The organism is Pseudomonas reinekei (assembly GCF_001945365.1).
Taxonomy (GTDB): domain Bacteria; phylum Pseudomonadota; class Gammaproteobacteria; order Pseudomonadales; family Pseudomonadaceae; genus Aquipseudomonas; species Aquipseudomonas reinekei.
Map to the genome: position 1 here is coordinate 1 of NZ_MSTQ01000021.1, position 92,781 is coordinate 92,781.

89 protein-coding genes and 1 pseudogene are annotated in these 92,781 nt (G+C 59.9%); 23 read left to right on the plus strand and 67 right to left on the minus strand.

Annotated features, from left to right (window positions below; all coding sequences use genetic code 11):
* Positions 1-147 precede the first annotated feature (147 nt).
* From BVK86_RS24665 to BVK86_RS24675, 3 genes are read right to left on the minus strand one after another with little or no spacing between them, the layout of a single operon-like run.
* A complete protein-coding gene (locus BVK86_RS24665; RefSeq protein WP_075948871.1) occupies positions 148-3,024 on the minus strand; it encodes a type VI secretion system Vgr family protein in 2,877 nt (958 codons plus the stop codon).
* Positions 3,025-3,059: 35 nt separating this feature from the next.
* On the minus strand, positions 3,060-4,094 hold the full coding sequence (locus tag BVK86_RS24670; protein WP_231977854.1) for a hypothetical protein: 1,035 nt from the start codon (positions 4,092-4,094) through the stop codon (positions 3,060-3,062).
* A 54-nt stretch (positions 4,095-4,148) separates the two neighbouring features.
* Positions 4,149-4,403 carry a PAAR domain-containing protein gene (locus BVK86_RS24675; RefSeq protein ID WP_075948943.1) on the minus strand — a complete coding sequence of 85 codons (255 nt, stop codon included), beginning with the start codon at positions 4,401-4,403 and terminating at the stop codon, positions 4,149-4,151.
* Between the two features lie 319 nt (positions 4,404-4,722).
* Between BVK86_RS24675 and BVK86_RS24680 the strand changes: the two are divergent.
* Positions 4,723-4,845: pseudogene (locus tag BVK86_RS24680) on the plus strand (EscU/YscU/HrcU family type III secretion system export apparatus switch protein); the annotation flags it as partial.
* Positions 4,846-4,978: 133 nt separating this feature from the next.
* Here BVK86_RS24680 and BVK86_RS24685 read toward each other — a convergent pair.
* From BVK86_RS24685 to flhA, 14 genes are all read right to left on the minus strand, one after another.
* A complete protein-coding gene (locus BVK86_RS24685) occupies positions 4,979-5,371 on the minus strand; it encodes a DUF2802 domain-containing protein (protein WP_075948873.1) in 393 nt (130 codons plus the stop codon).
* Positions 5,372-5,857 carry a chemotaxis protein CheW gene (locus BVK86_RS24690; RefSeq protein WP_007980742.1) on the minus strand — a complete coding sequence of 162 codons (486 nt, stop codon included), beginning with the start codon at positions 5,855-5,857 and terminating at the stop codon, positions 5,372-5,374.
* Positions 5,858-5,898: 41 nt separating this feature from the next.
* Positions 5,899-6,867, minus strand: a complete 969-nt coding sequence (locus BVK86_RS24695; RefSeq protein WP_075948874.1) for a CheW domain-containing protein — start codon at positions 6,865-6,867, stop codon at positions 5,899-5,901.
* A gap of 1 nt (position 6,868) precedes the next feature.
* Positions 6,869-7,657 (minus strand): ParA family protein, encoded by a 789-nt coding sequence (locus BVK86_RS24700; RefSeq protein WP_056853002.1) that lies wholly within the window; start codon positions 7,655-7,657, stop codon positions 6,869-6,871.
* A 40-nt stretch (positions 7,658-7,697) separates the two neighbouring features.
* Entirely contained in the window at positions 7,698-8,588 is an 891-nt protein-coding gene (motD, locus tag BVK86_RS24705) for a flagellar motor protein MotD (RefSeq protein ID WP_075948875.1), read from the minus strand.
* A gap of 12 nt (positions 8,589-8,600) precedes the next feature.
* Positions 8,601-9,341 carry a flagellar motor protein gene (locus tag BVK86_RS24710; RefSeq protein WP_075948876.1) on the minus strand — a complete coding sequence of 247 codons (741 nt, stop codon included), beginning with the start codon at positions 9,339-9,341 and terminating at the stop codon, positions 8,601-8,603.
* Complete coding sequence (locus BVK86_RS24715; protein ID WP_075948877.1) at positions 9,341-10,471, minus strand: protein-glutamate methylesterase/protein-glutamine glutaminase; 1,131 nt, start codon at positions 10,469-10,471, stop codon at positions 9,341-9,343. Before BVK86_RS24715 ends, BVK86_RS24710 begins: the two co-directional genes overlap by 1 nt.
* A gap of 49 nt (positions 10,472-10,520) precedes the next feature.
* Positions 10,521-12,788 carry a chemotaxis protein CheA gene (locus BVK86_RS24720; RefSeq protein ID WP_075948878.1) on the minus strand — a complete coding sequence of 756 codons (2,268 nt, stop codon included), beginning with the start codon at positions 12,786-12,788 and terminating at the stop codon, positions 10,521-10,523.
* Positions 12,789-12,842: 54 nt separating this feature from the next.
* The gene (locus BVK86_RS24725) at positions 12,843-13,631 is read right to left on the minus strand and encodes a protein phosphatase CheZ (RefSeq protein ID WP_075948879.1); all 789 of its coding nucleotides are present in this window, start codon (positions 13,629-13,631) and stop codon (positions 12,843-12,845) included.
* A gap of 19 nt (positions 13,632-13,650) precedes the next feature.
* Complete coding sequence (locus BVK86_RS24730) at positions 13,651-14,022, minus strand: chemotaxis response regulator CheY (protein WP_003183998.1); 372 nt, start codon at positions 14,020-14,022, stop codon at positions 13,651-13,653.
* Positions 14,023-14,188: 166 nt separating this feature from the next.
* The gene (gene fliA, locus BVK86_RS24735; protein ID WP_007894214.1) at positions 14,189-14,929 is read right to left on the minus strand and encodes an RNA polymerase sigma factor FliA; all 741 of its coding nucleotides are present in this window, start codon (positions 14,927-14,929) and stop codon (positions 14,189-14,191) included.
* The gene (gene fleN / locus BVK86_RS24740; RefSeq protein ID WP_008001746.1) at positions 14,926-15,756 is read right to left on the minus strand and encodes a flagellar synthesis regulator FleN; all 831 of its coding nucleotides are present in this window, start codon (positions 15,754-15,756) and stop codon (positions 14,926-14,928) included. Before fleN ends, fliA begins: the two co-directional genes overlap by 4 nt.
* Before the next feature lie 116 nt (positions 15,757-15,872).
* Complete coding sequence (gene flhF, locus BVK86_RS24745; RefSeq protein WP_075948880.1) at positions 15,873-17,198, minus strand: flagellar biosynthesis GTPase FlhF; 1,326 nt, start codon at positions 17,196-17,198, stop codon at positions 15,873-15,875.
* Positions 17,199-17,209: 11 nt separating this feature from the next.
* Positions 17,210-19,339 (minus strand): flagellar biosynthesis protein FlhA, encoded by a 2,130-nt coding sequence (gene flhA, locus BVK86_RS24750; RefSeq protein ID WP_075948881.1) that lies wholly within the window; start codon positions 19,337-19,339, stop codon positions 17,210-17,212.
* Between the two features lie 240 nt (positions 19,340-19,579).
* Here flhA and BVK86_RS24755 point away from each other — a divergent pair, with 240 nt between their 5' ends.
* Complete coding sequence (locus BVK86_RS24755; RefSeq protein WP_075948882.1) at positions 19,580-20,611, plus strand: RHS repeat-associated core domain-containing protein; 1,032 nt, start codon at positions 19,580-19,582, stop codon at positions 20,609-20,611.
* Positions 20,612-20,776: 165 nt separating this feature from the next.
* Here the strand turns inward: BVK86_RS24755 and flhB are convergent, their stop codons facing one another.
* The 35 genes from flhB to BVK86_RS24930 form a co-directional block, all read right to left on the minus strand.
* A complete protein-coding gene (gene flhB / locus BVK86_RS24760; protein WP_075948883.1) occupies positions 20,777-21,916 on the minus strand; it encodes a flagellar biosynthesis protein FlhB in 1,140 nt (379 codons plus the stop codon).
* Positions 21,917-21,919: 3 nt separating this feature from the next.
* Positions 21,920-22,705 (minus strand): flagellar biosynthetic protein FliR, encoded by a 786-nt coding sequence (gene fliR, locus BVK86_RS24765; RefSeq protein ID WP_075948884.1) that lies wholly within the window; start codon positions 22,703-22,705, stop codon positions 21,920-21,922.
* 3 nt (positions 22,706-22,708) lie between these two features.
* Positions 22,709-22,978, minus strand: coding sequence for a flagellar biosynthesis protein FliQ (gene fliQ, locus BVK86_RS24770; protein WP_008058625.1), 270 nt, complete (start codon positions 22,976-22,978; stop codon positions 22,709-22,711).
* On the minus strand, positions 22,975-23,733 hold the full coding sequence (gene fliP / locus BVK86_RS24775) for a flagellar type III secretion system pore protein FliP (protein ID WP_075948885.1): 759 nt from the start codon (positions 23,731-23,733) through the stop codon (positions 22,975-22,977). Before fliP ends, fliQ begins: the two co-directional genes overlap by 4 nt.
* The gene (gene fliO / locus BVK86_RS24780; RefSeq protein WP_075948886.1) at positions 23,733-24,179 is read right to left on the minus strand and encodes a flagellar biosynthetic protein FliO; all 447 of its coding nucleotides are present in this window, start codon (positions 24,177-24,179) and stop codon (positions 23,733-23,735) included. The genes fliP and fliO overlap by 1 nt, the downstream gene beginning before the upstream one ends.
* Entirely contained in the window at positions 24,180-24,638 is a 459-nt protein-coding gene (fliN, locus tag BVK86_RS24785) for a flagellar motor switch protein FliN (protein WP_075948944.1), read from the minus strand.
* Between the two features lie 68 nt (positions 24,639-24,706).
* On the minus strand, positions 24,707-25,675 hold the full coding sequence (gene fliM, locus BVK86_RS24790) for a flagellar motor switch protein FliM (RefSeq protein WP_075948887.1): 969 nt from the start codon (positions 25,673-25,675) through the stop codon (positions 24,707-24,709).
* A 9-nt stretch (positions 25,676-25,684) separates the two neighbouring features.
* Complete coding sequence (fliL, locus tag BVK86_RS24795) at positions 25,685-26,185, minus strand: flagellar basal body-associated protein FliL (protein WP_075948888.1); 501 nt, start codon at positions 26,183-26,185, stop codon at positions 25,685-25,687.
* Positions 26,186-26,417: 232 nt separating this feature from the next.
* A complete protein-coding gene (locus BVK86_RS24800) occupies positions 26,418-27,773 on the minus strand; it encodes a flagellar hook-length control protein FliK (RefSeq protein ID WP_075948889.1) in 1,356 nt (451 codons plus the stop codon).
* A 99-nt stretch (positions 27,774-27,872) separates the two neighbouring features.
* Positions 27,873-28,223 (minus strand): Hpt domain-containing protein, encoded by a 351-nt coding sequence (locus BVK86_RS24805; RefSeq protein WP_075948890.1) that lies wholly within the window; start codon positions 28,221-28,223, stop codon positions 27,873-27,875.
* Between the two features lie 30 nt (positions 28,224-28,253).
* On the minus strand, positions 28,254-29,969 hold the full coding sequence (locus BVK86_RS24810; protein WP_075948891.1) for an ATP-binding SpoIIE family protein phosphatase: 1,716 nt from the start codon (positions 29,967-29,969) through the stop codon (positions 28,254-28,256).
* On the minus strand, positions 29,966-30,265 hold the full coding sequence (locus BVK86_RS24815; protein ID WP_075948892.1) for an STAS domain-containing protein: 300 nt from the start codon (positions 30,263-30,265) through the stop codon (positions 29,966-29,968). Before BVK86_RS24815 ends, BVK86_RS24810 begins: the two co-directional genes overlap by 4 nt.
* Before the next feature lie 106 nt (positions 30,266-30,371).
* Positions 30,372-30,821, minus strand: a complete 450-nt coding sequence (gene fliJ / locus BVK86_RS24820; protein ID WP_056853019.1) for a flagellar export protein FliJ — start codon at positions 30,819-30,821, stop codon at positions 30,372-30,374.
* A 6-nt stretch (positions 30,822-30,827) separates the two neighbouring features.
* Positions 30,828-32,186 carry a flagellar protein export ATPase FliI gene (gene fliI / locus BVK86_RS24825; RefSeq protein WP_075948893.1) on the minus strand — a complete coding sequence of 453 codons (1,359 nt, stop codon included), beginning with the start codon at positions 32,184-32,186 and terminating at the stop codon, positions 30,828-30,830.
* Positions 32,176-32,973 (minus strand): flagellar assembly protein FliH, encoded by a 798-nt coding sequence (gene fliH, locus BVK86_RS24830; protein WP_075948894.1) that lies wholly within the window; start codon positions 32,971-32,973, stop codon positions 32,176-32,178. Before fliH ends, fliI begins: the two co-directional genes overlap by 11 nt.
* A gap of 4 nt (positions 32,974-32,977) precedes the next feature.
* On the minus strand, positions 32,978-33,997 hold the full coding sequence (gene fliG, locus BVK86_RS24835) for a flagellar motor switch protein FliG (protein ID WP_007983391.1): 1,020 nt from the start codon (positions 33,995-33,997) through the stop codon (positions 32,978-32,980).
* On the minus strand, positions 33,990-35,777 hold the full coding sequence (gene fliF / locus BVK86_RS24840) for a flagellar basal-body MS-ring/collar protein FliF (RefSeq protein ID WP_075948895.1): 1,788 nt from the start codon (positions 35,775-35,777) through the stop codon (positions 33,990-33,992). The genes fliG and fliF overlap by 8 nt, the downstream gene beginning before the upstream one ends.
* Positions 35,778-35,792: 15 nt before the next feature.
* The gene (fliE, locus tag BVK86_RS24845; RefSeq protein WP_075948896.1) at positions 35,793-36,122 is read right to left on the minus strand and encodes a flagellar hook-basal body complex protein FliE; all 330 of its coding nucleotides are present in this window, start codon (positions 36,120-36,122) and stop codon (positions 35,793-35,795) included.
* A 141-nt stretch (positions 36,123-36,263) separates the two neighbouring features.
* Positions 36,264-37,655, minus strand: a complete 1,392-nt coding sequence (locus tag BVK86_RS24850) for a sigma-54-dependent transcriptional regulator (RefSeq protein WP_075948897.1) — start codon at positions 37,653-37,655, stop codon at positions 36,264-36,266.
* A 5-nt stretch (positions 37,656-37,660) separates the two neighbouring features.
* On the minus strand, positions 37,661-38,866 hold the full coding sequence (locus tag BVK86_RS24855) for a sensor histidine kinase (RefSeq protein WP_162279068.1): 1,206 nt from the start codon (positions 38,864-38,866) through the stop codon (positions 37,661-37,663).
* Between the two features lie 128 nt (positions 38,867-38,994).
* Positions 38,995-40,470, minus strand: coding sequence for a sigma-54 dependent transcriptional regulator (locus tag BVK86_RS24860; RefSeq protein ID WP_075948899.1), 1,476 nt, complete (start codon positions 40,468-40,470; stop codon positions 38,995-38,997).
* Between the two features lie 172 nt (positions 40,471-40,642).
* Positions 40,643-40,939, minus strand: coding sequence for a flagellar protein FliT (gene fliT / locus BVK86_RS24865; RefSeq protein WP_075948900.1), 297 nt, complete (start codon positions 40,937-40,939; stop codon positions 40,643-40,645).
* Positions 40,940-40,956: 17 nt separating this feature from the next.
* The gene (fliS, locus tag BVK86_RS24870) at positions 40,957-41,352 is read right to left on the minus strand and encodes a flagellar export chaperone FliS (RefSeq protein WP_075948901.1); all 396 of its coding nucleotides are present in this window, start codon (positions 41,350-41,352) and stop codon (positions 40,957-40,959) included.
* Positions 41,353-41,502: 150 nt separating this feature from the next.
* Positions 41,503-42,891, minus strand: a complete 1,389-nt coding sequence (gene fliD, locus BVK86_RS24875) for a flagellar filament capping protein FliD (RefSeq protein ID WP_075948902.1) — start codon at positions 42,889-42,891, stop codon at positions 41,503-41,505.
* Positions 42,892-42,972: 81 nt separating this feature from the next.
* Entirely contained in the window at positions 42,973-43,320 is a 348-nt protein-coding gene (locus BVK86_RS24880) for a flagellar protein FlaG (RefSeq protein WP_075948903.1), read from the minus strand.
* A 74-nt stretch (positions 43,321-43,394) separates the two neighbouring features.
* Positions 43,395-44,804 (minus strand): flagellin N-terminal helical domain-containing protein, encoded by a 1,410-nt coding sequence (locus tag BVK86_RS24885; protein ID WP_075948904.1) that lies wholly within the window; start codon positions 44,802-44,804, stop codon positions 43,395-43,397.
* A 249-nt stretch (positions 44,805-45,053) separates the two neighbouring features.
* Positions 45,054-45,983 (minus strand): ketoacyl-ACP synthase III, encoded by a 930-nt coding sequence (locus tag BVK86_RS24890; RefSeq protein WP_075948905.1) that lies wholly within the window; start codon positions 45,981-45,983, stop codon positions 45,054-45,056.
* 300 nt (positions 45,984-46,283) lie between these two features.
* On the minus strand, positions 46,284-47,867 hold the full coding sequence (locus BVK86_RS24895; protein WP_075948906.1) for a flagellar hook-associated protein 3: 1,584 nt from the start codon (positions 47,865-47,867) through the stop codon (positions 46,284-46,286).
* A gap of 13 nt (positions 47,868-47,880) precedes the next feature.
* Positions 47,881-49,893 (minus strand): flagellar hook-associated protein FlgK, encoded by a 2,013-nt coding sequence (gene flgK, locus BVK86_RS24900; protein ID WP_075948907.1) that lies wholly within the window; start codon positions 49,891-49,893, stop codon positions 47,881-47,883.
* Positions 49,894-49,917: 24 nt separating this feature from the next.
* Entirely contained in the window at positions 49,918-51,192 is a 1,275-nt protein-coding gene (gene flgJ, locus BVK86_RS24905) for a flagellar assembly peptidoglycan hydrolase FlgJ (protein ID WP_075948908.1), read from the minus strand.
* 13 nt (positions 51,193-51,205) lie between these two features.
* Entirely contained in the window at positions 51,206-52,315 is a 1,110-nt protein-coding gene (locus tag BVK86_RS24910; RefSeq protein WP_075948909.1) for a flagellar basal body P-ring protein FlgI, read from the minus strand.
* Between the two features lie 18 nt (positions 52,316-52,333).
* On the minus strand, positions 52,334-53,029 hold the full coding sequence (gene flgH / locus BVK86_RS24915) for a flagellar basal body L-ring protein FlgH (protein WP_075948910.1): 696 nt from the start codon (positions 53,027-53,029) through the stop codon (positions 52,334-52,336).
* Between the two features lie 53 nt (positions 53,030-53,082).
* Positions 53,083-53,868 (minus strand): flagellar basal-body rod protein FlgG, encoded by a 786-nt coding sequence (flgG, locus tag BVK86_RS24920; RefSeq protein WP_008055493.1) that lies wholly within the window; start codon positions 53,866-53,868, stop codon positions 53,083-53,085.
* A 45-nt stretch (positions 53,869-53,913) separates the two neighbouring features.
* Positions 53,914-54,654, minus strand: coding sequence for a flagellar basal body rod protein FlgF (locus BVK86_RS24925; protein WP_075948911.1), 741 nt, complete (start codon positions 54,652-54,654; stop codon positions 53,914-53,916).
* 211 nt (positions 54,655-54,865) lie between these two features.
* Positions 54,866-56,425 (minus strand): sigma-54-dependent transcriptional regulator, encoded by a 1,560-nt coding sequence (locus BVK86_RS24930; protein WP_075948912.1) that lies wholly within the window; start codon positions 56,423-56,425, stop codon positions 54,866-54,868.
* Positions 56,426-56,793: 368 nt separating this feature from the next.
* On the opposite strand from BVK86_RS24930, the gene phhA reads away from it, so the two are divergent.
* The 6 genes from phhA to BVK86_RS24955 all read left to right on the plus strand — a co-directional run bounded on the left by phhA (position 56,794) and on the right by BVK86_RS24955 (position 61,199).
* The gene (gene phhA, locus BVK86_RS24935) at positions 56,794-57,585 is read left to right on the plus strand and encodes a phenylalanine 4-monooxygenase (protein WP_075948913.1); all 792 of its coding nucleotides are present in this window, start codon (positions 56,794-56,796) and stop codon (positions 57,583-57,585) included.
* A 104-nt stretch (positions 57,586-57,689) separates the two neighbouring features.
* Positions 57,690-58,046 carry a 4a-hydroxytetrahydrobiopterin dehydratase gene (locus tag BVK86_RS24940; RefSeq protein ID WP_075948914.1) on the plus strand — a complete coding sequence of 119 codons (357 nt, stop codon included), beginning with the start codon at positions 57,690-57,692 and terminating at the stop codon, positions 58,044-58,046.
* Positions 58,046-59,239, plus strand: coding sequence for an amino acid aminotransferase (locus BVK86_RS24945; protein WP_075948915.1), 1,194 nt, complete (start codon positions 58,046-58,048; stop codon positions 59,237-59,239). The genes BVK86_RS24940 and BVK86_RS24945 overlap by 1 nt, the downstream gene beginning before the upstream one ends.
* Before the next feature lie 272 nt (positions 59,240-59,511).
* Positions 59,512-59,643: a hypothetical protein gene (locus BVK86_RS30350; protein WP_269458084.1), complete on the plus strand. Its 132-nt coding sequence runs from the start codon at positions 59,512-59,514 to the stop codon at positions 59,641-59,643.
* Between the two features lie 71 nt (positions 59,644-59,714).
* Positions 59,715-59,900 (plus strand): hypothetical protein, encoded by a 186-nt coding sequence (locus tag BVK86_RS24950; protein ID WP_075948916.1) that lies wholly within the window; start codon positions 59,715-59,717, stop codon positions 59,898-59,900.
* A gap of 99 nt (positions 59,901-59,999) precedes the next feature.
* Positions 60,000-61,199 (plus strand): MFS transporter, encoded by a 1,200-nt coding sequence (locus BVK86_RS24955; protein ID WP_075948917.1) that lies wholly within the window; start codon positions 60,000-60,002, stop codon positions 61,197-61,199.
* On the opposite strand, the gene arfB is transcribed toward BVK86_RS24955, so the two are convergent.
* The 7 genes from arfB to BVK86_RS24990 all read right to left on the minus strand — a co-directional run bounded on the left by arfB (position 61,196) and on the right by BVK86_RS24990 (position 68,902).
* Positions 61,196-61,609 (minus strand): alternative ribosome rescue aminoacyl-tRNA hydrolase ArfB, encoded by a 414-nt coding sequence (gene arfB, locus BVK86_RS24960; protein WP_075948918.1) that lies wholly within the window; start codon positions 61,607-61,609, stop codon positions 61,196-61,198. The genes BVK86_RS24955 and arfB overlap by 4 nt on opposite strands.
* A gap of 204 nt (positions 61,610-61,813) precedes the next feature.
* Complete coding sequence (locus tag BVK86_RS24965) at positions 61,814-63,226, minus strand: amino acid permease (protein WP_075948919.1); 1,413 nt, start codon at positions 63,224-63,226, stop codon at positions 61,814-61,816.
* A gap of 838 nt (positions 63,227-64,064) precedes the next feature.
* Entirely contained in the window at positions 64,065-65,282 is a 1,218-nt protein-coding gene (rluB, locus tag BVK86_RS24970) for a 23S rRNA pseudouridine(2605) synthase RluB (protein ID WP_075948920.1), read from the minus strand.
* A gap of 293 nt (positions 65,283-65,575) precedes the next feature.
* Positions 65,576-66,565: an SMC-Scp complex subunit ScpB gene (gene scpB / locus BVK86_RS24975; protein ID WP_075948921.1), complete on the minus strand. Its 990-nt coding sequence runs from the start codon at positions 66,563-66,565 to the stop codon at positions 65,576-65,578.
* Positions 66,566-66,576: 11 nt separating this feature from the next.
* Complete coding sequence (locus BVK86_RS24980; RefSeq protein WP_173668881.1) at positions 66,577-67,275, minus strand: segregation and condensation protein A; 699 nt, start codon at positions 67,273-67,275, stop codon at positions 66,577-66,579.
* Positions 67,276-67,395: 120 nt separating this feature from the next.
* On the minus strand, positions 67,396-68,025 hold the full coding sequence (locus tag BVK86_RS24985; RefSeq protein ID WP_092267328.1) for an L-threonylcarbamoyladenylate synthase: 630 nt from the start codon (positions 68,023-68,025) through the stop codon (positions 67,396-67,398).
* Between the two features lie 13 nt (positions 68,026-68,038).
* Complete coding sequence (locus tag BVK86_RS24990) at positions 68,039-68,902, minus strand: PHP domain-containing protein (RefSeq protein ID WP_075948924.1); 864 nt, start codon at positions 68,900-68,902, stop codon at positions 68,039-68,041.
* Between the two features lie 87 nt (positions 68,903-68,989).
* Here BVK86_RS24990 and BVK86_RS24995 point away from each other — a divergent pair, with 87 nt between their 5' ends.
* The 6 genes from BVK86_RS24995 (at position 68,990) to BVK86_RS25020 (ending at position 73,198) form a co-directional block, all read left to right on the plus strand.
* Positions 68,990-69,586 carry a septation protein A gene (locus BVK86_RS24995; RefSeq protein ID WP_075948925.1) on the plus strand — a complete coding sequence of 199 codons (597 nt, stop codon included), beginning with the start codon at positions 68,990-68,992 and terminating at the stop codon, positions 69,584-69,586.
* A gap of 1 nt (position 69,587) precedes the next feature.
* Positions 69,588-69,887 carry a YciI family protein gene (locus BVK86_RS25000; protein WP_008021382.1) on the plus strand — a complete coding sequence of 100 codons (300 nt, stop codon included), beginning with the start codon at positions 69,588-69,590 and terminating at the stop codon, positions 69,885-69,887.
* Between the two features lie 109 nt (positions 69,888-69,996).
* Positions 69,997-70,410: an SH3 domain-containing protein gene (locus BVK86_RS25005; RefSeq protein WP_075948926.1), complete on the plus strand. Its 414-nt coding sequence runs from the start codon at positions 69,997-69,999 to the stop codon at positions 70,408-70,410.
* Between the two features lie 7 nt (positions 70,411-70,417).
* On the plus strand, positions 70,418-71,095 hold the full coding sequence (locus BVK86_RS25010; protein WP_056853056.1) for a response regulator transcription factor: 678 nt from the start codon (positions 70,418-70,420) through the stop codon (positions 71,093-71,095).
* A gap of 141 nt (positions 71,096-71,236) precedes the next feature.
* On the plus strand, positions 71,237-71,686 hold the full coding sequence (locus BVK86_RS25015) for a Spy/CpxP family protein refolding chaperone (RefSeq protein WP_075948927.1): 450 nt from the start codon (positions 71,237-71,239) through the stop codon (positions 71,684-71,686).
* Positions 71,687-71,860: 174 nt separating this feature from the next.
* Complete coding sequence (locus BVK86_RS25020; protein WP_075948928.1) at positions 71,861-73,198, plus strand: sensor histidine kinase; 1,338 nt, start codon at positions 71,861-71,863, stop codon at positions 73,196-73,198.
* Here the strand turns inward: BVK86_RS25020 and BVK86_RS25025 are convergent.
* Entirely contained in the window at positions 73,195-73,758 is a 564-nt protein-coding gene (locus tag BVK86_RS25025; protein WP_075948929.1) for an NAD(P)H nitroreductase, read from the minus strand. The two genes, BVK86_RS25020 and BVK86_RS25025, sit on opposite strands and share 4 nt — an antisense overlap.
* Positions 73,759-73,878: 120 nt before the next feature.
* On the opposite strand from BVK86_RS25025, the gene BVK86_RS25030 reads away from it, so the two are divergent.
* Positions 73,879-75,333, plus strand: a complete 1,455-nt coding sequence (locus tag BVK86_RS25030; RefSeq protein WP_075948930.1) for a TrkH family potassium uptake protein — start codon at positions 73,879-73,881, stop codon at positions 75,331-75,333.
* On the opposite strand, the gene BVK86_RS25035 is transcribed toward BVK86_RS25030, so the two are convergent.
* Positions 75,290-76,351, minus strand: a complete 1,062-nt coding sequence (locus BVK86_RS25035) for an AraC family transcriptional regulator (protein ID WP_208609347.1) — start codon at positions 76,349-76,351, stop codon at positions 75,290-75,292. The genes BVK86_RS25030 and BVK86_RS25035 overlap by 44 nt on opposite strands.
* Positions 76,352-76,510: 159 nt before the next feature.
* On the opposite strand from BVK86_RS25035, the gene BVK86_RS25040 reads away from it, so the two are divergent.
* Entirely contained in the window at positions 76,511-76,822 is a 312-nt protein-coding gene (locus BVK86_RS25040) for an Mpo1-like protein (protein ID WP_075948932.1), read from the plus strand.
* A gap of 18 nt (positions 76,823-76,840) precedes the next feature.
* Complete coding sequence (locus tag BVK86_RS25045) at positions 76,841-77,431, plus strand: HD domain-containing protein (RefSeq protein WP_075948933.1); 591 nt, start codon at positions 76,841-76,843, stop codon at positions 77,429-77,431.
* 147 nt (positions 77,432-77,578) lie between these two features.
* Here BVK86_RS25045 and BVK86_RS25050 read toward each other — a convergent pair whose 3' ends face one another.
* Complete coding sequence (locus BVK86_RS25050) at positions 77,579-78,394, minus strand: UDP-2,3-diacylglucosamine diphosphatase (RefSeq protein ID WP_046816861.1); 816 nt, start codon at positions 78,392-78,394, stop codon at positions 77,579-77,581.
* 135 nt (positions 78,395-78,529) lie between these two features.
* On the opposite strand from BVK86_RS25050, the gene BVK86_RS25055 reads away from it, so the two are divergent.
* Together BVK86_RS25055 and BVK86_RS25060 are read left to right on the plus strand one after the other, a co-directional pair.
* Positions 78,530-79,288 carry a helix-turn-helix transcriptional regulator gene (locus BVK86_RS25055; protein ID WP_075948934.1) on the plus strand — a complete coding sequence of 253 codons (759 nt, stop codon included), beginning with the start codon at positions 78,530-78,532 and terminating at the stop codon, positions 79,286-79,288.
* Positions 79,289-79,403: 115 nt separating this feature from the next.
* Positions 79,404-80,297, plus strand: a complete 894-nt coding sequence (locus tag BVK86_RS25060) for a DMT family transporter (RefSeq protein WP_075948935.1) — start codon at positions 79,404-79,406, stop codon at positions 80,295-80,297.
* Here the strand turns inward: BVK86_RS25060 and BVK86_RS25065 are convergent.
* The 4 genes from BVK86_RS25065 to recQ all read right to left on the minus strand — a co-directional run bounded on the left by BVK86_RS25065 (position 80,291) and on the right by recQ (position 85,122).
* Positions 80,291-80,578 carry an Rdx family protein gene (locus BVK86_RS25065; RefSeq protein ID WP_075948936.1) on the minus strand — a complete coding sequence of 96 codons (288 nt, stop codon included), beginning with the start codon at positions 80,576-80,578 and terminating at the stop codon, positions 80,291-80,293. The two genes, BVK86_RS25060 and BVK86_RS25065, sit on opposite strands and share 7 nt — an antisense overlap.
* Before the next feature lie 71 nt (positions 80,579-80,649).
* Complete coding sequence (locus BVK86_RS25070) at positions 80,650-82,314, minus strand: motility hub landmark protein FimV (RefSeq protein ID WP_075948937.1); 1,665 nt, start codon at positions 82,312-82,314, stop codon at positions 80,650-80,652.
* Between the two features lie 127 nt (positions 82,315-82,441).
* Positions 82,442-82,876 carry a MarR family transcriptional regulator gene (locus BVK86_RS25075; protein WP_075948938.1) on the minus strand — a complete coding sequence of 145 codons (435 nt, stop codon included), beginning with the start codon at positions 82,874-82,876 and terminating at the stop codon, positions 82,442-82,444.
* A 119-nt stretch (positions 82,877-82,995) separates the two neighbouring features.
* Positions 82,996-85,122, minus strand: a complete 2,127-nt coding sequence (gene recQ, locus BVK86_RS25080) for a DNA helicase RecQ (protein WP_075948939.1) — start codon at positions 85,120-85,122, stop codon at positions 82,996-82,998.
* 324 nt (positions 85,123-85,446) lie between these two features.
* Here recQ and BVK86_RS25085 point away from each other — a divergent pair, with 324 nt between their 5' ends.
* From BVK86_RS25085 to lapD, 4 genes are all read left to right on the plus strand, one after another.
* On the plus strand, positions 85,447-86,034 hold the full coding sequence (locus tag BVK86_RS25085) for a UPF0149 family protein (protein ID WP_056853071.1): 588 nt from the start codon (positions 85,447-85,449) through the stop codon (positions 86,032-86,034).
* Positions 86,035-86,044: 10 nt separating this feature from the next.
* Positions 86,045-86,440 (plus strand): YbaN family protein, encoded by a 396-nt coding sequence (locus BVK86_RS25090; protein ID WP_075948940.1) that lies wholly within the window; start codon positions 86,045-86,047, stop codon positions 86,438-86,440.
* A gap of 397 nt (positions 86,441-86,837) precedes the next feature.
* Positions 86,838-87,542 (plus strand): cysteine protease LapG, encoded by a 705-nt coding sequence (gene lapG / locus BVK86_RS25095; protein WP_075948941.1) that lies wholly within the window; start codon positions 86,838-86,840, stop codon positions 87,540-87,542.
* A gap of 22 nt (positions 87,543-87,564) precedes the next feature.
* Positions 87,565-89,505 carry a cyclic di-GMP receptor LapD gene (gene lapD, locus BVK86_RS25100; protein WP_075948942.1) on the plus strand — a complete coding sequence of 647 codons (1,941 nt, stop codon included), beginning with the start codon at positions 87,565-87,567 and terminating at the stop codon, positions 89,503-89,505.
* 185 nt (positions 89,506-89,690) lie between these two features.
* Here lapD and BVK86_RS25105 read toward each other — a convergent pair.
* Positions 89,691-92,781: type I secretion C-terminal target domain-containing protein (locus BVK86_RS25105; RefSeq protein ID WP_139315804.1), on the minus strand; the 3,091-nt coding region annotated here is incomplete at its 5' end.

Here is a 92,781-nt window from a genome sequence, read left to right on the forward strand (position 1 = left end):
CGAACGCACGCGCGCCGTTCACCAGCGGTTCGAACGTCGCGGGCACCGGATGGTATTCGGTGTTCTGCACGAACCACGGCAGGTTGAGCTGGCATGACATGGTTTTGCTGGTGGCGATCGGGACAGTAATCGTGGGGATAGTCATCTTCAAGCCTCCGGCTTCGGCGAGTTCAGTTGGGTATAGGCCTGGCGGAACTGACTGGCGTCGTCCGGGGGCGTGATCTCGGGATGTGTCTGGCTCGAATGGCGTTGAAAACCCTGATTCGCCCGTTCGGCGTTGTCCGGATCATTCGTGTAGTCGCCGGTCACCGGAACGTTGTACTTGACCCCGTTAGCCAGCTCGATGCGGTAACGGCCGGTGGTGACATGATGATCAACGGCGATTTGGCCGCTGGCATCCATGACGCCGTTCCCCGCCGGTGCGCCATCGGCGAACACCTTGTAAGGCATGCCTGCCCAAGGCTGATAACCTGCGACACTGCTTTGACCCGCCATCAACGCGAGCGATTGCCTGAGCGAGGCCGTGGGCCACGCCGGGCTGTCGCGATTGAGTTGCGCCGGACCGCTGAAGTTTTTTTTCACGCCCTTGACGTCCACGCTGCCGGGCGCATGGATTTCGATGTTGCCCTCCTTGATACGGATGTAGGCACCACCGCTGGTGAGAAGGATTTCATCCTGCGCGGCGATCTCGACGCTACGGGCCGTGGACGTAATGCGCACGCTGTCCTGGGCGGTGAGCTCGATGGATTCGCTCTGCGCCTGTATTTCGATTTTTCCTTTGGCCGCAAACAGTTTGGCGCCCGCGGCCTGGGCGAACAGGCTGATGCTGTGTGCCACGCTGGCCAGTAACGATTGACCACTGGCGAGGTTGATGTCTTCGCCGGTCGAGAGCGTCAACTGCTTGCCGCTGTGCAGGTGGGTATTTTGGGGTGTCGCTGTGACGATGTCGGCAGGGGCCGAGGCGATCAACAGCGGCTTGTGGTAGCCAGACGTCTGGCCCCGCCCGCCGCTACTGATTGCCGCAGCCGTGTCGCCGCCATTGCGCAGTTGCCGGTCGTTGCTCGCCAGGCCCCTGTCTGCGCTGCCGTAGCGCATTTGCGTGTCAGCGTTCAGTTGATCAAGGCTGTCGATGCCTCCCGGCATCGGCAAGGCATTGTGTTGCTGAGCCAAGCCGGAGAGTGCCTTGACCCGCTCTTGTGCGTCAGTCAGTTGCTTGCGGACTTCCTGAATATCAAGCTGGCCGCCCTGAGCGTTGTTGCGTGGCCATGTGCTGAGATACAACCCCTGTTGTGCACGCAAGGCCCCGTAGGCATCCGTGCGCAACTCAAAACCGCTGCCACGCAAGGCGCCACGCTGATTACCTTGCTGATCGATCAGGTAACCAAGGTTCAGCTGGCTGTGCCCATGACTGCTGTGAATCTGGGTCCGAACCTGTTCGGTGGAGTCGTCCATCACCCACTGGTTGTACCCACGCCCCTGGATTTCCTGGCTTCTATAGCCACTCATCAAACCACTGGAGTGCCAGGCGGGCTTATGTCCTCCGTAGACCTGGCCCATCACCAAGGGTCGGTCGATGTCATTGTCGAGAAAGGTGATCACGACCTCCTCCCCCGAGCGAGGTACGTTCACACTGCCCCAGCCCTCGCCACTGCTGGCCTGCATCATGCGCAACCAGCATGAGCCCAGCTCGCCATCCTTGACCAGCCGGTCCCAATGGAAGCGCACGCAAATCCGGTTAAGGCTATCGGTAAAGACTTCGCGACCGCTCGGGGTCACGACGACGGCCGTCTGCGAGCCCGGATTGGCAGGTTTCGCATGATCGAACGGGCTGCGATAGGCAACGTCCAGACGCTGGGCCTCAAACCGGTTCAGGTAAAAACCTTCGCTATCCAGGGAAAGCGGTGTCCGCACGTCCTCAGGTTCGAAAGGAGATTTCAGGCTACCGGGCGGCCGGGGTCGATTTTTGCCTATTGGCAGGTTGCTTTGGGCATAGAACTCGACGGCGATGATCAGGAACTGGCAGTCCTTACCGGTCTTGTATGCGTACAACGGGTGTTGGGTCAGCTCGAAGCCTCGGCCCGGTTGCATATGTCGCACGCCACCTTGTCCATGGATGCGCCTGGCCGCTGATTCGTCCTGCTCAATCTGCACCCGGCCGAGCCAGTTGCCTCGATCATGATTCTGCCAGGCGTATTGCCCCCGATATTGATATCGCTGGAGATCGGGCGGCGCCGATGCCGCAGGCAGAGCGCGTACTTGCGTGAACTGTGCTCGGGCATGAGAGAAATAGTCGTTGCTGCTGGATTGCACCACTCCATTGAGCAACCGGGCACCGGGGCTCCACTGAGTGACGCTGTCCAGCCGGTCTGCTGCGTGTTGCGTATGGAACCGCAGGGTCGCAGGGTCAAGCGTCGGCAGGTGCAAGTTATTATCGGTAAATACGATGCAGTGCCTGTCCACCTCATGTTCCACATACCAGAACAAACCTTCTTGCTCGCACCAGCGTTGCACGAAATTGGCATCGCTTTCGTTGAACTGGGTGACATAGGACAGCCGCGGATATTCCTGTGACAGCTCGAAGCGATAAGCATCACGCGCCTGGCTGTAGTGCTGGAACACCTGAGCGAAAATGTCGGGAAGGCTCACTTCCTGCCAGATCCTGCAATCCATTCGATGCTCCAGCAGACTGAACCAGGGAGCAAAGACCAGTTGCCAATCCTCGAAAGCGCCGTCGCTGCCAAGGTAACGCACGCTTTCTATCCAGCCATGCCGGGGACTCAGACTGCCGTCATCCAGCTTGATGCTCAATTGCACCGCTTGACCGATGAGTTGCTCCGGATCGAATGCCGTGGATTGGTTGATCACGTCGACCGTGTAACGAGGCACACGCCCCAATCGTTCCTGAGCATGGGCACGCAGCGCATACAGTTGTTGTCCCTGCGGCGTCGTGATGTGCAACAGTCGCCCGGCCTGGCTCAGCGACGGATCAACCGAAGCCAGTGCGATGTCAGTAATGGAATTCACTCTTGAAACTCCCTGTTTCAACTGTCCTTGAAGTTTCAGCCAATCAGCCAACCTTGCGGCTGGTTGAGCTGAGTACGGTCCAGCAACCAGACAACGCAATCAGCGTCCGCACTGGCGATAAGTCCGGCAAAGCCTATTTGCACCCATTGCTGTGTCACAGTCCCAAACCGGGTGCGAATCGGGTTGATGCAAGTCGGCTGATTGAGATCCAAACGAGGCAAGCAATCCCCGGCGTATTGACGCAACTGGCCGATGCCCTGGCGATCAAGCGCACTCTCACCGATCAGCACGTTTACCCGCGTCGGATCGATGCCCGTTCGCTCACCCAGTTTCAGCATCATTTGTTCAAATGCCTGAGTGTCGTTGCATCCCCGGGAGCTGTGCGAGCCGTGATCCAGACTGATCGGCGCGAACAGTGTTGGGCAGTCCACGGTCGTTCGTTCCAGCTGTTGCGGCTGACGACGCAACAACACCGCGCAAACCGCTTCGCCCGCCACCTCATCTGCCGCACAGGCTGTTACTCGTTCTTCACAGGCCCAGGAATCGACGCTCAGGCACAGGAGAAATTGTGCGGCGGCCCGGCTTCCAGGCAACGCTGCCAGCCACTGCGCTGGCGCTTGCATCTGTAGGTCAAAACCACGCATGGGCGACAGTTCAGGCGGCCAGAGGTACACAACTCGGTCAAACCAGTCGAGGGCACTCACTGCATCAGGAACAAACAACACGACCTGGGTGTTGGACCAGTCGATAGACGCCCGCAAGGCTGTTGACCATTGATTCAAAGCTGCGTGGAGAACCTCGCTGCAGCGATTGAAAGCCCCGAGTTCCGGTCTACCCGCAGCGGGGGTCGCAAGACGGCTGATGGGTTGACGCAGGCCGCACGCATTGATCAGGCGTGAATCGTGAGTGAAGCCACCAAACATGCCAGACAGCTCACTGGCGTCTAACGGAGAATCAAAGACGCCATAGGGCAACCAGATCCAGGTCCGGACCATGCTGGCGCAGGAGGCGTTGAAATCGGCCGTGGGAAACACAGCCTCAAACTGGCGCTGTCTGTTCTCCTGGGCCAATCGCCGCTCGGAGATGCGATCGTAAATACTTGTGCGGGTTGTCATCTCTAGCCCTTAGAGAACACCGGTGTCGTTCTGCGTAGCAACCAGCGTCGCACCACAGGCGGTTGAATCCCCTTCGCGAGCGACCGCTCTGTCGTCGACCTGCAGGGTTTCGTCGCCACTGACAATGGTGCATTCACCATGGGCACAGGAAACGCGATCGCCGAGCCTCGCCACGGCAAGATCATTGATGAAAGTCGAAGGAGAACCCTCAAGCACTTGTCCTCCTTCAGAGGTCGGGTCGTTGATCACAATGATGGGGCGCAAGAAGGACGTCCGTGTTTGAAGCTGGGCGGTCAAGAGACGCGCCAGGATTGAATGAAGTCGTGGCAGATCGAGAATTCCCGGGATCGATCCCACCCACGCCATCGCATCAGCTCAAAACAGTAAGCAATTGCGACCGCCGAACGTTACTGATGGCAGTGAAGTGTCACAAGTCGGACCATTCCTTGATTCATGTAGCCCGCGTCCTAGGACGTGTAGCCTGCGTCCTAGGACCGAGTCTGAATGAGGGTTTGGAGTGAGGCGTTACTAAAACGCCGAGAATCAGAAAACGGCAACCGAGGCGGGTTTTGTGATGAATCGCTACTTGACGATTGCCGAGATCATCGCGTTTGCGTGGAATCTCAAAGGCAAGTTTCCAGCGGGGCAGGATCCGGATGCGCCGATGGTCGAGAAGGATGTGACTGAACGCGGGGATGATTACTGAGGTTTCATAGGCCTCATCGCGAGCAGGCTCGCTCCCACCATGGATCTTCAGTGGACACGAATATGGTGTCCGTCCTCGAATCCCTGTGGGAGCGAGCCTGCTCGCGAAAGCGATTTCGGCCAGTACGCCAAAATCAGTTCTTGTGAAGCTTGCTCATCAACTCCGCCTCAGCCTGGGTCAAGCCGCAGGACTGGGTCAGTTCGTCGACGCTTGCGCCCATGCCAACCAGTCGTGCCGCCTGGGCGAACGACAGGCTGGTGGGATCGCGTTGTTCCAGCTGGACCAGTTTGTCCGGCAATGGCGCGACGATCGCGCGCAGTTCGTGCAGGTCTTCACCCATGCGCACATTGCCATTCTGATAGTCGTCAACACGCTTGTTCAGGTCCTTGATGCGCTGATCGCGCAGCGCATCAGCTTGGGCCTGTTGTGCGGCGATCTGCTTCTGAGCGCGAATGTACGCCAGGAACATTGCCAACGTGCCTGCCCAAAACAGGAACAGGACAATGACCGCAACCTCAAGAATCAATCAGATACTCTCCAGTTCCGACCATTCTTCTTCGCTCATCATCTTGTCCAGTTCGACCAGGATCAGCAGTTCGTTGTTCTTGTTGCACACGCCTTGAATGAACTTGGCGGACTCTTCGTTACCGACGTTCGGCGCGGTTTCGATTTCCGACTGACGCAGGTAAACCACTTCGGCCACGCTGTCGACCATGATCCCGACGACTTGTTTGTCGGCTTCGATGATGACGATACGGGTGTTGTCGCTGATCTCGGCATTCATCAGGCCGAAGCGCTGGCGGGTGTCGATCACGGTGACCACGTTACCGCGCAGGTTGATAATGCCCAGCACGTAGCTCGGGGCACCCGGGACCGGGGCGATTTCGGTGTAGCGCAGGACTTCCTGAACGCGCATCACGTTGATGCCGTAGGTCTCGTTATCCAGCTTGAAGGTGACCCATTGCAGGATCGGATCTTCGGAACCTTTTGCCGCCGTTGCCTTGTCATTCATACCCTGACCCCTCAAGAAACCGCCCTAGCGGTGTTGTTCTGTTATGTAGTTTTGTGGGTCGGCTTGCTGCCGCCCATGTGCTTTGCCCCACCGCTGGCAATCAACTCGGCCAGCGCGGAAACGTCGAGCAACGCACACATGTGTTCAATCACCGTGCCCGCCAGCCATGGCCGTTGACCACGGTGACTGCGCCACTTGATTTCGTTCGGATCCAGACGCAACGAGCGGCTGACCTGATGCACCGCCAGCCCCCATTCATAGCCCTGGACGGAAATGACGTATTGCAGGCCTTGCTTGAAATCGTCGCGATAACGGTCGGGCATGACCCACCGTGCGGTATCCAGCACTTTCAGGTTGCCGGCCTGGCTCGGCAGAATGCCGAGGAACCACTCCGGTTGACCGAACAACGGCGTCAACTCGTGTCCGGCCAAAGAATAAATCGAGCCCAGGCACACCAGCGGCACCGCCAGGGTCAACCCGGCGACATCGAACAACAGGCATTCGAACGGCTCGGCAGCCCAGTATGGACGACCGTCGGTTTCCACTGGTGGCGGTGTGATGGCGGGCGGCAAATGAACTTCGACCACCGGTGCAACCAGGGCTTGCTGGACTTCGACGACTGTCGGCTCCGGCGCGTGCTGCACTTGGGCAACAGGCGTGACCAGTGTTTGCAGCAATGGCGCGATGGTCGAGACCGGCGACAGGATCGGTGCGGACGCTTCCATCACGGCAACGGCCAGGGGCGCCGGCACGTCCACCGGCACAGCGGCCTTGGCGACAGGCTCGGCAGCTAGCCTGGCCTGCTCGGCATCACGGGCCTGCTCTTCAAGTACCGCGGCCTGGAACTCATCGATTACCGCTTCGGCTTCGGCTTCGGCTTCGGCCAACTCAGGCTGCGCTTCAACCGCCGATAACAGGTCGTCGGTCACCTCTTGCAGCAGGTTGTCCAGGTAAGACTGCAGCGCCAGTTGCGGGCGCGACGTGAGCTTCAATGGCCGGTCAAGACTCATCTCACGCCACCTGCGGAACGAGTTGTGCCGCCAGCAGATGCTTGAGCAGGGCGCGATAAGCGAGGACGCCACGGCTCTTGCCGTCGAATTGCGAAGGGGTCAATCCGGCCCGGCTGGCATCGCGCAGGCGGGTGTCCACCGGGATGTAGCCTTGCCAGATCTCTTCCGGAAACTTGTCTCTCAGCACACGCAGCGTGCCGAGTGAAGCTTGCGTGCGACGGTCGAACAAGGTCGGCACGATGGTGAACGGCAATGCCTGTTTGCGCGAACGGTTGATCATCGCCAACGTGTTGACCATGCGCTCCAGGCCTTTGACCGCCAGGTGTTCGGTCTGCACCGGAATCACCAGTTGCTGGCTCGCCGCCAAGGCGTTGACCATCAGCACGCCCAGCAGCGGCGGGCTGTCGATCACGGCATAATCGAAGTCTTGCCACAACTGCGCCAGGCTCTTGGCAATCACCAGGCCCAGGCCGCTCTGCCCCGGCGACTGGCGCTCAAGGGTCGCCAGCGCGGTACTGGAAGGCAACAGGGAAATGCGTGGGTCGCTGGTCGACAGCAACAGCTGGCCCGGCAAACCCTGGGGAACGTTGCCCTTGTGCAGGAACAGGTCGTAGTTGCTGTGCTCGAGGCTATCGGGGTCGTAACCGAAATAGCTGGTCATCGAGCCATGGGGGTCCAGGTCGACCACGACCACGCGCTTGCCCGCCTCGGCCAGTAAACCGGCTAAAGCGATGGAGGAAGTGGTTTTACCGACACCACCCTTTTGATTGGCGACTGCCCAGACTCTCATTCGGATTGTTCCACCCGGTCGGTGTCAACCGGGAAATAGCTCAACGTGTTAATGCGGGTGACGGAGAATTGACGGCGCTCTCTCGTACCGGCGACTTGACCGGGGTCGGTGCAGTTTGTGTGCCAGCACGCTTCAACGCGGCATCCGGTTGCGCATTAGCCGTACCAGTACCGGTCAGGCTGCGGCGTACATCGAGATTGCGCGACACCACCAGCACCACGCGACGGTTACGCGCCCGGCCTTCGGCCGTGGCGTTATTGGCCACTGGCTGGAACTCGCCGTAGCCCACCGATGCCAGGCGACCGGGGTTCACCCCTTGCATCGCCAGCATGCGCACAATGCTGGCCGAACGGGCCGATGACAGTTCCCAATTGGTCGGGTACTGCGCGGTGCGAATCGGCTGATCGTCGGTAAAACCTTCGACGTGGATCGGGTTGTCGAACGGCTTCAGGATGGCCGCAACCTTGTCGATGATATTGAAGGCGATGTCGCTGGGCATGGCATCGCCGCTGCCGAACAACAAGCTGGAATTGAGTTCGATCTCGACCCACAACTCGTTGCCGCGCACGGTCATCTGGTTGGACTGGATCAGATCGCCGAATGCCGCGCTGATGTCGTCGGCAATGCTTTTCAGGGGATCGCTGGCACCGGCAACACCGGCGTCCACCTGCTCACTGTCCTTGACCAGTGGTTTGGCCGGGGTCACGGTCTTCGGTCGCTCTTCACCAATCGGAATCGGCTTGAGCGCACGGTCGGAGTCGGTGAAGACGCCGATCAGCGCCTCGGAAATGACTTTGTATTTGCCTTCGTTGATCGAAGAGATCGAGTACATCACCACGAAAAAAGCGAACAGCAGCGTGATGAAATCCGCGTAGGACACCAGCCAGCGCTCGTGGTTAACGTGTTCTTCCTGATGTCGACGACGAGCCATGAGGTTATTCCCTTAGTCCATGAAGCCTTGCAGCTTCAACTCAATGGAGCGTGGGTTTTCACCTTCGGCGATCGACAGGATCCCTTCCAACAACATTTCGCGATAACGCGATTGGCGCAACGCAATGGATTTGAGTTTGGCGGCAATCGGCAGCAGCACCAGGTTGGCACTGGCCACACCGTAGATGGTGGCGACGAACGCCACGGCGATACCGCTGCCCAGTTGCGATGGATCAGCGAGGTTGCCCATGACATGAATCAGGCCCATGACCGCACCGATGATACCGATGGTCGGCGCGTAACCGCCCATGCTCTCAAAGACTTTGGCAGCCTCGATATCGCGGCTTTCCTGGGTGTAGAAATCCACTTCGAGAATGCTGCGGATCGCTTCCGGCTCGGCGCCGTCTACCAACAATTGCAGGCCCTTGCGCGAGTAATTGTCGGATTCGGCGTCAGCGACCCCTTCCAGGCCCAGCAAGCCTTCCTTGCGTGCCGTCAGGCTCCAGTTGACGACGCGATCGATGCCACCGGCCAGATCGACACGCGGCGGAAACAGAATCCACGCCAGAATCTGCATGGCACGCTTGAAGGCGCTCATCGGTGATTGCAGCAGGGCCGCGCCGATGGTCCCGCCGAGTACGATCAAGGCCGCCGGGCCGTTGGCCAGTGCACCGAGATGACCGCCTTCGAGGTAGTTGCCGCCGATGATCGCGACGAACGCCATGATGATGCCGATAAGGCTCAGAACATCCATCAGATACACGCCTCGACGATGTGCCGGCCGATATCGTCCAGGCTGTACACCGCGTCGGCGAGTTCAGCTTTGACGATGGCCATCGGCATGCCGTAGATCACACAACTGGCTTCATCCTGTGCCCAGATCGAACTGCCGCCCTGCTTGAGCAGGCGCGCGCCTTCGCGACCGTCGGCGCCCATGCCGGTCAACACGACCGCCAGAACTTTGTCACCGTAGGACTTGGCCGCCGAACCGAAGGTGATATCGACACACGGTTTGTAATTCAAACGTTCGTCGCCCGGCAGGATTTTCACCGCGCCACGGCCGTCGATCATCATTTGCTTGCCGCCCGGTGCAAGCAGGGCCAAACCTGGGCGCAGGATGTCGCCATCCTCGGCTTCCTTGACGCTGATGCGGCACAGCTTGTCCAGACGCTCGGCGAACGCCTTGGTGAAGGCGGCGGGCATGTGCTGGATCAGTACGATCGGTGCCGGAAAGTTGGCCGGCAACTGGGTCAGGACCCGCTGCAAGGCAACCGGACCGCCCGTGGACGTGCCGATGGCCACCAGTTTGTAGGCTTTGCGTTTCGGCGCGGGCGACGATGCCGTCGGCACAGGGGGACGCGGCGCAATAGGTGTCGGCGCCGGGCGTACAGGCGCACTGCTGCCGTAACTGCCGACGCTCGAAGGCGCAGGTGTCGGAGCGGGAGCGGCCACAGGGGCCGGTGCGCTATATGTGCTGACGCGACGATTGCTGCGCGAGATGCTCAGGATCTTTTCGCACAGCAGTTGCTTGACCTTCTCGGGATTGCGCGAGATGTCTTCGAAATTCTTCGGCAGGAAGTCCACCGCGCCGGCGTCCAGCGCATCGAGGGTCACCCGGGCGCCTTCGTGGGTCAGCGAGGAAAACATCAAGACCGGGGTCGGGCAGCGCTGCATGATGTGCCGCACCGCCGTGATGCCGTCCATCATGGGCATCTCGTAGTCCATGGTGATCACGTCCGGCTTGAGGGCCAGTGCCTGATCGATCGCCTCTTTTCCGTTGGTCGCCGTGCCGACGACCTGGATATTCGAATCCGCTGAAAGAATTTCCGAGACGCGGCGGCGGAAAAACCCCGAATCATCCACCACCAGGACTTTGACTGCCATAAACACTCCGTTAGACGGAGCGAGGCTCAGTCGCCCCGCTCCACCAGAATCAAATACGCCGTGCGGCGTAACGCTTGAGCATGCTCGGAACATCGAGAATCAGCGCAATGCGACCGTCACCGGTGATGGTGGCGCCCGACATGCCCGGGGTTCCCTGGAGCATTTTGCCCAATGGCTTGATGACGACTTCTTCCTGGCCCACCAGTTGATCGACGACGAAGCCGATCCGCTGGGTGCCCACCGAAAGGATCACCACATGGCCTTCGCGCTGCTCTTCGTGAGCGGCCGAGCTGACCAGCCAGCGCTTGAGGTAGAACAATGGCAGTGCCTTGTCCCGCACGATCACCACTTCCTGACCGTCCACGACGTTGGTGGTCGACAGGTCGAGGTGGAAGATTTCGTTGACGTTCACCAGCGGGAACGCGAACGCCTGGTTGCCGAGCATGACCATCAGCGTCGGCATGATTGCCAGGGTCAACGGCACCTTGATGACGATCTTCGATCCCTGGCCCTTGGCCGAGAAAATGTTGATCGAACCGTTGAGCTGGGAAATCTTGGTTTTCACCACGTCCATGCCCACGCCACGACCCGACACGTCGGAGATCTCGGTCTTGGTCGAGAAGCCCGGTGCAAAGATCAGGTTGTAGCACTCGGTGTCGCTCAGGCGATCGGCTGCATCCTTGTCCATCACACCGCGTTTCACCGCGATGGAACGCAGGACGTTCGGGTCCATGCCTTTGCCGTCATCGGAGATCGACAGCAGGATGTGGTCGCCTTCCTGCTCTGCGGCCAGGATCACCTTGCCGCCACGGGCCTTGCCCGATGCTTCGCGTTCTTCCGGCGATTCGATACCGTGGTCGACCGCGTTGCGCACCAAGTGGACCAACGGGTCGGCAAGGGCCTCGACGAGGTTCTTGTCGAGGTCGGTTTCTTCGCCGACCAGTTCCAGGTTGATCTCTTTCTTGAGCTGGCGAGCCAGGTCGCGAACCAGACGCGGGAAGCGCCCGAAGACCTTCTTGATCGGTTGCATCCGGGTCTTCATGACCGCTGTTTGCAGGTCGGCCGTGACCACGTCAAGGTTGGACACGGCTTTGGACATGGCTTCGTCGGCGCTGTTGGCACCGAGTCGGACCAGGCGGTTACGCACCAGCACCAGTTCGCCCACCATGTTCATGATTTCGTCCAGGCGAGCGGTGTCGACCCGCACGGTGGTCTCGGCTTCGCTGGCCGGTTTTTCCGCCGGTGGCGCGGCCGGGGCACGGGCCGGAGCCGGTGCAGCAGCGGCAGGTGCCGGTGTTTCGGCTTTCGGCTCAGGGGCCTTGGCCACCGGTTTCGGTGCCGCAGCCTTGGCGACAGGCGCCGCAACCGCTGCGCTGGCAGCGGTTGCCGTTCCTGCGGTCGCGCCCACTTCAGTGAACTTGCCTTTGCCGTGCAGCTCGTCGAGCAGCGATTCGAATTCGTGATCGGTGATCAGGTCGCTGCCGGCCGCCGCAGCGGTTGGCGCGGCAGGAGTCGGCACCGAAGCGATGGCCGATTCCAGCGCATCAACGGCAAAGTTACCCTTGCCGTGCAGCTGGTCGAGCAGTGCTTCAAATTCGTCGTCGGTGATGTCCGAGCTGTCGCCCGCCGCTTTCGGAGCCTGCGGCGCGGCAGGGGCAGCCGGTGCAACGGCATCAACGGCGAACTGGCCTTTACCGTGCAACTGGTCGAGCAACGACTCGAACTCGGCGTCGGTGATTTCGTCGCTGGCCGCCGCATCGCCAGCCGGTACCGGAGTAGCCGTCGGCGCCTCGGCCTGGGCCTTGACGGCGTTCAGCGAGTCCAGCAGTTGTTCGAATTCATTGTCGGTGATATCACCCGACTCGCTTTCAGCGGCAGGTTCTTCAACCACGTGGGCGACAGGCGCAGGTGCAACCTCGTCGGCCGATTGCGGCTCGGCCAGACGGGCCAGCGCCGCGAGCAATTCTGGTGTGGCAGCCGTGATCGGGCTGCGTTCGCGGACTTCGCTGAACATGCTGTTCACTGCGTCCAGCGCTTCAAGAACCACGTCCATCAATTCCGAGTCAACGCGACGCTCACCCTTGCGCAGGATGTCGAACACGTTCTCGGCGATGTGGCAGCACTCCACCAGCTCGTTGAGCTGGAGGAAGCCGGCGCCCCCTTTTACAGTGTGGAAACCGCGAAAAATTGCATTGAGCAAATCCGCATCATCCGGCCGGCTTTCCAGCTCGACCAGTTGCTCGGACAGTTGCTCTAGAATCTCGCCGGCCTCAACCAGGAAATCCTGAAGGATCTCTTCATCGGCGCCGAAGCTCATTAATGGTGTGCTCCTACAGGTCTAAAAACCCAAAAAACCTAAAATTCTAAAACGCTAAAATCCCAGGCTGGATAACAAATCGTCCACATCGTCCTGACCGGACACAACGTCTTCTCTTTTATCGGCATGAATCTGCGGACCTTCACCCTGAGAGAGATGTTTTTGTGGATCTTTTTCTGCAAGCATCGCTTCACGGTCATGTTCGATGCCCGCAAAGCGGTCCACCTGACTGGCCATGAGTACGAGCTTGAGCAGGTTGCTTTCAACTTCGGTGACCAGTTGGGTCACACGCTTGATCACTTGACCTGTGAGGTCCTGATAATCCTGGGCCAGCAGGATGTCGTTGAGGTTGCCCGACACGGCACGGTTGTCTGTGCTGCTGCGTGCCAGGAACCCGTCGACGCGCCGGGCCAGTTCGCGGAACTCTTCAGCGCCGACTTCGCGACGCATGAACCGCCCCCAATCCGTGCTCAAGGCCTGGGCTTCGTCGGCCAGGCTGTTGACCAGCGGCGTGGCGTTTTCCACCAGGTCCATGGTGCGGTTGGCCGCGGCCTCGGTCAGCTTGACCACATAGCCCAGACGCTCGGTGGCGTCGGTGATCTGTGACACCTCCTCGGCTTGCGGCATGTGCGGGTCAATCTGAAAATTGACGATCGCGCTATGCAGCTCGCGGGTGAGCTTGCCCACTTCCTGATACAGGCCGCGGTCACGGGTCTGGTTGAGCTCATGGATCAATTGCACAGCATCGCCAAACCTGCCTTTTTCAAGGCTCGCGACCAGTTCGACGGCGTGTTTTTTCAGGGTCGATTCAAAATCGCCCTGCGAAGATTCGTTATGCCCCATAGCTCCCCCGTGGCGCAGTTCAACCGATGCGTTCGAAAATCTTCTCGATTTTTTCTTTCAACGCCTGGGCCGTGAAGGGTTTGACCACATAGCCGTTTACACCGGCCTGGGCCGCTTCGATGATTTGCTCGCGCTTGGCTTCAGCGGTCACCATCAGCACTGGCAGGTGCTTGAGCTTTTCATCGGCACGCACGTGGCGCAGCAGATCGATACCGGTCATGCCAGGCATGTTCCAGTCGGTCACCAGAAAGTCGATGCTCCCGCTGTTGAGTACCGGAATGGCGGTAGTGCCATCGTCGGCCTCGACCGTGTTGGTGAACCCAAGGTCACGCAACAGGTTTTTTATGATCCGCCGCATCGTTGAGAAGTCATCAACGATGAGGATTTTCATGTTCTTGTCCAATTCGACCTCCAAGCAGACTAAAACGCGCCCAGCACCTGGACGCGCCATTTCAATCAATCTGGCAAAGCACTCGATGACTGTCTGGAGTGCAACGAAGCGAGACCGGCGCGGTTCATCACCCCCCCAGCCACGTCGCAGTGCCCCCACACTGCCTTCAGCGCGCTCGCCACTCTCCCAAACGCCCCCGCAAACGGGCCGCGCACTGGCTATGTAACTGGCTGACCCGAGATTCGCTGACCCCCAGGACCTCACCGATTTCCTTGAGATTCAACTCTTCGTCGTAGTACAGCGCCAACACCAGTCGCTCACGCTCCGGCAAATTGGCAATCGCGTCCGCCAGCGCTGCCTGGAAGCGTTCATCTTCCAGATCGCGTGACGGCTCGAGATGAGCACTCGCACCATCCTCATGCAGCCCTTCGTGTTCGCCGTCCTGCAAGAGGTCGTCGAAACTGAATAAACGGCTGCCCAGGGTGTCGTTCAAAATCCCGTAGTAATCGTCGAGACTCAATTGGAGTTCGGCCGCAACTTCGTGATCTTTAGCGTCACGGCCGGTTTTAGCTTCAATCGAGCGGATGGCGTCGCTGACCATTCGGGTATTGCGGTGGACCGAGCGTGGCGCCCAGTCACCTTTGCGCACTTCATCGAGCATGGCGCCGCGAATGCGGATGCCCGCGTACGTCTCGAAACTGGCGCCTTTGCTGGCGTCGTATTTGGTCGAGACTTCCAACAGGCCGATCATCCCGGCCTGGATCAAGTCTTCGACCTGGACACTGGCCGGCAGACGCGCCAGCAAGTGGTAGGCAATGCGTTTGACCAGCGGCGCGTAACGCTCGATCAGCTCGTACTGCGCATCGCGCGCCGATTTCTTGTAGAGGTTGTAGCCGCTGGCTGTCATAGCACGGGTCCTGCCGTTTGTTGCACGAGGCGCTCGACGAAGAACTCCAGATGCCCGCGCGGGTTGGCGGGCAGCGGCCAGGTGTCGACCTTCTGCGCGATCGCCTTGAAGGCCAGCGAGCACTTGGAGCGTGGGAACGCTTCGTAAACGGCGCGTTGTTTTTGCACGGCCTTGCGCACGCTTTCGTCATAAGGCACGGCGCCGACGTATTGCAGGGCGACGTCGAGGAAGCGATCCGTGACTTTGGTCAACTTGGCGAACAGGTTGCGCCCTTCCTGCGGGCTCTGGGCCATGTTGGCCAGGACACGGAAGCGGTTCATGCCGTAGTCGCGATTAAGCAGTTTGATCAGGGCGTAGGCGTCGGTGATGGAGGTCGGCTCGTCGCAGACCACCAGCAACACCTCCTGGGCCGCACGGACAAAACTGACTACCGAGTCACCGATACCCGCAGCGGTGTCAATCACCAGCACGTCGAGGTTGTCGCCGATGTCGCTGAAGGCCTGGATCAGGCCGGCGTGTTGCGCCGGGCTCAAGTGAACCATGCTCTGGGTGCCGGACGCGGCCGGAACGATGCGGATACCGCCTGGGCCCTGCAACAGGACGTCGCGCAGCTCGCAGCGACCTTCAATCACGTCGGCCAGGGTACGTTTGGGTGTCAGGCCCAGCAGAACGTCGACGTTCGCCAGCCCCAGGTCGGCGTCAAGCAACATGACGCGCCGGCCCAGTTCAGCCAAAGCCAGGGACAAGTTCACTGACACGTTAGTTTTCCCGACGCCACCTTTGCCGCCGGTCACCGCGATCACCTGTACGGGATGCATGCTGCCCATGTTATTTCTTTACCTTGTCTTGCATAGACGGAGGCCACATTACTGGCTGCGCGTTCGTAAACCGAACAATGCATGGCAGACCATCGATGTAGGTACAAAAACTATTCATTGTTACCTCAGCCTACCTGCTTGGTGGGGCTGTGGTAGATATCAGCGAACATGTCAGCCATGGCTTCTTCGCTGGGTTCTTCCTGCATTTGCACGCTGACGGCGCGGCTGACCAGTTGATGACGACGCGGCAGATGCAAATCATCCGGAATCCGCGGGCCATCCGTCAGGTAGGCCACCGGCAATTCATGGCTGATGGCCAGGCTCAACACCTCGCCCAGACTTGCCGTTTCATCCAGTTTAGTCAGGATGCAGCCAGCAAGCCCGCAGCGCTTGTAACTGTGATAAGCGGCGGTTAGAACCTGTTTCTGGCTGGTGGTTGCCAGAACCAGATAATTTTTTGATTTTATGCCTCGTCCGGCCAGGCTTTCGAGCTGCATGCGCAGAGCCGGATCGCTGGCCTGAAGGCCGGCGGTATCGATCAGCACCACACGCTTGCGCAGCAGAGGTTCCAGCGCCTGCACCAGCGATTGCCCCGGGTCGACGTGGGTCACCGGGACATTGAGAATCCGACCGAGGGTCTTGAGCTGTTCCTGGGCACCGATGCGGTAGCTGTCCATGCTCACCAGCGCGATATTCTGCGCGCCGTACTTGAGCACGTAACGGGCAGCCAGCTTGGCCAGGGTGGTGGTCTTGCCCATGCCGGCAGGGCCGACCATGGCAATCACCCCGCCCTCTTCCAGCGGCTCGATTTCCGGCGTGGCAATCATCCGCGCCAGGTGCGCCAGCAACATGCGCCAGGCCTGACGGGGTTCTTGAATCTCGGAGATCAGCGCCAGCAGGTCGCGCGACAACGGCCCGGACAAACCGATACGTTGCAAACGACGCCAGAGGTTGGCCTGGCCCGGGCTGCTGCCTTGCAGCTGATTCCACGCCAGGGAGCCCAGCTGTACTTCCATCAGCTCGCGCAGGCTGTTGAGCTCGAAACGCATGGAGTCAAATACCCGGGAATCCATCGCGGCCGCCGGAGCCTGCGCTGGCGCAGGGCGGCGAGGCTCGGCGTAGGTCGGCTCGATCAGCGGCTCGGCTGCGGTGAGCGGCAAACCGGCGAACAACTGGCGATTGGTGGCGTTGTCGCTTTCGCCGTCGCTGCGCAGGCTCAACTCGGCCTGGGCGGTGACGATGCGCGACTGGGTCTTGCGCAGCTCGTCTTCGAGCTCCATGTTCGGCACGCGTGGCGCCAGCGCCGACAGCTTGTAATCCAGAGCAGCCGTCAGCTCGACGCCACCGGCAATGCGGCGGTTGCCGATGATGGCCGCATCAGCGCCCAGCTCATCACGAACCAGTTTCATGGCCTGACGCATATCGGCGGCGAAAAAACGCTTAACTTGCATAAACCACTACCTCAGCCGTTGGGCCCTACTGTCGCAACGATGGTCACTTGCTTGTTGTCAGGAATTTCCTGATAAGCCAACACGTGCAAACCCGGGACTGCCAGCCGGCCAAATCGCGAGAGCATCGCGCGTACCGGACCGGCCACCAGCAGAATCACCGGTTGACCTTGCATCTCCTGGCGCTGCGCCGCATCGATCAGCGAGCGTTGCAGCTTTTCAGCCATGCTTGGCTCCAGCAGAACGCCCTCTTCCGAGCCTTGTCCTGCCTTCTGCAGACTATTGAGCAATATTTGTTCCAACCTTGGCTCCAGCGTGATAACTGGCAGCTCGGAGTCAGTGCCTACAATGCTTTGGACGATTGCGCGGCTTACGCCGACGCGCACAGCGGCCACCAATGCGGCAGTATCTTGACTCTTGGAAGCATTGTTAGCGATGGCTTCGGCAATACTTCGAATGTCACGCACCGGCACCTGTTCGGCCAGCAGCGCTTGCAGCACCTTGAGCAGTTGCGACAGCGACAACACACCCGGCACCAGCTCTTCAGCCAGTTTCGGCGAGTTTTTCGCCAGCAATTGCATCAATTGCTGCACTTCTTCGTGCCCGATCAGCTCGCTGGAGTGCTTGTACAGAATCTGGTTCAGGTGCGTGGCCACTACTGTACTGGCATCGACCACTGTATAGCCAAGAGATTGTGCCTGGGCACGTTGACTGATTTCGATCCAGACCGCCTCCAGGCCGAAAGCCGGATCTTTGGCGGTAATGCCGTTGAGTGTGCCGTAGACCTGTCCCGGGTTGATCGCCAGTTCGCGATCCGGGTAAATCTCGGCTTCGGCCAGGATCACCCCCATCAGGGTCAGCCGATAGGCACTCGGCGCCAGGTCGAGGTTGTCTCGGATGTGCACGGTGGGCATCAGGAAGCCCAGATCCTGGGACAGCTTCTTGCGCACCCCCTTGATCCGCGCCAGCAATTGCCCCCCCTGGTTGCGGTCCACCAATGGAATCAGGCGGTAGCCGACTTCCAGGCCGATCATGTCGATCGGCGTCACGTCATCCCAGCCCAACTCCTTGGTTTCCTGGGCGCGGGCCGGCGATGGCAGCAACTCTTGTTGACGCTTGACCTCTTGCAGGGCCTGGACCTTGACGATGTTCTGCTTGCGCCAGAACAGGTAGGCACCACCCGCCGCCAGCGCGGCCATGCTCAGGAACGAGAAATGCGGCATGCCGGGCACCAGGCCCATCACTGCCATCAAACCCGCGGAGACCGCCAGCGCCTTGGGCGAGGCGAACATCTGGCGATTGATCTGCTTGCCCATGTCTTCGGAACCGGAAGCACGGGTCACCATGATCGCGGCAGCGGTGGACAACAGCAGTGATGGCAATTGCGCCACCAAACCGTCACCGATGGTCAGCAAGGCGTAGACCTTGCCGGCGTCAGCGAACGACATGTTGTGCTGGAAGATACCGACAGCCATGCCGCCGATCAGGTTGATGAACAGAATCAGCAAGCCGGCGATGGCGTCACCGCGCACGAATTTGCTGGCACCGTCCATGGAGCCGTAGAACTCGGCTTCCTGGGCCACTTCCGTACGACGGGCCTTGGCCTGGTTCTGGTCGATCAGGCCAGCGTTGAGATCAGCGTCGATGGCCATCTGTTTGCCGGGCATCGCATCGAGGGTGAAGCGCGCGCTCACCTCGGAAATCCGCCCGGCCCCCTTGGTCACCACGACGAAGTTGATGATCATCAAAATCGCGAACACCACGATACCAACCACGTAGTTACCGCCGATCACCACCTCACCGAACGCCTGGATCACCTTACCGGCAGCGGCGTGGCCATCCTGACCGTGGAGCATCACCACCCGCGTCGAAGCCACGTTCAACGCCAGTCGCAACAGCGTCGCCACCAGCAGAATGGTCGGGAACACCGCGAAATCCAGCGGCCGCAAGGCGTAGACGCAAACCAGCAGCACGACAATGGACAGGGCGATGTTGAAGGTGAAGAACACATCGAGCAGGAACGGCGGAATGGGCAACATCATCATTGCCAACATGACCAGCAGCAACAGCGGCACGCCCAGATTGCCTCGACTGAGGTCTGCCATGTTCGTGCGGGCACTGTTGATTAACTGAGAGCGATCCACCGGTATTCCCCGTTCCTTTGAAGCAAACTTTTGACGCCTGAAGCAGGCTCGGGGCGGCTACTGCAAGAAGCCTTCCAACTTTTGCAGGGGAGAAATAGATCGTTTTTTCAGGGGGATATGGGTCGGCCTTAATGGCCGTGAAAAGGAGCGACGCTCACGGACTATCAGTTCTGCTAGTACCCCACTCCGGCACCTGCGCAGATACTAAAGCTCTCGATTTTTTATCTGCGGAGTAAGCCAATGACCGCCCCATCCACAACCCTGCTTTGCCAATATCGCTACGATCCACTGGATCGACTGCTCCACCAGGCACAGCCTGATACACCGGTACATCAGCGTTTCTACTGCAAAAGACGGTTGGCTACCGAGATTCACGGGGCGATGCAGCAATCGATCATTCAGCACGACGACACCCTATTGGCTCAGCAGCAACGCGAAGGTAATGCACTCGATACCACGCTGCTGGCCACCGACCTGCAGCGTTCGGTACTGCATACCCTCAAGAAAGGCACTCAGCCGCGCCCCATCGCCTATTCCCCCTACGGCCATCGCCCGGCACCCAGTGGCTTACTCAGCCTGCTGGGCTTCAACGGCGAACGGCCGGACCCGGTGACCGGGTGTTATTTATTGGGGAATGGTTATCGCGCGTTTAATCCGGTGTTGATGCGGTTTAATAGTCCGGATAGTTGGAGTCCCTTTGGGAAAGGGGGATTCAACGCGTATACATATTGTGGCGGAGATCCCTTGAATCGGACAGATACAACAGGGCATAGCTGGTTTAATGTTTTTTTGAAAAAAGTCATACAAACAATGCCTTACACCGCTGACGACCATGACATCCACCACATCATAAATAAGTTAACCACCACCGCAACAAAAAATAACATCAACACAGTAGAAACATTGCCCCCGGAGCTTGCCCATATAGCCGAAGAAAGGTTAATCGGATTTGCAACTCTCCACGAGAGCAATAAAATCAACAAAGCGCACAGTAAAATCAATCATTTGTTGGAAGCGCCAGAGTTCGTTGGAAAATCTGAGCGCCTGGAAGAGCTGACAGCGAAGGTTGACAAAAGAATCAAGATACTTGAGTACCTCAAAAAACACACAGACATGACGAGAAACAACTTAACGGGAATCAGCATTGAAAACCGAGCTTTGGAACACTCAAACTTGAAAAAACGTCTATACGAATCGCGTCCCCCTTCATACGGCAGCCTTTTTCCAAACACTAAGCTTCCGACCTCATCCATACGAGACATTCGCAGCTGACGAATAACAAATATGAAGCTTTATTCTAAATAACTGTCGCGACTACCGCAGGCACTTCATGAAGACAGCAAAACGAAAAAATCATTGAATGAATGGCATAATGACGCGAGACTAAGCGGGCCGCTATTGACGCATCAACTGCGAATCACGACAAAGGTGAAGCACTCATACATCCCGCCGCAAATCCGGCGGAATCGGCAAATCATCTTTAAGCGGCTCCGGCCGCTTGCCTTTGCCCGCGCGGTATTGGCGAATCTGGTAGACGTACGCCAGCACCTGCGCCACCGCCAGATACAAACCGCCCGGAATTTCCTGCTCAAGTTCCGTCGAGTAGTAAATCGACCGCGCCAAGGCCGGCGATTCCAGCAACAGGATCTCGTTGGCCGCCGCAATCTCTCGAATCTTCAGCGCCAGGAAGTCGCTGCCCTTGGCGATCAGCATCGGCGCGCCGCTCTTGTCCGGGTCGTATTTGAGGGCTACGGCGTAGTGGGTCGGGTTGGTGATGACCACGTCGGCGTCGGGGATTGCCGCCATCATCCGCCGCTGGGACATTTCACGCTGAAGCTGGCGAATGCGCTGTTTCACCTCAGGCCGACCTTCCTGATCCTTGTGCTCATCGCGCACTTCCTGCTTGGTCATTTTCAGCTTCTTGATGCTTTCCCAGAGCTGGATCGGCACGTCGACCGCCGCGATGATGATCAACCCGCAGGCCATCCAAAGGGAGCTCCAACCGACCACTTGCAGGCTGTGGATGATTGCCCGATCCAGCGGCTCATGGGCGATACGCAGCAAGTCGTCGATGTCCGCCGACAACACCAGCAGGGCCACGAACAGAACAACAAAAAACTTCGCCAAAGCCTTGAGCAACTCGGCAATCGCCTTGGCCGAGAACATGCGCTTGAGCCCGGCGCCGGGGTTCATGCGGCTGAACTTGGGGGCCATGGTACCGGCGGAAAACAGCCAGCCGCCCAGGGAAATCGGACCGATCAGCGCCGCCAGTAGCAAGGTGATCATCACTGGCTGAATGGCCAGCAGGGCGATCTGTCCCGAGTGCAGCAGATAGGTGCCCATCGAACGCTGGTCCAGCACCACCTCTCGCGACAGGGAAAAGTTCAGGCGCATCAGGTCCATCATTTCCTGGGCCAGCGCCCCGCCGAACACCAGCAAAGCACCGGCACCGGCGAGCATGATCGCCAGGGTGTTGAGCTCCTTGGAACGGGCGATCTCACCCTTCTCACGGGCGTCCTTTTTCTTTTTCTCCGTGGGGTCTTCTGTTTTGTCCTGACCGCTTTCGCTCTCAGCCATGACTCAGCGCGCCTGTGCCAGTTCGCGTAAAAACTGCAAGGCCTCGGTGGCCAGCGGTTGATACTGATTGAGAATGTCCGCCAGCCCGACCCAGACGATAAACAGCCCAAGCACCAGGGTCAGCGGGAAGCCGATGGAGAAAATATTCAGTTGCGGCGCCGCCCGGGTCATCACGCCAAAGGCGATGTTCACCACCAGCAGCGCGGTGATCGCCGGCAGCACCAGCAACAACGCCGCGCCGAGTACCCAGCCCAGTTTTCCAGCCACTTCCCAGTAGTGGTTGACCATCAAGCCGCTGCCTACCGGCAGCGTGGTGAAGCTTTCGGTCAGCACTTCGAACACCACCAGATGGCCATTCATCGCCAGGAACATCAGCGTCACGAGCATGGTGAAGAACTGCCCGATCACCGCCACCGACACGCCGTTGGTAGGGTCGACCATCGAGGCGAAGCCCATGCCCATCTGGATGGCGACAATCTGCCCCGCCACCACGAACGCCTGGAAGAATAGCTGCAAGGAAAAACCGAGGATCGCGCCGACGAGGATTTGCTCGGCAATCAGCAGCAGCCCACTCAAATCCAGCGCATTCACCGGTGGCATAGGCGGCAGGTTGGGCGCGATGACCACGGTGATGGCGAGGGCGAAATACAGGCGGATGCGCTTGGGCACCAGCGATGTGCCGAAGACCGGCATGACCATCAGCAAGGCGCCGACGCGAAACAGCGGCAACATGAACGTCGCCACCCAGGTGCTGATCTGGGTGTCCGTCAGCTGCAATAACGACGACATGGCTTAGCCGATGACCTGCGGAATACTGCCGTACAACTGTAGGATGTACTCCATGAACGTCTGCACCAGCCATGGTCCGGCGACGATCAGCGTCACCAGCATCACCAGCAGGCGCGGCAGGAAGCTCAGGGTCTGCTCGTTGATTTGGGTCGCGGCCTGGAACATTGCCACGATCAGGCCCACCAGCAGGCTCGGAATCACCAGTACCGCCACCATCAACGTGGTCAGCCACAGCGCCTCGCGGAAGATATCGACCGCAACTTCAGGCGTCATGGCGATACACCGCCGAAGCTACTGGCCAGGGTGCCGATGATCAGCGCCCAGCCATCGACCAGCACGAACAGCATGATTTTGAACGGCAGGGAAATGATCAACGGCGACAGCATCATCATACCCATGGCCATCAGTACACTGGCCACGACGAGGTCGATGATCAGGAACGGGATGAAAATCATGAAGCCGATCTGGAACGCGGTTTTCAGCTCGGAGGTCACGAACGCTGGCACCAGAATGGTCAGCGGCGCCTGATCCGGCGAAGCAATATCCGTGCGCTTGGACAGGCGCATGAACAGCTCCAGATCACTGGTGCGGGTCTGCGCCAGCATGAAGTCCTTGATCGGCACCTGCGCCTTGGCCACGGCATCCTGGGCAGTCATTTTTTCCGCGAGGTACGGCTGCAAGGCGTCCTGGTTCACCCGGTCGAACACCGGCGCCATGATGAACAACGTCAGGAACAGCGCCATGCCCGTGAGGATCTGGTTCGACGGTGTCTGCTGCAAGCCCAGGGCCTGACGCAGGATCGAGAAGACGATGATGATCCGGGTGAAGCTGGTCATCAGCATGACGAACGCCGGGATGAAACTCAGCGCAGTCATGATCAGCAGAATTTGCAGGCTGACCGAGTATTCCTGCGCACCTTCGGCGTTGGTGCCCAGCGTGATCGCCGGGATCGACAGCGGATCGGCGGCGAACGCCAAAGGAGCGGCCAGCATCAAGGCCAGCGTCAAGACGATGCGCAGCGCACCCATTACTTCTTATCCTTTTGATCTTTACCGAGGATCTCCAGCAGGCGCTGGGCAAACTCCGGCGTCGTCTTATCGATCGTGCCCGGCACTTGCACCGGCTCCTTGAGCACATGCAATGCCGTGATGGTGCCGGGGCTCAGGCCGAGCAGTATCTGCTCGTTGCCGACCTGTACCAGCATCAGCCGATCACGCGGGCCGAGGGCGCGGGAACCAATCAGCTCGATCACCTGGCCCTTGCCGGCCGGGCCTGCCTGTTGAACCCGGCGCAACAGCCAGGCGAGGAAGAAGATCAACCCCAGCACCAGCAGCAGGCCGAAGACCAGTTGCGTCAATTGCCCGGCCACACCGCTGCTCGCGACAGGCGCAGCAGCCGTGGCGGCGGTCGCGACAGGCTCCGCCGCCAGCACGCTCAATGGCAATGCCAGAAGAACCCCGAGAAACCTTTTCACTCAGCGCAGCTTCTTGATGCGTTCGCTTGGGCTGATCACGTCGGTCAGGCGGATGCCGAACTTCTCGTTGACCACGACCACTTCGCCATGGGCGATGAGCGTGCCGTTGACCAGCACGTCCAGCGGCTCACCGGCCAGACGATCGAGCTCGATCACCGAACCCTGGTTGAGTTGCAGCAGGTTGCGGATGTTGATGTCGGTGCTGCCCACTTCCATGGAAATCGATACCGGGATATCGAGGATCACGTCCAGGTTCGGCCCTTCCAGGCTCACCGGATCGTTGTTCTTCGGCACGCTGCCGAACTCTTCCATGGGCAGGCGATTGTTCGAAGAGCCGGCGCTATCGGCCGCCAGCAACGCGTCGATATCAGCCTGCCCGGCATCACCGGTTTCTTCCAGGGCCGCAGCCCACTCATCAGCCAGCGCCTGGTCGTCCTGAGTATTCATATCGTCTGCCATCATTTGTCCTCGGCGGGCCACCTTTGGAGGGGAAGCCGTCAGTTAAAAGCGAATGTGTGGGGCGTCGATCAACGACGCTCGATCGGCTCGATCACTTGCAGTGCAAGGTTGCCTTTGTGCGAGCCCATCTTGACCTTGAAGGCCGGCACGCCGTTGGCGCGCATGATCATGTCTTCCGGCATTTCCACCGGGATGATGTCACCCGGCTGCATGTGCAGGATGTCGCGCAGTTTCAACTGGCGGCGAGCGACCGTGGCACCGATCGGCACGTCGACATCCAGCACGTCCTGGCGCAGGGCATTGACCCAGCGCTCGTCCTGGTCGTCCAGGTCCGACTGGAAGCCGGCGTCGAGCATTTCGCGCACTGGTTCGATCATCGAGTAAGGCATGGTCACGTGCAGGTCGCCGCCACCGCCATCGAGTTCGATGTGGAAGGTCGACACCACAATGGCTTCGCTTGGCCCGACGATGTTGGCCATGGCCGGATTCACTTCCGAATTGATGTACTCGAAGTTCACTTCCATGATCGCCTGCCAGGCTTCCTTCAAGTCGACGAACGCCTGCTCCAGCACCATGCGCACCACACGCAGTTCGGTCGGGGTAAATTCACGCCCTTCGATCTTGGCGTGACGGCCGTCGCCACCGAAGAAGTTGTCCACCAGTTTGAACACCAGTTTGGCGTCGAGGATGAACAGCGCGGTGCCGCGCAGCGGTTTGATCTTGACCAGGTTGAGGCTGGTCGGCACGTACAGCGAGTGCACGTATTCGCCGAACTTCATCACCTGCACGCCACCGACCGCCACGTCCGCCGAGCGACGCAGCATGTTGAACATGCTGATGCGCGTATAGCGGGCAAAACGTTCGTTGATCATTTCCAGGGTCGGCATGCGTCCACGGACGATGCGATCCTGACTGGTCAGGTCATAGCTTTTGACGGTGCCGGGTTCGGCAACGTTATCGGTCTGTACCAGACCATCGTCCACGCCATGCAACAGCGCGTCGATTTCATCCTGGGACAGCAGGTCCTGCACGGCCATGTCGTGTTCCTACTGCAGTACGAAATTAGTGAAAAGCAACTGTTCGATAACCACTTTGCCGAGCTCTTTTTGCGCCACTTCCTGAACGCTGGCCGTGGCTTTCTGGCGCAGCATTTCCTGGCCGACCGGCGACGCCAGCGTGGCGAAGTCCTGACCGGAGAACAGCATGACCAGGTTGTTGCGGATCACTGGCATGTGCACCTTGAGCGCTTCCAGATCGGCCTGGTTACGGCCGAGCATGGTGATACTCACCTGCATGTAGCGTTGACGGCCGTTCTGGTTGTAGTTGGCGACAAACGCCGGCGCCATCGGCTCGAAAATCGCCGGCTGTTTGCCCTGCGGGGCGGTTTCGACCACGGCGGCAGGCTTGCTCTGGGCGCTGTGCATGAAGTACCAGGTCGCCCCCACGGACAAACCGATCGCCAGCAGCAGGGCCACCACGATCAAGATAATCAGCTTGAGTTTGCCTTTGGTTGCGGGGTCTTTTACTGCTGCGTCGCTCTTCGCCATGCCAATAATCCGTCACTATTCGGGTTTTCACAGTCGCACGGCAAGGCAAGAGCAAGTGTTATGCCAGAAGTGTTGCGAGGGAGATGGGTGGAACAAGACGCCCTTTGCAAAGCATCACAAATCATTGTCGGAGCGGGCTTGCCCGCGATGAGGTATGACAGTCAACATCTTCATCGACTGCTACACCACAATCGCGGGCAAGCCCGCACACAGGATCGGTTTTGAGGCTCAATCAGGCGTAATAATCGACGGCGCTGGAGCCGATCACGCTGGTCACCGGAGCAGCGACTTCAGCGACGCTGGCAGCGATGTCGTCATCCATCGAGTCAAGACGCCCCCCAGCGGCGTTGGTACGACCACTCTGCGTTTGCTGGTTCTGCCCTTGATCCGGCGAACCACGGTTCTGGTCGGACACGTTGACGTCAACCTGGCCCATGCCCTGCTGGGCAAACATGTCACGCAGGCGATGCATCTGCCCGTCCAGCGCTTCGCGAACACTTGGGTGAGCGCTGACGAAGGTCACCTGGGTCTGCTGATCCGGAACCATGTTGACGCGAATGTCGAGACGCCCCAGTTCAGCCGGCTGCAACTGGATGTCTGCCGCCTTGAGATTGGCGCTGGACAGGTACATCACGCGGTTCACCACCTCTTCGGTCCAGCCACTCTGATGCATGGCGATCGGCTGATTGACCGGCAAGGCGTTGGCAGTCTTCGGCGTGGCGGCCTGGGTCAAAGCTGCGAGACGGTTGGCAAAATCGTCAACCCGGGTATCGCTGCTGGCGGATTTCAGGTCCTTGAGACCGTCATCGATCAAACCGCTGAACGCCTTTTCGCCGCCCTGGCTGGTGCTGTCCTTGTCGCCCTGCACCTCGATCATGCTGGCCATGCCGGCGGCAAAGTTCTGTGCGGCGGTTGGCTCACCATCGGCCTGGGCCTGGGCACTGGTCGATGCTGCTTTAGGCTGCGCCTGGCTGGAGGCGGAAACGTGGCCGCTTTGCTCCATGGCCATGCGCAAGGCCGGCAATGCATCGAGCGGATCAGCCTCGGGGTCGAATTCAGTGTCTGTGGTGACAGCCACCGGCGCGGCGGCAACCGGTGCGGCAAGCGGTGCGTCATCCGGCAACTGAGCGGCATCCACGACCGGTGCAGTGACCGGTGCAGGCGTAGCTACGACGGGTTGAGCCACCAGCAGCAACGCAGGATCAAGCGCCGGATCAACAGGCGCGGCATCGACCACCGGCGTTTGCGCGGTATCGGTCGCATCGTCGCTGGCTGCCTGTTCGTCGGCCTGCGCCGGTTTGTCGGCGGGCAAGGTTTTGCCGCTATCGGCAACCTCAGGTTGTGCGGCGGCAGACTTGTCGTCGACGACGTCCTTCTTGCCGGCGCTGTCCGCAGCCTTGTCACGTACCGTTTTGACGGAACCATCAGCCGTCCCGACAGGCTTGCTCTGGGCTTGCCTGGCGTACACCTGAGCGAAGCTGGAAGCCTTGTCCCCGGGCTCAGCGGTCAACGCCGTGGAATTGGCAGGGGCAACCTGTGCCTTGGCCGGCGCGACGGCCTGAAGAAGATTATTGGGGGTAACGGGCATAACGGTCTCCGCTGCACTGGGATCGTAGGTACAGGTGGAAGAGTTAACTGCAAGGGTCGCGCCAGTTTTGCCAGTGGACGACGAAAGGCGTGGAAAGCGTCAGCTGGCTGCCGGTGATCGCTGACGTTCAGTTTCATAGAGAGGTCGCACGATGGCGAACTCGCTATCGATCTCGGCGATCAATTGACCAACAGCGTCGCCCGGAGAAATGGCGGCATTTCGCTCAAGCTGACCACAGAGCTCGGCAAGCCTGACGGCCCCCATGTTGCTGCTGCTGCCTTTAAAACTGTGGGCAGTCCCGATCAATTGCTCAGCCGTACTCGCCTGACGCAACACTTGCAGGCGCGTTTCGCAATCCGCGAGGAAGGTATCGATCAACGTCGAAAACCCATCCTCCATGACTTCCCGCAACGCGCTGAGCACGTCCGGGTCAAGATGTTTGTCAGCCACTTGCTCACTCCTTGATCAAGAATGCGCGGATTATGCCAGAGCCTCCCAGAAAAACTCCACGCGGGCACTGCGACCGTCGTCGGACCAACTGGCGTTGCGCCCCAATTGACGGATCAAACTCACACCACGCCCCGACAGACGGACAGGATCAACCGGCCGCGCCAGCACGCGCCCAACGTCAAATCCCTTGCCGCTGTCCTCGACGCAGATCACCAGACAACCACCCTCGCCTTGCGGCGTGACCTGCAGATGCACCCGCACGAAGCCGTCCTGCAGCTCGTCCAGGCGGGTGTTGCGCTGTTGATAGTAACGGGTAAAACCGGAGAGATCGCGCTTGAGGCTGGAGTCCAGGCCGAGGACACCATGCTCCAGGGCATTGGAATACAACTCGGCCAACACACTGTAGAGCGCCCCGCTCTGCGCCCGCAGACCGTGCACCTCAAGCAGCAATTGCAACAGGTACGGCAGCGGATTGAAGCGTTTCAGCGTCTGCGCGCGAACCTCGAAACTCACCGACCAGTCCAGCGGGCACGACTGACCGCTGTCGGAATACACCGGCACCGGCGCAATCAGCTGCGACGACTCAAGCAGGCTGATTTCAACCATACTGACATCGTCGCGCGTCTCACCGCCAAAGTCCCGCAACGCCTGACCGATTTCCTCGAACAACGCATCCGGTTCACGATTGGCCGCAAAAACCCGTTGCAGGCGCTCCACACCGAACAACTGCTCGCTGGCATCGCAGGTATCGATCACCCCGTCAGACAACAGGAACACCCGATCACCCAACGCCATCGGGAACACTTGCGTGCTGTCGTCGAATGTTTGCGCGCTCAGCACACCCAGCGGCAAATGCCGCGCCGCCATCGGCGTTCGCTCGCCACTGGCGATGCTGTGCAAGTAACCGTCGGGCATCCCGCCGTTCCAGACCTCCACCGAACGGCGCTGGAAGCTCAGGCACAGCATTGTTGCGCAGCAGAACATGTCCACCGGCAAGATGCGTTTGAGCTTGGCGTTCATCTCGCGCAGGGTTTCGGCCAAGCCGTACCCCTTGGCCGTCATCCCGTAGAAAACCTCGGCCAGCGGCATGGCGCCCACCGCCGCAGGCAAACCATGGCCGGTGAAATCGCCGAGCAGTACATGCATGTCGCCCGCAGGCGTATAAGCGGCCAGCAGCAAGTCACCGTTAAACAGGGCGTAAGGCGATTGCAGATAGCGGATATTGGCAGCGTTCAGGCAACCGGAATGGGCCACCTTGTCGAATACGGCCTTGGCCACCCGTTGCTCGTTGAGCAAATAATCGTGATGCCGGGCGATCTGATCGCGCTGTTGCAACACGGTAGCCTGTAACCGCCGCAAGCGATCCATCGCCTTGATTTTGGCGGCGAGGATCACTTGGTTGTAAGGCTTAGCCAAAAAGTCGTCGCCCCCAGCCTCCAGGCAACGAGCCAGTGCCTCGCTCTCGGACAGCGAGGTAAGAAAGATGATCGGCACCAGGGTTTCCCCGGCCAGCGCCTTGATCTGCTGCGCAGCCTCGAAACCGTCCATCACCGGCATCATGGCGTCCATCAACACCAGTTGCGGGCGCTGCTGACGAAATGCCTCGACCGCTTCGGCACCGTTGGCTGCCGTCAGCACTTCGTGGCCCTGACGGCGGACGATGCTCGACAGCAGCAGGCGATCCGCCGCACTGTCCTCGGCGATGAGGATCGTCAACGATTCGAGTGCAGCGTGCACGCTGCTCAACTGATGTCGAACAGTTTGTCGAAGTTGGAGATGGCGAGGATTTTCCTCACGTCAGTGCTGCTGTTAACCACGCGTATATCGGAATTTTCACCACCGGCGTGATCACGCAACAGCAGCAACATGCCCAACGCAGAGCTGTCGAGATAAGTTGCCTCTCTGAGGTCGACCACGACCGCCGATAGCTGTTTATCTTCGTAGGATTCACGAAATTCCTGATGCTTGGCGAAATCGAATCGTCCTTTGACCGATATCGTCAGCTTTTGGCCGTCGGGAGATACTTCTGTAACAACTGACATGTCATGGCTTCCTTGTCATTGGTGAACCTGCTTGTACAAGGTTTAGCATTTGGTAGAGGTTGCGGCAAGGCAGGTTATCAGGCTGCAATCTTTTCGAAACGCTCTATCAATACTGATCCTGCCGCGGCAACCGCTGGGACAATTCGTCCAGCAACTTCTGCTCGCGTTTGTCTTCGATGGCCCGCGCTTCATCGGCATATCGCTGCACCAGTTTGCGCAAGCCTTCGACCCGGGCAAACGCTTGCTGCCAAGTGTCCCGCGCCTTGTTCAGGTTGTTCTGGTGCCAGGCCAGGCTTTGCCGCTGCTGATCGATGGCCGTGCCCAATTGCGCGAGAAACCCCTGATACCCGAGCAACCATTGGCCCGACACGCCGCTGCTGCCGCGTACGATCCACTGTTCTTGATAGTCGAGACGAAACGCCTCCAGGTCGGCGAGCTTGCTTTCAGCCAGCCGCACCTGCCCCTGAAAGTGCCCCAGACGCTGGACCGCGGTTTTCTCGGCCTTCTCAGCCATTTCCACCACGGGGGCCAGACGCCCTGCCCGAGTCTGTGCCACGACCGGTTAACCGCCCGCCGCGGGCGCGAAGATCGAGGCGAGGTACGCTTCGCTTTCGCCCAGGCTGATGCTGTCGTTGAGGCCCTGACGCAAATATTTGACCAATTGCGGTTGCAGGGAGATGGCGAGGTCGGTCTCGCGATCGCCCCCGGCGACATACGCGCCGACACTGATCAGGTCGCGACTCTGCTGATAACGCGACCACAATTGCTTGAAATACTGCGCACGGGTCATGTGCTCCGGCGACACCACGGCCGGCATGACCCGGCTGATGGACGCCTCGATATCGATGGCCGGGTAATGACCTTCTTCGGCCAGTCGCCGCGACAGCACGATGTGGCCGTCGAGCACGCCCCGCGCCGAGTCGGCAATCGGGTCCTGCTGGTCATCGCCTTCGGACAGCACGGTATAGAACGCCGTGATCGAACCACCGCCCTTCTCGGCATTACCGGCGCGCTCCACCAGCTTCGGCAACTTGGCGAACACCGACGGCGGATAACCCTTGGTCGCCGGCGGCTCGCCGATGGCCAGGGCGATTTCCCGCTGGGCCTGGGCGAAACGGGTAAGCGAATCCATCAGCAACAGGACGTTCTTGCCCTTGTCGCGAAAATATTCGGCGATGCGCGTGCAATACATCGCGGCGCGCAAACGCATCAACGGCGCGTCGTCCGCCGGGGACGCCACGACCACGGAACGCTTCAATCCTTCTTCGCCGAGGATGTGCTCGATGAACTCTTTAACTTCACGACCCCGCTCGCCGATCAGCCCGACGACGATGATGTCGGCCTCGGTGAAGCGGGTCATCATGCCTAACAGCACGGATTTACCGACACCGGTACCGGCGAACAGACCAAGCCGCTGACCACGACCGACCGTCAACATGCCGTTGATGCAACGAATGCCTACGTCGAGCGGCTCGCTGATCGGTTCGCGCTTGAGCGGGTTGATGGTCGGGCCGTCCATCGGCACCCAGTCTTCGGCCTTCATCCCGCCCTTGCCGTCCAGCGCACGACCGGCGCCATCGAGCACGCGCCCGAGCATGCTCATGCCCATCGGCAAGCGGCCGGTATCGGAAAGGGGAACGACGCGGGCGCCGGGGGCGATACCGGCGACACTGCCGACCGGCATCAGAAAGACTTTGCTGCCGGAAAAGCCCATGACTTCGGCTTCCACCTGCACCGGGTGATAGCTGTCGTCGTTGATGACCATGCAACGGCTGCCCATGGCCGCGCGCAAGCCTTCGGCCTCGAGGGTCAGGCCGACCATGCGCAGCAGCCGGCCTTCGAGAATCGGTGCGCCCGCCAGTTCCGTGGCCTCGGCGTAGCTGCCCAGGCGCTTGGCGAAACTGGTGCGTTCAAGGCGCATCGGGAATGTCCGGATCGGCGATGGCGGCCGGCTTTTTTTCGACCGGCAGTTCCAGACTCACGTCCGGCGCAGCGGGGTGCAAGGCCTGTTCGTGGAGCTGATCGAACAGTTTGTCCATAACCTGCTTGACCCGGGTTTCCACCGAGGCGTCGATACGGCTGTGTTCGGTCTCGACCCGGCAGCCGCCCGGCAACAGCGCCTCATCCTCGACGATGCGCCAGGACTCTTCGTGGCGTTCGCGCAAGGCCTTGACCTGCTCGAAATCCTGCGGATTGATGTACAGCCGCACATTGCCCACGCCCAACGGTAACAGCTTGAGCGCTTCGCGCATGACGTGTTCGATCTGCGTCGAGTCGATGGCCAGTTCGCGCTGAATCACCTGTTTGGTGATGTGCTGCACAAGGTCGACCAAGGACTTTTCAATCAGGGTGTCCTGTTCGGCGATCGGCTCGAACAGGTGCGCCATCAGCTGTTCCAGCCCGGCAATCTTCGCCGACAGCGCCACTTCGGCTTCCTGGCGAACCTTGAGGGTGGTGCTGTGGAAACCTTCTTTTTCACCCACCGCGAAGCCTTCGTTATAGGCTTCCTGACGAATGCTTTCGAGTTCTTCGAGGGTCAGTGGCTGGACTTCCTCCAGCGGCACTTCTTCCATTTCCGGCGGTTCGGGTTCCGGCTCCGGTTCCGGCTCGGGTGCGGGCGGGTCGAAGCTGGGCAGCGCCCAGGTATCGAAACCACTGACATCCCTGGCCCGGATCAGGTCAGTGGGTGAATCATCATGCTTGGCCATGGTGTTAGATCATTTCCTCGCCGCCCTTGCCACCGAGAACGATTTCTCCGGCTTCGGCCATACGGCGGGCGATGGTGAGGATTTCTTTCTGTGCGGTTTCCACGTCGCTGACGCGCACCGGGCCTTTGGCTTCGAGGTCGTCGCGCAACAGCTCGGCCGCACGCTTGGACATGTTCTTGAAGATCTTCTCCTTGACGCCTTCGTCGGAACCCTTGAGGGCCAGTACCAGCACGTCGGAGGACACTTCGCGCAGCAATGCCTGGATACCGCGGTCGTCGACATCGGCCAGGTTGTTGAACACGAACATGAGGTCTTCGATCTGACCGGACAGGTCTTCGTCGACTTCGCGGATCGAGTCCATGAGCTGGCCTTCGATCGAACTGTCGAGGAAGTTCATGATGTCCGCCGCACGCTTGATGCCACCCAGGGTGGTGCGCGATGCGTTCGAGTTGCCGGAGAACTGCTTCTCGAGAATCTGGTTGAGTTCTTTCAGGGCCGCTGGCTGCACGGTGTTCAGCGAGGACACCCGCAGAATGATGTCCAGGCGCACCTTGTGGTCGAAGTTGCCGAGCACTTCACCGGCCTGATCCGGGTCGAGGTAGGCCACGACGATTGCCTGGATCTGCGGGTGCTCGTAGCGGATCACATCGGCGACGGCGCGCGGTTCCATCCATTTCAGGCTGTCGAGGCCGCTGGTGTTGCCGCCCAGCAGGATGCGGTCAATCAGGCCATTGGCCTTGTCTTCGCCCAGTGCCTGGGTGAGCATTTTACGCACGTAGTCGTCGGAGCCGACGCCCAGGCTGGTCTGGTCGCCGACGATGTCGACGAACTCACTCATGACCTGTTCGACCTGCTCGCGGTGCACGTTCCCCATTTGCGCCATGGCCACACCCACACGCTGGACTTCTTTAGGCCCCATGTGGCGCAGCACCTGGGCGGCATCAGTGGAACCAAGGGACAGCAGCAGAATCGCGGCTTTGTCGACCTTGGACAACTTGGCGGCAACGGCTCGGTTATCACTCATCTGCGTTAATCCACTCTTTCACGACCTGGGCCACACGACCCGGGTCTTCTGCCACCAGACTCTTGATTGCGTTCAACTGTGCGTCATAGCCTTCGCTTGGGCTCGGCAACAGAATGCTTTGCGGGCCGCCGAGGCTCACGCGATCGTTGGCCAGTTCGCCGTCCAGGCCGCCCATGCCACCCAACTCGACATCACTGCCGATGCCGGCCAGTTGTTTGTCCTTGCCACCGCCGGTGATGTTGTTGAGCACCGGACGCAACACACCGAACACCAGCACCAGAATGAACAGGACACCCAGCACTTGCTTGACGATGTCCCAGAACCAAGGCTGGGAGTAGAACGGAATGTCGGCGATCACTTCGCCGCGATCAGCCGAGAACGGCATGTTGATCACGCTGACGCTGTCACCACGGCTGGCATCGAAACCGACCGCGTCCTGAACCAGACGGGTGAAGCGCGCCAATTCGTCGGCGGTCCACGGCGCGCGGGTGGTTTCACCGTTGGCCGGGTTGACCTTGACCTGGTCATCCACCACCACCGATACCGAGAGGCGATTCAGACGGCCCTGTTGCTGTTTGGTGTGGCTGATGGAACGGTCGAGTTCGAAGTTCTTGGTGGATTGTTGACGCTTGTCCGCCGGGTACGGCGCGAGCATTGGCTGACCAGTGGCCGGGTCCATGATTTGCTGGCCGTTGGCATCGATCAGCGGCTGACCTGGCTGCACCATGCCGGCAGCAGGCGCGGCGCCAGCGGTGGTTTGCGGCGCGGAGGCCGGCGCTGGCGGCTGGTTACTCAGAGCACCCGGTACACCTTGCGGGCCATTGCTGGCGGTACGTTGTTCGTTGACCGACTGCTCGCTGCGCAGCGCCGGTTGATCCGGATTGAACTGTTCAGACGTCGACTCGACAGCACTGAAGTCAACATCGGCCGAGACTTCGGCTTTATAGCGATCGTTGCCCAGCACCGGTTGCAGGATGTTGTGCACACGCTGGGTGAGCATGCTTTCCATGCGGCGGCTGTAATCGAATTGCTTGCCGGCCATGGTCAGTTCGGAGTTTTCCGCCTGATCGGAGAGCAGGTTGCCCTTTTGGTCGACGACGGTGATCTGCGACTTGCTCAGCTCAGGAACGCTGGTCGCCACCAGATTGACGATGGCCACAACCTGGCCAGGCTCCAGCGAGCGACCGGAGTACAGTTCAACCAGTACCGACGCACTTGGCTTGCGCTCGTCGCGCACGAACACCGAACTCTTCGGAATCGCCAGGTGCACGCGGGCGCCCTTGACGTTGTTCAGGCTGGAGATGGTCCGGGCCAGTTCACCTTCGAGGCCGCGACGATAACGGGTGGCCTCCATGAACTGGCTGGTGCCCAGGCCTTGCTCTTTATCGAGAATCTCGAAACCGATGTTGCCATCGCTGGGAGTGACACCAGCGCCCGCGAGCTTGAGGCGCGCGCGGGACAGGTCTTCAGCCTTGACCAGCAAGGCACCGGAATTCGGTTCAACGGTGTAAGGAATATCAGCGGCGGCCAGGGTGTCCATAACCTGTTTGGCGTCCATCCCGGCAAGGCTGCCATACAGCGGACGGTAGTCCGGCTGCTGGGACCACAACACCACGGCAAAGCCAATCGCCACGCTCGCAGCCAGGCCGACCAACAGGCCCACCTGACGCAGCATGGTCATCTCGGAGAGGTTTTCCAGGAAGGACAAGCCGAACAGCGGCGGTTTGCCGTCTATTGGAGTGGCCTTGGCCGGAACGTTATCGGCGACTGCTTCTGCCATGACTCAATCTCGTCCTTAAACCGGCATCTGCATGATGTCTTGGTAAGCCTGAACCAGCTTGTTACGCACTTGGGTCAACGCCTGGAAAGACACGCTGGCCTTCTGCGAAGAAATCATCACGTCCGTCAGGTCAACGCCGCTCTTGCCAATCTCGAAGGCACTGGCCAACTGACCGGCAGCCTGCTGGGTGTCGTTCACTTTATTGACGGCCTGACCGAGCATGTCGGAAAAGCTGCTGCCATTCAGTTCAGGGACGGCGGCAGTCGATTTCGGCGCAGACATGGCGTCCATTTGCATGGCACGCATATCCAGCATCAACCGATTGAATTCAATACCTTGGCTCATGATTTCTCTCTTTGGCGACCCGCAATTTTTTGACACTCACTCGGCGGGTAATGAGGTGTTAGCAACAAGGGTGCCAGCTCCATGGCTGCGCTCTACAAAAGCCAATCGCGGGTTCTGAGCCGCGCTCCTGCCGGGACAGGGTCAGGTGGCGAACAAATACGCCTCGACGTCCATTCCGGCATCACGCATCTGCGCCAGCTTGTAGCGCAAGGTGCGCGGACTGATGCCCAGTCGTTCGGCGGCTTCCTTGCGACGGCCGCGCTCGGTGCGCAGAGTGTCGATGATCATCTGGAACTCGCGACGTCGCAGGTCATCGCCCAATGCCCCGGCGGACTCCGCGTCGACTTCCACCGCCCGCATCGTTGTCGAGGCGGGCGCCTGGGTCGGCAGCGGCGCGCAGGCCACGGGCCCGGCCAGACAGAAATCCTGAGGCTGAATCACGCCGCCCTGTTGCAGAATCAACGCGCGTTGAATCGCGTTATCCAGCTCACGCACATTGCCCGGCCAGGGGTAACCGATCAGACACGCCTGGGCCCCGGGCGACAGTCTCGCCGCGGCATGCTTCATTTTATTGACGTGCCTGGTCAGCAGCCGCTCTGCCAGCGGCAGAATATCGGCGGTACGTTCGCGCAGCGGTCGCCAGGCGAGCGGGAAAACCGACAGTCGATAATAGAGATCTTCACGGAAACGCCCCGCCGCGACTTCCCCGGCCAAATCCCGGTTGGTGGTGGCGACCACACGAATATCCAGCGCGATGGGTTTGCGCGCACCGACGCGCTCGACCTCGCGCTCCTGCAGCACACGCAACAGCTTGGCTTGCAGACCGAGGGGCATTTCGGAGATTTCGTCGAGCAGGAGAGTCCCGCCGTCGGCCTGCTCGAATTTTCCGGCCTGCGCCGCAATGGCGCCGGTGAACGAGCCCTTCTCGTGACCAAACAGCGTGGCCTCGAGCATGTTGTCCGGAATCGCCGCGCAGTTGATTGCAATGAACGGCTGGCTGGCGCGGTGCGAGTGCTGGTGGATGTAGCGCGCCAACACTTCTTTACCCGTGCCTGACTCACCGGAGATCAACACCGTGGAATCACTGCGCGCCACTCGCGCAGCCAATTCCAGCAATTGCGCACTGGCCGGCTCGACAGCAATCGGCCCTTCGCTGTCGCTGGCGCCGAGACTGCCCAGCGCATGCCGCGCCACCAGATCGAGCAAGGCCTTGGCCTCGAACGGCTTGACCAGGTAATCAGCCGCGCCTTGGCGCATGGCGTCGACCGCACGCTCCACCGCACCGTGCGCGGTCATCAGCAACACCGGCAGTTGCGGCTGACGCGCCCGCAGCAGGCCGAGCAGTTGATGCCCGTCCATGCCCGGCATGTTGACGTCGCTGACCACCAGATTGAACGCCTCTGTTTCCACCGCCGCCAAGGCGTCCTCGGCGCAACCAACGGCTTTGTAATCGTGGCCGGCGAGCAATAGCGTATCAGCCAGTGCCTCGCGTAGCGCGCGGTCATCCTCGACCAGTAGAACCTTGATACCCATGACCTTCACTCCGCTCCCTGAGCGTTGCTTCTTTCGCTGACGAAAAGCGGCAGGATCACCTGCGCGCACGTGCCGCGACCGATCCGCGAACGCAGGTGCAATTCTCCCTGGTGAGCACGGGCAACGGCCTTGACCACGGTCAGGCCGAGCCCGGTGCCGGTAGCCTTGGTGGTGAAAAACGGCTCACCCAGACGCGCCAGCACAGCGCCGTCGATACCGCTGCCGCTGTCGCTGACACACACGCGCAACTGGTTGTCGCGGGCATACAGATGCACCTTCAAGCGCACGTCGCCAGCACTGGCCTGAATGGAGTTTTCGATCAGGTTGAGGATGGCGCCGACCAGAGTGTCGCGATTGCACAGCAGATCGCCAACATGGCTGTCGCACTGCCAGCGAATCGGCAGATCCTGCACGTGGGTCAGCGCCGCGGCCCGCAACGACTGCATCAATTGTTTGGGCGTGACGCGATCGGTCAGCGGCAACTCGCCGCGCGCGAACACCAGCATGTCGCGCACCTGATGCTCCAGCTCGTGCAAGCGCTCTTTGAGACGCCCGGCAAAACGTTGCTGGGTCTCGACAGGCAACGCTTGCTCAGTCAAATGACTGGCGTAGAGCAACGCAGCGGACAAGGGGGTACGAATCTGATGGGCCAGCGAGGCAACCATGCGCCCCAGGGACGACAGGCGTTCATGCCGAGCCAGTTGATCCTGTAGATGGCGGGTTTCAGTCAGGTCGTTGAGCAGCACCAGCTGCCCGGGCTCGGCGTCCAGCGAACGCGTGGCAATCGACAGGCGCCGGCCGTCCTTCAGGGAAACTTCGTGACCGTCATCTTCACGCGGCGCAAAGCAGCGGGCAATGACATGGCGCCACAGCTCGCCTTCGAGCGGCAGGCCGAGCAGCTCGCAGGCCGCCGGGTTGGCTTCACGCACGATGCCTTGAGCGTCGATGACGATGACGCCACCGGGCAATAGATCGAGGAGGTTCTGCAGACGGTTGGCCAAGCGTTCTTTTTCCGCCAGTTCCTGCATGCGCTGGGCACTGACGACCGCCAGCTCACCCTTGAGCTCGGTAACCCGTGCCTCAAGCATGCTGTAGGAGTCGGTCAATTGACTCGACATCTGGTTGAACAGCGCGAAAGCCTGCTCGAGGCCAATCCGGCTGGCCTGTTCTACGGACGATGATTGCCCCAGGGCGTCAGGGACATGAGACATCTGGGCGGCTTGGGGCATCGTGCTCTCTCGCTTGGCTGACCGTCAGTGAAACGGAACGTTGCGAGGGATGTAGCAATACCCGTGCCTAAAAAAAACAGCCTATAAATGAATGACTTGAAAAACAGGCGTCAATCATCCGCCTGTTCATCGCCATCGCGACGGCTCATGCCGTACTTGCGCATCTTCTCCACCAGCGTGGTGCGTCGGATCCGCAGGCGTTCGGCCGCACGCGCCACGATGCCGTTGGCGTCGTCGAGCGCCTGTTGAATCAGCCCCTGCTCCAGGCCGCCCAGGTAGTCCTTCAGGTCCAGCCCTTCTGGCGGCAACATGGCGCCAGCACTGAAGTCAGGCGTGTGGCCATTGATCGCCACGCGCTCTTCGAGATCACTGCGCAGAGTGTCGACCAATTGCTCGTCTTCGTCGTCGACGTAGCGGAATTTCTTCGGCAGTTCGACCACGCCGATCACACCGTACGGGTGCATGATCGCCATGCGTTCCACCAGGTTCGCCAGTTCACGTACGTTGCCCGGCCAGCCATGACGGCACAGGGACATGATGGCGGCGGAGTTGAAGCGGATAGAACCGCGCTTCTCGTGCTCCATGCGCGAGATCAGCTCGTTCATCAACAGCGGAATATCTTCGACGCGCTCGCGCAGCGGCGCCATCTCGATCGGGAACACATTCAGGCGATAGTACAAATCTTCGCGGAAGGTGCCGATCTCGATCATGCTTTCGAGATTTTTGTGGGTCGCGGCAATGATGCGCACGTCGACGCTCTGGGTCTTGTTGCTGCCCACGCGCTCGAAGGTACGCTCCTGCAATACGCGCAGGAGCTTGACCTGCATCGGCAGCGGCATGTCGCCGATTTCATCGAGGAACAGGGTGCCGCCGTTGGCCAGTTCAAAACGTCCGGCACGGCTGGTGATCGCGCCGGTGAAAGCGCCCTTCTCGTGGCCGAACAATTCGCTTTCCAGCAACTCGGCCGGGATCGCACCGCAGTTGACCGGTACGAACGGCGCCTCACGGCGCTTGGAATGGTAATGCAGGTTGCGCGCAACCACTTCCTTGCCGGTACCCGACTCACCGAGGATCAGCACGCTGGCATCGGTGTCGGCGACTTGCTGCATCATCTGACGGACGTGTTGAATCGCCCGGCTGGTGCCGACAAGGCTGCGGAAAAGATTGGGTTCGCGATGACGACCGCGCTCGCGGGCCTGGTCGTACATCTCGCGATAGACCTGGGCACGGTGCAGGGAATCGAGCAATTTGCTGTAGCTCGGCGGCATTTCGAGGGTCGAAAGCACCCGGCGACGCTGGTCTTCAGGCAAGTCAATGGAAGAATTATCGCCCATTAGCAAAATCGGAAGGAACTCATCCCATGTCGACAGTGTCTTTAGCAAGCCCAGAAGCGCACCAGGAGCATTGACCGTCCCGATGAGGACACAGATTACTTCTCGACTAGACGACAAAGAGCCGACTGCCTGCTGCCAGTCATGGCTACCGCAGGGTAAATTTTCTTCACCGAGAAAATTTAAAATCACCGCCAGGTCGCGGCGGCGGACGCTATCGTCATCAATCAGCAGAATTTTGGTTTCACGCCACATGCAATCGCAACTTCCCTAGTCAACTCGATGCCCAAAATGCTGGGGCAAGCTAAACGCTTGCAGGCACAAATATGCCTGAAGACGACTGAAATCTGGAACAGCCACTAGTTAAGTCAAAAAACCGTGCACAGTCAAATTTATGGCGCACTTTGTTTGGATTAACTGGGGTCAATTAACCAAACAGATGGTAAACCTTTGATGCCTTTTGTGCTTGGTTGATCTGCGACATCTCGTCGACTATCGCCTGACGCTCGCCCATCGTCGCCGTCAGCAAGTCTTTGTACACCGCCAATAACCCTTCCAGATTCGCACGCACCGCGTCTTCATCGATCGGCGCTTCGCTGAGCACCTCATCGACGCACTCCCGGCAAGCTGCATCCAGCTCACCGATGGCATCCCAGTTTCGCGCCGCCAGGGCGTCGACCAGGGCTTCACGGGTTTCTTCGATCCGCTGCAGTGCTTGACTCATGACGTCATCCTCGGCCGTCAGGCCTGTGGGGTGGCAATGGCATCCCAGCCGCTTTTCAGGGTTTCGAGCAGACCGGAGACTTCGTCGATGATTGCTACATCGTTATTGAGGTTGGCTTCGGTCAGACGCGACGTCATGTAAGCGTACAAACTGTCGAGCTGTTCGATCGCAGCAGGATCCTCGGTTTTCTCCGGGTTCAAACCGTCTCGCAGACCGATGACGATGTCGACGGCCTTACCGAGCATCAACCCCTTGAGTGCAATGTCACCACGCTCCAGGGCGCCTTTGGCTTGTGCCATGCGATCCAGCCCCCCCTCCATCAGCATCTGCACCAGGCGATGAGGACTGGCTTCGGAGATCTGAGCGTGGGAATTGACCTTCTGATATTGGCGAAGGGCTCTCATGGGGTTCATGTTTCTACCTCGGCAGACGACAGCTGAAAATGAATTGCGCTGACCATTATGTCGGCGCAACAGCCCATTACTTTAACCAGTCGGCACACAATGAAAAACCCAGGCACTGTCTTTTTCGACAAGCCTGGGTTTTTTTGTGCCGAGGCGCTGTTAACTTTGTTTCGGGTTATTCAAGGCGTTCAACGTGGTCATGATGCTGTCGCTCTGCGCCCGCAGTTTGGCGACCAGCGAGTCCATCGCGTTGTATTTAGCGCTCAGACTGAGCTGCAACGTGGCGATCCGCTCGTTCAGCGCCGATTGTTCCTTATTCAAATCCGTCAATGTATCGGCGAGGGATTTGGTGCGCTCTGCCAACATTCCGGTGCTGGCCTTGGCGTAGGTATCCGTGGCAGTGCCCAGACGCGCCAACAGACCGTCCTTGCCGCTGAAAATACTGCTGATGTCCGCGGCATTGGTTTCAACGGCTTTGGAGAAACGCTTGTCATCGATGACCAGCAGACCGGTTTCGGACGAGGTACTGATACCGAACTCGGCCAGCGACTTCATGCTACCGGTGCCGGACAGCGCGTTCATCTCGTTGCGAATCGAAGTGACCAGACTGCGCATCATTGAGTCCCCGGTCAGGGATGCGGCAACGGAAGTGCCGTCGGCATTCTTGGTGACTTTGGTCTGCGCGTTGATCTCTTTCATCAATGCGTTATAGGTGTCGACAAACCCTTTCACGCCGGACTTCAACGCCGGGGTACTGGTGCTCAATGTCAGCGTAGACGGTGTCTGTGGACCACCCCCGGTCGGCGTTGGCGAAACCGCCAGCAGCTTGAGATTCACGCCGCTGATCGCGTCGGTAATCGTGTTGCTTTTAGAGATCAGTTCAGCACCGTTATCGATCTTGTACTTGGCGTCTTTGGGCACTTCGATCACCGTTGAACCGGTGTTGATCCCCGAGTTGCCCGACATCGTCAAGTCTGAACCGACGCCCATGGTGGTGGAGGTGAGCACCAGCCGCGAGCCGGTGGAGTCGGTGAGGATGTTGGCGCTGAGCCCGGCAGTGGAGAACTGCGCGTTGATGCTTTCGCGCACTTCCTGCAGCGTCGCATTGGGCGGAATGCTGACGTCGAAGTTTTTCCCCGACTGCGAGATCGTCAGTGTGGTCGCCGTTGTGCCAGCATTGACAACGGACGTAGGACCATCCACGAAGGTGCGGGTCGACAGCTTCGATGCCGACGCCAACTGCGTGACCAATAATGAATAGGTGCCGCTGGACGCGCCTTTGCCCATGGTGACTGTGGCGACTTTTTCATCCGAAGACGTGGCCGACAAGCCACTGAAGCTGTTGTCGGTGCCCATGGTCGTCAGTGCACCACGGAAGGCGTCCAGGGCTGCCTGAATCTTGCCGATCGATGACAGCGTGGTGGTCGCTTTCGCACTCTGAGTATCGATCTGTGCCTGCTTGGGCGCGCGCTGGGCGTCCACCAAAGCTTTTACGATCGCCTGGGTATCGATATTTGAACCAATACCGCTAACCGTTGAACCCGCCATCATCAATCTCCATATGCAGTGGCCGCTGCTTTACTGACGCAATGTGCTTCATAGGGCAACAGCAACAAAATTCATGCCAGTTCAGACTTTGTCATCAAATAACAAGCTGCTTGCCTGGCTCAGGCTTTGCGCCAATTTCAGCGCGGTTTCCGAAGGGATCTGACGAATCACATCACCGCTTTCAGTAGCGATAACCTTGACTACGACCCGCCCGGTGGAATCATCAATGGAAAAATCAAGCTTGCGCTGGCTTGCCTGAACGAACTCGCGAATATCGGTGACTGCCTTTTCCAGCTCGTCACGCTTAGGCTCGGTTGCAGCTGGGGTAACAGCTTCAACCTTGGGCTGAATCGCCGCATCAACCGGTGCCGCTGGATTCTGCTGTGCAACCGCCGGGTAGGACTGGTTCAATCTGACGCTCATATCCATGTCCAATCTCCTCAATACGGAAAAGACAAAAGGGCACGTAAACGCGCCCCTCCGTCAATTACCAGACGCTGAAATTACTGAAGCAGTTTCAGTACAGCGGATGGCAGCTGGTTGGCTTGCGACAGGATGGCAGTCGAAGCCGATTGCAGAGTCTGCTGCTTGGTCAGCTCGGCAGTTTCCGAAGCGAAGTCCACGTCTTGCACGGTGCTGCGAGCAGCAGTGGAGTTTTTCTGGATGTTCTGCAGGTTGTCTACGGTGGTGGTCAGACGGTTTTGGGTAGCACCCAGACCCGAACGAACGCTGTCGATCGAACCGATAGCCTTGTCGATTACAGCCAAAGCGTTTTGTGCTTTGGTGGCATCGGTAACGTCGGTTTGAGCGATGGTGGTCTTGACGGAGCTGGTAGCAGCACCGAACACACCAGCCACGCCAGCGCCAGTCAGGGAGAAGCCTTTGGACGAGTCCAGGTTCACAGCACCGGTAGCGATGATGCCGTCAGCCAGAGCAACGCCTGCGCCGTACGCGCCGGAGCCGTCTTTGGTAGCGATGGTGATCGAACCAGGAGCGGTCGAAGCGCTGAATGCAACGTTCTCACCCGAGTCGGACTTGATCGACAGAGTGCCTTTTACCGAATCGTAGTTGACGCTGATGCCCAGTTTAGCGGAGTTGGACTTCAGCTGGTCAGCCAGGCTGGCAGTGTCGGTTACGCCGACGAAAGCAACAGCGGAAGTACCAACGGTCATGGTGAACGAAGCTGGAGTGGCTGCAGCAGCTGCACCTACGACGAATTGAGCTTCGGTGCTTGCAGTAGCGCTCAGGCCGCCGACGGCGCCATTGAGCTGCTGAGCGATGGTTTTGGCCGATGCAGCAGCACCCAGGGTGATGGCAGCAGTTTGACCGTTACCGGTTACGTTAACGACACCACCAGCAATACCGGCGCCTGGAGCGATTGCAGCGCTTTTCATCTGCTGCGAGCCGATGTTGTTGGCCGCTACGTTGTCCAGGCTCAGGTTGATGGTTTCGTTGGCGTTGGCGCCAACCTGGATAGCCTTGGTGCCGTACGAACCGTCCAGCAGCTTCTGGCCACCGAAAGTGGTGGTCTGGGAGATACGGGTCAGCTCGGAAGTCAGAGCCTGGTACTCGTCGTTGTTCGACTTACGGTCGTCTGCGCTCAGGGAGCCAGTGGCCGAGGACAGCGCCAGGGTACGCATTTTTTGCAGAATGTCGGTCGAAGCCTGCATTGCGCCTTCAGCGGTTTGCGCGATGGAGATACCATCGTTGGCGTTCTTGACAGCCTGGCCCAGGCCGTTGATCTGGCTGGTCAGGCGGTTAGCGATTTGCAGGCCAGCAGCGTCGTCTTTGGCGCTGTTGATACGCAGGCCGGAAGACAGGCGCTGCATGGAAGTAGCCAGGGCGCCGCCGGCTTTGTTCAGGTTACCCTGGGTGCTGATGGAGGCAATGTTGGTGTTTACGGTTAAAGCCATGACGAAATCCTCGTTGGATGGATACTGCGGCTTCCGGCCCTGGCAACCGCCGGGTGTGGCCTAGAGAACCTACGTAATAGTTATCGTCGTGGGATCCGTTTGCTTGAGGGGTTTTTTCGAATTTTTTAGTGGCAGCGTGCCAGCCCTTTATTTTCAAGGCTTTACAGACAAAAAGTCGGCGCCAGAAAAACGCAAAACGCCCGGCAACTTGGGTTGCCGGGCGTTTTTTTGCGCCTGTATTCGGATTGATCAGCCGCGATAAAGAATCGCCGATCCCCACGAAAGGCCCACGCCAAAGCCGCTGATCGCCACGCGCGTCCATTTGGAATCGAATACGTGGTTCTGCAACAGCAGTGGAATGCTCGATGAAACCGTGTTGCCGGTTTCGAGCATGTCTTTGACGAACTTCTCCGGCTCGCCTTCTTCGAAACGACGCGCCACGGCATCGACGATGGCCGCGCTGCCCTGGTGAATGCAGAAGGCATCGATGTCGCCGGCTTGCAGATTCGACTCGTCCAGCAGTTCATGCAAATGCGCCGGGACTTTGAGCAAGGCAAAGTTGAAGACCTGGCGGCCATTCATGAAGAACACACCGTCGGTGACTTTCAGGTGCGGCGCGCCGGAACCGTCGGTACCGAACTTCGACTTGCCCAGCTGCCAGACAGCGTTTTCGCCCATCCAGGTCGCGGTGGCGGCATCGCCGAACAGCATCGTGGTGTTGCGGTCTTCCGGGTCGACGATCTTCGAATACGGGTCAGCGGTGATCAGCAGGCCGTTTTTCAGCCCCGCCGCTTCCATGAAGCCTTTGATCGCGTAGATGCCGTACACGTAGCCGGAACAGCCGAGGGAAATATCGAAAGCGGCAACGTGGGTCGGCAGGCCCAGTTTGTCCTGAACGATCGCAGCGGTGTGCGGCAGCCCTTCTTCATCACCGTTCTGGGTGACGACGATCAGGCAGTCGATGGATTCACGCTTGAGCGCTGGACTGGCGGCGAACAGCGCGTTGGCGGCTTCGACACACAGGTCGGACGTTTCCTGATCGGCATCCATGCGCGGCAGAAAAGCCGAACCGATCTTGCCAAGGATGAAGGTTTCATCCTTGTCGAACTTTGCACCCTGGGCGTAGTTATCAACCCCGGTTGCCGGCACGTAACTCGCAATATTTTTTATGCCAATCATTATGGCTTCCCAATAATAAACAGCTGAACATCGCCGCTCGCTGAATCGAGGGCGTCTACAGTCAGGGCCTGGCATCGTCGGCGCTCAAGCAAACGCCTTGAACATTCCGCCACCTTTCACCGCCCGCAGACAGGATACAGTGAAGATGCGCGTTTTGACTGACGGGTCACTCAGAGATCGGTGCTTTATTTGATTTTATGGTCCAGATCTCGCCTCTTCAGCTCCGCCGCCGGCTGAAAAAAAAGCAAAAAAAAGCCAGCCCCCTATGACAGGGACTGGCCGCGAGCGGTCAAGACCGACTCAAAGCTTGTTGAACAGGCTCAACTGGGAAACCTTGGCGAACGCCAGTTGCGCGGCGTTCAGCATGGTTTGCTGCAAGGTCAGGCGTGTCAGCACTTCGGCAGGGTCGGCCTCTCTGATCGAAGATTGCGTAGTAGTGTTGATCAGATCCGTGCTTTGAATGGCATCCCGCTGCATATCCATCACGTTGCCGCGAGCGCCGATGGCACCCCGCGCCAGATCGACCTGGTTCTTCGCATTGCTCAAATTGGCGATAGACGAAGCGATGACGCCCTGCAGATTGCGCGCCGCCCCCGGATTACCTGCAGTAGGCACTTCAAGTGCCTGACGCAGCTGGCTAATGGTATCGAGCACGTTCTGAGTCTGGTGGGTATTGACCGAGATATCGAACTGGTCACCTGCCGCCGGAACGGGCGGCGTGCCACCGAGCGTAAAGCTGACGCCGGCCGCCGTTGCAACGCCTGCCGCTACAGTTCCGCTGGAGACCGGAGTGCTGCTACTGGTCAACGGACGAGTGTATAGCTCAAAGGTAGTGGGGCTGGTGAATTTCAGAACCGCCCCGCCTTCCGGGAAGAAACTCTTGTAATCGGCCGCATTGGTCACTGTAGCTTGGCTGATCAGCGCTGTTGAGGTGTTGCTCGCCGCTCGGGTGCCAACGAAACTGTCTGGCTTGGCTTCCAGCTTGAAACTGTGACCGGCGATGACGGCGTCCGCGTTTGCGGGCGTGTCAGTCGCTTGATAGGTGATATCCAGCGCGAAGGTCACACCACGAAAGCTGATATCGGAACCGTCCTTGTTATCCGGATCAAATTTCCCTCCCCCGCTTGCCTCAGCTGTCACGTCGTTCCCCAAGCTATCCGTGATCACAAATTGGGTACTGCTGGTGAATGACATTGTGTAAGGCTGACCGTTGCGAAAACTCGCATCAAAAGCCGGGCCGGAACTCACCAGGCCTTGGGATACGGATACACGTCCGTCGTCCACTGCCGGCGCGGTCATCGTGGTCGAACTGCGAGCAGCGTTGATCGCCTGCTGGAATACATCCCAACCGGTATCGTTCAGGCCCAGCGACATCGAATCGCCGATTTTCAACTGCAATTGCGTCTGGTCACCTTGATAACTGTAGGTACCGTCGCTGTTGCGAATAAAAGGCTGAGTGCTGTTGCTGGCGCCGGCAAAGATGTACTTGCCGTTGGCGTCCTTGCTGTTCATCAAGCTCAGCAGTTGCTCTTCAGCCTGGGCAACTTCTGCACCAATGGATTTGCGATCGTCATCGTTCAACGATGCACCCCCAGCACGTACAGCCAACTCGCTGACCTTTTGCAGCACAGTGTTGATGCTGTCCAGCACGCTTTCTTCCTGCGCCTGGGCGGTACCCAACGCTTGGATATTGCCAGTGTACTGCCCCAACATTGCTTTTTGCTGCTCAAGTTGCAACAAACGGGCGGCACCGACTGGATCGTCTGCGGCGGTCGCTACCTTGATACCACTGCTGGCCTGCTCGGCCGTCTTCACCACGTTATTCAGGTTGCGAGAATAGTTGGCGGCCGTCGTGGCGTAATACTGTGCTGTAGAAATGCGCATGTTCTACGGCTCCTTAAAGGGCATTGATCAGGGTGCTGAAAATTTCCTGCGCAGTCTTGATGATCTGCGAAGAGGCCGTGTAGTACTGCTGGTATTTGGTTAGGTTGCCCGCCTCTTCATCGAGGTCGACGCCCGACAGCGAATCACGGGCATTGCGCGCACCGGTCAGGATGGTGTCGGTCGCCGTGGCATCCAGCTGACCCTGCTTGGTCAGGGAGCCGACGGTCGATACCAGACCACCATACGCATCGGTAAAACTCACTCCCGGATTGGTCGCGGTAGTGCCGACAGTGGCCTTGGTTTGCAGAGCGAGAAGCGCCTGGGAGTTACGGTTGTCCGTGCTGTCAGCCGCCGTCATGGCAATGTTGAAACTGTCGCCCGACTTCGGGCTACCGCTGACAGTCATACCTACACTGAAGGTTTTGGCGTTGCCACCGGCGTCGGTGTAAGGCACGGAAATGCTCAGATCGTTGTCTTGCCCAGGCACGATGCTGCCGGTGCCAAGACTGTTGCCCTTGGAGTCGAACACTTCATAGGCCGTGTCGCTGGTCATCAGCATGCGAACAGGCATCGAAGCCTTGACCGCTGTCTGCACTTCCAGACGCTGGACCGGATCATAAATATCCAGAGTCGTCTTGAGATTCGGCTGGCTGACAACACCGGTACCGTCATTGCCCGAAGCCTTGGTCGACGTCAGTGGCGCGGACGTGGCCAGTGTCTTGGTGTCGGTCATGACCGTGGCCATGTCGGCGGCGGAGCTGCGGGTCGGAGTGATCTTGAACGAATCGCCGACAGCCACTGTGCCCGAATTGATGCTCAGGCTGAAACCATCGATAACCGGATCGGCGGCAGGCGGTGTCGCGAAAGCGAAGTTGCCCATGTCGGAATTATCCGACAGGCGACGCACGTTGTAGCCGGTCGCGGTGATGGTCACCTGATAATCACTGGCCGCCAGTTTGCTGGTGTCCTTGATGGTGACGTTCAGGTTACCGGATGCCGGGTTGTTGCCGGCGTTGGCGATGCTGCGCTCGCTGATGGCTTTCAAGCTGTTGATGTTGTTGAACAGATTCGCGCCGAAGTTGCCGTTCTGATCCAGGCCCTGGCCCAACTGCTTGTTGACCTGATCGGCCACGACCATGGCGATGCGACCCAGGCCATTGACGGCTGGCGTCAGCACTTCGTCGCGATAACGCAACAGACCGCCCATCTCGCCGCCGCTCATCACCGACGTGATATCCACCGACGAGCCGTTGCGATCCATGATGATCGCGGAACGAGTGGGATCGGCAGGATCCGGCGCCACGCGCAATTTGTTGACGGTATCACCGACCACCAGTGGCTGACCGCTGCCCAGATAGATATCGAGGCGGCCTTCGGTTTCAGTGACCTGAGTGCCAACCAGCTCGTTGAGCTGGCGAATGGTTTCGTTACGCTGGTCCAGCAGTTCGTTGGGGGTGCCACCCGAACCGCTGACTTCGGCGATTTTTTTGTTGTAGGCCGCAACGGTCGACGCCAGTTTGTTGACCTGATCGGCCATCGAGCCCAACTGATCGTTGATGTACGTGCCTTGCTGCTTCAACTGCTGGGAGATCGCGTTGAAGCGGCTGCTCAGGCCCTGAGCGTTGGTCAACAATGCCTGACGTGCGGCGTTGTCGTTGGAGTTGCCGGCTAGGGTCTGCAAGGACGCAAAAAACGATTGCAGGGTCTTGGTCACACCGGTGCCGCTGTCGGACAGCAACTTGTCGACCTGAGTCGCTTGCCCCAGATAGGCCTGGGCATCGCTGTTGAGCGAGGTAGTGGTCTGCAACTGCGCATCGAGGTAGCTGTTGTACACCCGACGCACATCGGCCAGCGTCGTACCGGTACCAATGAACACATTGCCGTACTGAATAGAATTCTTGCTGTTCTGTACAGTTTGCTGGCGCGAGTACCCGACGGTATCGACGTTGGAAATGTTATTACCGGTAGTCACCAACGAGGCGTGGCTAGCGGACAAACCCGACATTCCGATGTTGAGTAAACTCATGGTTCAGACCTTGATCCTTAATGCCTATAAAGGCGTGGTGGAAACGCCCGCCGCAGCGTAGTTCTGGTAACTCGTCATCTGCTTGGCTATCTGCGAAATCTTGCTCGCGTAGTCCGGGTCGGTTGCGTAACCGGCCTTTTGCAACTCGCGTACAAACTGTTCTGGGTTATCGGCCGACTTCACGACATCTTGATAGCGATTATTCGTCTGCAACAACGTTACGAGGTCATGGAAACTGTCCTTGTAAGAGTCATAGGAACGAAACTCGGCCGTCTCCTTGACCATCTCGCCATTTCTGAATTCGCTGGTGATCGCCCGCGCCGAATCGCCCTTCCAACTGCTGCTGGCCTTGATGCCGAACAGGTTGTGACTGCTGCTGCCGTCCTGGGCGCGCATGACCGATTTTCCCCAGCCGGTTTCCAGGGCAGCCTGGGCCACCAGGTAACGCGGATCGACACCAATGCGCTCGGCCGCCTCCTTGGCCATCGGTAGCATGGTGTTGACGAATTCGTCGGCGGAGCTGAACGCTTTCTTCGCTGGCGCCAGCGGAATCTGGGCGATGGCGCGACCGTGAATCTGCAAACCGCCGTTCGACGCAGCTTGTGCATTGGCCAGCCAGTCGCCGTTGTACAAAGGCCCGGTACCGGTGATCGTGGTGCGCTGCGGCAATGCCGTCTTGTTGGCAGCCGCAGTCGTCGCCGAAGGCACCAGACCGGCGAGCAAGCGATCAGCCAGTTTCGGTGGCAATGCCAGGCGCCGCTGATTGATCAATGCCATGTCATTGCTGTGCGCACCCTCGCCTGTCGGTGCGCTGACCGAGCGTGAAGCCCACAAAGGACGCTGACCGTTGACTCGCGACAGCGGCCCGTTGACTGCCACCGTGCCCGCCGCGATCGGCGTGTGTGCAGCGGCTTTCGCAGCCTCCTGCTTGGCAGCTGACAACGTCGCCGCTTCACCCGGCGCCAGCGGTTTGTTCTTCGACATCTGCCGCATCAGCACGTCGGCCAGCCCGATGCCACCGCCCTCGCGGGACATGGAGACGGCCAGTTGCTGGTCGTACATTTCCTGATATTGCTTGGCCTCGGCGGTGTTGAGCGGGTTGTCCTTGCCCAGGGCTTCGGTGGCCGAGCGCATGGACTTGAGCATTTCGCCGAGGAACAGCGACTCGAATTCCTGCGCGACTTTGCGCATGTTGGCGTCACTGTTCTTGTCGCCGACCTTGAGCTGGTTCAGTCGGTTCAGGTCGGAAAACGCACCCGAATCACTGCTGCTGACCCGCCCACTCTTGAACATGTCCATAGGATCGCCGTCCTTAAATCACGATCAGGTCGGCTTGCAACGCGCCGGCCTGCTTCAGAGCTTCGAGGATGGCCATCAGGTCACCCGGCGCCGCGCCGACCTGGTTCACCGCACGGACGATTTCGTCGAGGGTGGTGCCCGGGCCGAACTTGAACATCGGCTTGGCTTCCTGCTCGGCGTTGACCCGCGAGCGCGGCACGACGGCAGTCTGGCCATTGGACAGAGGGCCGGGCTGGCTGACGATCGGGTCTTCGGTGATGGTCACGGTCAGGCTGCCGTGGGTGACGGCGGCCGGAGAAACCTTGACGTTCTGACCGATCACGATGGTGCCGGTACGGGAGTTGATGATGACTTTCGCCACCGCCTGGCCCGGATCGATTTCGAGGTTTTCGAGGATCGACAGATAGTCGACACGCTGGCTCGGATCGAGCGGCGCGGTCACGCGGATCGACCCGCCGTCGATGGCTTGCGCCACGCCAGGGCCGAGCATGTCGTTGATCTTGTCGACGATGCGCTTGGCCGTGGTGAAGTCGGATCGATTGAGGTTCAGGGTCAGGCTGTTGCCTTGGTTGAAACCGCTCGGCACGGCTCGTTCAACCGACGCACCGCCAGGGATACGACCGGCCGACGGAACGTTGACCGTGATTTTCGACCCGTCGCGACCTTCGGCGTCGAAACCGCCCACCACCAGGTTGCCCTGGGCCACCGCATAGACGTTGCCATCGATACCCTTGAGCGGCGTCAGCAGCAAGGTGCCGCCACGCAGGCTCTTGGAGTTGCCGATGGACGCTACGGTAATGTCGATCTGCTGTCCCGGTTTGGCGAACGCTGGCAGGTCGGCACTGATCGATACCGCCGCGACGTTCTTCAACTGCACGTTGCCCGAACCCGGCGGCACCTTGATGCCGAACTGCGAGAGCATGTTGTTGAAGGTCTGCAGGGTGAAGGGGGTTTGCGTCGTCTGGTCACCGGTGCCGTTAAGCCCGACCACCAGGCCGTAGCCGATCAATTGGTTGGAACGCACGCCGGAAATGCTGGCGATGTCCTTAAGCCGCTCGGCTTGAGCGCCGAAGGATGCGGACAGCATCAGGGCAGCCACCATCAGGTGTCTAAAGTTCAACATGCTCAACTGGAAAGCCACCTAGAAAGGGAACAGCGGGCTGAGGAAGAAACGGTCGAACCAGCCTGGCTGACTCGCATCGGCAAACGAACCGGTGCCCGAATAGGTGATGCGCGCATCGGCGACACGGGTCGACGACACGGTGTTGTCGGTGGAGATATCGTCAGCCCGCACGAGCCCGGCAATTCGCACCAGCTCATCACCGGTGTTCAGCGTCATCCACTTTTCGCCACGTACGGCGATGATGCCGTTGGGCAACACGTCAGCCACGGTCACGGTGATCGAACCGGTCAGGGTGTTGCCCTGCGCGGCCTTGCTGTCACCCTTGGTCGAGCGGTCGCCTTCGTAGCCGGCGTCGAGGCTCAGGTCGCCACTGCCGAACGGGTTGTTGGTGCTGGGAGTGGAGCCGAACAGCGAACTCAGGCCGATGCTGGCCTTGCTGTTCTTGCCAATTTGCGAGTTGGCGTTTTTGCTGGCCTGGGTCCTCTCGTTCAGGGTGATGGTGATGATGTCACCCACGCGGAACGCCTTGCGGTCGCTATAGAGGTTCTGCTCGAAACCGGCCTGATAGATCGAACCGTTGTTCGCCGCAGCCGGCAACGGCGTGCGCGGCAACACCGGGGCGTAGTAAGGATCATTGGGCTTGGGTGTCGGACCGACACAGCCAGCGAGCACAGTGATCCCACTCAATGCCAGAACAGAAACGAAGCGATTCATGACCCTTACCTCACGGTGTTGCAGGCGGTCGCATGACCGCCCCGAAGACTTGATTACAGATTCTGCGTTACGAACGAGAGCATCTGGTCGGCGGTGGAGATCACCTTGGAGTTCATCTCGTAGGCGCGCTGAGTGGTGATCATGTTGACCATCTCTTCAACGGTGCTGACGTTGGACGTTTCCAGGGTGTTCTGCAGCGTGGTACCGAAACCGGCCAGGCCCGGGGTACCGACTTGCGGTGCACCACTGGCGGCGGTTTCCAGGAACAGGTTGTTACCCACCGCTTGCAGGCCGGCCGGGTTGATGAAGTCGGCGGTTTGCAGGTTACCGATCACCTGGGAAGCCGGGTTGCCGGCGACGGTGATGGACACGGTGCCGTCCTTGCCCACGGTGAAGGTCTGGGCGTCGTTCGGAATGACAATCGCCGGCTCCAGGGCAAAGCCGCTGGCGTTGACGATCTGGCCGTTGGAGTCCAGGTGGAAGGTACCGTCACGGGTATAGGACGTGGTGCCATCCGGTTGCAGGATCTGGAAGAAACCGCGACCGTCGATGGCCATGTCCAGTGGCTGCTCGGTGGTTTGCAGGCTGCCGGCGTTGAAGTTCTTCTGCGTGCCGACAATGCGCACACCGGTACCCAGTTGCAGGCCCGAAGGCAGCTCGCTGTCCTGGGTCGACTGGGCGCCTGGCTGACGCTTGATCTGATAGAGCAAGTCCTGGAACTCGGCGCGGTCACGTTTGAAACCCGTGGTCGACACGTTGGCCAGGTTGTTGGAAATGGTGGTCAGGTTGGTGTCCTGGGCGGACAGACCGGTTTTGGCAACCCATAGAGCCGGAAGCATTCGATTCTCCTCGTGCGCCTGTTTTACGGCGCGACGTTCTGGTAATTAGCTGATCTGCAAGACCCGAGCCATGGCCTGGTCGTCTTCTTTGGCGGTGTTCATCATCTTGATGTGCAGTTCGAATTGCTTGGCCAAGGCCAGTACCGAGGTCATTTCGTCCACGGCGTTGACGTTGCTCGACTCAAGAAAACCGGACACCAGCTTGACGTTGGCATCGGCTTGCGCCGGCTTGCCGTCCTTCGTGTGGATCGAACCGTCCAGGCCCTTGGTCATGTTCTTGAAGTCCGGGTTGACCAGCTTGATGCGGTCGACTTCCGCCATCACTCGCGGGCCTTCACCCATCGCACGGATGCTGATGGTGCCGTCCTCGCCGACTTCGATCTGCTGCTCGGGCGGCACGGCAATCGGGCCGCCGTTGCCGATCACCGGCATGCCGTTGCCGGCACGTAGCACGCCCAACGCGTCAACCACCAGGCTGCCGGTGCGCACGTAGCTTTCGCCGCCATCGGGGTTCTGTACCGCCAGCCAGCCGTTGCCTTGCACGGCGACATCGAGGTCGCGGCCGGTTTGCACCAGCGAGCCGGGAGAGAAGTCGGTGGCCGGGCGTTCGGACATGGCAAACGCACGCGCCGGAAAGCTGTCGCCGAACACCGGCATCGAACGCGCCTGCTCCAGGTCTTTCTGGAAGCCGTTGGTGGAGATGTTCGCGAGGTTGTTGGCATGAGCCTTCTGCGCCAGTGCATTCTGGCTGGCGCCGGTCATTGCCACATAAAGGTACTTGTCCACAATCTTTCCTCTGCCTGCCGGACGTTTGCCGCCCACTGCTGTACTGACGAGGCATAAGCAATTTGCAGACCAACTTGTTTTGCACGGCGCGCGGCCCGGCAAACAAAGGACTTGAGGGGATTGAGCGGAAATGAAGGGTTTGTATCAGAGACGAAAAACCGGCGGTGTTATGCCGGTAAGTGGCAAGGCTTGACCTGTTGAAGCCACAGGGTCAGGTGTTGTCCTTGCCCACCTCATAATCGCGCAGCTTATTGGCAATGGTGGTATGAGAAACCCCCAGCCGCTTGCCCAGTTGCCGACTGCTCGGGTGCTCGGAATACAGACGCTCCAGCACCGCTTTTTCGAAGCGCCCGACAATCTCGTCGAGCCCGCCCTCCAACGAGAAATCGCCAAGCGGCTGACGCACGCCATAGTCCGGCAGACGAATGTGTTCGGCCTTGACCGTCCCGCCCTCGCACAGGGAAACCGCCTGAAACAGCACGTTCTCCAACTGCCGGACGTTGCCCGGCCAATGGTAATGACTGAGGCGATCCATGGCCGCTGGCGCCAGTTTCGGCAGCGGGCAACCGATCTGCCGACTGGCCTGATCGAGGAAGTGCTCGACCAACGGGGTCAAACCGTCGAGGCATTCGCGCAGCGGTGGAATGTGCAGCGACAACACGTTCAAGCGGTGATAAAGGTCCTGGCGAAACTCGCCACGCGCGCACAACTCGGACAAGTCGACCTGGGTCGCGCAGATCACCCGAACATCCAGATACACCTCTTCATCACTGCCGACACGACGGAAGCACCCGTCCTGCAGGAAACGAAGCAATTTGACCTGCAAGCGCGGGCTCATTTCCCCGACGCCATCGAGAAACAACGTACCGCCCGCCGTCAGCTCCAACAGCCCGAGCTTGCCCTCGGCGCGCGCGCCCTCGAAGGCACCGGGGCCGTAACCGAACAACTCCGTCTCGGCCATGGACTCCGGCAAGCCGGCGCAATTGAGCGCCATCAACGGCGACTGCCCGCGCGGACTCGCCAAGTGGCAGGCACGCGCCAACAGTTCTTTGCCAGTGCCGGTTTCACCTTCTATTAATAGCGGCGCATCCAGTGGCGCCATCCGCCGTGCTTCGCGCACCACCGCGGCCATCACTTTCGAGCTTTGGAAGATGCTGTCGAAACCTCGTAACTCTTGCTTGCGTACGTTATAGATGCGCTCACCCACCCGGTCGGCGCGGTGCAGCGTCAGCACGGCACCGGCCATGGCTTCGCTGTCGTCATGCTCCGATTGCAGCGGCGCGATGTCGGCCAGGAACACGTCGCCCTTGACCTTGACCCGCAACCCGTTGATTCGCGATTTGTTGGCGCGCACCAGTTCCGGCAAGTCGAAATCCTCGGCGTAGCGCGACAACGGTATCCCCGGCACTTCATCGACCCGCACACCCAGCAACTGCGCCGCCGCCCGGTTGGCCGCCACGATGGAGCCGCCCATGTCGATCGACAGCACCGGAAACTCCAGGGCGCCGAGCAACGCATTGAGCTCCATGTGCCGACGCTCACTGGGCATCAGCCCTACACGCTTGACGCCAAACACCCCACCAATGGCTTCGAATTTCGGCCGCAACGCCTGGAACTGAATATTGATCAGGTTCGGGCAGTGCAGGTAGATGGCGTTGCCATGCTCACCGCCCACTTCACCGCGAGCGACGTTGATGCCGTACTCAACCAAGAGGTTGAGAATGTCGCGAAGGATGCCGATGCGGTTTTGGCAGTGGACTTTGATACGCATAGGAAAGACCTGATAAACGAAGATTGACCTGTGGGAGCCAGCCTGCTGGCGATGGCCTCGCATCAGGCAATATTGATATTGAATGACACGCCGCTATCGCCAGCAGGCTGGCTCCCACAGGTTTAGCCCGACTTTTCTGTCGAGACACGCAGATAGTCGTCAAGATTATGTGACAGGCACGGCGATTTTCAAACCCGAAAATCTCAGCATCTACGCGATGACTGCCAATTCGTAACGAATACTTTACGAATATCAGCGAATTTTCCTGCGCACACCTCCAACTACCTGCTGCATGAACGCAATCCTTGGGGTATTCCTAGGTCTATAGCAGCACATAACAAGAACGAATCCCCTAGCAGGAGAGCAGCATGAAGCAGACGCAATACGTGGCTCGCGAGCCCGATGCGCAAGGTTTTATCGACTACCCCGCCGAGGAACATGCGGTGTGGAACACGCTGATCACTCGCCAACTGAAAGTGATCGAAGGGCGTGCGTGCCAGGAGTACCTGGACGGTATCGAAAAACTCGGCCTGCCCCACGACCGCATTCCGCAACTGGGCGAGATCAACAAGGTCCTCGGTGAAACCACCGGTTGGCAGGTCGCCCGCGTGCCGGCGCTGATCCCCTTCCAGACCTTTTTTGAATTGCTCGCCAGCAAGCAGTTTCCGGTGGCCACCTTCATCCGTACCCGTGAAGAGCTGGATTACCTGCAAGAGCCAGACATTTTCCACGAGATCTTCGGCCACTGTCCGCTGCTGACCAACCCTTGGTTCGCTGAATTCACCCACACCTACGGCAAACTTGGCCTGCAGGCGTCGAAGGAAGAACGCGTGTACCTGGCGCGTCTGTACTGGATGACCATCGAGTTCGGCCTGGTCGACACCCCGCAAGGCCAGCGCATCTACGGCGGCGGCATTCTGTCCTCGCCGAAAGAAACCGTTTACTGCCTGTCGGACGAGCCTGAGCATCAGCCGTTCGATCCGCTGGAATGCATGCGCACGCCATACCGCATCGACATCCTTCAACCTCTGTATTTCGCGCTGCCGAATCTCAAGCGTCTGTTCGATCTCGCCCACGAAGACATCATGGGCATGGTCAAGCAAGCGATGCAGATGGGTCTGCACGCACCGAAATTTCCGCCCAAACCAAAAGCTGCGTGAACCGCGACTTTTAAGATCAAGTGAGCCTGTCGTAAACCCACGCTTTGCATTAGCGTGGTGTTACTGACGGCCGATTTCCCAACATTCGATTTCAGGAATACATCATGACCGCACTTACCCAAGCCCATTGCGAAGCCTGCCGCGCCGATGCTCCACAAGTCAGCGACGCAGAACTGCCGATCCTGATCAAGCAGATCCCGGATTGGAACATCGAAGTCCGCGACGGCATCATGCAGCTGGAAAAGATTTTCCTGTTCAAGAACTTCAAGCACGCCCTGGCGTTCACCAACGCTGTCGGTGAAATCTCCGAGGCCGAAGGTCACCACCCTGGCCTGCTGACCGAGTGGGGCAAAGTCACCGTGACTTGGTGGAGCCACTCGATCAAAGGCCTGCACCGCAACGACTTCATCATGGCCGCCCGCACTGACATCGTTGCCAAGGACGCCGAGGGCCGCAAGTAATGCACTTCGATGCCATCGGCCGCGTACCCGGCGACCCGATCCTGGGCCTGATGGAGGCCTATGCGCAGGACCCGAACCCGCGCAAGTTCGACCTTGGCGTGGGTGTCTATAAAGACGCCCAAGGCCTGACGCCCATTCCGCAGTCGGTGAAACTGGCCGAGGCGCGTCTGGTGGAGCGTCAGAACACCAAGACCTATATCGGTGGTCACGGCGAACCTGCATTTGGCAAAGCGATCAACGCATTGGTGCTTGGCGCCGACTCGGCACTGATCGCGCAACAGCGCGCCGGCGCCACCCAGACCCCGGGCGGCACTGGCGCGCTGCGTCTGAGCGCCGACTTCATTGCCCAGTGCCTGCCCGGCCGTGGCGTGTGGTTGAGCAATCCAACCTGGCCAATCCACGAAACGATTTTCGCGGCGGCCAAGGTCAAGGTCAGCCACTACCCCTACGTGGGCAGTGACAACCGGCTCGACATTGACGGCATGCTCGCCGCGCTCAACGAGGCGCCCAAGGGCGATGTCGTGTTACTGCACGCCTGCTGCCACAACCCGACCGGCTTCGACCTGTCCCACGACGATTGGCGCCGTGTGCTGGAGGTTGTGCGCAAACGCGAACTGCTGCCGCTGATCGACTTCGCCTACCAGGGCTTCGGCGATGGCCTGGAGCAGGATGCCTGGTCGACCCGATTGTTCGCCGCCGAGTTGCCGGAAGTGCTGATCACCAGTTCCTGCTCGAAGAACTTCGGCCTGTACCGCGACCGCACCGGTGCGCTGATTGTCTGCGCGAAAACCGCCGACAAGCTCACCGATATCCGCAGCCAGTTGGCCAACATCGCCCGCAACTTGTGGTCGACGCCTCCGGACCATGGTGCCGCGGTCGTGGCAACCATCCTCGGCGACCCGGAACTGAAACGCCTGTGGGCCGACGAAGTGGAAGCGATGCGTCTGCGGATCGCCCAACTGCGCAGCGGCTTGATGGAAGCGCTCGAACCCCACGGTTTGCGCGAGCGCTTTGCCCACATTGGCGTGCAGCGCGGGATGTTCTCCTATACCGGCCTGTCGCCGGAGCAAGTGAAAAACCTGCGCGATCATCACAGCGTGTACATGGTCAGCTCGGGCCGGGCCAACGTGGCGGGGATTGATGCGACGCGTCTGGATTTGCTGGCCGAGGCAATCGCCAGCGTCTGCAAGTAACCTTCAGGCACGGCAAGCCCCTGTGGGAGCGAGCCTGCTCGCGAATGCGATCTATCAGTCAACTTCACCATTGAATGACACTCCGCTTTCGCGAGCAGGCACGCTCCCACATTTGTTTTCGGTCGCTCCCCCAGTCATGTCTAGACAACCCCGTCTGTCGAAACAAATGGATTTAAAAGTCTGTTTGTCATTTTTACTGCTGTATCCTGCCCAAGCTTTTTAAAAGCGCGGATCTACCAGATCTATCAACAGACTTAGCGAGGAGCGCAACCATGCACGAGATTCCTAATCTCCCCTTCCCAAGCCTGCACGTACCTGAGCAGACGACCACGCAACAAGCCGGTGCACAACAGCCCGAGCCCAAAGAAGCACCTGACAGCTGCCAGGCTGACAGCGAAGACTGAACCACCCGCCGTACAGACCGTGTGGAAAGCGCTAACATGCGCTTTCCACACTGCCTGATGAGCCCTTGACCATGACCGATGAATTTAGCGAAGCCCAGGCCAGCGTCCTGATCGGCACCGCCGAGAAAATGATCGAGATCTGGAATCGCCTCCCTCCCGCGAAACAAGCCGCTTTGCTAGCCCGCTTCGGCACGGAAGAAAATGCCTTGGCCGCGCTGGTCACCACGCAACTGGTAGCCCCTGCCAAGCCCGAGTGACACCGCCCGGCAATTAGTTTTACTTTTACACAACCCACGACAGCCAGCCCCGCTATCATAAGCAGCCTATCTATCCTGCTTTACCGTGGACCTTTACCCATGTCTGAAAACCAGCGCCCCCTGGCGGTCACGCTGCAAGTTGTATCCATCGTCCTTTTCACTTTTATCGGCTATCTGAACATCGGCATTCCCTTGGCCGTATTGCCCGGTTATGTCCACAGCGACCTGGGCTTTGGCGCTGTGATCGCGGGTCTGGTAATCAGCGTGCAATACCTGGCCACCCTGCTCAGCCGTCCGTATGCCGGGAAAATCATCGACAACAAAGGCAGCAAGCTGGCGGTCATGTACGGCCTGGCCGGGTGTGGCTTGAGTGGTGTGTTCATGCTGATTTCAGCCTGGACCCAAAGCTTGCCGATGCTCAGCCTGATCAGCCTGCTGATCGGCCGCCTGGTCCTCGGCAGCGCCGAAAGCCTGGTGGGGTCCGGTTCGATTGGCTGGGGCATCGGCCGGGTGGGCGCGGCGAATACCGCCAAGGTCATCTCATGGAACGGCATCGCCAGCTATGGCGCACTGGCGATCGGTGCGCCGTTGGGTGTTTTGCTGGTCAGTAAAATGGGCTTGTGGAGCATGGGCGCGAGTATCGTGCTGCTGGCCGTTTTGGGTCTGCTGCTGGCCTGGCGGAAAACCGCCGCGCCGATCGTTGTCGGCGAGCGCTTGCCTTTCATGCATGTGCTTGGCCGAGTGTTGCCCCACGGCTGTGGCCTGGCCTTGGGCTCCATCGGGTTCGGCACCATCGCCACGTTCATCACCCTGTATTACGCCACGCAGCACTGGGACAACGCAGTGCTGTGCCTGAGCCTGTTTGGCGCCAGCTTCATCGGCGCGCGCCTGTTGTTCGGCAACCTGATCAACCGCCTCGGCGGCTTTCGCGTGGCGATTGCCTGTTTGTCGGTGGAAACCCTGGGCCTGTTGCTGCTGTGGCTGGCACCGGACGCGCACTGGGCGCTGGCAGGTGCGGCATTGAGCGGTTTCGGTTTCTCGCTGGTGTTCCCGGCGCTTGGGGTGGAAGCGGTCAACCTCGTACCCGCCTCCAGTCGTGGCGCTGCGGTGGGGGCTTATTCGCTGTTCATCGACCTGTCGCTGGGGATCACCGGACCACTGGCCGGTGCGATTGCCGCCGGATTCGGCTTTGCTTCAATCTTCCTGTTCGCCGCACTGGCGGCACTCAGTGGCCTGGCGCTCAGCGTGTACTTGTACCGTCAGGCACCGAGGCAGCGTGAAACCCGCGACACGCGTTAGAAGTCGACCTTGCCGCGCCCGGCCTTGATATGGCCGCGCTTGCTTTTGGATTCGAGCCGCCGCGTCTTTGAACCAAGCGTCGGCTTGGTCGGGCGGCGTTTCTTTTCGACCTTGGTGGCGCTCTGGATCAGCTCGACCAAACGCTCCAGGGCATCGACGCGGTTCTGCTCCTGGGTCCGGTATTGCTGGGCCTTGATGATCAGCACGCCATCGCTGGTGATGCGGCTGTCGCGCAGCGCCAGCAGCCGTTCCTTGTAGAACTCGGGCAAGGACGAGGCCGCAATGTCGAAACGCAGGTGCACGGCGCTCGACACCTTGTTGACGTTCTGCCCACCAGCGCCCTGGGCACGAATGGCGGACAGCTCGATCTCGGCATCCGGCAGATGCACATTGTTGGAAATCACCAGCATGGAAAAGCGTCCGTATTCAGAGGGTGCAGGATACCGCGAATGACGACCCCACTGTGGGAGCGAGCCTGCTCGCGATGGCGTCGGCACGTACAACATCAAGTTGGCTGATCCACCGCTATCGCGAGCAGGCTCGCACAGGATTTTGTGTGATCCTTGAAAACAACAAACCCGGCACTTGGCCGGGTTTGTTGTTTTTGCGGGGAATTACTCCACAGCGGTTTGCATTACACGCTGTGCACTGCGCTTGTTCTTGATGCCGTAGCACACCCACATGAACACGACCCACACCGGAATCGCGTACACCGAGACTTGAATCCCCGGAATCAACAGCATGACGCCAAGGATAAACACCACGAACGCCAGGCAGACGTAGTTCCCGTACGGGTACCACAGGGCCTTGAACAGCGGCGTTTGTTTGGTCTTGTTCATGTGCTGGCGGAACTTGAAGTGCGAGAAGCTGATCATCGCCCAGTTGATTACCAGGGTCGCAACCACCAGCGACATCAGCAGTTCCAGCGCGCTGTGCGGAATCAGGTAGTTCAGCAGAACCGCGATCAGGGTCACCGCAGCCGAAGCCAGGATCGAACGTACCGGCACGCCGCGCTTGTCGATCTTCGCCAGCGCTTTCGGCGCATCGCCCTGCTCAGCCATGCCCAGCAGCATGCGGCTGTTGCAGTAGGTGCCACTGTTGTACACCGACAGCGCCGCGGTCAGGACCACGAAGTTGAGGATGTGCGCGGCGGTGTTGCTGCCGAGCATCGAGAACACCTGCACGAACGGGCTGCCGCTGTAGGAATCACCGGAGGCGTTCAGGGTCGTCAGCAGACTGTCCCAAGGCGTCAACGACAGCAGGATGACCAGTGCACCGATGTAGAAAATCAGGATCCGGTAGATCACCTGGTTGATCGCTTTGGGGATCACGGTTTTCGGTTTATCCGCTTCGGCGGCGGTGAAACCGAGCATTTCCAGGCCACCGAAAGAGAACATGATGATCGCCATGGCCATCACCAGACCACTGATGCCATTCGGGAAGAAGCCGCCGTGGGTCCACAGATTGCTGACCGCCGCTTGCGGGCCGCCGTTACCGCTGACCAGCAGGTAGCTGCCCAGACCGATCATACCGACAATCGCCACGACCTTGATGATCGCAAACCAGAACTCGGCTTCGCCAAACACTTTGACGTTGGCCAGGTTGATCGCATTGATCAGCACGAAGAAGGCAGCTGCGGAGGCCCAGGTCGGGATGTCCGGCGCCCAATAGTGGATGTATTTGCCGACCGCGGTCAGCTCGGACATGCCCACCAGAATGTACAGGATCCAGCAGTTCCAGCCAGACAGGAACCCGGCAAAACCGCCCCAGTATTTGTGCGCGAAGTGGCTGAAGGAACCGGCCACCGGCTCTTCGACGATCATTTCGCCCAGTTGGCGCATGATCATGAAGGCAATGAAGCCGCAAATGGCGTAGCCGAGAATCATCGATGGGCCGGCGGATTTCAGTACCCCGGCCGAGCCGAGGAACAAACCGGTACCGATCGCGCCACCGAGGGCGATCAGTTGAATGTGGCGATTTTTCAGGCCGCGTTTCAGCTCGCCTGAGTGCGAGTTTTGTCCACTCATGAAAAGGGTCTCACGCAAGGTTTGATGATGTTCAGAAGACGTTGCTGCTCAAGAAAGGCGTTAAGCGGCACCGATCAAACCCCAGCGCAGGCACCAGGAGTTCAGCGTATTTACAACGGTCATGCGTCACCTGTTTGTTTTTATCTGTGACGAAATCGAACCCGACACGCTCGTGACGCGGCGGAGTGAACAAGGCGGATAGCCTTGAGAATTGCGCAGATGCGCAGGAGGTCACAGGTAAAACGCGCGCATTGTACACCGCTAACCCCCTGCCGCCAGACCCGCTGGACAAGCGTGTCTATTGCCGGGATTGCCTGTGTCCGCCCCGAGCGACTCGGGCGGCTGCAAATAAAGGGTCAGACCCTTGCGGGTCATTGGCGGGGGCGACAGAAAAAACACCCCTGGCGGAGAACTGGAAACGGATTGCGGCGTTCATTGCGCCTCCCTTTTTGTTATGCACCTGCACGACAGGCATGGCGCGCATAACACCTTGCATGGGGCGCGAAAACAAGCGGGTTAGAGAGGTGGAAGAAGCTCCGGAGAGAGTTGAGCGTAAAAATTTTCTTACGACATCCGCGAAGCTGAGGTTTCACGGGACTAATCTGCGAATTCCGTAAGATTTTCTTTACAAGGCGTAATTCAGTCTTTCCACTTCGGACAATTCGTTGTGGCGACTGGCGCTTTCGCGAGCAGGCTCGCTCCCACAAGGGATCGCATTTCTATGGAACAAACCGGTCTCCTGCTCGCGTAGGCGCCCCCCGAATACACCACAGGGCTAAAATCAGGCACAAAAAAACGCCAACCCGAAGGTTGGCGTTTTTTATCAAGCGCTTACTGATTACTCAGGCTTGCGACGACCAAAGCCCGGACGCTGACCCGAACCGGCCGGTGCACCACGGCGCTTGCCCGACGGGGTATCACCGTCGACCAGCTTGATCCCCGGACGCTTCGGCGCCGGCTTGGCCGGACGCTTGGTGTCGGCTGGACGATCCGCTACCGGCGTCCCACGTCCTTCGCCACGCTCGGTACGACCAGTGGCCGGACGCGGCGTACGCGGTCCGCGTTCACCGTCCTGACGGGCAGCAGGCTTGCGACCCGGACGCTCGCCTTCGATCTGCGGCTCACGGCTTGCGCGCGGCGCGGCCGGTGCGGCGGTGCCAGCAGCAGGACGCAGAGTACGTACGCGCTCGGTCTTGGCCATCGGCCGCGACGATTTGCGCTGCATCCGGTCAAGCTTGTCTTTGCTCTTGGCGTTCATCTGCGGCATCGCGACCGGCGTCAGGCCGACTTCGGCACTCAGAATGTCGACTTCGTACTGGCTCATTTCGCGCCAGCGGCCCATCGGCAGGTCGGAGTTGAGGAACACCGGACCGAAACGCACGCGTTTCAGACGGCTGACCACCAGGCCCTGGGATTCCCACAGGCGACGCACTTCACGGTTGCGACCTTCCATCACCACGCAGTGATACCAGTGGTTGAAACCTTCTCCACCGGGTGCCTGTTTGATGTCGGTGAATTTGGCCGGGCCGTCTTCGAGGACAACGCCAGCCTTCAGGCGCTCGATCATCTCGTCATCGACTTCGCCACGCACGCGTACCGCGTATTCACGGTCCATTTCGTAGGAAGGGTGCATCAGGCGGTTGGCCAGCTCACCGTCGGTGGTGAACATCAGCAAACCGGTGGTGTTGATGTCGAGGCGACCGATGTTGATCCAGCGGCCTTCTTTCGGCTTTGGCATCTTGTCGAACACGGTCGGGCGACCTTCCGGGTCGACACGGGTGCAGATCTCGCCATCGGGCTTGTTGTACATGATCACGCGGCGGACCGACTCGGCAGCCTCTTCGCGCTTGATCACCTTGCCATCGATGGTGATGGCATCGTGCATGTCGACGCGCTGGCCAAGGGTGGCGTCTTTGCCGTTGACCTTGATGCGGCCGTGGCTGATCCAGGCTTCCACATCACGGCGCGAGCCGACGCCGATACGGGCGAGGACTTTCTGCAGTTTTTCGCCTGCCGGGCCGATTTCCTGGTCGTCTTTCTGGTCTTTGATACTCATCTGGGCACCTCCCGGTGTGTTCTGAAAACGGGGTACTCGGGCGAAGGGATCGCCGAAGGGTCGCGAATCATACGCGCATGCGGGCGTTTGCGCATCAGAGACTAGCTGAACAATCGGGACTTACGGGTTTTTCCGCCGACCGGTGGTGCGATGTTTTCCATAAATACAGCACCCTGTGGGGGCGAGCCTGCTCGCGATAGCGGTGTGACTGCCACAAAGATATTGAATGTGCCGCCGTCATCGCGAGCAGCCTCGCTCTCACCGGAGAATCTCCATTGCCAGCAGGCATCGGGTCAGTCTTCGAATGCGCGGCGTTCGGCTTCGATGGCTTCGGCCAGGGCCAGGGCTTCGGCCTCTTCGTCGGACAACGCCGGCTCCGGTTTCGGCTGCTCCAGGGCAGCAACGGCGGCCAGGAGTTTTTCACGGGCTTCGGCAACGCCGAGGATGTCGCTTTCCTGCTCTGGTTCTGGTTCTGGCTCTGCTTCGGCTTCCGGTTCTGACTCGATTTGCTCGACCCCGGATTCCGGCTGCGCATCACCCAGCTCCGGATCCGGCTGGAACTCCAGCCCATCGCGCAGCAAATCGTCGAAGTCGGTCTTTATCCCCTCTTCCATGCTGTCCAGCTCCAGCAACAGCGTGTGGAAACTGGTTTCTTCCTTCGGTTCTTCCGGTTCGGCGCTGGCGTCCGCCAATTCTTGCAACGATGCCGGCACAGGCGCGTCATCGAAATCGAGCACCGGATCAGGTTCCAGCTCGCGCAGTTCCGCCAGCGGTGGCAGGTCGTCGAGGTTTTTCAGGTTGAAGTGATCGAGAAACGCCTTGGTGGTGGCGAACATCGCCGGTTTGCCCGGCACGTCGCGGTAGCCGACGATGCGAATCCATTCGCGCTCCATCAACGTCTTGACGATCTGGCTGTTGACCGCCACGCCCCGCACATCCTCAATTTCGCCCCGGGTGATCGGCTGCCGATAGGCGATCAGCGCGATGGTTTCGAGCATGGCCCGCGAATATCGCTGCGGCCGCTCTTCCCACAGTCGGCCGACCCACGGCGAGAACTTCTCGCGTATTTGCAGGCGATAGCCGGAAGCCACTTCTTTGAGCTCGTACGCACGGCCGTCGCAGGATTTACCCAGAATGGTCAGGGCCTTCTTGAAAACCGCCGGTTCCGGCCGCTCGCCTTCTTCGAAGAGTTCGAACAGACGTTCCAGGGATTGCGGCTTTCCCGAGGCCAACAGAAAGGCTTCAAGCAATGGCGCCAGCTCGCGGGGTTCACTCAGGTTCATGATTAAACTCGTTATTCGGCTCGGGCTCGCACATGGATCGCGGCGAACGGCTCATTCTGCACCAACTCGACCAAGGATTCCTTCACCAGTTCGAGGATGGCCATGAACGTCACGACAACCCCCAGGCGCCCTTCTTCAGCGGTGAACAGCTCGACAAACGGCACGAAACCGCCGCCCTTGAGCCGCTCCAGCACATCGCTCATGCGTTCGCGGGTCGATAGCGCTTCGCGGCTGACCTGATGGCTTTCAAACATGTCGCCTCGGCGCAACACCTCGGCCATGGACATCAACAACTCGGACAAACGCACGTCCGGCAACAGCTTGCGCGCCCGCGCCTCCGGGGCGTCGAGTTTGGGCACCAGCACATCGCGACCGACGCGGCTCAGGCCGTCGATGCCTTCGGCGGCGGCCTTGAAACGCTCGTACTCCTGCAAGCGGCGGATCAGTTCGGCACGCGGGTCGTCTTCCTCTTCTTCGACGGTTTCGGCCCGCGGCAGCAACATCCGCGACTTGATCTCGGCCAGCATCGCGGCCATCACCAGGTATTCCGCGGCCAGTTCCAGGCGCACCGACTGCATCAGCTCGACATAACCCATGTACTGGCGGGTGATTTCCGCCACCGGGATGTCGAGGATGTTGATGTTCTGTTTGCGGATCAGGTACAGCAACAGGTCGAGCGGGCCTTCGAACGCCTCGAGAAAGACTTCCAGCGCATCCGGCGGGATGTAAAGGTCCAGCGGCATTTCCATGACCGCCTGGCCATAGACCATGGCGAAGGGCAGCTCTTGCTGGGCTCCGGCCTGACTGTCGACGGGTTCTACTGCGGACATCTACGCCTCGGCCATGAACGGCGTTGGATCGCCGCAACCGACGCGGATCACCTCCGGTTCGCCGTCGGCGAGGTTGATCACCGTGGACGCCTTGATCCCGCCGAAACCGCCGTCGATGATCAGGTCGACCTGGTGCTCGAGCAATTGGCGCATTTCGTAAGGATCAGACATCGGGTCAGTCTCGCCGGGCATGATCAGGCTCACGCTCATCAACGGTTCGCCGAGTTGATCCAGCAAGGCCAACGCGATCGGATGGCTGGGCACCCGCAGGCCGATGGTGCGTTTTTTCGGGTGCAGCAATAGCCGCGGCACTTCACGCGTGGCGTTGAGAATGAAGGTGTAAGGCCCTGGCAGGTGAGCCTTGAGAATACGGAAGGTGCCGGTGTCGATCTTGGCGAACAGGCCCAATTGCGACAGGTCGCTGCAGATCAACGCGAAGTTGTGTTTGTCGTCCAGCCCACGCAAACGGCGCACGCGTTCCACGGCGACCTTGTCACCGATCTGGCAACCGATTGCATAGGAGGAGTCCGTGGGATAAATCACCACCCCGCCGCTACGAATGATCTCGACAGCCTGCTTAATCAGGCGCGCTTGCGGGTTTTCCGGATGAATCTGGAAAAATTGACTCACATTTTCTACCTGTTCAGACGGCGGCAATAACTGGGTCATGTTTGAATCGACACCACAGGGGTGGCAGATCCTCCGGAAGCGGGCGGTACTCACCGATTTCCGACCACCCGCCTGGGCCATGGAAATCGCTGCCGGCGCTGACCAGCAGACCGAACTCGCGGGCAAGAATGGCCAGGCTGCCCACTTGGTCGGCGGGCTGGTAACCATTGACCACTTCGATCGCGTGGCCGCCTGCTTGAATATAGTCGGCAATCAGGCGACGACGCTTGCTGCGAGTGAACTCGTAATGCCAGGGGTGGGCCAGACTGACCCAGGCCTTGGCCGCGCGCAGGGTTTCGACGGTTTCTTCCAGGGTCGGCCAGTGTTGCTTGACGTCCCCTAGCTTGCCGGCGCCCAGCCATTTGCGGAACGCTTCGGCACGATCCTTTACAAGCCCTTCGCGTACCATCCAGTCGGCAAAGTGCGGCCGGGCCGGTGCATTGCCACTGTCGCCCAGCTCCTGCTGGATTTCCCGGGCGCCTTCCAGCGCGCCGGGCATGCCTTTGAGCGCCAGCTTGCGGCTTATTTCTTCGGACCGCAGCCAGCGGCCATCGTGCAATCTGGCAATCGCTTCGACCAACGGTGCGGCATTGACATCGAAACCATAGCCCAGCACATGAATGGTCGCGCCGCCCCAGGTGCAGGACAATTCGACGCCGTTGACCAGTTGCATCCCCAGCGCATTCGCCGCTTCCCGGGCCTCGGCGATGCCTTCGAGGGTGTCGTGATCGGTCAAGGCCAGGACTCGCACGCCTTTCTCGAACGCACGCGCAACCAGTACCGCAGGCGCGAGGGCGCCATCGGAGGCCGTGCTATGGCAGTGCAAATCAACATTCACAGGGCTTTGTAACCTCAAATCAGCTGGCGCTATCGCGCGCCCATATGTTTGTTATTATGCCGCCACATCCTGCTTCTGGCTGCCACTGTGAAACAATTCATCGATTTCATCCCGCTCCTGCTGTTTTTCATCGTTTTCAAAATAGATCCACGGGTCGTCGACATCGCCGGCCACGAGGTAACTGTAGGCGGTATTTACAGCGCCACCGCGATGCTGATCATCAGTTCGCTGGTGGTCTACGGCGCACTGTTCATCAAGCAGCGCAAGCTGGAGAAGAGCCAGTGGCTGACCCTCGTCGCCTGCCTGGTCTTCGGCAGCCTGACCCTGGCCTTCCACAGCGAAACCTTCCTCAAGTGGAAGGCGCCAGTGGTCAACTGGCTGTTCGCCCTGGGTTTCATCGGCAGCCACTTCATCGGTGATCGCCTGCTGATCAAGCGCATCATGGGCCATGCCCTGACATTGCCGGACCCGGTCTGGACACGCCTGAACATCGCCTGGATCGTGTTTTTCCTGTTTTGCGGTGCCGCCAACCTGTTCGTCGCGTTCACCTTCCAGAGCTACTGGGTCGACTTCAAGGTCTTCGGCAGCCTGGGCATGACCTTGCTGTTCCTGATTGGCCAGGGCATCTACCTGTCCCGTCATCTGCACGACGCCGATACCACATCGCCAAAAACCGAGGACTGACATGCTTTACGCAATCATTGCCACAGACGTCGCCAACTCCCTGGAAGCCCGCCTGGCCGCACGGCCTGCGCACCTTGAGCGTCTGCAAGCGCTCAAGGGTGAAGGCCGCATCGTTCTGGCCGGTCCGCATCCGGCTGTCGACAGCAATGATCCGGGCGCAGCAGGTTTCACCGGCAGCCTGATCGTCGCCGAGTTCGATTCCCTGAGCGCCGCACAGGCCTGGGCCGACGCCGATCCGTACATCGCCGCAGGCGTCTACGCCAACGTTCTGGTCAAACCGTTCAAACAAGTCCTGCCGTAACGCCCTCCCCCGCGGTGAACCTCATCGGTTCATCGCGTTCTCAATCGCTCATTATTCTCCTTTGCCGGCCGACAACTTCCCAATACTCGTATTGGAATCAGGAGTCGCGATGCGCAAAGGTCCGTTGTGTCTGTTATTGGTCACGTTGTCGATCATGGCCCCCGCCCACGGTGAAGAAAGCGCCGAGGGCGGCAGTTCGACGCCTTTGTCCCTGAGCGCCGGCAGCCAGATCAACGAGTTGCAGCAGCGTTTGAAAGAAAGTGAACGGCAACGGGAAGAACTGAGCAAACAATTGCAGAATGCCGATGGCGAACGCGAAAGCGCCCAGCTGGCCCGGTTGCGCCAGGAGAACCAGCGTCTGAAGCTGCAACTCAAGGAAGCCCAGGCCGGCAGCGTGTTGCCGCGGTTGCTCACCGATCAGCAGCAGTGGTTCGTTATCGGCGCCGGGGTAGCGCTATTGGCCCTGCTCTGCGGTATCTTCGCCAGTGGTGCAAGTCGAAAACGTCGACAATGGCTAAATTGAGTGAGTCATGAGCGAGCTGTTACTAATTGATGATGATCAGGAGCTGTGTGAGCTGCTGAGCAGTTGGCTGAGTCAGGAAGGCTTTCAGGTCCGCGCCTGTCACGATGGCCAGAGCGCCCGTCGCGCGCTGGCCGAAACCTCGCCGGCGGCCGTGGTGCTGGATGTGATGCTGCCGGACGGCAGTGGCCTGGAACTGCTCAAGCAGTTACGCAGCGATCACCCGGATTTACCCGTGCTGATGCTCTCGGCCCGTGGCGAACCGCTGGACCGTATCCTCGGCCTGGAACTGGGCGCCGACGATTACCTGGCCAAACCGTGCGACCCACGGGAACTGACTGCCCGCCTGCGCGCCGTGTTGCGTCGCAGTCATCCGGCGGCGGTGTCCAGCCAGCTCGAATTGGGCGATCTGTGTTTCAGCCCGGTGCGCGGCGTGGTCAGCATCGATGAAAAAGAACTGACCCTGACGGTGTCCGAAAGCCGTCTGCTCGAAGCCCTGCTCAAGCAACCCGGCGAACCACTGGACAAACAGGAACTCGCGCAAATCGCTCTCGGCCGCAAACTGACCCTGTATGACCGCAGCCTGGACATGCACGTCAGCAACCTGCGCAAGAAGATCGGCCCACACCCCGATGGCCGTCCGCGCATTGTGGCCCTGCGTAGCCGCGGCTATTACTACAGCCTCTGAACCGAAAAAAGCCGGGGTTATGTCAGCCACTGATGAAATCTTCTTTACTCAAGCTTTACCTACCGCTGACCGCCGCTGACCTTGATCTCCGTAATCTGTACTCATCCGGAACGTACCGGGAATGAGACAAGGAGATTCACCATGCGCAAGACTCTTATCGCTCTGATGTTCGCTGCCGCTCTGCCGACCGTAGCCATGGCCATGCCTGAAGGCGCCGGCCCGTTGGGTGGCCCGATGGACGGCCCGCGCCACGGCGGTCAGATGCACGGCATGCACGGTAAAGGCCCGTACAGCGAGCTGGACCTGAGCCGCGAACAGCGCGAGCAGATCCGCAAGATCATGGGCGAGCAGATGCACGAGCGTAAGCAAGTGGTCGACAAGTACCTGGAAAAACTCTCGCCAGCCGACCAGAAAGCCATGAAAGACGAAATGGCCGCGAACCACAAAAAAGCCGAGGCGGATGTACGCGCCTTGCTGAAACCGGATCAACAGAAGCAATTCGACGAGATCCAGAAAAAGAAGGCTGAGCGTCGCGCCGAATGGGCTGAATTCAAGGCCTGGAAAGCGCAACAGCCGCAAAAAGCGCAATAATGCGTTAACGCCAGACCCAACGGCTGAACACCGTTGGGTCTGATGTTTTTGATCTACTGTGGGAGCGAGCTTGCTCGCGATAGCGTTCGTTCAGTCACGTTGATATTGAATGTGCCGACGCTTTCGCGAGCAGACTCGCTCCCACACCGGTTTGTGTCAGTTCGAGGATTTTCTGTGCGCTCATTGTTCTGGCGGATTCTGGCCAGCTTCTGGCTGGCCATCGCTCTGGTGGCAGGGCTTTCCATTCTGCTCGGGCACATGCTCAACCAGGATGCGTGGATCCTGAGCCGCCACCCGGGCCTCAATACCCTGGCCGAACAATGGACTCAAACCTACGAAGCCCAAGGCGAAGATGCGGCCCAGGAGCTTCTGCAAGAACGCAAACGCCAGTATCACATCGACGTCCAGGTGCTCAACGAAAGTGGCGACCCGGTGGTGCGAGGCACATTCCCGCGCCGTGCGGCAGCCTTCGAAGCACGCCAGAACAACGATGACCGCCGCCTGCCGTGGCGTCGTCTGACCGACGAATACACCAGCGGAAAAACCGGCGACACCTATCTGCTGATCTACCGCATCCCCCATCCTGAACTCGATGCCTGGCACCGCGAAAGCCTGCTCTGGCCCTTGAGTGCATTGGGCATTGCGCTGGTGGTGCTGACGCTGTTCAGCCTGCTGGTGACCTTTTCCATCACCCGCCCGCTCAGTCGTTTACGCGGCGCAGTGCATGACTTGGGACAAACCACCTATCAACAGAACAGCCTGGTCAAACTGGCCAACCGCCGCGATGAATTCGGCGTGCTGGCCAATGACTTCAACCGCATGGGCGCCCGCCTGCAAAGCCTGATCGGCAGTCAGCGGCAGTTGCTGCGTGACGTGTCCCACGAACTGCGCTCGCCCCTCGCCCGTCTGCGCATTGCGCTGGCATTGGCCGAAAGGGCGACGCCTGAAGAAAGGGAAAAGCTCTGGCCGCGCCTGACCCGTGAATGCGACCGGCTCGAAGCATTGATCAGCGAGATTCTGGTGTTGGCGCGCGTCGATGCCGATAACGCCAGCGCTGAAGAGGTGGATCTCAATGCGCTGCTCCATACCCTGCAAAAGGATGCTCAACTGGGTGTGCCCGACCAGTTCGTACAGCTGGACGCTGAACCGCAATTGAACCTCAAGGGCTGGCCGACCATGATCGAGCGCGCCGTGGACAACCTGCTGCGCAATGCCCAGCGCTTCAATCCGCCTGGGGGGCTGCCGATTGAAATACAGGCGCTGCGCAACGGCGAGAAAATTGTCGTGACCGTGCGCGATCACGGGCCGGGGGTAAACGCCGAGCATTTGAATCAGCTCGGTGAACCGTTCTATCGTGCCCCCGGCCAGACAGCCGCCGGCCATGGCCTGGGCCTGGCCATTGCGCGACGTGCAGCGGAACGCCATGGCGGGAGCCTGGTACTGGCCAATCACCCGGAGGGCGGGTTTATTGCCAGCCTGGAATTTCCGTTGGTGCCGGGAGTCGCCGCTTAGGCGGCTGGCCAGGCGCTGACGAACTCGGCCAGATTCACCTTCTCCGCCACCCGCGGTTCTTTCTGCGGTGTGCCCAGGTACAGGAAGGCAATCACCTCTTCGCCTTCCGCCAGCCCCAGGCCCTTGGCCACATGCGGCGAGTACGCCAGGTCGCCGGTGCGCCAAACGGCGCCGATGCCTTGGGCAAAAGCCGCCAGCAAAATCCCGTGGGCCGCACACCCCGCCGCCAGCAATTGCTCGGACTTCGGGTACTTGACGTGATCCTGCACGCGAGCGATCACCACAACCACCAAGGGTGCGCGCAACGGGCCGTTACGCGCCTTGTCGATGGCAGCCTCAGTGACTTCGCCGTCCTGCAGCTTCGCGGCTTCTGCCAGCAACTCGCCCATTTGCTCGCGCGCCGCGCCTTCTACCGTGAGGAACCGCCAAGGTTGCAAGTGACCATGGTCCGGTGCGCGCATGGCCGCGCCAAACAACACTTCGCGCTGCTCGGCAGTGGGTGCGGGATCAAGCAGTCGTGGAACGGAAACACGGTTGAGCAAAGCGTCGAGAGCCTGCATCGGCCACCTCCAGAAAAAATTGTGCAGCTATTCTAGCGGTAACTACTCTGGCAGTGCGGTTTACATGCCCTGCCTCGCAGGTAGAATGGCGCCCTTCCTAATTCAGCCCGAGCGGACTTCATGGCGTTGCCGACCTTACGTCTCATTGGTTTCATCATCGGCATCTTCCTGATCACCCTGGCCATCGCCATGGTCGTGCCCATGGCCACGCTGGTGATCTTCGAGCGCACCGGCGACCTGCCGTCCTTCCTCTGGGCCAGCATGATCACCTTTGTCGCCGGCCTCGCCCTGGTCATCCCCGGGCGCCCCGAACACGTACACCTGCGGCCACGGGACATGTACCTGCTGACCGTCAGCAGCTGGCTGGTGGTCTGTATCTTCGCCGCGCTGCCATTCCTGCTGACCCAGCACATCAGCTACACCGACTCGTTCTTCGAAAGCATGTCCGGCATCACCGCCACCGGTTCGACGGTGCTTAATCACCTGGACACCATGTCCCCCGGCATCCTGATGTGGCGTTCATTGCTGCACTGGATCGGCGGCATCGGGTTTATCGGCATGGCGGTCGCGATTCTGCCGCTATTGCGTATCGGTGGCATGCGTCTGTTTCAGACCGAATCGTCGGACCGTTCCGAGAAAGTCATGCCTCGCTCGCACATGGTGGCGCGCCTGATCGTGGCAGCCTATGTCGGTATTACCATACTCGGCAGCCTGGCGTTCTGGTGGGCCGGGATGAGCCCGTTCGATGCGATCAACCATGCGATGTCAGCGATCTCCACCGGCGGTTTTTCCACTTCGGACCAATCCCTGGCCAAGTGGACGCAACCGGCAGTGCACTGGGTGGCGGTCGTCATCATGATTCTCGGCAGCTTGCCGTTCACCCTGTACGTGGCGACCCTGCGCGGTAACCGCCGGGCGCTGATCAAGGATCAGCAGGTGCAAGGCTTGCTCGGCATGTTGCTGGTGACCTGGCTGGTGCTCGGCACCTGGTATTGGTGGACCACCCAGCTGCACTGGCTGGATGCGTTGCGGCATGTGGCGCTGAACGTGACATCGGTAGTGACCACCACCGGCTTCGCACTGGGGGACTACAGCCTGTGGGGCAATTTCTCGCTGATGCTGTTCTTCTATCTGGGATTCGTGGGTGGCTGCTCCGGCTCGACCGCCGGCGGAATCAAGATTTTCCGTTTTCAGGTGGCCTACATCCTGCTCAAGGCCAACCTTAATCAACTGATTCACCCGCGCGCGGTGATCAAGCAGAAGTACAACGGTCACCGGCTCGACGAAGAAATCGTCCGTTCGATCCTGACCTTCTCGTTCTTCTTCGCCATTACCATCTGCGTGATCGCGCTGCTGCTGTCGCTGCTGGGCGTGGACTGGATGACCGCCCTGACCGGCGCCGCCAGTACCGTGTCGGGCGTTGGCCCGGGCCTGGGCGAGACCATCGGCCCGGCTGGCAACTTTGCCACCTTGCCGGACGCTGCCAAGTGGATTCTCTCGTTCGGCATGCTCCTTGGTCGACTCGAGATCATTACGGTGTTTGTGTTGTGTATTCCGGCGTTCTGGCGCCATTGACCACCGCTGGCGTTTGCAGCAGCCGCGCCCGGTATTCGCCGGGCGTGGCGTCGAACCAGCGACGGAAAGCGCGGAAGAAATTGCTCGGGTCGGCGAAGCCCAGCAGGTAGGCGATTTCCAGCAAGGTCATGGTGGGTTGCGCCAGATACTGTTCGGCCAGTTCGCGCCGGGTGTCGTCGAGCAACGTCTGAAAACTCGTGCCCTCTTCCTGCAAGCGTCGCTGCAGCGTGCGTTGTGACAGGTGCAGCGTTTGCGCCACGGCATCACGCTTGGGTTCGCCCTGGGGCAGCAAACGGCACAACACCTGCCGCGCCTTGTGGGTGACCCGACTCTCGGAAAACCGCGCCAGGTATTCACCGGCAAACCGGTCATGCAACAGCGCCATGGCTTCGTTGGCCGTCGGCAGCGGCGCTTCCATGTCAGCGCGTTCGAAGATCAGCGCATCGTAAGGTGCGTTGAATACCAGCGGCGCATGGAAGGCTTGTTTGTAGGGTTCGAGATTGGCCGGTTGATCGCCCTGCACCAGCACCTTGCGCGGGTGCAGCGTGCGTCCGGTCAGCCAGCCGCACAGCGCCAGGGCGCAGGCCAGCGAGGCTTCGGCGCTTTGACGGGTCGGCGGTAAATGATCGCCATGCACCGTCAGGATCAGCGCATACCCCTCGTCCAGCAGGCGAAAACTGAGGTCGGCGCTTTCAGCAATGATCCGCTGGTAACGGACTAGGCGCTTGAAACCTTCGGCCAGGGTCTGGCTGGACATCAAGGCGTAGCCAGTCACATGAAACTGCGCAGGCCGCACCACCTTGCCCATGTTCAAGCCAATCGCCGGGTTGCCGGACAGCTCAACCGCACGTTGCCAGAGTCGTGTCATGGAATCTTGCGGGAAGCGCGCATCCGGATCATCCAGTGCTGCATAGTCGAGCCCCAGCTGCTTGAACAGTATCTGGCAATCCAGGCCGTCCATTTCCAGTGCTTTGACAATCCCCATCGCCCAGCTTGCAGAAGTCGTTCTTTCGCTCATGTCGGTGTCTTACATGATGGCCGCGTGCTACAGCCCATTTCCGAAGGATACTAAAGTGGCGCCCATTGTCACTGGCTGATGCCAATGATCACTCTAGACTCAAATAAGCTACCCGCAGAACAAGTTGCAGTCAGAACAATAACCACAGAGATCGCAGTCGTGGAAAACATCAAGCGTTTCAATAGCTTTGCTGAGTTCTACCCTTATTACCTCAGCGAACACAGCAACAGTACCTGCCGACGATTGCATTTTATCGGTACGACACTGGTTATTTTCATTCTGGCGCTGACCATCGGCCGAGGCGCGTGGATGCTGTTGTGGGCCTTGCCGTTGGCCGGATACACCTTTGCGTGGGTCGGGCATTTCTTCTTCGAGAAGAATCGTCCTGCAACGTTTCAGCACCCTTTCTACAGCCTGCTCGGTGATTTCGTCATGTATCGCGACATGATCCTGGGACGCGTGCCGTTCTAGATCACCCGGGGATTGCCAATGAATGCCAACGCTCGATTCACCCACATGAAAGACGGCACCCAGGAAGACTGGGCAATCATCGCCGCGGATTTCAGTGCCTACGCCCGCCAGTTGCCGGCCCGAATCACGGCGCACCTGAAGCTACTGGAAGGTGATTTTGGCGGTTTTCCGGTGGATCGCCTGACCCACTCCCTGCAAACCGCCACCCGCGCCTGGCGTGATGGCCGCGATGAAGAGTACGTGGTGTGCGCCCTGCTCCACGACATCGGCGACACCTTGGGTTCCTACAACCACCCGGATATTGCCGCAGCGATCCTCAAGCCGTTCGTCAGCGCCGAGAATGTGTGGATGGTGGAGAAACACGGGATTTTCCAGGGCTACTACTTCTTCCATCACCTGGGCATGGACCGGCATTTGCGTGAGCAATTCCGCGACCACCCGCAGTATCAGGCGACCGTCGAGTTTTGTGCCAGGTACGATGCGGCGGCGTTTGATCCGGCGTATGACACCCTGCCGTTGAGCTTTTTCGAGCCGATGATGGAGCGGTTGTTTGCGCAGCCGAAGAACTCGATCTACAAGGCGGCGATGAAAGAGCATTCGACTGCCTGACAGATCCAGCGGGCCCGCTACGCGGTCCAATCGCGAGCAGGCTCGCTCCCACATGGGATCGGCACTGAACACCTATCTTGTGACCACCCAGGATCAACTGTGGGAGCGAGCCTGCTCGCGATAGGGCCAGTACAAGCCGAGCAGGTTTCAAGCCAGCTCTGCAACCTTCGCTGCCTTCAACACCGCCTCCCGCGCCTGCGCATCCGCCAGCCGATACAACTCGATCGTGCCGTCCCAATGCTCGATCAGCGCCGTGCACGACTCCACCCAGTCACCGCAATTGAGGTAATCCACCTCGCCGACCTTGCGGATCTCGGCATGGTGGATGTGCCCGCACACCACGCCATGCAGCTCACGCTTGACGCATTCATGGGCGATGGCTTCCTCGAAGTCGCTGATAAAGCTGACGGCGGTTTTCACTTTGTGTTTGAGATACGCCGACAGCGACCAGTAGCCGTAGCCGTAACGCGCACGCCAATGGTTGAGCCAGCGGTTGAGGGTCAGGGTGAATTCGTAGGCCGAGTCGCCAAGAAAAGCCAGCCATCGGTGGTAGCGGGTAATCACATCGAACTGGTCGCCGTGGATCACCAACAGGTGTCGGCCATCAGCGGTCACATGCACCGCTTCATCGACCAACTGGATATTGCCCAGAATCAGTTTCGAATAGCGGCGCAGGAATTCGTCATGGTTGCCGGTGACATAAATCACCTCGGTCCCGCGTTTGCTCATGGTCAGCAGGCGCCGGATCACGTTGGTGTGCGCCTGTGGCCAATACATGCCGCCGCGCAGTTTCCAGCCGTCGATGATATCGCCGACGAGGTAAATCTTGTCCGCGTGATAGCCCTTGAGAAACTGTGACAAGTGCTCGGCCTGGCAATCGCGCGTGCCCAGGTGCACGTCGGAAATCCACAAGGTCCGGACACGTTGCTTACGGCTGGGTTTGGCGAGCTCGGCGCTGGTCATGGGCAACCCTCAGGACAAGTTTTGGCAAGCTTGCGCCGGCCGGGTTAATGGCCCATGACAGCGCCGAGTCAGTCTTGTGACAGCGCGCTTAAGCCGCGCCGGTGTAGACTGGCGCCCAGAACCGGGAGACCCGCGATGAGACCGATCCTCACCCTGCGCCAATACACCGAAGACCTGATCGTCCACAGCCACGAACACGCGCAACTGGTGTTCGGATTGACGGGTGCACTGGATTTCGAAGTCGATGGGCGCGGCAGTCAGGTGGTTCAGCAAAGCTTGGTGGTGATTCCGTCCGGGTTTCATCACGCCTGCGGTAGCCCCAATGGCAGCCGTTGCCTGGTCCTGGACGTGCCCGACGATCAATGGATTGGCCAATCCCTGGGCGAGCATGCCGAGGCCAGTCGTCGCTTGCTCGACAACGCCGGTCGCTTGTCGCTGGATGCCGGGCAAAGCCAATTGGTCAGCTGGCTGGCCAACAGTCAGGTGGATGATCCGCTGATCGCGCAACAAGGTGCGGTGCTGTTGCTGGCCAGCCTGAACAAGGCCAGGCCCGACAGTGTCGGCGGTCGACGCCTGCCGTACGACGCGCTGAATGCGCACATTGACCAGTACGCCGCCTACCCGCTGCAAGTCGCCGACCTGGCCCGCGTGGCCGGTCTCTCCAGCGCTCGCCTGCATGCGCGGTTCGTCGCCGAATGCGGCCAGACGCCGATGGACTACATTCGCAGTCGACGCCTGCATAAGGCCGTTGCATTGTTGCGCAGTTCGGACCTGCCCATCGGCGAGATTGCTTCGCGGGTTGGCTACAGCTCCCAGAGTGCCTTTGCCGCCGCCGTGCTAAGGGAGTTCGGCACATCACCGGGAAAACTGCGGCGCGAGGCTGGCGACAAATAACAATAGTCCGGCGACAGACATGACGGATGTTTGCGCGTTCAATGCATGAACTGCCGAAGGCTGTGCCTACGTGATCGGCGTAGTGTCGATCGGATTGAGACTTTTAAGGATTGCCATGACTCCCCGTACCGCCCTTGGTGCCCTGCACATTGGCGCTCTGATGTTCGGCCTGACCGGTGTGTTCGGCAAACTCGCCGCCGCGTCACCCGCGATCATCGTCTTTGGCCGGGCTGTGTTCGCGGTGGTGGCGCTGGCATTCTTTGTCCGTTTTGCCAGCAATACCCGCTGGCAACGACTTGCAGCGGTGGATGTGCGTCGATTGTTGCTCAGCGGCTTGTTGCTGGCCGGGCACTGGGTGAGTTTCTTCATTTCCGTGAAAGTCGCCGGCGTGGCCATCGCGACGCTGGGCTTCGCCAGTTTCCCGGCCTTTACCGTGATCCTCGAAGGGCTGATTTTCCGTGAGCGAATCCGCGCCAATGAGATCGTGCTGGTGGCGCTGGTCAGTGTCGGGCTGGTGTTGGTCACGCCGGAGTTCGATCTGGCCAGCGGCGCCACGACCGGCCTGCTGTGGTCGGTACTGTCCGGGCTACTGTTTTCCCTCTTGTCCCTGACCAACCGCGCAAGCTCGGCACGGATCCCGCCGGTGCAGGCAGCGTTGTGTCAGAACCTGGTGGTCGGCTTGTGCCTGCTGCCGGCGGCGGCACCGCACTTGAGCGAGGTGCGCGCCATCGACTGGTTGTGGATCGGCCTGCTCGGTGTGTTCTGCACCGGTGTCGCCCACAGCCTTTTTGTTGCCAGCCTGGCGGTGATCAAGGCGCGTACCGCTGCGGTGGTCTTTGCCCTGGAGCCGGTTTATGGCATCACCATGGCCTGGCTGTTGTTCAATGAAAACCCGAGCCTGCGCATGCTGTTCGGCGGTGCGCTGATCATTGTCGCGATTGTGGTGTCGAGCAGGCTCTCTGGCGGTTCAAGTCGCAAAGTCGTAGCGGCGGAAGCGGCGTCTCACTGAGTGCGCTCGTTGTGCCCCAGGTCGCGGTCCGGGTCAATCTGATCGCGGACCCGCTGCTTGAGCACCTTGGCCTCGGGGAAGCCACCGTCAGCCTTGCGCTCCCAGATCTGCACATCGTTACAAAACACATGAAAGACCCCGCCCGTTCCGGGCACCAGGGACACTTTGCCCAGGTCGTCGCCAAAGGTACTGAGCAGTTCCTGCGCCAGCCAGGCGGCTCGCAATAGCCACTGGCACTGGGTGCAGTAGGTGATGATGATTTCCGGTTTGCTAACGGTCATGACAGGCAGATCTCTTGAGTCAGCGGGCGTCGCTATCATAATCATCTTCATCGCTGGCGATCTTTGGATTTTCAGCGAATACCGGCCAACAGACTCCGAGCCGTCTGTTTCAGCGGTTCCTCGGCGTCCCTGAGTAATTCGTTGAGCAGTGCGATGGCACTGTCGAGATCGCCGTCATCGATACAGGTCTGGGCCTGCTCCAGTTTTTCGGCGTTGTCAGGTTCGACCGGTTCCAGGTTGAGCGCCTCAAGCTCCAGCGAAGGGCCTGGCTCGCGGAATTCGTCGAGGAAACTGTCGTCCAGCGACCGGGAGGCGGGTTCGATTTCCCATTCAATCTCGGGTTCAGGCAATGCCGGATCGCTCGCTAATGGCGCGTCCGGCGCAACAGTGTCGATGAGTTCGATCAAGTCCCAGTTCGAATCCATCGCCAGGTCATTCGGGTTCAACGGGGACTCATCCATGGGCGCTGTCACCAAGGGTGTGACGACGGCGGCCAGCGGTGCAATGGGTTTCAATTTAGGATGGCTGGCACGAATGTCCTGGAGCTTTTGTCCATCGAACCCGGTGTCTCGCAGCGTGGCTTCCTGCGCATCATAGGCCGTGGTATCGCCCTGTTTACCGAGCACTTCCAGCAATTGCACGGCAAGATCAGTACGTTCCGGCTCTTTGGCCATCGCCTCTCGCAACAAATCGGCAGCCTCGGTAAATCGACCGTAGGCCAGATAGACCGCCACCTCCTCGAACACATCGCTGACCGGCAGTTCATCACTGTGCGCGGGAATCGATGAAAGCGCTGCTGTAGCGTTCTGCGGTTGCGCAGGCGGATGCGGCAGCGGCGCCTGGGGTGACGACGTCTCGATGGGGGCCTGCGCCGATTGCTGACTTCGCCACACGAACCAGCCAAGCAACACCAACCCCGCCAGCGCCAGCAATCCGCCAATCAACAGCCCGTTCGTGTTGGCCTGCTCAACCGCAATCGGCGCTGGCGCGACCACAACCGGGGCCGCTGGCTCCGATGCGGCGTTTTGTGCCTCTGCCAACCGGGTCTGTAGCTCGATAACCTGTTTTTTCTCGCCGGCAATCTGCTCATCCTGTGCTCGCAGCTTCCCGTTGAGCGCTTCGATGGTGGCTTGCAATTGCTGGACTTGCAGCACGCTGGCGGCCAGTTGCTCGGCCAGCGGGTCAGTGACAGGGACTACGGCGGATTGGGGTGCCGGTTTTGTTGGCGCGGGTGCGACGGGGGTCGCGCGCTGGACACTCGGAAAGGCAGAAGCGCTGCGATCGATCTCCGGTTCTTCATCGATCGGGACAATGCCCGGCGTTCCCGGAGGATCAATCAGCACGGTGTATTCGCGCAGCAAACGTCCGTTGGGCTGCTTGAGCTGCACAAGAAAATTCAGGAAAGGCTCATTGACGGGTTTGCTGGAGGTCACCCGGATCACATTGCGCTTGCCGCGCAGGATCGGCGTGAACTTCAAGTCGTTGAGAAAGAACACCCGGTCGACGCCAGCGCGACTGTACTCGTCAGCCGTTGCCAGGCTGACGGACAGTTCGCCCTCTTCCAGACCAGCGGCATCGATCAACGCAATTTCCGCACGCAGGGGCTGATTCAGCGCCGAATGCAGAGTGATATCACCCAGGCCCAGTGCCGGCGCCAACGCCGACCAAGTGACCGCAGCACCGCCCAGCAAATACCTGGCGCCAAACCGAACAACGACTCGCCAACTCTCTAGCATGAGCATCCCTTAACTAACCAAAACCCATCTGCACGCGTTCGCACATCCGGTACGAACACGATATTGCGCAGTAGTTCTTATAGTCGGCTCGACGCGCTATCTCAAAAACCTGGCGAAAGGTTATGCCTCAAGACTTTTCAAGGTTGGCCAGGATGTGCCCGTGAACCCGCATGCAGATCCGCAAATCCGCCTCATCGACACCGTCGAACAGCTCATGGCGCAGTTGGGTGGCAATGGTTTCAATCTGATCGATCAGAGGGCGCGCCGTGGCGCAGAGGACGATTTTTTTCGCCCGACGGTCTTCCAGCACCGATTGACGCTGAACCAGCCCCTGGCTTTCCAGGCTGTCGAGCAACCGCGCCAGGGTCGGCCCTTCCACGCCCACACTTTGTGCCAGTTCGCGCTGGGTCGGAGCTTGTTCGAAGCGTGCCAGGTGCAACAGCACCAGCCAGCGCGCCTGGGACAATCCGAGACCGGCCAGACGGCGGTCCAGTTCGGCACGCCAGCCGCGCGACATCTGGGCCAGTTGCATGCCAAAGCGGTGTTGATCGGTTAACGGCATAAAACACTCATGATTAGACTGAAATAGAGAAATGCTAATTATTAGTCAGCTAAGCATGGGCCTTGGCTGTAGGCAAGGCTTGTTCTGTACTGAATCGTTACATCAGTAGAACCCATGACTCAAATTTCGAATTCCGACTGTAATGCAGCCCGAACGCAGTACAAGACCCCTTCCGGCACTCGGCCTGCAAACAGTTCGGAAATCTCCGAAACCGCTGGCAACTCACCTTCGCCGTCGAGGAAAGCGTCCTGGACTTCGCCCATCAAGTCTTCCGGCAGATCCAGCGCCTGTTCCAGTGACAACTGCTGCTTGCCGATCGCTTCGGCAAGCAGGGTGTAGACGTTCTTTTCCGAGCATTGCAGTTGCCCGGCGATCTGCACCGGCGTCATGCCCGCGCGCGCCAGCGTGATCAGTTCGTGGCGTAAGTCGGCCACCACCTTGGGCGCCTCGGCCTGGCCACCGAGCACTTCGAGGAAGGCTTCGCCATAACGCTCCAGCTTGCGCGCACCGACGCCGCTGACCGTGGCCATTTCCGCCAACGAGGCCGGCTGGCTGCGCAGCATTTCGAGCAAGGTCGAATCGGGGAAGATGACGTACGGCGGCACGCCGTGCTCTTCGGCGAGTTTACGCCGCAGGGCACGCAACGCTTCCCACTGCTCGCGCTCTTCGCCACGCACCAATTGGCTCGCCTGGCTCTTGCTGCTCTTGACGGTGGTTTGCGCCTTCAGGTCGCGGCGCAGTTCCAGGGTCACTTCACCCTTGAGCAGTGGCCGGCAGGTGTCACTCAGACGCAGGCCGCCGTAGCCTTCATGATCAACATCGGCCAGGCCGCGAGCCACCAACTGGCGGAACAGCGAACGCCACTCGCTCTCGGCCCGCGCCTTGCCCACGCCGAACACCGACAGGTGCTGATGGCCAAAGCTGCGGACCTTTTCATTGTCCTTGCCGAGCAGCACATCCACCAGATGCCCGACGCCATATCGCTGGCCGGTGCGGTAGATCGCCGAGAGCGCCTGCCGCGCCGGTTCCGTCGCGTCCCAGGTCTGCACACCGTCGACGCAGTTATCGCAATGGCCGCACGGCTCGGGCATGCCTTCATCGAAATAGGCGAGCAAGGTCTGGCGGCGGCAGCGGGTTTCTTCGCACAGCGATAGCATCGCGTCGAGTTTGTGCTGTTCCAGACGCTTGTGGCGTTCGTCACCCTCGGAGTTCTGCAGCATCTGCTTGAGCATCACCACATCTTGCAGGCCGTAGGCCATCCAGGCATCGGCCGGCAAGCCGTCACGGCCGCCGCGCCCGGTTTCCTGGTAGTAGGCTTCCAGGGATTTCGGCAAGTCCAGGTGCGCGACGAAGCGCACGTTGGGTTTGTCGATACCCATGCCGAACGCCACGGTGGCCACCATGATCAGGCCTTCCTCGTTGAGGAAGCGCTTCTGGTTGTGCGCGCGCAAATCGTTGGGCAGGCCTGCGTGGTACGGCAACGCCGGGAAACCTTGCTCGCTGAGGAACGCGGCCACTTCCTCGACTTTTTTCCGTGACAGGCAGTAAACGATGCCTGCATCACTGCGGCGCTCGGCAAGGAACGCCAACAACTGCTTGCGCGGCTGTTCCTTGGGCACGATGCGGTAAAAAATGTTCGGGCGGTCGAAGCTCGACAGGAAGCGTTCGGCATTTTGCAGATGCAGACGGGTGACGATTTCTTCCCGGGTACGCTTGTCTGCGGTGGCGGTCAGGGCGATGCGCGGCACGTCGGGAAACATTTCCGCCAACTGCCCCAGTTGCAGGTATTCCGGACGGAAATCATGCCCCCATTGCGACACGCAGTGCGCTTCGTCGATGGCGAACAGGGCAATGTTCAGCCCTTGCAGGAAATTCAGCATGCGCGGCTGCACCAGGCGCTCCGGGGCGAGGTAAAGCATTTTCACTTCACCGCGCTTGATTCGGGCAGCCAGGTCTCGCTGTTGTTCGGCACTGAGGGTGGAGTTCAACGCTGCGGCGGCCACACCCAGTTCTTCGAGGGTCGCCACCTGGTCGTCCATCAACGCGATCAGCGGCGACACCACCACCGCCAGGCCTTCGCGCAACAGCGCCGGGACCTGGAAGCACAGGGATTTACCGCCACCGGTAGGCATCAGCACCAGGGCATCGCCGCCACTGGCCACGCGCTCAATGATTGCACCCTGACGGCCACGGAAACTGTCGTAGCCGAAGATGTCCTTGAGGACGCGTTGAGCCTGCTCGAGCATAGAAACTCCAAAAATCACCGAAACATCCCTGCAAGGCTGGTTCAGAACCCGCGACGCTGCACTGACAAATAGTAAGTGCGCATTGCATGACGCTTCACATCTCAGCCGAGAAACCAGCAGGGCATCACAAAACGCGCGAGTATACCCGAGGCCTACCTCGCGCAGGGCACCGCTGATAAGAGTGAGCGAACACGATCGCCTGCAGGAGCAGCCTTCTGCAACTTCTACAAGGAGCAGCGGTGGGCAAATATGCAGCGCGGCTGGCCCAAGCGCTCAAGAAGGCCTAGAATTCCCGCATCGAACATTCCCCAAGGTAGTCTTTTAATGTCCTTCGCTGAGCAACTAACCCGCCTGCAAGTCTTCCTCGACGCCGATGAACTGCATGACGAGGCGCTGGACTACGTGGCCGCACACGGCTACCTCACCGCGCTGTCGATCTGCTCCGAAGTCGTTCCGGATCGTGAGTGGATCGATGCCCTGTTTGCCGAAGAGCCGCATTACAGCAGCGAAGCTCAACGCGAAGAGATCGAAGCCACCCTGATCGGCCTCAAGGCCCACATCGCTCGCCAACTGGCCTCCGATGAAGAATTCGAGTTGCCGTGCGACCTGGACCTGGGTGAAGACCCGGATGATTCCGAGTTGCGCGGCTGGTGCATCGGTTTCATGGAAGGCGTGTTCCTTCGCGAAGAAGCCTGGTTCGAAACCGCCGAAGACGAAGTCAGCGAAATGCTGCTGCCGATCATGGTCGGTTCGGGCCTGTTCGACGAACAACCGGAGTTCTCCGACATTGCCGCCGATGCCAACCTGATGGACGACATGATCGTGCAGATCCCGGAAGCCCTGACTGCGCTGTACCTGCTGTGCAACGCGCCAGACGAAAAACCGGCGATCCTCAAGCCACGCCACCACTAAGGTCCTGCCTATGGACAACCCCATAGGCAACCGCTCCCTGATGTTGCGCTACGTGCTGCTGGCCATCGGCTGGCTGAGCGTAGCGTTGGGGGTGATCGGAATTTTCCTGCCGGTATTGCCCACGACGCCTTTCCTGTTGCTGGCGGCCGCCTGTTTCGCCCGCAGCTCGCCGCGTTTTTATCGGTGGCTGGTGAATCATCCTAGGCTTGGGCCGTGGATTCGTGACTACCTCGAGGGCAATGGCATTCCGCTCAAGGGTAAGGTTTATGCCATTGGGTTGATGTGGGTGAGCATTGTGTTTTCCTGCTATCTGGTGCCGATGGTTTGGGCCCGGGGGTTCATGCTGACCAGTGCGGTGTTGGTGACGATCTATATTCTCAGGCAGAAGACTTTGCGTAAGGTTTGAGGCTTGTTTGGGTTTGGGTTTGGGTACATATCCGTTGCTGTGGTTATGGCCACCCAGGGTTCCGCCCTTACGGCGGGTTACTTGGAAAAGCGCCAAGTAACCAAGCGCTTTTGCCCCTTTCGTTCGGTGCCTCGCTGTGGCTCGACATGCCCTCGCTCCGGTCCTGCTCCGTGGGCCCGCCGCCATCGCCAGCAAGCCGGCTCCTACAGTTGGATCGGGGGCATCTGGTAAAGATTGGTTGGCTGGTAGGGCGTCCTCACCGAAACCATAAGCCGCCATACCCGCAGCAACGATAAAAAAGACAAGTCGGCTACCAGACCGCCTCGACCCGACGACCAGCCCCACCTTTCAACAAACACCACCTAGACTTCACCAATCTGCATCCGAGCAGCCCGACATGCCCCGCGGTCCGCGTAGTCCAGGATGGCAAACGCCCCGACTTCGGTTCGGCGGATGGCTGCTGATCGCTTTCCTGCTGGCAGGACTGAACAGCGTCCAGGCTGACTGGGATTTTGCGCAGATCCTGCAAATCGCCGAAAAGCGCTACGGCACCCTCGGCCCACCGCGCGGGCGAATCGAAGCCTGGAGTCAGATGCTGCAGAGCGAACGCGACGCACCGGAGCGCGAGCAGTTGAGTGCGGTCAATCGCTTCTTCAATCAGCAACTGAATTTTCAGGACGACACCCGCATCTGGCGTCAGACCGATTACTGGGCCACGCCCGTCGAGGCCCTGATCAAGGGTGCCGCCGACTGCGAAGACTACGCGCTGGCAAAATATTTCAGCCTGCGCCAGCTCGGCATTCCCAGCGAAAAACTGCGCATCACCTACGTCAAGGCACTGGCTCAGAACCAGGCACACATGGTGCTGACGTTTTACAGCAGTCCCACCGCCGACCCATTGGTGCTGGACAATCTGATCGGCGACATCCGCCCCGCCTCGCAGCGCAAAGACCTGCTGCCGGTGTACGCCTTCAATGCCGAAGGCCTGTATTTGCCAGGAAAAAACGGTGGTCAACGCAGCAGCGACTCGAAAAAACTGTCGCGCTGGCAAGACGTCCTGCAAAAGATGCAAGCCGAAGGGTTCGCCGTGGGCGAGGGCTAATCGCTGGAGCAAGGAGCGATTCATGAAACTGCGCAATCAATTGTTTCTCGCCATCTGCCTGTTCTTGCTGGTGGCGTTCAGCGGCAGTTTTTTTGTCGGCCTGGAAAGCTCTCGCGAGCAGACCCTTGGCCAGTTGCGCGCTCACGCTCAGGATGCCGCCACCGCCCTGGGTTTATCACTGACCGCCCAAGTCGATGACCCGGCGATGATGGAGTTGATGGTCAGTTCGATTTTCGACAGCGGCTATTTCAGCAACATCCGCATCATCAGCACCGATAACCAACAAGTTCTGATAGAGCGCAGCGCCCCGGCGCCGATCAACGGTGTGCCTGGCTGGTTCGTCAGTCTGGTCAATCTGCGTCATGAGGGCGGCGATGCGCTGATCATGCGCGGCTGGCAGCAGGTGGCGCGGGTCGAAGTGCTGAGCAATCCGCAGTTCGCCCAGGCCAAACTCTGGGACAGTACCCTGGGCAGCCTGATCTGGTTGCTGGTGTGCGGAGTGCTCAGTGCCGTGCTCGGTGGCTGGCTGTTGCGGCGCCAACTTCGTCCGCTCGACAGCATGGTCCGCCAGGCCGAAGCCATCAGTAATCGCGAGTTCTTGAGCCTGCCGAAGTTGCCACGCACGCCGGAACTCAAACGTGTGGTGCTGGCGATGAACCAGATGGTCGAGAAACTCGCGGCGTTGTTCAGCGAAGAGGCGGCACGCAGTGAGAAGCTGCGCAGTGAGTCTTATCAGGACAGCCTGACGGGGCTGGCCAATCGGCGCTTGCTCGATGAGCAATTGGCTGACCAGTTGCTGGTCGCCGAACAAAACTGTGAGGGTCATTTGTTGACGCTGCGGCTCAACGACCTCAACGGCCTCAACCAGCGTCTGGGCGGTCAGCGGACCGATGCCTTGATCGGCGCGGTCGGCGAGTTGCTCAAGCGCCTGACGCGGTTGCCGGAGCGACGCACCTGGTTGGCCGCACGCAATCGCGGGGGCGAGTTCAGCCTGCTCACACCGGGTCTGGGTACAGTAGAGGCGACGCGCCTGGCCTCCGAGCTCAGTGCCACCCTGGAAAACCTGCGCTTGACCGGTGCCAGCGATTGCATGCCCGTCGCCCATTTGGGCGTCGTCGCGTACCACCCCGGCGAAGCCGCTACCGATGTGCTGTTGCGCCTCGATCAGGCGCTGACTGAAGCCCGCCAACGTCCCGAACGTCCTTGGGCGCTTGTGAGCTACCGCGAAAGCACTCCGAAACAATCCCATCACGACTGGCGAACCTGGATCGACGACGCCCTGGTCCAAGGCAAATTGCAGTTGCACTTTCAACCGGTGGTGCAATGCGCCGACACCCGTGAGGTGCTGCATCACAAAGTCCTCGCTCGCCTGCTCGACTCGCAGGGCCGGGCGATTGCCGCTGGGCAGTTTTTGCCGTGGATCGAGCGCTTCGGTTGGTCGGCGCGGTTAGACCTGGCGATGCTCGAAGCGACTCTCGACTACCTTGCGGTCAATCGCCGGCCGCTCGCCTTGAGTGTGTCTGGCGGCACCTTGCGCGATCAGTCGCAACTGAAGTTGATCGTCGACATGCTCGAATCACTGCCGGAACTGGCTCCGCTGCTGACCCTGGAAATCGACGAACGCCAACTGCCGCCTCCCGACGAGCTTCAACGAATGAGCCATAGCCTGCACAACACCGGCTACCGCGTCGGCCTGCAACACTTCGGCGGCAGCTTCAGCCAAATCGGCAACCTGACCCAGCTGGGCCTGGCGTATCTGAAAATTGACGGGGCCTATATCCGGCACATTGACGAGCAGCCGGATAAACGGCTGTTTATCGAAGCGATCTTCCGCGCGACCAACAGCATTGACCTGCCGTTGATAGCGGAAATGATCGAGACTGCGGGTGAGCTGGAAGCGATCAAGGCGTTGGGCGTGTTCGGCGCGATGGGACGGTTGATCGGGTCGCCGGAGCCGATGTGAATTTTTACCAATACACCGCGTTTTCGTTCATCGCGAGCAAGCTCCCTCCCACAGGTATTCGCGGCGAACACCCAATCCCGGTTCACTGAAAACCCTGTGGGAGCGAGCTTGCTCGCGATTGCGGTTTCACATTCAACAGTGAAGTTGACTGATCCAACGCGATTGCGAGTAGCCCGCTTTTCAGATCAAACAGTATCCACCTTCAACGAATGATCATTGAGCATCCCGTTGATGATGGTCGCCGTGTCCGCCCCCGCAATCACTCCACCCGCCCCCGGTGTGACGCCGTAATGGCTGGCCAGGTCGACACCAGCCAGGTCGATGGTCTGGTTCGGCGCTGCGCCGGCCATGCCGCTGACGTCGATGCTGGTGACCAATGAGGCGCCGCTGCCGCTGACGGTGAAGTGCAGGTAGTCATCGAGCGACGCGGCGGTACCGTTCTCCCCTTGCAGCAGTTGCGACAGGTCGAGTTTGTCGGTGCCCGGGGTGAAGTCGGTGATCACGTCGTGGCCGCTGTTGCCCTTGAGCCACTGGAAGGTGTCGGCGCCGCTGCCGCCGGTCAGGGTGTTGTTGCCCAGGCCGCCGATCAGGAAGTCATCGCCGCCCTCGCCCTTGAGTATGTCGTTGCCCAGGCCGCCGGTGATGATGTTGCTGTTGTTGTCGCCGGTGAGGTTGTCGTTGAAGTCCGAACCCACCAGGTTTTCGATGGCGGTCAGGGTGTCGGTGCCGGCGCCGAAAGTGTTCTGCGGCCCGAGCTGGCCGAGATTGACCGTCACCCCGGCGCTGGCATGGGCGTAGCTGGCGGTGTCGTTGCCGATACCGCCATCGAGCACATCGTTGCCCGCGCCGCTGAACAACACGTCATTGCCCGCATCGCCATGCAACGTGTTGTTGCCGTTGCCCGCGGTGAGCACGTCATTGCCTTCACCGGCATTGATGATGTTGTCACCGGCACCCGCCACCAGAGTGTCGTTGCCCGCAGTCCCGGTGAGGGTGTGACCGTCCTGATAGCTGATGCTCAGGTTGGCGCTGTCGCTGCCGCCATGGTTGTCACTGGCGGTGTAGGTGCCGTGGTAATCCGGGGTCGTGTCGTGGGCGCCGGAATAATCGAGCTTCATGGTCAACTGATAGTCTTCCGCTTTGCCTGCACCGCTGCCGCCACCGGTGTTGGTAATGTTCGTGACATGAATCTGATAAATGCCATCGGCGTTCGCCGTAATGGTCTGGCCATCGGCGAGGGCGATCCAGGCACCGCCATTGACGGAGTACTCCATGGTGATATGGCCGGCAGCCAGGTTGTGGTCGAGGTTGAGGGTTTCGCCCTGCTTGAGGTTGACGGTGATGCGGTCCTCATCGTTGGTGTTGGCCGCAGTGACCGGGCCCAGATAACCACTGATCACCAATAGAGCCGTCATGGACGCCGTATTGGCCGCGAACGAGCCACGCACGTTGCTCAGGCTCTGGTTGCTCGGCTTGACGCCGCTGCCGGAGAAATCGATCGCGCCGGTCCCGGTGAAGTCGGCACCTTTGGCGATCCAGCCCGTATTGAACGTGGTTGGCGAGGCTTTGAGCGGGTCGCCATCGGCGTCGGTATCGTTGGCCAGCAGCAATTCACCCGGCACCGTCACGCTGCCAGAAAGTACGTTGGTGATGATGTGATCATCGGTGGCCACCGGTGCGGCGTTCGGGATGACTTTGATCACCAGGGTCGAACTGGCGAGATCGCCGTCGTTGTCGCTGAGTGTGAAACCGATGTTTTCCGTGAGTACCACCGAAGTGGTTTTCTGCGACACGTAGTTGTATTCACCGGTGTCGAGGTTCACCACCAGCGTGCCCTTGTTGTCGGTGGCGATGCTCAGGGTGTTGTTGGCCGTGTTGAACGTGCCGTGGTTGGTGCCGCCGCTGAAGTTCAGCGAACCCTGGTTGCTGTTGCCTTTCGGATCGTAGGTGTAGGTCGTGCCGTCGACGGTGATGGTTTTGATGAAGCCGCCATCCGCTCCGAACGACCCACCCTCGCCCAACAGCGAACCGGTGACCGGTGCACCAATCACCGTGCCCGAGAGCACTGAGTTGAGTTGGCCAAGGTCAGTCACGATCACGGCGTTGGTATTGGTGCCCGTGCCAGTGCCGTCATACGCCAGCGGATCGAGGGAATCATTGTCGACGTTCTTGCCCAGGCCGATCGCGTAGTTCTTGATCTGATTCTCGGTAAGAAACTCTTTCCAGTTCGCCTCGTCTTGCGTCCCGATCGAACCTTCATTGGGTTTACCGTCGGAGAAGAAGTAACCGACATTCTGTGCGCCCGTCAGCTTGCCGTTGGTGTTGAACGCGTCTTGCGCCACATCCACCGCCGCGTCGTAGTTAGTGCCACCACCCGCTGTCAGGCCGGCGACGATCGCTTTGGCGGTCGCCACGTCGACCCACACTGAGGTCTTGTCGGTGGCACTGCTGCTGAACGTCACGATTTGCACTTTGACGTCGCCGAGGTCGTCGTACTTGTCGAGCAGAGCACTGATCGCCTGCTTGGCCAGCGCCAGCCGCGACAGGCCTGGCACACCGGATGCGTCGGCCATGCTGCCGGACACATCGATCACCAGCAGCAGGTTGGAGTCGATCTCGACCGCCGCCACCGAACGCTCCGAAGCCACCGCCTTGGGCACGTCGTCGACGATGTTGACTACGATGGTGCTGGTGGTGGTGTTGCCCAGCGCATCGGTAGCTTTGTAGGTAAACGTGTCGCTCAGGGTGTTGGGGCCATCGTTGGCACCCGGGGTAGTTTTCGGTGCCGAGGTCAGGGTGTAGGTGTAGGTGCCGTTGGGATTGAGCAGGATTTGCCCGAACGTGCCGTTGGCACTGCCGACCAGGGTGTAGCTGATCGCGCCAGCAGCGCCGCTGACCGAACCGACCAAGGTGCCGGACGCGGTTTCACCCGTGTTGCCCGGTTCGCTGCCGGTAACGGTACCGGCCGCCAGGTCCTGGCCGTCCTTGCTCAGATCGAGGGCTTTTTCGTAGACGGTTACATCGGTATCGGTGACCGCTTTGATGTTGCTGTTGCAGACATCGATGGTGATGGTGGTGGTGCTTTGATCGCCATCGGCATCGCGCACGGTGTAAGTGAAAGTGTCAGTAGCGCCTGGCGCGGCGACCGAGTTCGGGTTGCTGTGATAGACCGCATTGCCGTTGGCGTCGAGGGTCAGGTAGCCGTAGTTACCGTTGATCTGCGTATTGAGACCGCCGACTGCCGGGGTCGAAGTATTGCCACCGGCACGCACACCG

Bases quoted from the DNA above. Each gene is read 5' to 3' on its own strand.
- BVK86_RS24930 (WP_075948912.1), bottom strand. From the start codon at position 56,425: ATGCGTATCAAAGTCCACTGCCAAAACCGCATCGGCATCCTTCGCGAC.
- BVK86_RS25060 (WP_075948935.1), top strand. From the start codon at position 79,404: ATGACTCCCCGTACCGCCCTTGGTGCCCTGCACATTGGCGCTCTGATG.
- BVK86_RS25090 (WP_075948940.1), top strand. From the start codon at position 86,045: ATGGACAACCCCATAGGCAACCGCTCCCTGATGTTGCGCTACGTGCTG.
- lapD (WP_075948942.1), top strand. From the start codon at position 87,565: ATGAAACTGCGCAATCAATTGTTTCTCGCCATCTGCCTGTTCTTGCTG.
- BVK86_RS24860 (WP_075948899.1), bottom strand. From the start codon at position 40,470: ATGTGGCGTGAAACCAAAATTCTGCTGATTGATGACGATAGCGTCCGC.
- fliI (WP_075948893.1), bottom strand. From the start codon at position 32,186: ATGCGCCTTGAACGCACCAGTTTCGCCAAGCGCCTGGGCAGCTACGCC.
- flgJ (WP_075948908.1), bottom strand. From the start codon at position 51,192: ATGGACATGTTCAAGAGTGGGCGGGTCAGCAGCAGTGATTCGGGTGCG.
- flgH (WP_075948910.1), bottom strand. From the start codon at position 53,029: ATGAATCGCTTCGTTTCTGTTCTGGCATTGAGTGGGATCACTGTGCTC.
- fliQ (WP_008058625.1), bottom strand. From the start codon at position 22,978: ATGACGCCTGAAGTTGCGGTCGATATCTTCCGCGAGGCGCTGTGGCTG.
- fliM (WP_075948887.1), bottom strand. From the start codon at position 25,675: ATGGCCGTGCAGGACCTGCTGTCCCAGGATGAAATCGACGCGCTGTTG.
- BVK86_RS25015 (WP_075948927.1), top strand. From the start codon at position 71,237: ATGCGCAAGACTCTTATCGCTCTGATGTTCGCTGCCGCTCTGCCGACC.
- BVK86_RS24910 (WP_075948909.1), bottom strand. From the start codon at position 52,315: ATGTTGAACTTTAGACACCTGATGGTGGCTGCCCTGATGCTGTCCGCA.
- flgG (WP_008055493.1), bottom strand. From the start codon at position 53,868: ATGCTTCCGGCTCTATGGGTTGCCAAAACCGGTCTGTCCGCCCAGGAC.
- fliN (WP_075948944.1), bottom strand. From the start codon at position 24,638: ATGGCAGACGATATGAATACTCAGGACGACCAGGCGCTGGCTGATGAG.
- rluB (WP_075948920.1), bottom strand. From the start codon at position 65,282: ATGAGTATCAAAGACCAGAAAGACGACCAGGAAATCGGCCCGGCAGGC.
- fleN (WP_008001746.1), bottom strand. From the start codon at position 15,756: ATGGGCAGCATGCATCCCGTACAGGTGATCGCGGTGACCGGCGGCAAA.
- BVK86_RS25035 (WP_208609347.1), bottom strand. From the start codon at position 76,351: ATGAGCGAAAGAACGACTTCTGCAAGCTGGGCGATGGGGATTGTCAAA.
- BVK86_RS25065 (WP_075948936.1), bottom strand. From the start codon at position 80,578: ATGACCGTTAGCAAACCGGAAATCATCATCACCTACTGCACCCAGTGC.
- phhA (WP_075948913.1), top strand. From the start codon at position 56,794: ATGAAGCAGACGCAATACGTGGCTCGCGAGCCCGATGCGCAAGGTTTT.
- fliL (WP_075948888.1), bottom strand. From the start codon at position 26,185: ATGGCGAAGAGCGACGCAGCAGTAAAAGACCCCGCAACCAAAGGCAAA.
- scpB (WP_075948921.1), bottom strand. From the start codon at position 66,565: ATGAACCTGAGTGAACCCCGCGAGCTGGCGCCATTGCTTGAAGCCTTT.
- BVK86_RS24700 (WP_056853002.1), bottom strand. From the start codon at position 7,657: ATGAGAGTCTGGGCAGTCGCCAATCAAAAGGGTGGTGTCGGTAAAACC.
- flhF (WP_075948880.1), bottom strand. From the start codon at position 17,198: ATGCAAGTTAAGCGTTTTTTCGCCGCCGATATGCGTCAGGCCATGAAA.
- fliS (WP_075948901.1), bottom strand. From the start codon at position 41,352: ATGAACCCCATGAGAGCCCTTCGCCAATATCAGAAGGTCAATTCCCAC.
- BVK86_RS24950 (WP_075948916.1), top strand. From the start codon at position 59,715: ATGACCGATGAATTTAGCGAAGCCCAGGCCAGCGTCCTGATCGGCACC.
- BVK86_RS25075 (WP_075948938.1), bottom strand. From the start codon at position 82,876: ATGCCGTTAACCGATCAACACCGCTTTGGCATGCAACTGGCCCAGATG.
- fliP (WP_075948885.1), bottom strand. From the start codon at position 23,733: ATGGGTGCGCTGCGCATCGTCTTGACGCTGGCCTTGATGCTGGCCGCT.
- BVK86_RS25025 (WP_075948929.1), bottom strand. From the start codon at position 73,758: ATGCAGGCTCTCGACGCTTTGCTCAACCGTGTTTCCGTTCCACGACTG.
- BVK86_RS25000 (WP_008021382.1), top strand. From the start codon at position 69,588: ATGCTTTACGCAATCATTGCCACAGACGTCGCCAACTCCCTGGAAGCC.
- BVK86_RS24725 (WP_075948879.1), bottom strand. From the start codon at position 13,631: ATGGGGCATAACGAATCTTCGCAGGGCGATTTTGAATCGACCCTGAAA.
- BVK86_RS24755 (WP_075948882.1), top strand. From the start codon at position 19,580: ATGACCGCCCCATCCACAACCCTGCTTTGCCAATATCGCTACGATCCA.
- BVK86_RS24880 (WP_075948903.1), bottom strand. From the start codon at position 43,320: ATGGATATGAGCGTCAGATTGAACCAGTCCTACCCGGCGGTTGCACAG.
- BVK86_RS25010 (WP_056853056.1), top strand. From the start codon at position 70,418: ATGAGCGAGCTGTTACTAATTGATGATGATCAGGAGCTGTGTGAGCTG.
- fliA (WP_007894214.1), bottom strand. From the start codon at position 14,929: ATGACAGCCAGCGGCTACAACCTCTACAAGAAATCGGCGCGCGATGCG.
- BVK86_RS24720 (WP_075948878.1), bottom strand. From the start codon at position 12,788: ATGAGCTTCGGCGCCGATGAAGAGATCCTTCAGGATTTCCTGGTTGAG.
- BVK86_RS30350 (WP_269458084.1), top strand. From the start codon at position 59,512: ATGCACGAGATTCCTAATCTCCCCTTCCCAAGCCTGCACGTACCTGAG.
- BVK86_RS25045 (WP_075948933.1), top strand. From the start codon at position 76,841: ATGAATGCCAACGCTCGATTCACCCACATGAAAGACGGCACCCAGGAA.
- arfB (WP_075948918.1), bottom strand. From the start codon at position 61,609: ATGCTGGTGATTTCCAACAATGTGCATCTGCCGGATGCCGAGATCGAG.
- motD (WP_075948875.1), bottom strand. From the start codon at position 8,588: ATGGCTCGTCGTCGACATCAGGAAGAACACGTTAACCACGAGCGCTGG.
- BVK86_RS24710 (WP_075948876.1), bottom strand. From the start codon at position 9,341: ATGGATGTTCTGAGCCTTATCGGCATCATCATGGCGTTCGTCGCGATC.
- fliE (WP_075948896.1), bottom strand. From the start codon at position 36,122: ATGAGCCAAGGTATTGAATTCAATCGGTTGATGCTGGATATGCGTGCC.
- BVK86_RS24730 (WP_003183998.1), bottom strand. From the start codon at position 14,022: ATGAAAATCCTCATCGTTGATGACTTCTCAACGATGCGGCGGATCATA.
- fliH (WP_075948894.1), bottom strand. From the start codon at position 32,973: ATGGCCAAGCATGATGATTCACCCACTGACCTGATCCGGGCCAGGGAT.
- BVK86_RS24885 (WP_075948904.1), bottom strand. From the start codon at position 44,804: ATGGCTTTAACCGTAAACACCAACATTGCCTCCATCAGCACCCAGGGT.
- lapG (WP_075948941.1), top strand. From the start codon at position 86,838: ATGCCCCGCGGTCCGCGTAGTCCAGGATGGCAAACGCCCCGACTTCGG.
- BVK86_RS24695 (WP_075948874.1), bottom strand. From the start codon at position 6,867: ATGAGTCTTGACCGGCCATTGAAGCTCACGTCGCGCCCGCAACTGGCG.
- flhB (WP_075948883.1), bottom strand. From the start codon at position 21,916: ATGGCTGAGAGCGAAAGCGGTCAGGACAAAACAGAAGACCCCACGGAG.
- flgK (WP_075948907.1), bottom strand. From the start codon at position 49,893: ATGAGTTTACTCAACATCGGAATGTCGGGTTTGTCCGCTAGCCACGCC.
- BVK86_RS24890 (WP_075948905.1), bottom strand. From the start codon at position 45,983: ATGATTGGCATAAAAAATATTGCGAGTTACGTGCCGGCAACCGGGGTT.
- BVK86_RS24815 (WP_075948892.1), bottom strand. From the start codon at position 30,265: ATGTCAGTTGTTACAGAAGTATCTCCCGACGGCCAAAAGCTGACGATA.
- BVK86_RS24690 (WP_007980742.1), bottom strand. From the start codon at position 5,857: ATGAATGACAAGGCAACGGCGGCAAAAGGTTCCGAAGATCCGATCCTG.
- BVK86_RS25005 (WP_075948926.1), top strand. From the start codon at position 69,997: ATGCGCAAAGGTCCGTTGTGTCTGTTATTGGTCACGTTGTCGATCATG.
- fliF (WP_075948895.1), bottom strand. From the start codon at position 35,777: ATGGCAGAAGCAGTCGCCGATAACGTTCCGGCCAAGGCCACTCCAATA.
- BVK86_RS25085 (WP_056853071.1), top strand. From the start codon at position 85,447: ATGTCCTTCGCTGAGCAACTAACCCGCCTGCAAGTCTTCCTCGACGCC.
- BVK86_RS24715 (WP_075948877.1), bottom strand. From the start codon at position 10,471: ATGGCAGTCAAAGTCCTGGTGGTGGATGATTCGGGGTTTTTCCGCCGC.
- fliT (WP_075948900.1), bottom strand. From the start codon at position 40,939: ATGAGTCAAGCACTGCAGCGGATCGAAGAAACCCGTGAAGCCCTGGTC.
- BVK86_RS24965 (WP_075948919.1), bottom strand. From the start codon at position 63,226: ATGAGTGGACAAAACTCGCACTCAGGCGAGCTGAAACGCGGCCTGAAA.
- recQ (WP_075948939.1), bottom strand. From the start codon at position 85,122: ATGCTCGAGCAGGCTCAACGCGTCCTCAAGGACATCTTCGGCTACGAC.
- BVK86_RS24955 (WP_075948917.1), top strand. From the start codon at position 60,000: ATGTCTGAAAACCAGCGCCCCCTGGCGGTCACGCTGCAAGTTGTATCC.
- BVK86_RS25030 (WP_075948930.1), top strand. From the start codon at position 73,879: ATGGCGTTGCCGACCTTACGTCTCATTGGTTTCATCATCGGCATCTTC.
- BVK86_RS24800 (WP_075948889.1), bottom strand. From the start codon at position 27,773: ATGCCCGTTACCCCCAATAATCTTCTTCAGGCCGTCGCGCCGGCCAAG.
- BVK86_RS25055 (WP_075948934.1), top strand. From the start codon at position 78,530: ATGAGACCGATCCTCACCCTGCGCCAATACACCGAAGACCTGATCGTC.
- fliR (WP_075948884.1), bottom strand. From the start codon at position 22,705: ATGTCGTCGTTATTGCAGCTGACGGACACCCAGATCAGCACCTGGGTG.
- BVK86_RS25070 (WP_075948937.1), bottom strand. From the start codon at position 82,314: ATGCTAGAGAGTTGGCGAGTCGTTGTTCGGTTTGGCGCCAGGTATTTG.
- BVK86_RS25050 (WP_046816861.1), bottom strand. From the start codon at position 78,394: ATGACCAGCGCCGAGCTCGCCAAACCCAGCCGTAAGCAACGTGTCCGG.
- BVK86_RS24940 (WP_075948914.1), top strand. From the start codon at position 57,690: ATGACCGCACTTACCCAAGCCCATTGCGAAGCCTGCCGCGCCGATGCT.
- BVK86_RS24895 (WP_075948906.1), bottom strand. From the start codon at position 47,867: ATGCGCATTTCTACAGCACAGTATTACGCCACGACGGCCGCCAACTAT.
- fliD (WP_075948902.1), bottom strand. From the start codon at position 42,891: ATGGCGGGTTCAACGGTTAGCGGTATTGGTTCAAATATCGATACCCAG.
- BVK86_RS24945 (WP_075948915.1), top strand. From the start codon at position 58,046: ATGCACTTCGATGCCATCGGCCGCGTACCCGGCGACCCGATCCTGGGC.
- BVK86_RS24850 (WP_075948897.1), bottom strand. From the start codon at position 37,655: ATGGGTATCAAGGTTCTACTGGTCGAGGATGACCGCGCGCTACGCGAG.
- fliG (WP_007983391.1), bottom strand. From the start codon at position 33,997: ATGAGTGATAACCGAGCCGTTGCCGCCAAGTTGTCCAAGGTCGACAAA.
- BVK86_RS24855 (WP_162279068.1), bottom strand. From the start codon at position 38,866: ATGTCTCATGTCCCTGACGCCCTGGGGCAATCATCGTCCGTAGAACAG.